This window comes from Tessaracoccus zhenghani (assembly GCF_055326325.1).
In genome coordinates, this window is record NZ_JBUZNQ010000004.1 from 1 (window position 1) to 115,343 (window position 115,343).

Annotated in this window: 89 protein-coding genes, 3 tRNA genes, 1 pseudogene and 1 other annotated feature (1 of these 94 running past the window's edge); of the genes and pseudogenes, 56 read left to right on the forward strand and 37 right to left on the reverse strand. The window is 69.1% G+C overall.

The annotated features are described in order from the left end of the window. Window positions 1–45 precede the first annotated feature (45 nt). Window positions 46–174 (forward strand) — a sequence feature (AL1L pseudoknot). A gap of 66 nt (window positions 175–240) precedes the next feature. Further along, window positions 241–594: an IS3 family transposase gene (locus ACZK4S_RS10040; RefSeq protein ID WP_463644338.1), complete on the forward strand. Its 354-nt coding sequence runs from the start codon at window positions 241–243 to the stop codon at window positions 592–594. A 39-nt stretch (window positions 595–633) separates the two neighbouring features. Beyond that, the gene (locus tag ACZK4S_RS10045; protein ID WP_463644143.1) at window positions 634–1,026 is read left to right on the forward strand and encodes an integrase core domain-containing protein; all 393 of its coding nucleotides are present in this window, start codon (window positions 634–636) and stop codon (window positions 1,024–1,026) included. Between the two features lie 53 nt (window positions 1,027–1,079). Here the strand turns inward: ACZK4S_RS10045 and ACZK4S_RS10050 are convergent, their stop codons facing one another. Together ACZK4S_RS10050 and ACZK4S_RS10055 are read right to left on the reverse strand one after the other, a co-directional pair. Beyond that, window positions 1,080–1,694, reverse strand: coding sequence for a hypothetical protein (locus tag ACZK4S_RS10050; RefSeq protein WP_463644144.1), 615 nt, complete (start codon window positions 1,692–1,694; stop codon window positions 1,080–1,082). A 42-nt stretch (window positions 1,695–1,736) separates the two neighbouring features. Continuing rightward, window positions 1,737–2,084 (reverse strand): MFS transporter, encoded by a 348-nt coding sequence (locus tag ACZK4S_RS10055; protein WP_463644145.1) that lies wholly within the window; start codon window positions 2,082–2,084, stop codon window positions 1,737–1,739. 77 nt (window positions 2,085–2,161) lie between these two features. Here ACZK4S_RS10055 and ACZK4S_RS10060 point away from each other — a divergent pair, with 77 nt between their 5' ends. From ACZK4S_RS10060 to ACZK4S_RS10100, 9 genes are all read left to right on the forward strand, one after another. Continuing rightward, complete coding sequence (locus tag ACZK4S_RS10060; RefSeq protein ID WP_463644146.1) at window positions 2,162–2,755, forward strand: hypothetical protein; 594 nt, start codon at window positions 2,162–2,164, stop codon at window positions 2,753–2,755. Window positions 2,756–3,002: 247 nt separating this feature from the next. Then, window positions 3,003–4,343: an ABC transporter substrate-binding protein gene (locus ACZK4S_RS10065; RefSeq protein WP_463644147.1), complete on the forward strand. Its 1,341-nt coding sequence runs from the start codon at window positions 3,003–3,005 to the stop codon at window positions 4,341–4,343. A gap of 96 nt (window positions 4,344–4,439) precedes the next feature. Further along, complete coding sequence (locus tag ACZK4S_RS10070; RefSeq protein ID WP_459396712.1) at window positions 4,440–5,285, forward strand: carbohydrate ABC transporter permease; 846 nt, start codon at window positions 4,440–4,442, stop codon at window positions 5,283–5,285. After that, window positions 5,282–6,202: a carbohydrate ABC transporter permease gene (locus tag ACZK4S_RS10075; protein ID WP_463644148.1), complete on the forward strand. Its 921-nt coding sequence runs from the start codon at window positions 5,282–5,284 to the stop codon at window positions 6,200–6,202. The genes ACZK4S_RS10070 and ACZK4S_RS10075 overlap by 4 nt, the downstream gene beginning before the upstream one ends. Window positions 6,203–6,212: 10 nt before the next feature. Beyond that, window positions 6,213–6,818 carry a MusI family membrane protein gene (locus tag ACZK4S_RS10080; protein ID WP_463644149.1) on the forward strand — a complete coding sequence of 202 codons (606 nt, stop codon included), beginning with the start codon at window positions 6,213–6,215 and terminating at the stop codon, window positions 6,816–6,818. Between the two features lie 378 nt (window positions 6,819–7,196). Then, window positions 7,197–7,460, forward strand: a complete 264-nt coding sequence (locus tag ACZK4S_RS10085; protein WP_463644150.1) for a hypothetical protein — start codon at window positions 7,197–7,199, stop codon at window positions 7,458–7,460. Then, complete coding sequence (locus ACZK4S_RS10090; RefSeq protein WP_463644151.1) at window positions 7,444–8,259, forward strand: TniQ family protein; 816 nt, start codon at window positions 7,444–7,446, stop codon at window positions 8,257–8,259. Before ACZK4S_RS10085 ends, ACZK4S_RS10090 begins: the two co-directional genes overlap by 17 nt. Before the next feature lie 630 nt (window positions 8,260–8,889). Then, window positions 8,890–9,249, forward strand: a complete 360-nt coding sequence (gene cmtR / locus ACZK4S_RS10095; RefSeq protein ID WP_182800757.1) for a Cd(II)/Pb(II)-sensing metalloregulatory transcriptional regulator CmtR — start codon at window positions 8,890–8,892, stop codon at window positions 9,247–9,249. Next, window positions 9,246–9,848, forward strand: coding sequence for a cadmium resistance transporter (locus tag ACZK4S_RS10100; protein WP_016997609.1), 603 nt, complete (start codon window positions 9,246–9,248; stop codon window positions 9,846–9,848). The genes cmtR and ACZK4S_RS10100 overlap by 4 nt, the downstream gene beginning before the upstream one ends. Window positions 9,849–10,019: 171 nt before the next feature. Here ACZK4S_RS10100 and ACZK4S_RS10105 read toward each other — a convergent pair. Next, window positions 10,020–10,490: pseudogene (locus tag ACZK4S_RS10105) on the reverse strand (recombinase family protein); the annotation flags it as partial. 510 nt (window positions 10,491–11,000) lie between these two features. On the opposite strand from ACZK4S_RS10105, the gene ACZK4S_RS10110 reads away from it, so the two are divergent. The 3 genes from ACZK4S_RS10110 (at window position 11,001) to ACZK4S_RS10120 (ending at window position 17,268) form a co-directional block, all read left to right on the forward strand. Then, on the forward strand, window positions 11,001–12,017 hold the full coding sequence (locus ACZK4S_RS10110) for an LLM class flavin-dependent oxidoreductase (protein WP_463644152.1): 1,017 nt from the start codon (window positions 11,001–11,003) through the stop codon (window positions 12,015–12,017). Window positions 12,018–12,093: 76 nt separating this feature from the next. Further along, a complete protein-coding gene (locus ACZK4S_RS10115; protein WP_463644153.1) occupies window positions 12,094–15,966 on the forward strand; it encodes a Pls/PosA family non-ribosomal peptide synthetase in 3,873 nt (1,290 codons plus the stop codon). Between the two features lie 6 nt (window positions 15,967–15,972). After that, complete coding sequence (locus tag ACZK4S_RS10120; RefSeq protein WP_463644154.1) at window positions 15,973–17,268, forward strand: M1 family metallopeptidase; 1,296 nt, start codon at window positions 15,973–15,975, stop codon at window positions 17,266–17,268. On the opposite strand, the gene ACZK4S_RS10125 is transcribed toward ACZK4S_RS10120, so the two are convergent. Beyond that, entirely contained in the window at window positions 17,240–17,794 is a 555-nt protein-coding gene (locus tag ACZK4S_RS10125; protein WP_463644155.1) for a 4'-phosphopantetheinyl transferase family protein, read from the reverse strand. The genes ACZK4S_RS10120 and ACZK4S_RS10125 overlap by 29 nt on opposite strands. 83 nt (window positions 17,795–17,877) lie before the next feature. Between ACZK4S_RS10125 and ACZK4S_RS10130 the strand changes: the two genes are divergently transcribed. Together ACZK4S_RS10130 and ACZK4S_RS10135 are read left to right on the forward strand one after the other, a co-directional pair. After that, window positions 17,878–18,366, forward strand: coding sequence for a SigE family RNA polymerase sigma factor (locus tag ACZK4S_RS10130; RefSeq protein ID WP_463644156.1), 489 nt, complete (start codon window positions 17,878–17,880; stop codon window positions 18,364–18,366). A gap of 3 nt (window positions 18,367–18,369) precedes the next feature. After that, the gene (locus tag ACZK4S_RS10135; RefSeq protein ID WP_463644157.1) at window positions 18,370–20,265 is read left to right on the forward strand and encodes a hypothetical protein; all 1,896 of its coding nucleotides are present in this window, start codon (window positions 18,370–18,372) and stop codon (window positions 20,263–20,265) included. 17 nt (window positions 20,266–20,282) lie between these two features. Here ACZK4S_RS10135 and ACZK4S_RS10140 read toward each other — a convergent pair whose 3' ends face one another. The 4 genes from ACZK4S_RS10140 to ACZK4S_RS10155 are packed head-to-tail and all read right to left on the reverse strand — an operon-like array spanning window position 20,283 to window position 23,360. Further along, entirely contained in the window at window positions 20,283–20,591 is a 309-nt protein-coding gene (locus ACZK4S_RS10140; RefSeq protein WP_076062443.1) for an AzlD domain-containing protein, read from the reverse strand. Next, window positions 20,588–21,262 carry an AzlC family ABC transporter permease gene (locus ACZK4S_RS10145; protein WP_198928285.1) on the reverse strand — a complete coding sequence of 225 codons (675 nt, stop codon included), beginning with the start codon at window positions 21,260–21,262 and terminating at the stop codon, window positions 20,588–20,590. The genes ACZK4S_RS10140 and ACZK4S_RS10145 overlap by 4 nt, the downstream gene beginning before the upstream one ends. Beyond that, entirely contained in the window at window positions 21,259–22,641 is a 1,383-nt protein-coding gene (locus ACZK4S_RS10150) for a sensor histidine kinase (RefSeq protein ID WP_143570998.1), read from the reverse strand. Before ACZK4S_RS10150 ends, ACZK4S_RS10145 begins: the two co-directional genes overlap by 4 nt. 32 nt (window positions 22,642–22,673) lie before the next feature. Beyond that, a complete protein-coding gene (locus ACZK4S_RS10155) occupies window positions 22,674–23,360 on the reverse strand; it encodes a response regulator transcription factor (protein WP_076062449.1) in 687 nt (228 codons plus the stop codon). A gap of 193 nt (window positions 23,361–23,553) precedes the next feature. Here ACZK4S_RS10155 and argF point away from each other — a divergent pair, with 193 nt between their 5' ends. Continuing rightward, window positions 23,554–24,543 carry an ornithine carbamoyltransferase gene (gene argF / locus ACZK4S_RS10160; protein WP_463644158.1) on the forward strand — a complete coding sequence of 330 codons (990 nt, stop codon included), beginning with the start codon at window positions 23,554–23,556 and terminating at the stop codon, window positions 24,541–24,543. 69 nt (window positions 24,544–24,612) lie between these two features. Here argF and ACZK4S_RS10165 read toward each other — a convergent pair whose 3' ends face one another. Further along, the gene (locus ACZK4S_RS10165; protein ID WP_463644159.1) at window positions 24,613–27,084 is read right to left on the reverse strand and encodes a bifunctional metallophosphatase/5'-nucleotidase; all 2,472 of its coding nucleotides are present in this window, start codon (window positions 27,082–27,084) and stop codon (window positions 24,613–24,615) included. Window positions 27,085–27,357: 273 nt separating this feature from the next. Here ACZK4S_RS10165 and pdhA point away from each other — a divergent pair, with 273 nt between their 5' ends. From pdhA to ACZK4S_RS10180, 3 genes are read left to right on the forward strand one after another with little or no spacing between them, the layout of a single operon-like run. Further along, a complete protein-coding gene (gene pdhA, locus ACZK4S_RS10170; protein WP_459396726.1) occupies window positions 27,358–28,449 on the forward strand; it encodes a pyruvate dehydrogenase (acetyl-transferring) E1 component subunit alpha in 1,092 nt (363 codons plus the stop codon). Then, window positions 28,446–29,423: an alpha-ketoacid dehydrogenase subunit beta gene (locus ACZK4S_RS10175; RefSeq protein WP_076062458.1), complete on the forward strand. Its 978-nt coding sequence runs from the start codon at window positions 28,446–28,448 to the stop codon at window positions 29,421–29,423. Before pdhA ends, ACZK4S_RS10175 begins: the two co-directional genes overlap by 4 nt. Window positions 29,424–29,439: 16 nt before the next feature. Next, entirely contained in the window at window positions 29,440–30,978 is a 1,539-nt protein-coding gene (locus ACZK4S_RS10180; protein WP_463644160.1) for a dihydrolipoamide acetyltransferase family protein, read from the forward strand. Window positions 30,979–31,044: 66 nt separating this feature from the next. Here the strand turns inward: ACZK4S_RS10180 and ACZK4S_RS10185 are convergent, their stop codons facing one another. After that, window positions 31,045–31,836, reverse strand: coding sequence for a DUF4282 domain-containing protein (locus tag ACZK4S_RS10185; protein WP_463644161.1), 792 nt, complete (start codon window positions 31,834–31,836; stop codon window positions 31,045–31,047). A gap of 91 nt (window positions 31,837–31,927) precedes the next feature. On the opposite strand from ACZK4S_RS10185, the gene alr reads away from it, so the two are divergent. Continuing rightward, complete coding sequence (gene alr / locus ACZK4S_RS10190; RefSeq protein ID WP_463644162.1) at window positions 31,928–33,049, forward strand: alanine racemase; 1,122 nt, start codon at window positions 31,928–31,930, stop codon at window positions 33,047–33,049. Here alr and ACZK4S_RS10195 read toward each other — a convergent pair. After that, a complete protein-coding gene (locus ACZK4S_RS10195) occupies window positions 33,046–33,726 on the reverse strand; it encodes an EcsC family protein (protein WP_083665571.1) in 681 nt (226 codons plus the stop codon). The two genes, alr and ACZK4S_RS10195, sit on opposite strands and share 4 nt — an antisense overlap. A 132-nt stretch (window positions 33,727–33,858) precedes the next feature. On the opposite strand from ACZK4S_RS10195, the gene aat reads away from it, so the two are divergent. Genes aat through ACZK4S_RS10215 form a run of 4 tightly spaced genes read left to right on the forward strand, consistent with a single transcriptional unit; the run spans window position 33,859 to window position 37,484 of the window. After that, a complete protein-coding gene (gene aat / locus ACZK4S_RS10200) occupies window positions 33,859–34,605 on the forward strand; it encodes a leucyl/phenylalanyl-tRNA--protein transferase (protein ID WP_463644163.1) in 747 nt (248 codons plus the stop codon). Beyond that, window positions 34,598–35,461 (forward strand): Fpg/Nei family DNA glycosylase, encoded by an 864-nt coding sequence (locus ACZK4S_RS10205; protein ID WP_463644164.1) that lies wholly within the window; start codon window positions 34,598–34,600, stop codon window positions 35,459–35,461. Before aat ends, ACZK4S_RS10205 begins: the two co-directional genes overlap by 8 nt. Window positions 35,462–35,468: 7 nt before the next feature. After that, complete coding sequence (locus ACZK4S_RS10210; protein WP_463644165.1) at window positions 35,469–36,653, forward strand: alpha-amylase family glycosyl hydrolase; 1,185 nt, start codon at window positions 35,469–35,471, stop codon at window positions 36,651–36,653. A 21-nt stretch (window positions 36,654–36,674) separates the two neighbouring features. Next, window positions 36,675–37,484, forward strand: a complete 810-nt coding sequence (locus ACZK4S_RS10215; RefSeq protein WP_463644166.1) for a DUF1206 domain-containing protein — start codon at window positions 36,675–36,677, stop codon at window positions 37,482–37,484. Between the two features lie 55 nt (window positions 37,485–37,539). Here the strand turns inward: ACZK4S_RS10215 and ACZK4S_RS10220 are convergent, their stop codons facing one another. The 3 genes from ACZK4S_RS10220 to eccB all read right to left on the reverse strand — a co-directional run bounded on the left by ACZK4S_RS10220 (window position 37,540) and on the right by eccB (window position 39,747). Continuing rightward, complete coding sequence (locus ACZK4S_RS10220) at window positions 37,540–37,830, reverse strand: WXG100 family type VII secretion target (RefSeq protein ID WP_076062476.1); 291 nt, start codon at window positions 37,828–37,830, stop codon at window positions 37,540–37,542. A 35-nt stretch (window positions 37,831–37,865) separates the two neighbouring features. Beyond that, window positions 37,866–38,174, reverse strand: coding sequence for a WXG100 family type VII secretion target (locus tag ACZK4S_RS10225; RefSeq protein ID WP_076062478.1), 309 nt, complete (start codon window positions 38,172–38,174; stop codon window positions 37,866–37,868). A gap of 175 nt (window positions 38,175–38,349) precedes the next feature. Further along, window positions 38,350–39,747, reverse strand: coding sequence for a type VII secretion protein EccB (eccB, locus tag ACZK4S_RS10230; RefSeq protein WP_463644167.1), 1,398 nt, complete (start codon window positions 39,745–39,747; stop codon window positions 38,350–38,352). Between the two features lie 128 nt (window positions 39,748–39,875). Here eccB and eccE point away from each other — a divergent pair, with 128 nt between their 5' ends. Continuing rightward, window positions 39,876–41,048, forward strand: coding sequence for a type VII secretion protein EccE (eccE, locus tag ACZK4S_RS10235; protein WP_463644168.1), 1,173 nt, complete (start codon window positions 39,876–39,878; stop codon window positions 41,046–41,048). After that, window positions 41,045–41,716 carry a hypothetical protein gene (locus tag ACZK4S_RS10240; protein ID WP_463644169.1) on the forward strand — a complete coding sequence of 224 codons (672 nt, stop codon included), beginning with the start codon at window positions 41,045–41,047 and terminating at the stop codon, window positions 41,714–41,716. Before eccE ends, ACZK4S_RS10240 begins: the two co-directional genes overlap by 4 nt. Before the next feature lie 15 nt (window positions 41,717–41,731). Here the strand turns inward: ACZK4S_RS10240 and eccD are convergent, their stop codons facing one another. After that, window positions 41,732–43,162 carry a type VII secretion integral membrane protein EccD gene (gene eccD, locus ACZK4S_RS10245; protein ID WP_463644170.1) on the reverse strand — a complete coding sequence of 477 codons (1,431 nt, stop codon included), beginning with the start codon at window positions 43,160–43,162 and terminating at the stop codon, window positions 41,732–41,734. Between the two features lie 71 nt (window positions 43,163–43,233). On the opposite strand from eccD, the gene eccCa reads away from it, so the two are divergent. Continuing rightward, a complete protein-coding gene (gene eccCa, locus ACZK4S_RS10250) occupies window positions 43,234–47,295 on the forward strand; it encodes a type VII secretion protein EccCa (RefSeq protein ID WP_463644171.1) in 4,062 nt (1,353 codons plus the stop codon). A gap of 14 nt (window positions 47,296–47,309) precedes the next feature. On the opposite strand, the gene ACZK4S_RS10255 is transcribed toward eccCa, so the two are convergent. Further along, window positions 47,310–48,605 (reverse strand): S8 family serine peptidase, encoded by a 1,296-nt coding sequence (locus ACZK4S_RS10255; RefSeq protein ID WP_463644172.1) that lies wholly within the window; start codon window positions 48,603–48,605, stop codon window positions 47,310–47,312. Between the two features lie 99 nt (window positions 48,606–48,704). Here ACZK4S_RS10255 and pheA point away from each other — a divergent pair, with 99 nt between their 5' ends. After that, window positions 48,705–49,619 (forward strand): prephenate dehydratase, encoded by a 915-nt coding sequence (gene pheA / locus ACZK4S_RS10260; protein WP_463644173.1) that lies wholly within the window; start codon window positions 48,705–48,707, stop codon window positions 49,617–49,619. Window positions 49,620–49,649: 30 nt separating this feature from the next. Here pheA and ACZK4S_RS10265 read toward each other — a convergent pair whose 3' ends face one another. After that, complete coding sequence (locus ACZK4S_RS10265) at window positions 49,650–50,534, reverse strand: diacylglycerol/lipid kinase family protein (protein WP_463644174.1); 885 nt, start codon at window positions 50,532–50,534, stop codon at window positions 49,650–49,652. After that, window positions 50,535–51,722, reverse strand: a complete 1,188-nt coding sequence (locus ACZK4S_RS10270) for an MFS transporter (RefSeq protein ID WP_198928287.1) — start codon at window positions 51,720–51,722, stop codon at window positions 50,535–50,537. Between the two features lie 155 nt (window positions 51,723–51,877). Here ACZK4S_RS10270 and serS point away from each other — a divergent pair, with 155 nt between their 5' ends. After that, a complete protein-coding gene (gene serS, locus ACZK4S_RS10275) occupies window positions 51,878–53,155 on the forward strand; it encodes a serine--tRNA ligase (protein WP_076062502.1) in 1,278 nt (425 codons plus the stop codon). Between the two features lie 149 nt (window positions 53,156–53,304). Continuing rightward, the gene (locus ACZK4S_RS10280) at window positions 53,305–54,111 is read left to right on the forward strand and encodes an HAD family hydrolase (protein WP_463644175.1); all 807 of its coding nucleotides are present in this window, start codon (window positions 53,305–53,307) and stop codon (window positions 54,109–54,111) included. Between the two features lie 73 nt (window positions 54,112–54,184). Here the strand turns inward: ACZK4S_RS10280 and ACZK4S_RS10285 are convergent, their stop codons facing one another. After that, on the reverse strand, window positions 54,185–54,727 hold the full coding sequence (locus ACZK4S_RS10285) for a WhiB family transcriptional regulator (protein ID WP_463644176.1): 543 nt from the start codon (window positions 54,725–54,727) through the stop codon (window positions 54,185–54,187). Window positions 54,728–54,967: 240 nt separating this feature from the next. Here ACZK4S_RS10285 and ACZK4S_RS10290 point away from each other — a divergent pair, with 240 nt between their 5' ends. Then, window positions 54,968–56,764 (forward strand): hypothetical protein, encoded by a 1,797-nt coding sequence (locus tag ACZK4S_RS10290; RefSeq protein ID WP_463644177.1) that lies wholly within the window; start codon window positions 54,968–54,970, stop codon window positions 56,762–56,764. Here ACZK4S_RS10290 and ACZK4S_RS10295 read toward each other — a convergent pair. From ACZK4S_RS10295 to ACZK4S_RS10315, 5 genes are all read right to left on the reverse strand, one after another. After that, the gene (locus tag ACZK4S_RS10295) at window positions 56,736–58,472 is read right to left on the reverse strand and encodes a glycosyltransferase family protein (protein ID WP_463644178.1); all 1,737 of its coding nucleotides are present in this window, start codon (window positions 58,470–58,472) and stop codon (window positions 56,736–56,738) included. The two genes, ACZK4S_RS10290 and ACZK4S_RS10295, sit on opposite strands and share 29 nt — an antisense overlap. Next, window positions 58,469–59,641 (reverse strand): glycosyltransferase family 4 protein, encoded by a 1,173-nt coding sequence (locus tag ACZK4S_RS10300; RefSeq protein ID WP_463644339.1) that lies wholly within the window; start codon window positions 59,639–59,641, stop codon window positions 58,469–58,471. The genes ACZK4S_RS10295 and ACZK4S_RS10300 overlap by 4 nt, the downstream gene beginning before the upstream one ends. Continuing rightward, window positions 59,634–59,960 carry a hypothetical protein gene (locus ACZK4S_RS10305; protein WP_463644179.1) on the reverse strand — a complete coding sequence of 109 codons (327 nt, stop codon included), beginning with the start codon at window positions 59,958–59,960 and terminating at the stop codon, window positions 59,634–59,636. Before ACZK4S_RS10305 ends, ACZK4S_RS10300 begins: the two co-directional genes overlap by 8 nt. 67 nt (window positions 59,961–60,027) lie before the next feature. Continuing rightward, complete coding sequence (gene argG, locus ACZK4S_RS10310; protein ID WP_463644180.1) at window positions 60,028–61,449, reverse strand: argininosuccinate synthase; 1,422 nt, start codon at window positions 61,447–61,449, stop codon at window positions 60,028–60,030. 318 nt (window positions 61,450–61,767) lie between these two features. Then, window positions 61,768–62,598 carry a hypothetical protein gene (locus ACZK4S_RS10315; RefSeq protein WP_463644181.1) on the reverse strand — a complete coding sequence of 277 codons (831 nt, stop codon included), beginning with the start codon at window positions 62,596–62,598 and terminating at the stop codon, window positions 61,768–61,770. Window positions 62,599–62,991: 393 nt separating this feature from the next. On the opposite strand from ACZK4S_RS10315, the gene ACZK4S_RS10320 reads away from it, so the two are divergent. From ACZK4S_RS10320 to ACZK4S_RS10365, 10 genes are all read left to right on the forward strand, one after another. Then, on the forward strand, window positions 62,992–65,553 hold the full coding sequence (locus ACZK4S_RS10320) for a glycosyltransferase (protein ID WP_463644182.1): 2,562 nt from the start codon (window positions 62,992–62,994) through the stop codon (window positions 65,551–65,553). Then, window positions 65,553–66,728 carry a glycosyltransferase gene (locus ACZK4S_RS10325; protein ID WP_463644183.1) on the forward strand — a complete coding sequence of 392 codons (1,176 nt, stop codon included), beginning with the start codon at window positions 65,553–65,555 and terminating at the stop codon, window positions 66,726–66,728. Before ACZK4S_RS10320 ends, ACZK4S_RS10325 begins: the two co-directional genes overlap by 1 nt. Next, entirely contained in the window at window positions 66,729–67,604 is an 876-nt protein-coding gene (locus tag ACZK4S_RS10330) for an ABC transporter permease (RefSeq protein ID WP_463644184.1), read from the forward strand. Then, window positions 67,582–68,454 carry an ABC transporter ATP-binding protein gene (locus ACZK4S_RS10335; RefSeq protein ID WP_233120786.1) on the forward strand — a complete coding sequence of 291 codons (873 nt, stop codon included), beginning with the start codon at window positions 67,582–67,584 and terminating at the stop codon, window positions 68,452–68,454. Before ACZK4S_RS10330 ends, ACZK4S_RS10335 begins: the two co-directional genes overlap by 23 nt. 8 nt (window positions 68,455–68,462) lie before the next feature. Further along, entirely contained in the window at window positions 68,463–69,539 is a 1,077-nt protein-coding gene (locus ACZK4S_RS10340; protein ID WP_463644185.1) for a glycosyltransferase, read from the forward strand. Continuing rightward, window positions 69,536–69,898 (forward strand): YidH family protein, encoded by a 363-nt coding sequence (locus ACZK4S_RS10345; protein ID WP_463644186.1) that lies wholly within the window; start codon window positions 69,536–69,538, stop codon window positions 69,896–69,898. Before ACZK4S_RS10340 ends, ACZK4S_RS10345 begins: the two co-directional genes overlap by 4 nt. Then, the gene (locus tag ACZK4S_RS10350; protein ID WP_463644187.1) at window positions 69,895–70,224 is read left to right on the forward strand and encodes a DUF202 domain-containing protein; all 330 of its coding nucleotides are present in this window, start codon (window positions 69,895–69,897) and stop codon (window positions 70,222–70,224) included. Before ACZK4S_RS10345 ends, ACZK4S_RS10350 begins: the two co-directional genes overlap by 4 nt. Window positions 70,225–70,324: 100 nt before the next feature. Continuing rightward, window positions 70,325–70,924: an acyltransferase gene (locus tag ACZK4S_RS10355; protein ID WP_463644188.1), complete on the forward strand. Its 600-nt coding sequence runs from the start codon at window positions 70,325–70,327 to the stop codon at window positions 70,922–70,924. Continuing rightward, complete coding sequence (locus tag ACZK4S_RS10360; protein WP_463644189.1) at window positions 70,921–72,009, forward strand: DegT/DnrJ/EryC1/StrS family aminotransferase; 1,089 nt, start codon at window positions 70,921–70,923, stop codon at window positions 72,007–72,009. The genes ACZK4S_RS10355 and ACZK4S_RS10360 overlap by 4 nt, the downstream gene beginning before the upstream one ends. A gap of 2 nt (window positions 72,010–72,011) precedes the next feature. Then, window positions 72,012–73,001: a Gfo/Idh/MocA family protein gene (locus tag ACZK4S_RS10365; protein WP_463644340.1), complete on the forward strand. Its 990-nt coding sequence runs from the start codon at window positions 72,012–72,014 to the stop codon at window positions 72,999–73,001. A 108-nt stretch (window positions 73,002–73,109) separates the two neighbouring features. Here ACZK4S_RS10365 and ACZK4S_RS10370 read toward each other — a convergent pair whose 3' ends face one another. Beyond that, a complete protein-coding gene (locus ACZK4S_RS10370; RefSeq protein ID WP_463644190.1) occupies window positions 73,110–74,663 on the reverse strand; it encodes a DUF6056 family protein in 1,554 nt (517 codons plus the stop codon). 175 nt (window positions 74,664–74,838) lie between these two features. Here ACZK4S_RS10370 and ACZK4S_RS10375 point away from each other — a divergent pair, with 175 nt between their 5' ends. Together ACZK4S_RS10375 and ACZK4S_RS10380 are read left to right on the forward strand one after the other, a co-directional pair. Further along, on the forward strand, window positions 74,839–75,597 hold the full coding sequence (locus ACZK4S_RS10375; RefSeq protein WP_463644191.1) for a DUF6270 domain-containing protein: 759 nt from the start codon (window positions 74,839–74,841) through the stop codon (window positions 75,595–75,597). Window positions 75,598–75,673: 76 nt separating this feature from the next. Then, window positions 75,674–76,963 carry a nucleotide sugar dehydrogenase gene (locus tag ACZK4S_RS10380; RefSeq protein ID WP_463644192.1) on the forward strand — a complete coding sequence of 430 codons (1,290 nt, stop codon included), beginning with the start codon at window positions 75,674–75,676 and terminating at the stop codon, window positions 76,961–76,963. A gap of 87 nt (window positions 76,964–77,050) precedes the next feature. Here ACZK4S_RS10380 and wecB read toward each other — a convergent pair whose 3' ends face one another. Together wecB and ACZK4S_RS10390 are read right to left on the reverse strand one after the other, a co-directional pair. After that, window positions 77,051–78,118, reverse strand: coding sequence for a non-hydrolyzing UDP-N-acetylglucosamine 2-epimerase (wecB, locus tag ACZK4S_RS10385; RefSeq protein WP_463644193.1), 1,068 nt, complete (start codon window positions 78,116–78,118; stop codon window positions 77,051–77,053). A 54-nt stretch (window positions 78,119–78,172) separates the two neighbouring features. Then, window positions 78,173–78,832, reverse strand: a complete 660-nt coding sequence (locus tag ACZK4S_RS10390; RefSeq protein WP_463644194.1) for a 4a-hydroxytetrahydrobiopterin dehydratase — start codon at window positions 78,830–78,832, stop codon at window positions 78,173–78,175. A 76-nt stretch (window positions 78,833–78,908) separates the two neighbouring features. On the opposite strand from ACZK4S_RS10390, the gene ACZK4S_RS10395 reads away from it, so the two are divergent. The 3 genes from ACZK4S_RS10395 to ACZK4S_RS10405 all read left to right on the forward strand — a co-directional run bounded on the left by ACZK4S_RS10395 (window position 78,909) and on the right by ACZK4S_RS10405 (window position 93,378). Further along, window positions 78,909–81,773, forward strand: a complete 2,865-nt coding sequence (locus tag ACZK4S_RS10395; protein WP_463644195.1) for a glycosyltransferase family 4 protein — start codon at window positions 78,909–78,911, stop codon at window positions 81,771–81,773. 33 nt (window positions 81,774–81,806) lie between these two features. Next, window positions 81,807–82,772: an NAD(P)H-quinone oxidoreductase gene (locus ACZK4S_RS10400; RefSeq protein ID WP_463644196.1), complete on the forward strand. Its 966-nt coding sequence runs from the start codon at window positions 81,807–81,809 to the stop codon at window positions 82,770–82,772. Between the two features lie 334 nt (window positions 82,773–83,106). Beyond that, complete coding sequence (locus ACZK4S_RS10405) at window positions 83,107–93,378, forward strand: calcium-binding protein (protein ID WP_463644197.1); 10,272 nt, start codon at window positions 83,107–83,109, stop codon at window positions 93,376–93,378. A gap of 83 nt (window positions 93,379–93,461) precedes the next feature. Here the strand turns inward: ACZK4S_RS10405 and ACZK4S_RS10410 are convergent, their stop codons facing one another. The 4 genes from ACZK4S_RS10410 to ACZK4S_RS10425 all read right to left on the reverse strand — a co-directional run bounded on the left by ACZK4S_RS10410 (window position 93,462) and on the right by ACZK4S_RS10425 (window position 97,174). Further along, window positions 93,462–94,241, reverse strand: a complete 780-nt coding sequence (locus ACZK4S_RS10410) for a hypothetical protein (protein ID WP_463644198.1) — start codon at window positions 94,239–94,241, stop codon at window positions 93,462–93,464. Further along, the gene (locus tag ACZK4S_RS10415; protein ID WP_463644199.1) at window positions 94,238–96,082 is read right to left on the reverse strand and encodes a M15 family metallopeptidase; all 1,845 of its coding nucleotides are present in this window, start codon (window positions 96,080–96,082) and stop codon (window positions 94,238–94,240) included. Before ACZK4S_RS10415 ends, ACZK4S_RS10410 begins: the two co-directional genes overlap by 4 nt. Window positions 96,083–96,157: 75 nt before the next feature. After that, window positions 96,158–96,973, reverse strand: a complete 816-nt coding sequence (locus tag ACZK4S_RS10420; protein WP_198928330.1) for a pseudouridine synthase — start codon at window positions 96,971–96,973, stop codon at window positions 96,158–96,160. Between the two features lie 113 nt (window positions 96,974–97,086). Next, window positions 97,087–97,174 (reverse strand) — tRNA-Ser (locus ACZK4S_RS10425). Window positions 97,175–97,218: 44 nt separating this feature from the next. Here ACZK4S_RS10425 and ACZK4S_RS10430 point away from each other — a divergent pair. Next, the gene (locus ACZK4S_RS10430) at window positions 97,219–97,659 is read left to right on the forward strand and encodes a hypothetical protein (RefSeq protein WP_463644200.1); all 441 of its coding nucleotides are present in this window, start codon (window positions 97,219–97,221) and stop codon (window positions 97,657–97,659) included. 7 nt (window positions 97,660–97,666) lie between these two features. On the opposite strand, the gene ACZK4S_RS10435 is transcribed toward ACZK4S_RS10430, so the two are convergent. Then, on the reverse strand, window positions 97,667–99,526 hold the full coding sequence (locus tag ACZK4S_RS10435) for an LCP family protein (RefSeq protein WP_463644201.1): 1,860 nt from the start codon (window positions 99,524–99,526) through the stop codon (window positions 97,667–97,669). An 87-nt stretch (window positions 99,527–99,613) separates the two neighbouring features. On the opposite strand from ACZK4S_RS10435, the gene ACZK4S_RS10440 reads away from it, so the two are divergent. Together ACZK4S_RS10440 and ACZK4S_RS10445 are read left to right on the forward strand one after the other, a co-directional pair. Next, window positions 99,614–99,707, forward strand: a tRNA-Ser gene (locus ACZK4S_RS10440). A gap of 109 nt (window positions 99,708–99,816) precedes the next feature. Continuing rightward, the gene (locus ACZK4S_RS10445) at window positions 99,817–100,233 is read left to right on the forward strand and encodes an ACT domain-containing protein (RefSeq protein ID WP_463644202.1); all 417 of its coding nucleotides are present in this window, start codon (window positions 99,817–99,819) and stop codon (window positions 100,231–100,233) included. 61 nt (window positions 100,234–100,294) lie between these two features. Here the strand turns inward: ACZK4S_RS10445 and ACZK4S_RS10450 are convergent, their stop codons facing one another. Both ACZK4S_RS10450 and ACZK4S_RS10455 read right to left on the reverse strand, forming a co-directional pair. Then, window positions 100,295–100,774 (reverse strand): methylated-DNA--[protein]-cysteine S-methyltransferase, encoded by a 480-nt coding sequence (locus ACZK4S_RS10450; protein WP_463644203.1) that lies wholly within the window; start codon window positions 100,772–100,774, stop codon window positions 100,295–100,297. Further along, on the reverse strand, window positions 100,771–102,258 hold the full coding sequence (locus tag ACZK4S_RS10455) for an AlkA N-terminal domain-containing protein (protein ID WP_463644204.1): 1,488 nt from the start codon (window positions 102,256–102,258) through the stop codon (window positions 100,771–100,773). The genes ACZK4S_RS10450 and ACZK4S_RS10455 overlap by 4 nt, the downstream gene beginning before the upstream one ends. 130 nt (window positions 102,259–102,388) lie before the next feature. Between ACZK4S_RS10455 and ACZK4S_RS10460 the strand changes: the two genes are divergently transcribed. From ACZK4S_RS10460 to ACZK4S_RS10470, 3 genes are all read left to right on the forward strand, one after another. Beyond that, window positions 102,389–102,464: transfer RNA gene (locus ACZK4S_RS10460), tRNA-Arg, on the forward strand. A gap of 180 nt (window positions 102,465–102,644) precedes the next feature. Next, a complete protein-coding gene (locus ACZK4S_RS10465) occupies window positions 102,645–104,906 on the forward strand; it encodes a catalase (RefSeq protein WP_463644205.1) in 2,262 nt (753 codons plus the stop codon). Between the two features lie 32 nt (window positions 104,907–104,938). Then, window positions 104,939–106,132, forward strand: coding sequence for a cytochrome P450 (locus ACZK4S_RS10470; RefSeq protein ID WP_463644206.1), 1,194 nt, complete (start codon window positions 104,939–104,941; stop codon window positions 106,130–106,132). A gap of 10 nt (window positions 106,133–106,142) precedes the next feature. Here ACZK4S_RS10470 and ACZK4S_RS10475 read toward each other — a convergent pair whose 3' ends face one another. Both ACZK4S_RS10475 and ACZK4S_RS10480 read right to left on the reverse strand, forming a co-directional pair. Further along, window positions 106,143–107,552, reverse strand: a complete 1,410-nt coding sequence (locus ACZK4S_RS10475) for an HNH endonuclease (RefSeq protein ID WP_463644207.1) — start codon at window positions 107,550–107,552, stop codon at window positions 106,143–106,145. A 191-nt stretch (window positions 107,553–107,743) separates the two neighbouring features. Continuing rightward, window positions 107,744–110,281 (reverse strand): NPCBM/NEW2 domain-containing protein, encoded by a 2,538-nt coding sequence (locus ACZK4S_RS10480; protein ID WP_463644208.1) that lies wholly within the window; start codon window positions 110,279–110,281, stop codon window positions 107,744–107,746. A 279-nt stretch (window positions 110,282–110,560) separates the two neighbouring features. On the opposite strand from ACZK4S_RS10480, the gene ACZK4S_RS10485 reads away from it, so the two are divergent. Further along, window positions 110,561–111,028: a YgaP family membrane protein gene (locus ACZK4S_RS10485; RefSeq protein WP_463644209.1), complete on the forward strand. Its 468-nt coding sequence runs from the start codon at window positions 110,561–110,563 to the stop codon at window positions 111,026–111,028. A gap of 6 nt (window positions 111,029–111,034) precedes the next feature. Here the strand turns inward: ACZK4S_RS10485 and ACZK4S_RS10490 are convergent, their stop codons facing one another. Further along, window positions 111,035–111,451 carry a DUF302 domain-containing protein gene (locus ACZK4S_RS10490; RefSeq protein WP_463644210.1) on the reverse strand — a complete coding sequence of 139 codons (417 nt, stop codon included), beginning with the start codon at window positions 111,449–111,451 and terminating at the stop codon, window positions 111,035–111,037. 180 nt (window positions 111,452–111,631) lie between these two features. On the opposite strand from ACZK4S_RS10490, the gene ACZK4S_RS10495 reads away from it, so the two are divergent. Together ACZK4S_RS10495 and ACZK4S_RS10500 are read left to right on the forward strand one after the other, a co-directional pair. Continuing rightward, window positions 111,632–112,585: a DUF4349 domain-containing protein gene (locus ACZK4S_RS10495; RefSeq protein ID WP_463644211.1), complete on the forward strand. Its 954-nt coding sequence runs from the start codon at window positions 111,632–111,634 to the stop codon at window positions 112,583–112,585. A gap of 49 nt (window positions 112,586–112,634) precedes the next feature. Then, window positions 112,635–115,343, forward strand: the 5' portion of a protein-coding gene (locus ACZK4S_RS10500) for a helicase-related protein (protein ID WP_463644212.1). 126 nt of this gene lie beyond the right edge of the window; 2,709 of the gene's 2,835 nt are visible here — the first part of the coding sequence; the start codon lies at window positions 112,635–112,637; its stop codon lies off the right edge, out of view.

Below are 115,343 nucleotides of genomic sequence, written 5' to 3' on the forward strand. Positions count from 1 at the left end.
AGTGCGGGAGCTGAAGCGTGCCAATGAGATTTTGTTGGCGGCGTCCTCGTTCTTCGCGCGGGAGCTCGACCCGCGACTGCCGTGGTAGTTCAATTCATCGACGATCATCGTGACCGGTTCGGGGTCGAGCCGATCTGCCGGGTGCTCACCGAGCATGCCGTGCCGATCGCCTCATCCGGTTACTACGCCTTCAAGAAGCGGCCGGCCTCTGCCCGCAGCATCTCGGACGCGGAACTGGTCGTGCAGATCGAGCGGGTGTTCTGGGACCGGAGGCTCGGTCGTGGGGTCAGTGGCGTCAGGAAAGTGTGGCGGCTGCTGCGCCGCGAGGGCATTGTCGTCGCGAGGTGCACGGTGGAGCGTCTCATGCGGCAGCAGGGGCTCCGCGGCATCCGTCGGGGCAAGCAGTTCATCACCACCAAGCGTGATGACGCTGCGAATCGCCCACCGGACCACGTGCAACGCTGCTTCCGCGCCGACCGCCCGAACGAGCTTGGGTCGTCGACTTCACCTATGTTCCGACATGGTCGGGGATGGCGTTCACCGCGTTCGTCACGGACGTGTTCTCCCGGCGGATCGTCGGGTGGCGCACGATGAACCGGATGCCCACCCGACCTGCCCCTGGACGCGCTCGAGATGGCGATCTGGGTCCGCGACCGCGCCGGGGAAGACGTCACCGGCGTCATTCAACATTCGGACGCCGGAGCGCAGTACACCGCGCTGCGCTACACCGAACGGCTCGCGGACGCCGGGGCCGTGGCCTCCATCGGGACCGTCGGGGACAGCTACGACAACGCCCTCGCTGAGAGCGTCGTGGGGCTCTACAAGACCGAGTGCGTGAAGATCGACGGCCCGTTCCGCACCGTTGACGAGCTGGAGTTGGCGACGCTGTCATGGGTGCACTGGTTCAACGAGGATCGTCTCCACTCATCGATCGACTACATGACACCAGCGGAGAAAGAAAACCAGTACTACCGTGAGATGAACCCCCAGCCGCTGCCGCGACTGGGAGAACTCGCCCTCCACTAAACCCGGGGCGATTCAGGTGATGGTCATGGTTGCTCCTGGCGGTTGTTGGTGGATCAGGGATTGCGGGGTCGGTTCTCTGGCGTGGTGAGTGTGAGGCGCTCCTCGAACTCTGGATTCCAGGTGTCGGTGAGGCGTTCGGACGTGAGCACGTGGTCAGCGGGCCAGCCGGCGCTGGCCCATGCTCGTGCGGCTTCGACGGTGCCGCCGTACTCCAGCCACACCGGCATGAGCCCCATCGGCCACGCCTTCGGCCACTCCTTCTCGGTGGCTGCCCGCTCCTGCTTCTCGGCGTGGGTGAGCAGCTTCCGAAGCTGGGCGAGATGGCCTTCGTGCCCGTCGTCTCCGCCCATGGCGTCCCAGTCCCGGATGAGCCAGTAGGCGCTCCAGAGATCGGCCTCCCGCTCGTGGTTGTCGGGCTCCTGCTCCACGAGCTCCTTCACCTTGCGCATCACGTGGCGCTCGCCCGGCTTCGTGCCCAGCAGGTTGCGGGCCCCGTCGATGAGGGTGGCATCACGTTCCTGCCTGGTGATGGCGTCACGCAGCTGCGTGGGTGTGGGGGTGTCATACGCAGCACTGACGGCATCGACCACGCCGTCGGGAATGTCGACGGCGGCGATGCGCTCCGGTTGGCCGGTGGCCTCGCGGATCACCGCCGCCGCCCGCTCCATCTCTTGGGCCCAGCGCTCCTGGCTGATGGGGGCGCGCTGTCGTCAGCTGGCGGCTCGACGTTGCCGAGCATCGCGGCGTGCACGTGATCCCAACGCAGCCAACCCCGCCAACCAGAGGGACAAGGCGAGCCCGATCCCAGCGGACCAGGCACGCAGGATTCGGCGATCGAACCGGTCGGCGAGCACGCCACCGGGCAGAAAGCCGACGACGCCGCCCACCAACTGCACAGCCCCCACCGTGCCAGCGACGGTGGGTGAGCCGGTGACGATCAACGTCAGCAGCGGCATGGCGAAGCTGCCCAGGCTGAGCCCGAGTTGCTGGGCCGTATCGCCCGCCAGCCACAGGAGGTAGGTGCCTCGACGCCGTAGGGGTGTGATGGTGTTCGCCATATCCACAACCTTACTTGCGCAAGTAAGGTTGTGCAATGTATCTCGCACACTTTCCTTCCAGGGACTAATCTCGGGGCATGAGCACACCGGCAGCCAACCCGGCGATGATGAAGGCCATGTCCCACCCGCTGCGCTGGCGCATCATCGCCGTCGTCAACGGACTCGGGCATGCCAGGGCCACGGACATCTCCACAGAGTTGGGCGAGCCGGTCAACTCGATCAGCTTCCATCTGCGCACCCTCGCGGGTGTGGGGATCCTGGTCGAGGCGCCCGAACTGGCCCGCGATGCGCGGGAGCGGGTGTGGAAGCTGGGCCGGCCCGACATCAACGCAGACCTGGGCCTCCTCAAGGACGATGCGGCCTACCGCACGGCCACGGCCGCGTCGCTCGGCCTGATCCATTCAGAGGTGCAGCAGGCGATCATCGAGGCCATGGCCGACGGCTCGGAGACGCTCGCCCACTCCGAGGCCACCTCCCTGCAACTGACCCGGCATCAGGCGCGGGCGCTGGCCGCGCGCCTCCACGGCATCGTGCAGGAGTTCGAGGAGGATCCGGAGGCGGCCTCCGCGGGGGTCGAGACGCAGGAGGATCCGTCCGAGCGATCCGCGGCCATCTACACGGGGCTGGTCGCGCTCGCGCCGCTGCGCCGTCGGCCCGACGCCCACCAGTAGGCAGCCCACGACTGGCGGAATCGCGCCACTGGTCCCGTCCACCAAAGAGCCGCCCACCAGCGGAAGAATTTGAACGAGCAAAATCGTTGTAGAACCGTGACCCAATCTGAACACTTTTCGGCAACGACTTGCGGCACGATTAAATCGGCGTGATCGAACCGCGACCGATGTTGGGCTCGGGCCGATCATCCGAGGCCCCGATGCAGGGGCACGAGTACCGGATCACCTGAGGAGTGACTTGATTCACATGAAGAACATGAAGCGCACCATCGCGCTGGCAGCCGCTGCGACGCTTGCCGTCGGCAGCCTGGCCGCCTGCGGCAACGACGAGGGCAGCGGAGACGGCGAAGGCTCCGTGTACTTCCTCAACTGGAAGCCCGAATCCGAGGAGACCTTCGGCGAGATCGCCGAGAAGTACACCGAGGAGACCGGCGTCGAGGTCAAGGTCGTCACCGCCGCTTCCGGCACCTACGAGCAGACGCTCCAGGCCGAGATGACGAAGTCCGACGCCCCCACCCTGTTCCAGATCAACGGCCCCGTCGGCCTCGTGAGCTGGCAGAACTACGCCGCCGATCTCACCGAGACGGACTTCGCCAAGGACCTCAGCGATCCGGGGCTCGCGCTCAAGGGTGAGGACGGCAAGGTCTACGGCGTGCCGCTGGCCGTCGAGGGCTTCGGCATCATCTACAACGACGCGATCATGCGTGACTACTTCGCCATGGACGGGGCCAAGGCCGCCTCCATGGACGAGATCAACAACTTCGCGAAGCTGAAGGAAGTCACCGACGACATGCAGGCCCGCAAGGCGGACCTCGGCCTCGACGGCGTGTTCGCCTCGACGTCGCTGGCCACCGGTGAGGCCTGGCGTTGGCAGACCCACCTGTTCAACACCCCGCTGTACTACGAGTACGAGGCCGACGGCATCACCGATGCCGAGGAGCTGAAGTTCTCGTTCAACGAGGAGTTCAAGAACATCTTCGACCTGTACCTGACCAACTCCACCGTCGAGCAGACCCTGGCCCCGTCGAAGACGGTCACGGACTCGATGGCCGAGTTCGCCACCGGCAAGGCCGCCATGGTCCAGAACGGCAACTGGGCGTGGAGCCAGATCAGCGAGGTCGAGGGCAACTCGGTTGCTGAGGAGGACATCAAGTTCCTCCCCATCTACGTCGGACACGAGGGCGAGGAGAAGATGGGCATCAACGTTGGCACCGAGGCCTTCATGGCCGTCAACAAGGAGGCCAGCGAGGCTGACCAGCAGGCCACCATCGACTTCATCAACTGGCTGTTCACCGACGAGGACGGCATGAAGTACGTCACCGAGGACCTGGGTTTCATCGCCCCGTTCAAGGCCTTCGGCGACAACACGCCCTCTGATCCCCTGGCCAAGGAGATCAACCGCTACATCACCAACGACGACCTGACGGCCGTGCCGTGGGTCTTCACCACCATGCCGTCGGCCAAGTTCAAGGACGACTTCGCGCAGATGCTCGCCCAGTACGCCTCCGGCAACCTGGAGTGGGACGCCGTGGTGTCGGGCGTCGTCGACAACTGGGCCACCGAGAAGGCCGCCGTCGGCGGCAACTGATCGCGCCCACCAGCGTGTGGGGCGGGCCGTTGACCGGCCCGCCCCATCGCCCCGTTCACCGGCAGTGACGCCGACGGGGACATAGGGAGTCATCACATGCAGAGATCACTGAAGAAGTACTTTCCGCTGTTCGTGTTGCCAACGTCGGCCGCATTCCTGATCGCGTTCCTGGCACCGTTCTTCATCGGCCTGTACCTGTCGTTCACCAAGTTCACCACCATCACCAACGCCGAATGGGTGGGGCTGCAGAACTACCAGCGGGCGCTGGACCCCAACGACGGGTTCCTCGGCTCGTTCTGGTTCACCATCCTGGTCGTCGTCGCGTCGGTGATCACGGTCAACCTGTTCGCCTTCACCATCGCGAAGCTGCTGACGCAGAAGCTGCGCGGCACCAACATCTTCCGCACCATCTACTTCATGCCCAACCTCATCGGCGGCATCGTGCTGGGCTACACCTGGCAGTCGATGATCAACGCGGTGCTGGCCAACTACGGCACCACGTTGGTGGCTGATTGGAAGTACGGCTACATCGGCCTGATCATCCTGGTGAACTGGCAGCAGGTGGGCTACATGATGGTCATCTACATCGCAGGCCTGCAGAACGTGCCGACCGAGCTCAACGAGGCCGCCGCCATCGACGGCGCGGGCAGGTGGCAGACCCTGCGCAACGTCACGATCCCGATGATCATGCCGACCATCACGATCTGCCTGTTCCTCACGTTGTCGAGCTCGTTCAAGATGTTCGACCAGAACCTCGCCCTGACCGACGGCGCGCCCATGGACCGCACCCAGATGGTGGCGCTCAACATCGTCAAGACGATGTTCTCCCAGATCGGTAGGCAGGGCGTCGGCCAGGCCAAGGCGGTCCTGTTCGTCATCGTCGTCGTGGCGATCGCGCTGATCCAGTTGCGCGCCACCCGGAGCAGGGAGGTCGAGGCGTGAGCGCTCCGTCCATTGCAGAAAACGCCGCCGCCGTCGGTGGCCCCGTCATCGCCGCCCCGCAGGAGAGGCGTCCAGGGCGCCCCGGCCGCACCGTCGGCCTGGCCGCCATCTACGTGCTGCTGGTGGCGCTGGTCGTGGTGTTCCTCGGCCCCATCGTGTTCATCGTCCTGAACTCCTTCAAACAGAAGTTCTCCATCAGCTCGGATCCGTTCGCGGTGCCGGTCGGCGACATGTGGGCGGGCTTCTCGAACTACATCACCGGCCTGACGAAGCAGAACTTCCTCGAGGCCATCGGCTGGTCGTTCTTCATCACCGTCGCCTCCGTCGGCGTCATCGTGTTCTTCTGCGCGATGATGGCCTACTACATCACCCGCATCAAGACGTGGTGGACGACGGCGCTGTACTACCTGCTGGTGTTCTCCATGGTCATCCCGTTCCAGATGGTGATGTTCCCGACGGTGAAGCTGGCCGACATGCTGAGCCTGTCCAATCCGTTGGGCATGGTGGTGCTGTACCTGGGCTTCGGCGCGGGCCTGTCGGTGTTCATCTTCTCCGGCTTCGTGAAGTCCATCCCGCTCGAGATCGAGGAGGCCGCCTACATCGACGGCTGCTCGCCCGTGCAGACCTACTTCCAGGTGGTCTTCCCCATCCTGAAGCCGGTCTCGATCACGGTGGCGATCCTCAACGCCATGTGGGTGTGGAACGACTACCTGCTGCCCTACCTGGTCATCGGCCTGTCGACGCGCTTCAAGACCATCCCCGTGGTGGTGCAGCAGTTCGTCGGCTCCAACGGCAACCGTGACATGGGCACCATGATGGCCATGCTGGTGCTGGCGGTGATCCCGATCGTGATCTTCTACCTGTTCGCGCAGAAGCACATCATCGAAGGCGTGGTTGCCGGCTCCGTCAAGGGATGATGTCTAGGAGATGAATCCTGACTCGAAAGTGATGCAGGCGTTGGCCCTCGCCGCGGACGTGGTGCTGGTCAACGTCCTGCTCATCCTCACCTCGCTGCCCGTGGTCACGGCCGGGGCGGCGCTGGCCGCGTCCCACGCCACGTTGCTCGAACTGATCAACGACGAGGGCTCAGGCGTGGTGCGCACGTACTTGCGCCACTTCCGAGCGAGCTGGAAGGCCGCCACCCTGGGCTGGTTCATCGTCCTGGGTGCCGGCCTTCTGCTCGCCTGGGAGTTCTGGGCGCTCGGCCGGATGGACGGCTGGGGCGCGCTGGCCGCCCAGACCGGCGTGATCGTCGGGGTCCTCCTGCTGGCGATCTGGGCGGTGTGGTTCTTCCCGCTGGCCGGCAAGGCCCTGCCCTTCCGACGAGCAGGCAAGCTCGCCGCGCTGCTCGGTGTGGGCCACCTGCCGCGCACGGCACTGGCGCTGGTCTTCCTCACCATCCCCGCCCTGCTGCTCTACCTCGACCCGTCGATCTGGGCCATCTGGCTGGCCGCGATGGCCATCCTCGGCTTCGCCCTGCCGCTGTACCTGGTGATCCTCGTGATCCGCGGTCCACTCTCCCGCGTCGCCTGAGCCGACAGCCCACAGCTCGGAGGGTGCTGAATTGTGGCCGTTTCCTGAGCACTGGCGCCCAGTTCACCCAGCGACTTCCTTCCAGCCTTCGACGACTGGCCGCGAGCAGAGGAGGCCTCCCTCGCTCTGGCAATGCTTGCCAATCCGCGGCGGGATGGGAAACCGGGCTGGGCAAGCCAAGCGCAGGTCGACCTGGGACTTCCCATGGCACGTGTCAGCTCATCACTCACACTCCTCGAAGAGGGCCACCTGGGTGCCGACCTGGAGGCCAGAGTCCGAGCGTTGAAAAGCCTGGCGCTCGACTTGGGCATCGACTTCCAATCGCGGCGACACATCCTGACAGGACTCCGCCGACCGCCACGCCTCGACGTGGGAACCATGGGGCGTCCCATAGCCCTCGGCTGGCTATGGGTCTACCTCACCTGGGGACGCATTGTTCCTACTGGGCCCGGCTGGATCAACATCGATCACGTGATGCCCACCCTGGCGGTCAAGGACGCCCACGCGTCCATGAGCTTGGAACAGCGCATCCGGCTCGCCGAGCAGGCAGACCAAATGTGGGCCTACATCTCAGCTGCCGATGAGGACACACCCACCAGCTACACCTGCGACGCGAGGCTGAGGAATGCCTACGGTGGCTAAGCTCCCACCAGATTGGACCTTGCCCGTGGCTCCAACTCCCGTCCCCGGCGAATCATGGAGGTCCTTCCTCCGGCGCTCAGCCACGCTCAACGACACCACCGCTGGCAAGCTCGTTGAGGCCTGTGGGATCACTGCCGACGACGTCGCCAACCAAGCACAGCGCCGTGCGGCAGCCCAGCTTGTAGGACTCGATGAGCTGCAGGTTCGAGCCATGACTCTCAACAGTTGGGCCGGGATCGCCTTCAGCGAGGAGCCCCGCCCCACGCCAAACCGACAGGGACCCGCGTGGACTTGGCTCGCCCCAACCTTCGGGTGCGCAGCCTGTGCAACTCATGGGGTCGAACTACTCGAGTGGCGCCTGCCATGGATCACCGCCTGCTCCGTCCACAACACCCTTCTCGGCTCTGGGATAGAGCCCAGTCTGGCTACGAGAGAGGTTCTGCAGCTCGATGCCCAACATCGGAGTGTGCTTCGCTCGAGAATCGCCAGCGAGCACTTCGCCATTTGGCGAGATGCGGTGCGCCTCGCCGTCGGCCTCCGCCGCTGTCCCCCTACCCGAAGCAGTGCAGCGGCTTCCGAGCGTGCGATGCTCCTGTCGGTCGCCGCTCCCTTGGCCAGTGCCAAGTCGGCTGAAGCGCGAGAGAGCCTGCTGTCCGCGTGGTGTGCCGAGGCCGGTGTACGAATTGTCTGGGATGGTCTGCGGCGTCAACTGGGGAGTCGAGCCCTGCTCAACTCTGTCGATGGCTTGGCAGCTCGAGCTTGGTTCAAGCGGCGGGAACCCGCGGGAGTGGGTTGTTGATCGGAGAGGAAGGCTCGTACTCCTGGCCTCGGATCCACGCGCTACCAGCGGCCAGGCCCGTGTAGCGGTCCACTGCTGCCCATCGGCGACACTCGCGCACTACGGGGCATCCCTCGCAGAACAGGAGAGCGGGCGCTGAGGCCCTAGCAGCACTTTCGGCGCTGTCGGCCTTGGTGAACAGCCGTTCCGCTTCAGACCAGCCTGTTTCTGGTTTGGCGCAGTTCCCGTGTATGACAAGAACAGCGGCCAAGTGGGTGGCGATCTTCAGCCTGATGTTCCGACCGGTCTGATCGGCGCGCCACTTCTCTCGGTTGGCTCGGAGTCGTCGGCGGGGACTCATCGTGTGTCCTGGGGCATCTCTGACTTCATGCCGAGAGCTTCTCCGGAGTGCGCGATTGAGCGTGAATGACACTCCTACTTTGAACCTATCTTAGATAGAAGCCCATTTATCTAATCTAGGCTGCGGCTCGACAGCGGGCTCCTGTCGAGATGCACTGCAGTTTGTACGACTTCCCGCGTACCAGTTTGTGAATCGGGGTGCTGGCCCGCGATTCGTACAAAGTAGGGCGGCCGCCCTCAGCGGCTGACGCCTGTGACCGAGTGTTCAGTGCGCGCTGTATAGTTCAGTCCATGCTGACTATTGCTTCGCGTCTCGACGTGATGAACCGCCTGGGTCGTGCACTGGCCGACCCCACTCGATCCCGGATCATCTTGACCCTGCTCGACCATCCCGCTTACCCGGCGGAACTGGCCCGAGATCTGGACCTGACACGCCCGAACGTGTCCAACCACCTGGCATGCCTGCGCGATTGCGGGATCGTCGTCTCCGAGCCCGAGGGTCGTCGGACACGATATGAGATCGCCGATTCGCACCTGGCGCAGGCGCTGACGGCACTGGTCGATGCCACCCTGACAGTGGACGAAGACGCTCCGTGCATCGATCCCGCCTGCTCGCTTCCCGGATGCGACGCAGCTGGGGAGGGCGCATGATCCTCACCTCGGTCTTGCAGGCGATGGGCCTGTTCGCAGCGACCAACATCGACGACATCATCGTGCTCTCCCTCTTCTTCGCGCGAGGGGCAGGCCAGCGCGGCACTACCGCCCGCATTCTGGCCGGCCAGTACCTCGGATTCGCCGGCATCCTCGGTGCCGCGGTCCTGGTGACCATCGGTGCCGGAGCATTCCTGCCCTCGGCAGCCATCCCGTACTTCGGTCTCATCCCTCTGGGCCTCGGCCTCTGGGCCGCATGGCAGGCCTGGCGCGGAGACGATGACGACGATGACGACGAGGCCAAGGTTGCCGGCAAGAAGGTCGGCGTGTGGACAGTCGCAGGCGTCACCCTTGCCAACGGCGGCGACAACATCGGCGTCTACACCCCTGTCTTCCTCAGCGTGGAACCTCTCGCAGTAGTCGCCTACTGCATCGTCTTCCTCGCGCTCGTCGCGGTCCTGGTGGCCCTGGCAAAGTTCGTCGCCACCCGCCCCCCGATCGCCGAAGTGCTCGAACGCTGGGAGCACATCCTCTTCCCCATCGTTCTCATCGGCCTCGGCATCGTGATCCTCGTCAGCGGCGGAGCCTTCGGACTCTGACGTAGCGGCAGCGATCCAAACGGCCCCGACCGGGCGCACCCCTCTCGGTTCAGACCGCGACACCAACCTGCAGCCAGTCCTGCGTGATCGCGGCAACAAGACCGCCACGGAGCGCTGCAAAAACCCCGCCACCAAGCGAACGAAGCCACAGCCGCCGGTGCGACCGCGTGCCCTGGCTGCCGCAAGTCCGTCCTGCACGCGCTCGGCAAGAACGTCGCGTTCCATCTGAGCCAGTGCCCCGAGGATCGTCAGCAGCGCGGTGCCGAACGGCCCCGTGGTGTCGATCTCCGGGAACGCGAGGACCCTAAAGCCGATGCCTCGCTCCTTCAGCTCGGTCGTGAAGTCGAGCATCTCGCCCGTGCGACGTGACAACCGGTCGAGCGTCTGCACAACCAGCACGTCGCCCGCGCGCATGTAGTCGAGCGCGGCATCGAGGCCCGGACGCTTGATCGTGGTGCCGGTTACCCCGTGGTCGGTGAAGACCTTGGAGCAACCGTCTGCTTCCAGGGCGTCGATCTGGCGATCGAGCACCTGATCACGCTTCGACACCCTGGCGTACCCGATCTTCTGGCCAGTGGATGCGCCAGAACTCCATCCTCCAGCCGCAGCGTTATGACGCGGGGTTTTGACGCTCTCGTTCACTTGGGATCACCACCCTGTCCGGACAGCGCGCCAGAATCAGATGTATTCGACGCACCTGCGATTTGGGCCGCAAGGCGATCTTCGCAGCGCTCTGCATCCCAGACCAGCACGGCTGCCCCAAGCTTGTAGTACAGCGCCCCCAGCCCTTCCCAACCGGCGGCGTCGACAGACAGCTCCGGCCGGGCCAGCAGCTGGTGGCCGAATTACATGGGGGTAACTTATCGACAGCTGGGGACAACCTTGTGGATAAGTCTGTGTAGAGGATGTGGACGACCGCTCGAATAAGTGGATAGTCGGGCCCGGCGAGACTGCATCCGCTGGCAACAAAGGTCCGTTGGAGGTGACCGCATCCAGGCGACTCTTGTTTTCGAGTCGCTCTGATGGGCTCCGCTATGCACCGGTAGGTCGTCTCGCGCGCGAGCAGCACGGCGGGGCCGGTGCACCAAAGTTGCCCACTACAGGTTCCGTCCCATGCAGCATCCCAGTTCGGGTACGGGGCATGATTACCCCATGAAGCGCATCGGGTTCCTCTCCTTCGGCCACTGGACACCGCACCCGCAGTCAGCCGCGCAGTCGGCCTCCGACGTGCTGCTCCAGTCCATCGACCTCGCTGTCACCGTCGAGGAACTGGGCGCCGACGGCGCCTACTTCCGGGTGCACCACTTCGCCAGGCAGCTGTCCTCGCCGTTCCCCATGCTCGCCGCGATCGGCGCGAAGACCAGCCGCATCGAGATCGGCACCGGCGTCATCGACATGCGCTACGAGAACCCGCTCTACATGGCGGAAGATGCCGGCGCCGCAGACCTCATCTCAGGCGGCAGGCTCCAGCTCGGCATCAGCCGCGGATCGCCGGAGCAGGTGCTCGACGGCTACCGCCTCTTCGAGCACATCCCCCGCGAGGGTGAAACCGACGCCGACATGGCCCGCCGGCACACCACGCGCTTCCTGGAGGTGCTTTCCGGTGAGGGATTCGCCGAGCCCAACCCGCGCCCCATGTTCGCCAACCCGCCCGGGCTGCTGCGGATCGAGCCGCACTCGGAAGGGCTCCGCGAGCGCATCTGGTGGGGCGCCGGCTCCCGCGCCACCGCCGAGTGGGCGGCGGAACTCGGCATGAACCTGATGAGTTCGACGCTGGTGACCGAAGCCACCGGCCAACCGTTCGACGAACTCCAGGCCGAGCAGATCCAGGTCTTCCGCGACGCGTGGGCAGCAGCCGGCCACGAGCGCGAGGCGCGGGTTTCGGTCAGCCGCAGCATCTTCCCGCTGGTCACCCAGGAGGACCAGAACTACTTCGCGCTCGAACGGCGCAGCCGAGACCAGATCGGGATGATCGACGGTGGCCGCGCCACCTTCGGCAAGACCTACGCGGCCGAACCCGAGGTGCTGGTGGAGCAGTTGGCGCAGGACGCCGCGATCGCCGCGGCCGACACCGTCCTGCTGGCGGTGCCGAACCAGTTGGGCGTCGACTACTGCGCCCATGTCGTCGTGTCGGTGCTGGACGTGGCCCGGGAGCTGGGCTGGCGCTGAGCATGGGCACGTTCACTTCGCGGACACCTCGGGTCAGTAGGGTGACCCCGCCCACCTGACTGAGGAGACCCACCGGATGCTGTTGCGCAGCGAGCTCGCCCCACCGCCCCGAACCCTCGTCGAGATCTTCCGCGAGACGGTGGCGCTGTACCCGGACGAGCCCGCACTGGACAACGGCGCGGCATCGCTGACCTATGCCGAGTTCGACGAGGCCGCCAATGCCGTGGCCGACGACCTCGCCGCCCGGGGCGTCGGCATCGGCGACAAAGTGGGCGTGCGCATCGCCTCCGGCACGCTCGATCTGTACATCGCCATCGTGGGCATCCTCGTCGCCGGCGCGGCCTATGTGCCGGTCGACGCCGACGACCCTGACGAGCGGGCCCGCACCGTCTTCGACGAGGCGCACGTGGCCGCCGTCCTCAGCGACGGCCTGGTCGTGCGACCCGCCGCCTGGCTGGCCTCCCGCGCAGAAGCACCGTCAGCAGGCGACCCCGGCCTCACCGACGACGCCTGGGTGATCTTCACCTCAGGCTCCACCGGCAAGCCCAAGGGTGTCGCGGTCACCCACCGGAGCGCCGCCGGTTTCGTCGACGCCGAATCCAGGCTGTTCCTCGTCGACGACCCCATCAACGCCGGCGACCGCGTCATGGCCGGACTCTCCGTCGCCTTCGACGCCTCGTGCGAGGAGATGTGGCTGGCCTGGCGCTACGGCGCCTGCCTCGTGCCCGCGCCGCGGTCGCTCGTCAAGAGCGGCATGGACCTCGGGCCGTGGCTCGAGGCCAACCGGCTCACCGTCGTCTCCACCGTTCCGACGCTGCTGTTGCTCTGGCCCGCGGAGGCGCTCGCCGGGGTCCGCCTGCTCATCCTCGGCGGCGAAGCCTGCCCGCCGGAGATCGGGCTGCGCTTCGCCACCCCCACCCGCGAGGTGTGGAACACCTATGGTCCCACCGAGGCGACAGTGGTGGCGTGCGCCGCACAAGTCCTCCCCAACGAGCCGGTCCGCATCGGCCTCCCCCTCGACGGTTGGGATCTGGCCGTCGTCGACCCCGACGGGCACCAGGTGGAGGAGGGGGAGCTGGGCGAGCTCATCATCGGCGGCATCGGCCTGGCCCGCTACCTCGACCCGGCCAAGGACGCGGAGAAGTATGCGCCCATGCCCACGCTCGGCTGGGACCGCGCCTACCGCAGCGGCGACCTCGTCCGCTTCGACCCCGCAGGCCTCCTCTTCCAGGGCCGGGCCGACGACCAGGTGAAGGTCGGCGGCCGCCGCATCGAGCTGGGCGAGATCGACTCGGCCCTCCTGGACCTGGCGGATGTCACGGCCGCGGCCTCGGCGGTCCGCAAGACGGACTCGGGCAACACGCTGCTCGTCGGCTACGTCACGGTCACCCCCGCCTTCACGCTCAGCGACGCGATGGAACAGCTACGCGCCGGCCTGCCCGCCGCCATGGTGCCGCGGCTCGCCGTCGTCGACGACTTGCCGACGCGGACCTCGGGCAAGATCGACCGCGACGCGCTCCCGTGGCCCCTGCCCAGCTCGCCCGACGACCAACTCGCCCTCGCCGGCACCCAGGCCTGGCTGCGCGACCTCTGGCAGGACGTGCTCGGGGCGGCTGTCGCCTCCGTCGACGACGACTTCTTCACCTTGGGCGGTGGCAGCCTCACCGCGGCCCAGATGGTGGCCCGAGTCCGCGAGCGGCAGCCCGAGGTGACGGTGGCCGACATCTACGACCACCCCACGCTGGCAGGCCTCGCCGCCTACCTCGACGCGATGGAGGCCCCGCGCTCCCGGCTCAACGCCAACGTGCGCCCCGTCCCGCGCAAGACCCAACTGGGCCAACTGGTGGCGCTGCTGCCGCTGCGGACGCTCGCCGGGCTGCGCTGGCTGACCTATGTCGCTCTGGGGGCCAACATCGGCGCGCTCCTCGGGCTGGACTGGGTGCCCACCGCCCCCTGGCTTCTGGTGCTGCTCGGCTGGCTGCTGTTCATCTTCGCGCCGGGGCGGATGCTGCTGGCCGCGGGAGCGGTGCGGGTGGTGCTCGCCGGCATCGGCCCGGGTGCCTACCCCCGCGGCGGCAAGACCCACCTGCGCCTGTGGCTCGCGGAGCGCATCGCGGACGAGTTGGGCGCCGCCAGCGTGGCCGGAGCGCCGCTGATGAAGTGGTACGCCCGCCTGCTGGGCGCCGACATCGGCCGCGACGTGGACCTGCACACCGTCCCGCCCGTCACCGGCATGCTCACGCTCGGCAACGGCTGCTCGTTGGAGCCGGAAGTGGACCTCACCGGCCACTGGCTGGACGGCGACACCCTCCACCTCGGCCCCGTCGTCGTCGAGGCCAGGGCCGTGGTGCGCGCCCGCAGCACCCTGGTGGCGGGCGCCGTCGTCGGCCGGGGCGCGGAGGTCGCGCCCGGCTCCACCGTCACCGGGCACGTCCCCGACGGCGAGTTCTGGTCAGGCGCGCCGGCCCAGCACGTCGGCGCCAACCGAGGCCCCTGGGACGAGAAGCTGCCCTCGCGCAGACCTGCATGGCAGGCTGCGTACGCGGCCATGAGCCACGTCATCTCCCTCATCCCCGTGCTCGGTGTGCTCGTCGGGTTGGCCGTGGTGTGGCCCGCGCTGTCGGGCGCCGAATCCCTGGCCCAGGCGCTGGGCCGGGCCCTCGCCTGGCTGCCGCTGTCCGTGACCGCCGGCCTCGCCGTGGTGGTGCTGGTCATCCTGGGCCTCGTGCGCCTCCTCGGTCGCGGCCAGCGCCCCGGCCACTTCCCCACCGAGAGCGGGCCGGCCTGGCGCGCCTGGGCCATCTTCCGCATCCTCGACGAAGCCCGCACCTGGATGTTCGGTCTCTACGCCTCCACCTGGACCCCTGCCTGGCTGCGTGCGCTCGGCGCGAAGATCGGGCCGGGCGTCGAGGCGTCCACCGTGCTGCTGCAGCCCAGGCTGACCACCGTCGCCGAGGGCGCCTTCCTCGCCGACGACACCCTGCTCGGCTGCTACGAGCTGGGCGGCGGCTGGCTCCGCATCGACAACGTGAAGATCGGCCGCCGGGCCTTCCTCGGCAACTCCGGCATGGCCGCGCCGGGCCGCCGGGTACCCAAGGGGTCGCTGGTGGCTGTGTTGTCCGCCGCGCCACGGCGACAACTGGCCAAGCGCGGCACCTCCTACATCGGCAGCCCACCGTCGAAGCTGCGCCGCGACACCGGCGCCGGTGACGAGAGCCGCACCTTCGAGCCGCCCACCGCGGTGAAGGTTCAGCGCGCGTTGGTGGAGCTGTGCCGGCTCACTGCCTCCTGGTTCGACGCCGGGTTGAGGCTCCTTGCCGTTGCCGCCCTGCTCACGTTGGCGTCGACGCACTGGCTGCTGGCCGTTGCCCTGTCGGGTGTCGTGCTGGCGGCCACCGGTGTCGTCGGTGTGGCCATCGCCACCGGTGTGAAGTGGGCGCTCGTCGGCAAGGTCACCAAGGCCGAGTACCCACTGTGGAGCTCCTTCGTGTGGCGCAATGAACTCGCCGACGCCTTCGTCGAGCAGATCGCCGCCCCGTGGTTCGCGCGCGTGGTCACGGGTACCCCGCTGCTCGGTCTGTGGTTCCGGGCCATGGGCGCCCGGATCGGGTCCGGTGTCTGGTGCGAGACCTACTGGCTGCCGGAGCCGGATCTCATCGAGCTCCGCGACGGGGTCAGCGTCAACCGTGGCTGCGTGGTGCAGACCCACCTGTTCCACGACCGGGTGCTGAGCCTGGATCTCGTCACGATGCGGGCTGGATCCACCCTGGGGCCCAACGGGGTGATCCTGCCGGCGGCCGTGATCGGGCGGTTCGCGACGATCGGGCCCGGCTCCCTGGTGATGCGCGGCGAGTCCGTCCCTGACGGCACGCGGTGGATCGGCAACCCGATCGCGCCGTGGATCGAGGACGAGGACGTGCCGGTCGCCGCGTCGAGCGTGACAGGATAGGCCCCGATGAAACCCGCCGATTACGCATTCGGGCACGGGGATGAGCGTTTCGACGTCACCCACTACAGCCTGGACCTCGCCTGCAACGTGACCACCAACCGCCTCACGGCGAAGGCCGAACTGACGTGTGTGGCGCTGGCCGACCTCACGGACGTGCAGCTCGATCTCCACTCACTCAAGGCCGACAAGGTGCTGGTCGACGGTGCCGCCCCGGCCAAGGTGACGCACAAGGGCGCGCGGCTGACGGTGAAGCTGGCCAAGCCCGTGAAGGCGGGGCGCCCGTTCGCCGTCTCGGTGAAGTACTCGGGCAAACCCAAGCCGGTGCCCGGCCTGTTCGGCGGCGCGGGCTGGGAGGAGCTGACCGACGGCATCCTGGTGTCGTCGCAGCCGTACGGGGCGCCGTCGTGGTTCCCGTGCAACGACCGGCCGACGAACAAGGCCAGCTACCGGGTGGCCGTGAAGTACGCCGGGTCGTACTGGGCCTCCGGTAACGGCACCGTGGTCGAGCACGTCGCGCGCGGTGGTCAGCACCAGTGGGTCTTCGACCAGCCGGAGCCGATGCCCACCTACCTCGCGGCGCTGCACATCGGCGTTGGGGTGTCGCGACCCGTCGCGTCCGGGGCGAGCGTGCCCGTGGAGATCGTGCATCCGCCCCTCGTCAACGTGGGCGTGGGCAGCGCCTTCGAGCGGCAGGGCGAGATGGTCACGGTGTTCGAGGAGATGTTCGGTCCCTATCCGTTCGGCGGGTACCGGGCCGTGGTCACCGAGGACGCGCTCGAGATCCCCCTCGAGGCGCAGGGCATGAGCATCTTCGGCGCCAATCACGCGGCTGCCGGCTGGGCCAATGAGCGGCTCGTCGCCCACGAGTTGGCGCACCAGTGGTTCGGCAACAGCGTCACCGTCGGAAACTGGAGCGACATCTGGCTGCATGAGGGTTTCGCCTGCTACGCCGAATGGCTGTGGTCCGAGGCCTCCGGCGGGCGGCACGCGGCGTCGCACGCCCAGGAGCACTGGCGGCGGTTGGCGGCCCTGGCGGTGCCCGGCCCGCTCGTGGACCCGGGGCCGGCGCGCATGTTCGACGACTGGATCTACAAGCGCGGCGCCCTCACCCTGCACGCCCTCCGGGCGGAGATGGGGGAGGAGCGGTTCTTCACCGTGTTGAGGCAGTGGAACGTGCGACACCGGTTCGGCGTGGTGTCGACGGACGATTTCATCGCCCTGGCGGAAGAGGTGGCCCAGCAGAAGCTGACCGCGCTCTTCGACGCCTGGCTGTTCAGCAAGAAGTTGCCGGCCCCGCAATGACCGCCAGCGCCGCCTGGTAGCCCTCGACCGGCAGGTCGGTCAGGGTCACGGGCGGCCGTCCAGGGGCGACGGCGGCCCCACCCAGATCCTGGACGGCGGACGGCTCCACGTGGAGCCCGCAGCCCCAGGCCTTGAGCGCGGCCTCCTTCCGCACCCAGGCAGCCGTGCGGGCCGCGGCATCCGGGTAGGGGGCTTCGATGCGGTGGCGCAGCACGCGGTCCAACGCCGGGTCCGCGGCCGCCTCAGCTACCTCGATGTCCACCCCGAGCGCAGCGGCGCGGCCGAAGGCGACGAGTACCACACCGTCGGCCCTGGAGAGGCTGACGGCGAGCGGAAGGGTGTCGCCGTGAAGGGTCAGCGTGGGAACGCCGTGGGCAGCACTCCCGCAATGATCGCACCGGTGGATTACGCGGAGATCGGCCGGATCGAGGCGACGGGCCTCCGCCACCGCCTTGATGAGCAGGTCGTGGGCATCGCCATCCCCGTGAGCGACCCGGATGGTGGTCTCGCCGACGGTCAGGGACATGCGCGCAGCCTACGGGAGCCGATTCATCACTGGCTGCATGGAAACCGTGGGCCTGTGGCGTATAGATGGACATGGAGGCAGTGATGACCCGGTTCGAGTCCGCGACGGCGGGATTCGATCAGTACGTCGAGCAACGTGCTGGCGAGCTCTACTGGTCTGCCTGGCTGCTGACCGGTGACCACCAGCACGCCGAGGACCTCGTGCAGACCGCGCTGTCGAAGACCTACCAGCGCTATGCCACCTTCGATAGCAACCGCCACTTCGAGAGCTACGTCCGCACCACCATGTACCGCACGTTCGTGTCATGGTGGCGACGGCGGAGTTGGCGCTCCGAACTGCCCACCGAGGAGGCTCCGGAACGGGGTTCGCCCGACGAGATCGCCGACCCGGATCTGCATCGCGCCCTGGCGAACCTCCCGCGCCTCCAACGAACGGTGCTCGTGCTGCGCTACTTCGACGACCTGCCCATCCGCCAGGTGGCCGAAGTGCTGCGTCTCCCCGAGGGCACCGTCGCCTCCCACGCCTCGCGCGGCCTCGCCGCCCTGCGCCGGTCGCCGCACCTGAAGGACTGAGACATGAACGAGAACGAACTCTCCGACGCGATGCGCCGCTCGCTACCGCCCCGCCCCAACGCGAAGGGCTGGGCCGACGGCGCCCGCCGCAAGGCGCGCACCCGCCGCGTCGCCGTCGCAGCGGCGGCGGTGGTGGCCGTGACGGCTCTCGCCGTCCCGCTGGTGACTCAGCTGTCGGGCGACCCCCGCGACATCGTCGCCTCGCCGGCCCCCACCACCGCGCCGCCCGAGCCCGCCGCGGTATGGATCCCGGAGGCCTGTGGCCTGACCGGTGCCGAACCGCTCGTCGACGGCGACCTCCCGGCCGACGCGGCCCGCCTCTGGCTGTGCGGCGCCCCCGCCAGCGACAGCTACCCGGTCGCCTTCGTCGGCGCCAGTGAACCCCTCGAGGGGGACCGCGTGGCCGAGGCGCTGGACAGCTTCAACGCCCTGGCGCGCTCCGAGAGCGTCCTCGACTGCATGGGTGGCTTCCATGTGCCGTTCACCGCGGTGGCCGAGTATCCCGACGGCACCCTCAGGGGCGTCCGCATGGGTGGCTGCGGCGAACTGGTGGACGCCGTCGACTACACGGGCGGGTTCCGCGAGGGTGGCGACGCGTACCTCGCTACGCTCGAGAAGCTCTGGGCCGCCCAGCGCGACGACAAGGCCACGGCGTGGAACGGCATCGACGTCTCATGCACCGGGACAAGCCAGTCGCTGTGGTCCGAAGTGGACCCGGCACGCCTGACCCGCGCGTTGGCCTGCGTCGACGGGAAACCCGTGGAACTCCCCGCGGACCTCACCGACGACATGCTCGCCTCCGTCGCGACTGACTTCACCTCCGACGGTCGGCAGCCGCTGATCTTCGGGGCCCCGGAGTTCGTGCTGCTGACCGCCGCCGGCGACCCCGTCGCCCTGCTCCGGTGGGGCGACGGGTTGGCGTGGCACCACGACTCCGCCTACCGCACCTGGACCATGCCGGAAGCGCTGCGTCAGCGCATCGACGACTTCCTCGCCCAGCTGCCGGCGCCCACCGCCCAGCCCACCGTCGACCCCACCTCCGCGGCCCTCCCCGAGGAGCCCCTGGAGGGTTTGCTGCCGCAGGTGTGCGCCGACGTCGTGGGCGGCGTCCTGTCGCCCGACACGCTCGGGCCCACCGACATCCTGCCCGGCGGCGTGCAGCGGGCTTGGTTCTGCGGCGACCCCCGGGGCTTCGGCGGCGTTGGCCCCGTCGAGCCGTTGACGGCGAAGCCCGACCGGATCGTTGAGGCGATCAACGGGCTGCCGGTCTCGACCGCCGACGCCTGCACAGAGGTGGGCGGCCCCACCTACCACGTGGTGCTCGACTACGCCGACGGCGAGCGTCGCGTCATCGCCATGGAGACCGTCAACTGCCAGTTCGTGGCGGGCACCCGCGAGGGCGGGGGCCAACTGGTCGACGACGTCCTGGCCCTGTGGCAGGCGCAGCGCGAGGCCACCCCGCAGCCCTTCACCGACGAGGTGGCCCTCTGCTCGCCCTACGACGAGAACGGCTACGCGCCGCGGCTGGATTCGGTGCTGCCCGTGCAGCGGGCCGAGCTGACCAGGGGCGTGGCGTGCGGCCTCCCCAAGGGCACAGGGGGCTTCGACGTGGCGCCCCGCGAGGTGGCGTTGCCGCCCGAGCTGGTGTTGGCCATGGGGCAGAGCCGGCTGGACCCCATCGACCCGCTCCAGCCCCAGCACGCGGGCTGGCCCACGGGGCTCCCGGTGCTCATCATGCTGAACCAGTTCGGTGACCCGCTCAGCGGCAACGTCGGGCCGAACGCCGCCGCGGTGACGTTCATCAACGAGGTCACGGACGAGCAGGGCGTCTGGACGCCGACCGAGGCGGAGCGCGCCCAGCTCCTCGAGGTTCTCGCCACCATGCGCACTGAGGGCTGACCCGCGTCGCCCGCCTGCTAACCCCCCAGCAGGCGGGCGACACCGGCCGCGACGGCGCCGACGACCACCACCACCAGGTACGGGGCCTTCAGCCGCAGTGCGACGGCGGCCGCCAGCAGGGCCACGACCCGCGCGTCGAGCCGCACCTCCTGGCCCGTGACGAACGTATTCGCGGCCACCAGGCTGGCCAACAGCCCGACCGTGACGCCGTGGCTGAGCGGCAGCACCCACGGGTTCTCCAACCACCGCTCGGGCACGAGGTAGCCCACGAACTTCGTGCCGAACGCGATGAGGCAGGCCACCAGAATCCAGATCCACAAGCTCATTGCGCGTTGACCCTCCTGGTCTGCAGCACCGTCACCACGATGGCCACCACTGCGGCGAGGATGATCGGAATACCCCCGGGAACCACGGGTGCCACCAGGACGGTCACCACGGCGGCCAGCACCGCGATCACGATGGGGTCGCGGCCCTTCAGCCGGGGCCACAACAGCCCCAGGAACGCGGCGACGGCGGCTCCGTCGAGGCCCCACACTTTGGGGTCGCCCAACGCGTTACCTGCCAGCGCGCCCACGAGCGTGAAGAGGTTCCACAGCACGAACACCCCGAGGCCCGCGGCCCAGAAGCCGCGCCGCTCCTCGTCGCCGTCCTCGGTGCCGGACGCCACCGCGATGGACTCGTCGATGGTCACCTGGGCCGCGGCAAGCTTCCGCCAGCCGTGGGGCCGCAGCATGGCGTTGGCCGTCACGCCGTAGACCGCGTTGCGCACCCCCACCAGCGACGCCGCAGTGGTGGCCGCGCCGAGTGAGCCGCCGCCGCCCAGCACCCCGATGAAGGCGAACTGGGAGCCACCGGTGAACATCAGCAGGCTCAGCGCGCAGGCCTGCCACACCGACAGGCCGGCCACCACCGCCAGGGCGCCGAAGGAGATGCCGTACAGCCCGGTGGCCAGCCCAACGGACAGCCCGCGCTTCTGCGCGGGAGTCAGTGCCTTCACTCGTATTGCTCGCTCAGCTCGACGACGGGCAGGCGCATGGTGAAGCGCGCGCCGCCGTCGGGATCGTTGCTGGCCTTCACCGTGCCGCCGTGGGCCTCAACGGTGTGGGCCACGATGGACAGGCCCAGGCCGGTGCCGGGAGTGTTGCGCGCCTTGTCCGAGCGGTAGAACCGGTCGAAGATGTTGGGCAGGTCCTCTTCCTCGATGCCCGGCCCCTGGTCGATGATCGTCAGCGTGCCGTCCATCAGGAACACCCGGATGGTGGCCTCCGACGGGGAGAACTTCACGGCGTTGTCGAGCAGGTTCGTGATGGCGCGCTCCAGGGTGGAGGCGTCGCCCATCACGGGGGTGGATTCGAGCGCGACGTCGAAGTGCAGGTTGGGGCCCCGTCGCGCCGCCCGCGCGAGCGCGGATTCCGTGACCTCTGCCATGTCCAGCAGCTCGTGGTGTCGCTGCAGGTGGTCGTCGCGGGTGAGCGCGACGAGGTCGCCGACGAGGGCGGAGAACTCGCCCAGCTGGGCGGCCACGTCGCCGAGCACCTCGGAGCGGGCGCCCTCTGGCAACATGCCGGTGTTGTCGTCGGCCAGGAGTAGCTCGACGTTGGTGCGCATCGACGTGAGCGGGGTGCGCAGCTCGTGCCCGGCGTCGGCGATCAGCTGGCGCTGCTGCTCCCGTGACTGCTGGAGCGAACGCAGCATTGTGTTGAAGGAGATGGTGAGTTCGCCCAGGTCGTCGCGTCCGTAGATGCGGATGGGGTTGAGCTGATCGGTCTGGGTGACGGATTTCACCGCCCGCGAGAGCCGGCGAACCGGTGCCAACACAGCCCGGGCGGCCCACAGCGCGGCGGCGGTGGTGGTCAGGATGCCGAGCATGCCGGCGACGAACTGCACCACCCACAGCGAGCCTAGGGTGGCCTCGAGGGCCGTCAGCGGGCGCGCGTACATGACGGCGTAATACTCGCCCTCCACCCGCATCGGCACCGACACCATGCGGTAGGTCTGCCCCTCGAACTCGACGTTGCGCGCCGATGAGCCGGAGTTCAGGCGCGCGATCGCGATCTCTTCCGGGCCTGCGTACAGCGTCTCGCGCTGGCCCGACACCTGGCTGATGGTGCCCCTCGCGGAGACCACGCCCAGCAGGCCGCCGGAGGAACCGAGTGAATCGGGCGACAGGCCGCCCAGGGTCGCCACGTTGAGCGACACCGTGCTGGAGGCGTTCTGCGCCACCTGCACGAGTTCCTCGTCAAGCTGTTCCAGCAGGGACCACCGGGTGGTGACGAAGGAGGCGCCGCCCACGACGAGCACCGACGCGGCCACGCACACGGCGGTCAGCAGCGCCAGGCGCCACTGGAGCGACTGGCCGCTGACGAGACGACCGATCCCGCGTCGGAGACGGATCCACCAACTCCAGATCACGGGGGCGTTTCACGGAGGACGTAACCGATCCCGCGCACCGTGTGAATGAGGCGCGACCTGCCGCCGGCCTCAGTCTTACGGCGCAGGTAGCCGATATACACCTCGAGCGAGTTCGCCGTCGTTGGGAACTCGAAGCCCCAGACCTCGTTGAGCAGCGTGTTGCGCTCCATCACCCGGCGGGGGTTCTCCATGAACACCTGCAGCAGCGCGAACTCGGTGCGCGTCAGCGAGATGTTCTGTCCGTCGCGCGTCACCTCCCGGTGCTGCGTGTCGAGTGTGACGTCCTGGAACGTCAGGACCTTTGATTCAGCCTCGGTGACGGGCTTCGAGCGCCGGGTGAGCGCCCGGAGGCGGGCGAGGAGCTCGTCGAGCGCGAAGGGCTTGACCATGTAGTCGTCGGCGCCGGCGTCCAGGCCGTCGACGCGGTCGCCCACGGCGTCGCGCGCCGTCAGGATGAGGATGGGGATGTCGTTGCCGCCCTGTCGCAGCATGCGGGTGGTTTCCAGCCCGTCGAGCCGGGGCATCATGACATCCATGATGATCGCGTCGGGCTGCCAGTTCACGAGCCTCGCGAGGGCTTCGACGCCGTCAGCGGCCGTCTGCACCTCATCACCGGAGTAGGTCAGGGAACGTGCCAGGGAATCACGGACGGCCTGATCGTCGTCAACCACCAAGATCTGCATAGCCCCACCCTGTCATCTTCGCCGGACGAGATGTCATCCTACCTGCGTCTCTGATTCAACCATGCACCGGCGACGCGCGCCTGCCAGGTCGTCGTCTGCCCGTTCAGCGATGGCGACATCGCCGGACGGCGTCCGCGCCGGGCATGGGCCGGGCATATTCTGTGAGCTTCCGAACTCAGCGAAAGGCGACACCATGAGCCTGCTCGGCCGCTCCTTCCTCAAGGAACTCGATTTCACCGCCGACGAGTGGCGCTCCCTCCTGGAGCTCTCCGGCGAGCTGAAGGCCGCCCGTCGTGAGCGCCGCGAGGAGCAACGCCTGGTGGGCAAGCAGGTCGCGCTGCTGTTCGAGAAGACCTCCACCCGCACGCGCTGCGCCTTCGAGGTGGCGATGGCGGACCAGGGCGGCACCACCACCTACCTCGATCCCTCCGGGTCCCAGATCGGCCACAAGGAGTCGGCCGCCGACACCGCCCGCGTCCTGGGCCGGTGGTACGACGGCATCGAGTATCGGGGCTCCGGCCAGGCCGTCGTCGAGACCCTGGCGGAGCACGCCGGCGTTCCGGTCTACAACGGACTCACCGACGACTGGCACCCCACGCAGATGCTCGCCGACCAGCTCACCATGTTGGAGCACGCCGGAAGGCCCCTCAACGAGATCTCGTTCGCCTTCCTCGGCGACGCGCGCAACAACGTCGGCAACTCGCTCCTGATCAGCGGCGCCCTCTTGGGCATGGACGTGCGGATGATCGCCCCGACGCAGCAGCAGAACGCCGACGGGGTGGTCGCCGAGGCGCGCCGCCTCGCGGAGGCCAGCGGGGGGCGCATCACGATCACCGACGACACGGACGCCGTCGAGGGCTGCGACTTCCTCTACACCGACGTGTGGGTCTCGCTCGGTGAACCCAAGGAGGTCTGGGCCGAGCGCATCGACCTGCTGCGCGGGTACCAGATCAACGCGGAGCTCATGGCCAAGGCCGGGCCCGGCGCGAAGTTCATGCACTGCCTCCCCGCGTTCCACGACCTCAACACGACGGTGGGGCAGGACCTCTTCAACCAGTTCGGCCTCACGGGCGTCGAGGTGACCGACGAGGTGTTCGAGTCGCCGGCCAGCGTCGTCTTCGACCAGGCCGAGAACCGCATGCACACCATCAAGGCGGTGCTGGTCGCCACGCTCGCGGGCTGACCGGCGCCACGGCACGGCAGAGGGCCGGGCTTCCACTGGGGAAGCCCGGCCCTTGCCGGTTTCAACCGATCAGTTCTTGGCGAACATCACGATGTTGTTGAACACCCATTCGTTGCTCTGCGAGAAGACATAGCCGCTCTTCTCGCCGGCGACGGCCTTGTAGACGGTCGCCATGGCGTACGAGCGGCAACCGTCGCGACCGGTGGCGGCGGTGCCGCACTCGGTCTTCCACTGACGTCCGTCGGTGGCGGTCCACGAGCCTGTGTTCGCCAGCGGGTTGTTGCCCCACAGCGAGCGCTTGGCCGGCAGGTAGGTCAGGTTGTTGAACGCCCAGCCGTTGGTCTGGACGAACTTGCCGTCGACGATCTTGATGGTGCTGGCCCAGATCTCGGTGCGGCAACGCTCGGTCTGCGAGTACGGCTCGCAGGTGGTGCGCCACAGGCGACCGTTGAGGTTGTGCTCGCCCGCGAGGGTGTACGGGGCGGTCCGCTTGAACTCGGGGGCCGGCGTCGGCGTCGGCGTCGGCGTGGGTGTGGGCGTCGGTTCGGGCTTGGCCTTCAGTTCCACCGTGACCGGGAAATCGATGATCGTCCCGGAGTCGAGCACGACGAACGTGAGGACCTGCGCACCGGCCGGAGCCTCGGTGCCGACGGGGAGCGTGACCGTGATGGTGGCCACGCCGTCGGTGACGGTTCCGGAGCCGACCTCGACGTCGCCGATGAAGGCGACGATCTCGGTGTTGGCCAGATCAGGCGACACCGGGAGGGCGACGCCGTCCTTCACGAGGGCCTCGAGGTACATGTCCAGCGTCTGCTGCGCGACGCCCCCCTCGAGCGGCAGGCCGAAGGTGAAGGTCAGGCCTGCGCCGCCCTCAATGAGGGTGTTGGCGGCCGGAAGCTTGGCGGAGACGCCGCGCTTCGAGTAGTCGGGGGACAGCGACTCGTGGGAGCCCACCCAGGTGACCCATGCCTCGAGGTCGGCCCAACCGGTGTCGGCGGTGTTGATGCCCTCGCCGAGCTCGCGGAAGTTGTCGCCACCGGCGATCAGGAACGAGGCGCCGCCGACGGTGTAGAGCTTGTCCATGTCGATGGCCTGGCCGTTGACGCTGATCGAGGTGATGCGATCGCCCTCAGGCAGCGACTCGTCATAGGTATAGGACACGTTGTCCGAGAGGCCGAGCTGCAGGAACGGGCGCGACGGGACCTCACCGGCCGTGTTGCGCTGCCACTGCTGCTCGAGCACCGTCTTGAACTGCGCGCCGGTGATCTGCGTGGTGAACAGCGAGTTGGCGAAGGGCAGCGTCAGAGCAGCCTCGCGGTAGGTGATGTCGCCTGCGTTGAACGAATCGCGCGTACCACCGGGGTTCTGGATGCCGATGAAGTTGTCGGCGTCGGCGTCGCCCAGGACCTCGAAGAACATCTGCGCCACGAGGTTGTTCATGGGGGACTCGGTGTCGCGCTTGTCGGCGTTGCCGGTGGGCGTCGAGATGGCCTCGTCGGCGAAACCGATGACCTGCTGGCCCTCTTCCGCAGCGAACGCGTTGGCCGCGGTCACGATCGCGTTGATCGCGGTGATCGCCGGGGTGGTACCGGCGACGGCCGGTGGCGACACCATGGTCACCGTGGTGTCGCAGAGGCCACCGGTGTCCGAGTCGACGGAGAGGTCCAGCTGCGCGAGGGGGCTGCCGTAGGAGGCGGCCTGGATGACGGGCACGCCGCCGGTGGTCTCCCAGCTGTACAGCTGGTGGGTGTGACCATTGAAGATGGCCGCAACCCGCTCATCTACGTCGTTGTAGATGGCGTCGAAGGCCTCCGAATTGGCCGCATTCTCAGCTGGGGTCAGCGAACCGTTGGCCGCGCCCTCGTGGAAGGATGCGATGACGATGTCGGCCTCGCCGTTGGCAGCATTGCCGTCGAGCAGCTCAGCGGTGACGCGGTTGACGGCCTCGACCGGATCGCCGAACTCGAGGCCGGTGATGCCGGACGGGTCGACCAGCGACGGGGTGTCTGCGGTGACAGCGCCCACGACGGCGATGGTGACGCCGCCCTTCTCGAAGGTCTCGTACGCCTTCAACGGAGCGGCGACGGTGGTCGTGCCCGCGGTGTAGACGTTGGCGCCGAGGTAGCTGAAGTCGGAGCCGGCGGCGACGCGGCCGGACAGGTCGGCCCAGCCCTTGTCGAACTCGTGGTTGCCGACGGTGCTCACGTCGAGGCCGATGGCGTTGAGGATGTCGAGGGTGGGCTTGTCGTCGGCGATCATCGACTCGAAGAGCGAGGCGCCGATGTTGTCGCCGCTGCTCAGGAGCAACACGTTGTCAACGCCGGCGGTGGCGCGCGCCTCCTCGACCGGGGTGAACAGCTTCGCTGCTGCTCCGATACGGCCGTGGAAATCGTTGAACCCGAACACGCTGACGGTGTCGGTGGGCGCGACGCACGCGCTGATGGCGGCGTTCGCGGGTGTGGAGGTGGCGAATGCGAGCCCGCTCGCCACCAACGCGGTGGCGGCGAACGACGCAGTCGCTCGTGTGAAGGTGTTGGTCATGTCTCTCCGATGCTGTGGGCATTAAGACCGCCACCCCCCCGGGTGGCTAGTTGTCACTCTTGAGCCTTGTCACAGGAAGGTCAAGCCCGTAACCGATTGTTAACGTTCCCTTCACTACAAAGTCACCCGTAAGGGGTCGTGGCGCGTCGCTTGTGAGGTTCCCACAACAGATAGGGGGAAGCTGTGGAGCCGGGGGCAACGGAGGGGCGACGGGAGCCTAAGCTACGCTGGCGTAAGTTACGGTTACGTAGGTTGAGACCGGAAGGAGGCCGCGTGCGCGGTCAGAGCCACGACATGGTGCAGTTGCTCACCCCCGACGGGCAACGGGTACACAATGACGACTTCGAATTCAGCGGGAGCATCGACGACCTCGTCGGCTACCTCCGCGACATGATCCTCGCCCGGCGCTTCGACGCCGAGGCCACGGCCCTCCAGCGCCACGGCGAACTGGGCATGTGGCCGCCCCTCCTCGGCCAGGAGGCCGCGCAGGTGGGCTCGGCACACGCGGTGCGCCCCGCCGACGTGGTGTTCCCCAGCTACCGCGAGCACGCCGTCGCGATGGTGCTCGGCGTACCGATGACCAACTTCCTGCGCCTCTTCCGCGGCACGGACCACGGTAACTGGGACAACCTCGAGAAGTTCCGCAACTACCAGATCGTCATCGGCTGCCAGACGCTGCACGCCACCGGCTACGCGATGGGCCTGCAGTTCGACGGCGCGGTCGGCCCGGACGCCGACGAGCCAGCCGCCGTCATCGCCTACCACGGCGACGGTGCCTCCAGCCAGGGCGACGTCAACGAGGCCTACGTCTTCGCCGCGTCCTACAACGCGCCGGTGGTCTTCTTCTGCCAGAACAACCAGTGGGCCATCTCCGAGCCCATCGCGCTGCAGAGCCGGATCCCGCTGTACGAACGCGCCCGCGGCTTCGGCTTCCCCGGCGTGCAGGTGGACGGCAACGACGTGCTCGCCGTGAAGGCCGTCACGGACTGGGCCCTGGAGCGCGCCCGCAACGGCGAGGGCCCCACGTTCATCGAGGCGTTCACCTACCGCATGGGCGCCCACACCACCTCCGACGACCCGACGAAGTACCGCACGGGCGCGGAGGAGGAGGAGTGGAAGGGCCGCGACCCCATCTCGCGCCTCACCACCTACCTGCGCAACGAGGGCGCCATCGACGACGAGTGGTTCGCGCAGATGGACGACGAGGCCAGGCAGTTCGGCGTCGACCTCCGGGCCAGCATCACCACGTTCGAGTCGGTGACCATGGACAGCGTGTTCGCCAACGTCTACGCGGAGCCCTCCGTCGCGCTCGAGGCGCAGCGCCGCGAGTACCACAACTACGTCGCCGCCGGGGAGGACGCATGACCGAGACACTCACCATGGCGAAGGCCCTCAACCGGGGCCTCCGACGGGCCCTCCAGGCAGACCCGAAGGTGCTGCTCGCTGGCGAGGACATCGGCAAGCTCGGCGGCGTGTTCCGCATCACGGAGAACCTGCAGGCCGAGTTCGGTGAGAACCGGGTGATCGATTCCCCGCTCGCCGAATCCGGCATCGTCGGCACCGCCGTGGGCCTGGCGATGCGCGGCTACCGCCCCGTCGTCGAGATGCAGTTCGAGGGGTTCGTGTTCCCCGCGTTCGCCCAGATCGTCACCCAGGTGGCCCGGCTCCACGCCCGCACGGGCGGCCAGACCCGGATGCCGATGGTGATCCGGATGCCGTACGGCGGCGGGGTGGGCGCCATCGAGCACCACTCGGAGTCGCCCGAGGCGTACTTCGCGCACACGCCTGGCCTCAAGGTGGTCACCTGCTCGAACTCGAACGACGCCTACTGGATGATCCAGCAGGCCATCCAGTCCGACGACCCGGTGGTCTTCTTCGAGCCCAAGCGCCGCTACCACACCAAGAGCGTGGTCAACTTCGCGTCGCGCCCGGAGCCGATGCACCAGGCCTCCATCACCCGCTATGGCACCGACGCGACGCTGCTCTGCTACGGCCCCATGGTGAAGACCTGCCTCGACGCGGCCGCCGTCGCCGCAGAGGAGGGCACCTCGCTGGAGGTGGTGGACCTGCGCAGCCTCAGCCCCGTGGACTGGGTCACGATCATGTCGTCGGTGCGCCGCACCAAGCGCGCCATCGTGGTGCACGAGGCCCCGCTGAGCCTGGGCCTCGGCGCTGAGATCGCAGCCCGCCTCCACCAGGACCTGTTCTACGTGATGGAATCGCCTGTACTGCGGGTGACCGGCTACGACACGCCCTACCCGCCGTCGCGGGTGGAGGAGGAGTTCCTCCCCTCCGTGGACCGCATCCTCGACGCCGTCGACCAGTCCCTCGCATTCTGAGCCCGAAGGAGCACACATGTTGCGCCAGTACCTGCTTCCCGATCCGGGCGAGGGCCTGCTCGAGGCCGAGATCGTCGCGTGGCGCGTCGCCGTCGGTGACGTGATCGAGGTCAACGACGTCCTCGTCGAGATCGAGACCGCCAAGTCGCTCGTCGAGCTGCCGTCCCCCTACGCGGGCACAGTCACCGCGCTGCTCGTCGCCGAGGGCACCACGGTGGACATCGGCACCCCGGTCGTCGAGATCGAGGACGGCGCGCCCGCTGAGGCCACGCCCGCCATCCCGCCGCAGGACGATGCCGACGACGCCGACGAGGCACCAGGCCCCAACCTGGTGGGATACGGCGCGTCCGACACGCCGTCGACGCGCCGTCGTCGTCGCCACCAGAGCAGCCCCTCCGAGGTCAACCAGACCAGCGAGGCGCTCTCGGCTGCCTACGGCCAGCACGAGCCCGGCCGTCGCCCCGACGAGGTGCACCCGGCCGAGGCCGTGCACGCGCAGGCCACCGGCGATCCGTTGCCCACGCCGGGCACCGCCCCGTCGGAATCCACCCTGGTGCTGGCGTCGGACCCAGGCGACTCCAAGGCCAAGCCGCCGGTGCGCAAGTACGCCAAGGACCTGGGCGTGGACCTGAGTACCGTGGTGGGCACCGGCCCCGACGGCACCGTGACCCGACGCGACGTCGAGGCCGCCGCCGCCTTCAGTTTCCTCGACGAACAGCCCCGGCAGGGCCGGATCATCAACGACCAGGCCAGCTTCCAGGGCACACCCCGCGACTCGCACACCGCCAACGGCGGCGGCTTCGGGCCGACGGAGGGCCTGGGCGGCTTCGACCCGTTCCAGGGCCGCTCCGAGCGACGCGTACCCATCAAGGGCGTGCGCAAGGTCACCGCGGAGAACATGGTCCGCTCGGCCAGCACCAAGGTGCACGTCACCGAATGGATCACCGTCGACGTCACCGGCATGATGGATTTCGTCGAGACGCTCAAGGAGCGGCGCGAGTTCGCCGGGCTGAGGGTGTCGCCGCTGTTGGTCTACGCGAAGGCCATCTGCCTGGCGCTCGGCCGCAACCCGGACCTCAACACGAGCTGGGACGCCGACACCCACGAGATCGTCTACCACGCCGACGTGAACCTCGGCATCGCCGCGGCCACGCCGCGCGGTCTGATGGTGCCCAACATCAAGGGTGCGCAGCGGCTGGGCCTGCTGCAGCTGTGCCAGGCCATCAACCAACTGGTGCAGGTCTCCCGCGAGGGCAAACTCCAGCCCGGCGACTACGCCCGCGGCACCTTCACCATCACCAACGTCGGCGTCTTCGGCATCGACGCGGGCACGCCCATCATCAACGGCAACGAATCGGCCATCTTCTGCATGGGCGCCATCCAGCGCCGGCCGTGGGTGGTGGGCGAGGGCCACAACGAGCGCGTGGAGCCGCGGTGGGTCACCACCCTGGCCGTCGCCTTCGACCACCGGATCATCGACGGTGAGCAGGGCTCGCGGTTCCTGCACGACGTGGCGTCGATCCTCGCCGAACCGGCCCTGGCGCTGCTCTACTGAAACCTGGCAGCGGGCACGCAGAAGGGGCGGAAGCGTAACGCTTCCGCCCCTTCTCTGTGCTGGTACTCAGACCAGGGGGGTGTCCTCCGCCGGGGCGGCTTCCGTGGTGTCCTGCCTGGTCAGCAGGCCGGCGGCCGCGACGCCGACCTCGAGCACGGCGCGCAGCATCATGATGCCGAACACCGCCAGGCCGGCCGTGCCGAAGAGGGTGATGAAGAGGTCCAGCGGGTACTCGACGACGTAGCTGAAGGACTCGATCAGCTGGAACAGCCACCACACGGCGATGCCGATGGTGCCCACCAGGAAGATCAGTCCGGCGGAGCCGGGCAGCGACGCGCGCTTGAACCCGAAGTCGAACGGGCTGGGCTTCTTCTCCGCGGGGACGGGCGCCGGCCCACCCTGCCACTGGCCGGTGTAGCCGGTGCCGGCGGGGTAGTTGCCCTGCTGCTGGTCCCAGTTCTGCTGCGCCTGCTGGTCCCAGTTCTGCTGCTGGGTCTGCTGCTGCTGCCACGCCTGCTGCTGGTCCCAGCCCTGCTGCTGGTTCCAGTCCTGCTGGTTCCAGTCCTGGACGGGCTGCTGCTGCGGTTGGGTCTGGTGCCAGTCTCCCGCGCTGGGCTGCGGCTGGGCCTGGTGCCAGTCTCCCGCGCCGGGCTGCGGCTGGGCCTGCTGCCACTCCTGACCGGCGGCGGGCTGCTGCGGCTGCCCCCACTCGGTAGCGGAGGTCTGGCCCTGCTGTGTCCAGTCAGCCTGCTGCTGCGCCCAGTCATGCTGGGTGGTGGGCTGTTCTGCTGCGCCACCTTCCGGCTTCTGGGGCGGGTAGTCGCCGCCCTGGCCGGTGTTCCACTGTTGGTTAGACATGCAGTGAAGTCTGCCACGACCCCGGATCAGCGTCGCGGACGTCACCCGTGCCTGTGCGCGCGCCGTCTTCGGCGTGCGCAATAGTTGACCCATGGCGTCTCCCACCACATTCCGGGTCGACCTCGACGCGATCCACGCAAACCTGGCCACCGTGCGCGAACTGAGCGGCGACCGCGCGATCCTCGCCGCGGTCAAGGCCAACGCCTACGGGCACGGCCTGGTGCCGGTGGCGCGCAGCATCCAGGAGCGCGGCTCGGCGGAGTGGCTGGGCGTGGCCCTGACGGCGGAGGCCGAGGAGCTCCGGGCGGCCGGTGTGACGCTGCCCATCCTGAAGTTCACCCCCACCTTCGCCGACGAGCTGCCGGCTGCGCTGCGCGCCGCCGTCACCCTGTCCGTGGGCACGGTTGAAGGCATCGACGAGGCGGCCGCGGCCGCCAAGGCCGGCGGGCTGGTGGCAGACGTGCACCTCAAGATCGACACAGGCATGCGCAGGGTTGGCGCCGAGCCGCGGGACGCCGTCGAGCTGGCGCGCCGCATCGCGGATTCCGGGAGCCTGCACCTGGGCGGCGTCTTCACGCACCTGCCCGTCAGCGACGTGTCCGCGGGTGACGACTTCACCCGCTCAGAACTGGCCCTCTTCGACGAGGTGGTCGCCCAGATCGAGGGGGCGGTGGGTCCCGTCGAGTGGGTGCACGCGGCGAACTCCGGCGCGGTGCTCGGGCACGACCTCGGCCGCACGACGATGGTGCGGCCCGGCATCATGATCTACGGCTCGTACCCGGACGCCCAGACTCCACCCAGCCGCGCGCTGCGCGACGTGGGCACCTGGGTCTCCCGGGTGAACTTCATCAAGCCTGTCGCTGCCGGGGAATCGGTGGGGTACGGCCGCACGTGGACGGCGCCGCGCGACACGTGGATCGCCACCGTCGCCGTCGGGTACGGAGACGGCTACTCGCGCCTCCTGTCCTCCCGCGGACGGATGCTCATCGACGGTCGTTCCTACCCGGTCGTGGGGAGGGTGTGCATGGACCAGACGATGCTCGACCTGGGTCCGGAGGAGCCCTCCGTGCGCGTCGGCGACGAGGTCGTGCTCATGGGCACCAGCGGCACCGAGCGGCTGGGCGTCGAGGAGGTCGCCGGACTCATGGACACCATCACCTACGAGGTGACGTGCCTGATCGCGGCGCGCGTGCCCAGGCAGTACTTCGGCTAACCCGTTTCGACGATGCCGCCGCTGAGCTTCCGGCGCCGGCTGGGGAGTTCTGTGAGGGCGTGCATCGCGATCGTCCGGGTGGACCACCCGTCGACGGCGGCACCGACGCCACCGCCCACGAGCGGGATGCGCTTGCCCACCCAGACCCCCAGGCGCTTGCCGGTCATCTGGTTCATCGCACGGTCGAGGAGGGCCTTGGAGATCTGGTTGTCGAGTTTCGCGTCGAAGACGGGGGCGGTGGCCACCGTGGCGGGGGAGGACGGGATGATGCCCTTCTCCAACAGGTCTGCGTTCCCGCCGGGGCCCAGCATGACCATCAGGATGGCGGTGCGCACCCGGGGGTCGTCGAGTTCGTAGCCGCGCAGGTGCGCGATGGCCGCCACGAGCCGCGCCTGCAGGAACGAGGCCGCCGCGATGTTGGCCGGGATCGTCACCAGCGACACGAAGAAGCCGCCCCAGTTGGTGGCGAACCCCTGGCCGCCGGCCATGGCGATATGGGTGTTGACGAGGCTGCGGATCGCCGCCTCGGAGTCGCCCTGCCGCAGGAGGGTCTGCTTGGCGGAGTGCTTGGCGCCGGGCAGTTTGCCCTTGCCCCGGATGGCGAGGTCGAGCAGTTGGTGGAAGACATCGGCGGTCAGGCCCTCAGCCACGGCCACGGCATCGCTTGGTTGCATCATGGAGGCCTCCTTATGGCATTCAGCTTGCCACGCGTGCCAAGCCGAGTCGATAGCCCGCCGGACGAACCAGGGACGAACCGGGGGTGCACCGGAGGGGGCGCAATCTGGACCGGCACCTGCAAGACTGGAGTGATGTTGGGCGTCACGTTCGGCCGGCCAGATGAGTGGCCGAGCCAGGATCTCATCGGCTGGTCCGAGGAGTTCAGTGCTGCCCTGGCGCTGGAGGCCTACCGCTGCGGCGTCTTCCCCATGCCGTTGGGCACCGGCGACCAGGAAATGGGCTGGTGGTCGCCGATGCGCCGCGGCATCCTGCCGGTGGAGGGCCTGCACGTCACGCGCTCCCTGCGGAAGAACGCCAAGCGGTACGTCACCACGGTGGATTCGGATCCCGACGCGGTGCTCGCCCGGTGCGCGGACCCGTCGCGGCCGCACGGCTGGATCGACAGCCGGATCAGCACCGCCTACCGCGAACTGTTCGACGCCGGGTGGGTGCACACCGTGGAGGTGTGGACGGACGACGGCGCCCTCGTCGGCGGCCTCTACGGCGTGCACGTGGGCGGGATGTTCGCGGGGGAGTCGATGTTCCACGACCCCGTGCGGGGCCGGGACGCTTCGAAGGTGGCCCTGATCCGCCTGGTCACCCAGCTGCGCGACGTCGGCGTCGGGATCCTCGACGTACAGTGGCTCACCGAGCACCTCGGCTCACTGGGGGCCTACGAGATCCCCCGCAACGATTACCTGCGCAAGCTCGCACCCGCCATGGCCTATCCCAGCCTCGAATGGGACAACCTGGGCCCTGTCGCCGGCGAAGACCTGCTCCGTGCCTTCGACGACGGCGCACGGGCGGCACTGCAACTGAGAGGGGAGCGTCGTGCCTGAACTACCAGAGGTCGCGGCCCTGTCCGCCGCGCTCGACGAGAAACTGCGGGAACGCATCATCACCGAGGGCCACCTCGTGAGCTTCTCCGCGCTGAAGACCTTCCGCATCGGCCTCGACGCGCTGGCCGGCCTCGAGGTCACCGGGGTGACGCGGCACGGCAAGTTCGTCGACATCGAGGCCCAGGGCGTCCACCTCATCTTCCACCTGGCCCGCGCCGGCTGGCTCACCTGGCACGACGTGGCCCCCACCCTCCCCGCCCGCCGCGGCAAGTCCGGGCTCGCGCTGCGGATGGTGGTGGACGACGGGTCCGGCTTCAGCATCACGGAGGCCGGCACGCAGAAGGGACTGGCCATCTACGTGGTGGAGGACCCGGCTGAGGTGCCCGGTATCGCCGCGCTGGGCCCGGATCCGCTCGCGCCGGAGTTCACGGCCGAGGACTTCCGTGCGGTGCTCACCCGCGCCGGCCGCTCCCAGTTGAAGGGGGTGTTGCGCGACCAGAAGGTGCTGGCCGGAATCGGCAACGCGTACTCCGACGAGATCCTGCACGCCGCGAAACTGAGCCCTTTCAAGGCCGCCAACTCCCTGTCACCCGAGGAGGCCGACGACCTCTTCGCCCACGTCCACGAGGTGCTCCGGGAGGCGCTCGCCTCTGCGGTGGGCACCCCCATCGCCGAACTCAAGGACGCCAAACGCGCCGGCATGCGCGTCCACGGACGCACCGGCGAGGCGTGTGACGTCTGCGGCAGCACCATCGCGGAGATCTCCTTCGCAGACTCGTCCCTGCAGTACTGTCCTGGCTGCCAAACAGGCGGCAAGCCCCTGGCCGATCGACGTATGTCGCGGCTACTGAAGTAGGAGCCGAATGCTCGAACACGCCATCTGGTGGCACGTCTATCCCCTCGGCGCCACCGCCGCCCCCATCCGCACGGAGCACGGGGCGCCCGCGCCCAGGCTCCGCAGGCTCGACGCGTGGCTGGACTACGCCGTCGAACTCGGCTGCAACGGGCTGCTGCTCGGGCCGGTCTTCCAGTCCGTGTCGCACGGCTACGACACGCTGGACCACTACCGGATCGACGCCCGGCTGGGCGACGACACCGACTTCGACCACCTCGTCGAGCAGTCCCGCGCCCGGGGGATGCACATCATCCTCGACGGCGTGTTCAACCATGTGGCCAGGGAGCACCGCCTCGTCGGCGAACGCCCTGAACTGGTCAGGTGGGAGGGCGACCGGCCGAAGGGGTGGGAGGGGCATGACGCCCTCGTCGAACTGGACCACGGCAACCCGGAAGTGCTCGACCTCGTCGTCGACATCATGCTGCACTGGCTGCGGCGCGGCATTGCGGGCTGGCGACTGGATGTCGCCTATGCGGTGCCCACGTCGTTCTGGCGCGCGGCCGCCGAACGGGTCCGCGCCGAGTTCCCGGACGCCGTCTTCGTCGGCGAGGTCATCCACGGCGACTACCTCGGCTTCATCGGGGAGTCCACCCTCACCACGCTCACGCAGTACGAGCTGTGGAAGGGGATCTGGAGCTCCCTCACGGATGTGAACGGGTGGGAGTTGGCGCACGCCATCGAACGGCACGCGGTCTTCGCCGAGCGCTTCCTCCCCAACACGTTCCTCGGCAACCACGACGTCACCCGCATCGCCACCCGGGTGCCGAGGGCCACGACGGTGGTGCCCTACCTGCTGATGACGCTCCCCGGCGCGCCCAGCATCTACTACGGCGACGAGCAGGGTTTCACGGGCACGAAGACCGAGACCTGGCACGGCGACGACGAGATCCGCCCGCCACTGCCGGAGACCCCCGCCGGGCTCTCCAGCCTGGGCGCCCACGTCTGGCACCACTACCGCGCGGCCGTGGCGCTGCGCCGCAGGCATCCGTGGCTGGCCACGGCCTCTGTCGAGGTGCTGGACAAGTCCAACGAGCACCTCACCTACCGGGCGCACGACGGTGGACGTGCCCTCACCGTCGAGCTAAACCTCGCGGCCCCACAGGTGCGGATCACCGGAGAGGGCGAACACCTCCACATCGCCTCCGACGCCTAGCGGTGGCCCTACCATGACCAGATGGGTAAGCGTCAGATGGTCGAAGACACCGCAGCAGAGGTCGAGCGGCACCCCGCTGCCGTGATCGCCGCCTCAGTGGGGCAGGTCGTCAACGGGATCGTGCACATCATCATCGGCCTGATCGCCGTCGGGATCGCGCTCGGGAGCGGCGGGTCCGCCGACCAGAGCGGCGCCATGCGGGCCATCGACTCCTCTCCGGTGGGGTCGATCGCGCTGTGGGTGGCAGGCATCGCCATGTTCGCCCTGGCTCTCCACTCCTTCGCGGAGGCGGCCACCAGCGTCCGGCGCGAAACCTGGCCGGCCGCGCGTGCCGCCGGCCGGGGCATCGCGCATGTCGCGGTCGGCAGCGTCGCCGTCGTCTACGCCACGGGCGGCAGCACGGACGGCGAGGAATCCACCGATTCGTTCAGCGCCACCCTGATGCAGTCGACGTGGGGTTCCTGGCTGCTCGCCATCATCGGCCTGGTGATCCTCGCCATCGGCGTGGGTATGTTCATCAGCGGCCTCCGCAAGTCCTTCCTCGAGCACGTGGACGTCACCGGGCGCACCCGCCGCGTGTTCACCGCGCTCGGGATGACCGGATACCTGGCCAAGGGGGTGGCTGTTGGCGTGGTGGGCGTTCTGTTCGTGGTGGCGGTGCTGAGCCGCGACGCCGATGAGGCGGGCGGGCTCGACGGTGCGCTGAAGAAGCTCACGGAATTGCCCTACGGCACCGCGCTGCTGATCCTGATCGCCGTGGGCGTCATCGCCTACGGCATCTTCTGCTTCGCCCGGGCCAGTGCCCTCGCCAACACCCGCCGCCGCAGCTGAGCGGTTCACGGCATGCAAGAAGGGCCCGGCGAGCCGGGCCCTTCTTCCATCGGGGTCAGCCCCAGATGCCGGCGTTGCGCTTCTCAGTGGCGTTGTAGCCGTCGGCGATGTTGCCGAGGAGCACGGGCATGCGCTGCACGATGTCCTGCTGGCGCTTGGCCGACTGATCCCACTGGATCTGCACTTCCTGGTAGGAGTTGCGGGCGTTGTCATCCCACTGCCCGAGGGACGACGACAGCTCGCCCTTCAGGTCCTCGAGGAGGCTGGTGAGTTCGCGGTGCGCGGCCGAGAGGTTGCTGATGCCTTCCTGCAGGCCGGCAACAGAGTAAATGGTTGAGTCGCTCATGAAAATCTCTCCTGGTCAGTTCTGGTCAGCGGCCGTCAGCCGATGAGTCCGGCGATCTGGTTGGCGGTGGCCTGGTTCTCTTCTTCACGCACGCCGTACTCGCGCAGCGTTTCGACCAGCTGGCCGTGGATCTTGTCGAGACCGGCCTTGACCTTCTCGAACTCCGTGTCGAACTGGCGGTAGCCGTTCTGGAAAGCGGTGGACGCATTGCCGTGCCAGCGCGAGGCGAGGTCGCTCATCTGGCCCTGGAGGCGGTTCTGCAGGTTGTGGATCTGCTGGTGCTTGGCCTCAATCTGCTGCGTCGCCTTCTGCATGGCAGCGCGGTCTACGGACTTGTCGCTCATGATTCATTCCCTTCGACGTCGAGCCACTGTGGCCCTGTAAGAGCCACAGGGGAAGTTCCTCGTGGCTGCGGTGGTGTCTCCCGAAACCCTAGGCTGCGGAGAGGGTCACTTAGCGCGGCCCGAGACACATTCAAGTAGGGATACCTATTCCCGGTGGGTGACGGGATGGGGGACCTCATCCTGCGGGCTCAACATGGTCACGCCCGAGGGCCACCCCGCTGGGCAGCCCCGAGCGGATCAGGTTCAGCAAGCCCCCCGTGACAGGCAGCGGCGTAGCCTCGCCGTAGCCCAGTGCCTGACGTGCCCCCATCGTCGGGATGCCGTAGCCCCGGCCGTTGAGCAGCAGGGTGGCGGCGGCCTCGTCGGTGCCGGCCTCGCCGTTGCGCAGCAGCGCGCCCTTCAGCGGCGGCAGGTCGATGTGGTCGATGTACTTGCCGGTGGGGGCGCCCAGCTGTCGTTGGTCGAGCGCGGGTGTGGTCTGGCCCATCGACACCGACACCCTGTCCGGCGTCTCCGCGCTGAAGGTGGCACACACGGAGGCGTCCCGGCCGCTCTCGTAGCCGGGCGGGGCCTTCGGCTGGTACATCGGGATGCCGCCCTCGGTGATCGACTCGAGGTCTTCGATCAGGTAACCCGACAGGTCACGCTCTGAGATGGCGCCCACCTCTTGGGTGAAGTCCCTGTTCTTCTCGTGGAACAGCAGCTTCGCCTCCAGGTAGGAGATCTGGGCCAGACCGTCGTTCAGTTGGACGAAGTAGCGCACCGGGTTGCTCCCGGTGACCGCCACCACGTCGCCGATGGTCTTGCCCTGGTAGGCCTTCACCGGGGTGTCGCCGTAGCCCGTGATCTGCGGTGGGTTGATCGGTGCCCCCATCGGCAGCGCATAGATCCAGGAGTTGCCCGGCTCCACCTCGGGCACGTCGAAGGAGACGACGCCCGCGCTGCCCCGCGCGCTGTACAACTCGTGGCTCTGGCCGCCGGAGACCAGGTACCGGGTGCCCTCGCTGGCCTTGACGATGAAGCTGTAATCCATGCTGGAGGCCTCCGTCGCCCCGAACTGCAGCGTGAGGTAACGGCCCCGGCCCATGGGTTCGGTGGAACACAGGCGCAACGGGAACGACGCCAGGTCCTTGGCCGCCGGTAGCTGCGGGGGAGCGCCGGGGATGCCCTGACGCGGCTGCATCTCCGTGCCGACGAGCGCCTCGGTCTTCACGTCGATGATCCGGGGCGGGCCGCCGGGGTCGTCGCCGGCGGCAAGTAGCCGGGCTGTCGCCACGTCGGTCACCGGGATGACGAGCTTGTTCGTGTGCGCGAAGAGTTGGCCCGACTGGACGTCGTTGAGGATGACGTTGTCCTGATCGCGCCACGATTCGTTGGTCACACCACCGCGCAACAGCCCGATCAGCGCGGTGCCGGCCAGCAGGACCACGCCCAGGAGGACGGAGACGAAGGTCGCCGTGCTCACCCGCCTGAGCGGCGGCGTGGGGTCATCGGGGTCGCGGTCCACGAAGGCCGCGATCATGCGGCGCGAGGTGAAGGCGTGCGCCTTCAGAAGGTCCTTGCGAGTCGCCATCGATGTCCTGCGTGTGTCCGGGCCGGGGGTCGGGGGCAACTGTAGCCGCCGTCGGGCGCATGCCGGCGGTGTGCAGCGGCGGGCGTGGACCGCTGCACGTCCTAGAGTGGGCGCTCGGAGGAGGTCAGATGCTGCGGAGGACCAACGGCTACGCGCTGCAACGGCGGGCGCGCTCGACGCGATTCCTGCCCATGGTCGTCGCCTGGCAGATCGTGCTGGTGATCGTGGCCCTGCTGGTCGTCCAGCGCTCCGCGTGGGCGTTGGCCACGGCCGGTGCCGTGCTGCTCGTCGCCATCCTGATGAGCCTCCCCGTCAACGGGCGCTCGATCCCGGCCACGCTGAAGCTGCGCTCCGCGTTCCGGCAGAGGGCGCGGCGGTGGGTGGAGCACCCCGAGCATGCGTCCGGGCTGGTCCCGCTCGCGCAGTGGCTGCCCGGCCTCGAACTCACCCAGATCAAGGATGCCCACGACGGCGACATCGGCGTCACCGCGGACGGCGGATCCTGGTCCGGCATCCTCGAGGTCACGGCAGACCACACCCTGTTCACGGACCGCGGCGCCGAACTCGACCTCGACGCGCTCGGCGCGCTCACCCGGCAGGACGACGTCGCCTTCGCCGGCGTCCAGGTCGTCACCCTGACGGTTCCTGCGCCGTCAGGGGCGATGCTGCCGGCGGGGTCACCCGCGCTGGAGGCCTACCGCGAGATCATCCCCGGCACCCCGCCACCGGCATTGCGCCGCACCTGGGTGGCGCTCCGCCTCGACCCGCGGCTCTGCCTGGAGGCGGTCGGCCGACGGGGCGACGGCCAGACCGGCGTGTTCGCCACCCTGCGCTTCGGGCTCCACCGCGCCCAGGCGCTCCTGAAGCGGCAGGGCATGCTCACCGCTCCACTGGACCCCCACGGGATCTCCGACGTGCTGACGCTCACCTCCGGAGCCTCTCCCGCGCCCGCGGAGCCGCGCAGCCGCGAGGAGTGGTCGGCCTGGTTCGGCGACGGCCTCGTGCATGAGACCCGCGCCCTGGGCGGATTCGGGGCCTCGCCCAGCGCCGCCTACCAGCGGGTGCTGGACGTGGTGGCGAAGGCGCCGGCCATGATGGCCGTCACCTCGTTCACCGTCAGCCCCGGCCGCCCGCCGGAGGGCGCGGTGCGCCTCGTGACGGCCAGCCTGGAACAGGCCATCGCCGCAGACGACTTCATGGTGGCCAAGCTCGACGGCGTGGTGAAGCTCGCCCCGCTGGGCGGCGTGCAGGTCCCCGGGCTGTTGGCCACCGTCCCCCTCGGAAGGCGGATCGACGAGTGAGCGAGATCACGTTCCAGGCGCTCGCGCCGGAGAAGGCCATCGAACAGCAGTTGCCCACGATGTCGACGGGGCCCTCAGGGCTGCTGCTCGGCTCCGGCCCCGGTGGGCCGGTGACCATGCGCCTGTTCCGCCCGGAGCCCACCCGCCTGTACCTGGCCGTGCCGGAATACCTGCGGTGGCTCGTGGCGTTCCGCGCCATGTGCATCGGCGCGCACCTGTCCGTGATCGCGACGGACCACCGTCGCTGGCTCACATTGGCGGACACCGTCCGGGCCTGCGGGGGCACGATCGACGTGTTGAACACCCCGGAGAACGTGCCGGGACAGGGTCGCCCCTTCCGACCGAGCCTGATCATCGACGAGACGGGCGCCGTGGGCACCACCGCGCGGTTGGGCGCCTGGCAGGCCGTCGCTATCGTCGGCGACCCGTCGTCGCCCAAGGCCATCGCAGACCTGCGGGTGTGCGAGATGGCGATGGTGTCGCCACTGGGCCCGAAGAGCGGGGAGAACCTCCGCCGCGCCTATGCGTTGCAGTCCGGCCAGGTGAAGGCCGTGACGGACCTCGACGAGTCCGAGGTGGTGCTGGCGTCAGTGCGCCGCGTCGTGAAGGTCCGCGTGCCACCGTCGCCGACGGAGTACCGCCTGCTGTTCCAGTCCGGCCCCGCCTGAGTGGGCCGGCAGGGCTCAGAGCAGCGTATTGAAGTAGGCGTAGAGGTTCAGCACGCCGAGCAGGGCGGGCACGATGCCGATGATGGCGAGCCACTCCAGCACGTCGCCCCACCGGCCCCAGGTGGGGGCCATGATGCGCTGGTACCAGGAGGTGGAGTAGTGAGCGAAGACGTAGGTGAGTGCCAGCGCGACGGCGAAGAGCGTGACCATGCCGCCCAGCGACTGCACAGGGCCCGTGGCGATGGCGTACAGGCCGACGACGACGGTGACCGCGCCGCCCAACAACAGGGCCAGCCGCTGGGTGAAGCCGACGAACGCGCGGGCGCGCAGCAGGTAGGCGAATCCGATGCACAGCATCAGCATCGTCGACCAGATCGTGCCCTGGCTGATCACCACGAAGGCGGCGAGGACGGCGACCACCGACATGGCGGCCAGCATCGCGCCCAGCAGCCTGTCGGCGAACAGTGCCCGCTTGACGATGTCGGACTGCACCGGGGTCTCGTCCGCCAGGATGCCCTCCGTGGTGGTGGGCAGGTTCGGCAGGGCCACGCCCGCGATCCGGTAGGACAACGGCGGCAGGTAAGCCGTCAGGAACGAGGAGATGGTCACCACGATGGCCGCCACCTCCACGTCGTGGCCTGGGAACAGCAGCATGAAGCTCGAACCGACGACGATGAGCAGTGCGGCCAGTGCAGCGCTGAACAGCGGCATGGGCTGCACGTTCGCGGCCAGCGCGCAGACGGCGGAGGCGATCAGCACGAGGCTCGAGGCCAGGATGATGCGCACCGCGAGCGGCACGATCCCGGACATGGGGTCCGGCAGGAACCAGCCGGCGATGCCGGCCAGCGCCACGCTGCCCCAGGCCAGGGCCGCGGCGGTGCGCCGCTCACCGGCGGCACGGGCCAACGCGATGGCACCGATCGCAGCGGCGAAGCTCAGGAACCCTGTGACGCCGACCGCAAGCGCCATGGGCAGGCGCAGGGACGGGTCGAAGCGGGCCTCGGCCAGGTCGATGGGCTGCTGGCCCAGGATGACCAGCAGCGGGATGCCGATGAGGGCGAGCAACATCAGCGTGATGCCCATGCGCTGGGAGTGCTTGGCCTGCCAGGACGGCCGGGAGTTGGTGGCGCCCGCGACCGCGTCGACGACATCGTCGAACGCGGCGTCGGGGATGGCGCTCTCGCGCTGGCGCAGGTGGAGGGTCTCACCGTCGCGGATACCGAGCTTGTGCACCGGTGTGTAGAGGTCGAACGGGTCCGAGCCGAAGCGCTGCAGCACCCAGGCGTGCACGGCGTCGGTGGGGTTGTTCGACTCCAGGCCGGAGAACCGCAGGATGCTGGGGAGCAGTTCGCTGAGGGACACGGAGCCGGGCAGTGCGAGGTCGACGCGACGGCTGCTGGAGATAACCGTGACGCGCGACAGATCTTCCTCGGCCGTGGTGTTCACGTCGGATACCTTAACCGGCCGGAGGAGCACGGGCGCCGGCTTGCCCCTCGGGTCCATTAAGTTAGGCGCTCATGGGCCAGATCACGTTCCACCGGCCGAAGCGCGTGTCGCCCCCGGCGATGCCGCGCGGAGACCTGTTGCTGGAGTCACCGCCGGAGATCCCCCCTCCGGCGGCGTCGAAGCCGTTCGGCAACCTGCTGCGCATGCTCCCGATGGTCGCCGGTGGCCTCGCAATGGGCCTGATGATGTTCAACATGGGCGGCATGGGCGGCGGCAGGGGCGCGCTCGGCGGCGTCATCGGCGGCCTCTACGCCGTCTCGATGATGGGCATGATGCTCTCCCAGGTGGGCCGGCAGAACGACGACCAGTCGGCCCAGCTCGACGCCAACCGCCGCGACTACTTCCGCTACCTGGCCCAGGTGCGCAGGAACTTCGCCAAGACGGCCGACGAGCAGCGGGAATCCGTGGCCTACCGCCACCCGTCGCCGGATTCGCTGTGGACCATCGTGGGCGGGATGCGGATGTGGGAGCGGCGCCCGGACGCGGAGGACTTCGGCTCGGTCCGGGTCTCCGTCGGCCGGCAGCAGTCGGCCAAGCGGATCACGCCGCCGGAGTCGCAGCCCATCGAGGACCTCGAGCCGCTCACCACCGGAGCGCTGCGTCGGTTCATCCGCACGCACCGCGTGATCCAGTCCGTGCCGCTCGCGGTGGACCTGCGCGGCTTCCGCGCGGTCCAACTCGTGGGCGACGAGGAGGACTGCCGGGCGCTGGCCAGGGCCATGGTGGCCCAGCTGGTGTCCTGGCATGCGCCCTCCGACGTGTCGCTCATGGTGGCGGCCGACCCGGCGCACCAGGCCTCCTGGCAGTGGGTGAAGTGGCTGCCGCACCTCCAGCACCCCACCGAGGCCGACGGCGTGGGCCCCGTCCGGATGTTCGCCACGGCGGCCGGCGAGCTCTCCCAGATGGCCACCTCGGCGCAGAACGGCGACACCCCTCCGTCGCTGGCGGTCATCGTCTCCGACGGCGTGGAGGGCGTGGCTTCGCAGCAGTTCGTCACGCCGGACACGAAGGCCGTCACCATCGAGGTCACGGGCAACCGTGAAGTTCCCCGGTCCCTGGAACTGGGCGTCGCGGTGTTCGAGGTGCGCGGCGACACCGTCGTGCTGCACCGCCGCACCACCCGCACGCCGCACGCCCAGACGCCGTTCGGGCGGCCGGACAACGTGCCCGTCGTCTACTGCGAGATGCTCGCCCGCGCGATGGCGCCCTACCGGATGCCGGAGCTCGCCGCTGGGCAGGCCGCCGACGACGGGCCCGCCGAGGTCGTCTTCGCGCCGCCGAAGGACTACCCCGCAATGCTGGGGGTGGGCGATCCGCTCACGCTCGATCCCCGCGTCTCCTGGCGCCCCCGGCCCCTGCGGCAGCACCTGCGCATCCCGTTCGGCACCGCCGACGACGGCACCGCCGTCGAGCTCGACATCAAGGAGTCGGCGCAGGGCGGCATGGGGCCGCACGGCATCTGCATCGGCGCCACGGGCTCCGGCAAGTCCGAGTTCCTGCGCACCCTGGTGCTGGGCCTGGCGATGACGCACTCCACCGAGCAACTGAACTTCATCCTGGTCGACTTCAAGGGCGGCGCGACGTTCCTCGGCCTCGAACACCTGCCCCACGTCTCCGCGGTGATCACGAACCTGGAGGGTGAGCTCGGCCTGGTGGACCGCATGCAGGACGCCATCAGCGGCGAACTCGACCGGCGCATGGAACTGCTGCGGGCGGCGGGCAACTTCAAGAACCGTGAAGACTACGAGGCCGCCCGGCAGAACGGGGCGGACCTGCCGCCGATGCCCAGCCTCTTCATCGTCGTGGACGAGTTCTCCGAGCTGCTGTCGGCCCGCCCCGAGTTCATCGACCTGTTCGTCCAGATCGGCCGCGTCGGCCGGTCCATCGCGGTGCACCAGCTCCTCGCGTCGCAGCGGCTCGAGGAGAACAAGCTGCGCGGCCTCGACACCTTCCTCAGCTACCGCATCGCGCTGCGCACGTTCTCGCCCGCGGAGTCGCGCACCGTCATCGGCGTGCCGGACGCCTACGAGCTGCCGACGCCGCCCGGCAACGGCTACCTCAAGTACGACACCACCGGCATGACCCGCTTCAAGGCGGCCTATGTCTCCGGTCCCTGGCACGGCAACGCCGACCCGGTGGCGACGCCGCTGCAGCACAGCCCCCTCGACGACCTCGTGATCGAACCGCGCTCCTGGACGCCCCCCGTGCTCGAGTTCACCGCCGACTACGTGATGCCCGTGACGCCCCCCGCGCCGGAACCGGCAGTGGCGCCCGCTCGTGCCGCGGCCCCGGCGGAGGACCCCGTCGAGGACGAGGACGACGACGAGACGCTGCTCAGCATCGCGGTGGGCCGGTTGAAGGGCCACGGCTGGCCCGCGCACAAGGTGTGGCTGCCGCCGCTCGACGTGCCGCCGGCCATGGACCAGCTGCTGGGCGGGCTGGCCGAGGTCGAGGGCCGGGGCCTGCAGGTGGCGGACCCGCAGCGGCGGGCGAGGCTCCAGGCCCCCGTCGGGCTCATCGACCGGCCGCGTCAGCAGCGGCGCGATCCCTGGTGGATCGACTTCTCGGGCTCGGGTGGCAACCTCGGTGTCGCCGGCGGGCCGCAGTCCGGCAAGTCGATGGCGCTGCGCGCCGCCATCGCGGGCCTGTCGCTGACGCACACCCCGCAGGAGGTGGGGTTCTACATCCTCGACTTCGGCGGTGGCGCGCTCACCTCGATGCGTGACCTCGCGCACATCGGGTCGGTCACCGGCCGGCTGGACGTGGACCGTGTCCGGCGCACCGTCGCGGAACTGATGTCGCTGCGCTCGGCGCGCGAGGCGCAGTTCGGCGAACTGGGCATCGACTCCATGACCACCTATCGCCAGGGCCGCCGCGACGGTTCCATCCCCGCAGACAGGTTCCCGACGGATGTGTTCCTCGTCGTGGACGGCTGGGCGACGCTCAAGACCGAGTTCGAGAACCTCGAACCGCAGATCCAGACGCTCGCCAACAGCGGCCTCGGCTTCGGCATCCACCTGTGGGTGAGCGCCACGAAGTGGATGGAGGTGCGGGCGGCGACCAAGGACGCGCTGCAGTCCAAGATCGAACTCAAGCTCGGCGACGCTTTCGACTCCGAGGTGGACCGGAAGCTGCAGGGCGCGATCCCCACAGGGCGGCCGGGCCGCTCCATCACGGCGGGCGGGCTGCACGCGCTCGTCGGGCTGCCCCGGATCGATTCGGTGGAGGACGCCGACGACGTCGCCGCCGGGCAGCGCCAGTTCATCGAGGCGGTGAACCAGGCCTGGAAGGGGCCGCGCGCCGCCGAGGTGCGGATGCTGCCGGAGAGCCTTGAGATCAACGATCTGCCCGCGATCGGTCACGACCCGGCGGACCGCCGGATCCCGTTCGCCATCGACGAGCTGGAGCTCTCGCCGGTCTTCCTGGAGACGATGACCGAGCCGCACCTGGTGGCCTTCGGCGCCCCGGAATCCGGCAAGTCGAACCTGCTGCGCCTCATCCTGAAGGGCATCACCACGCGCTTCACGCCGCAGGAAGCCAAGATCATGATCGTCGACTACCGCCGCTCTCTGCTGGGCGAGGTGGAGACGCCGCACCTGATCGGCTACTACCCGTCGGCCTCCGCCGCCACGCCCATGCTGCAGCAGACCGCGGAGGCGGTCCGCGCGCGGCTCCCAGGACCGGACGTGACGCAGCAGCAGTTGCGCGACCGCTCCTGGTGGACCGGCGCCGAGGTGTTCCTGATCGTCGACGACTACGAACTGGTCGCCACCCAGTCCGGCAACCCGATGGCGGTGTTCTCGGATCTGATCAACCAGGCGGGCGACATCGGCCTGCACATCATCATGACCAGGGCCTTCGGCGGCGCGAGCCGTGCCGTGTTCGGTGACCCGTTGATCACGAAGATGAAGGACGCCGTCAACCCGGCGCTGATCCTGAGCGGCAACAAGGAGGAGGGCAAGCTCTACGGCGACGTGCAGGGCTCGCCCATGCCTCCCGGCCGAGGCACGTTGGTCACCCGCACGTTCAAGGGCCTCATCCAGACGGCGCACCTGCCCCGATCCGAGTCCTGAGGCTCCCGGCGGGGTCAGCGGGTCCGGCGGCGAGACGCAGCGGGGATCGCGATGGCGGCCACCACGCCCAGCCCCACCATCAGCACGGCGCCGACGGCGACCCCCAGGCCCAGCACGGGCATGCGGGCGTCGACGGGCTCGGGCTCCGGCGTCGGTGCGGGCGGGGGGACGAACTCAGCGGCCTCGCTCGACATCGGCGCGGGGCGGGTGTCCAGCACCGCGCGCAGGGGGTTGACGATGCCCCAGCCCAGCTGGGCGTCGGGCGCGGTGGACGGGGGCGGGTCCGCCGTCAGCTGCAGCCGGGTGAGGAGTTCCGCGGCCGAGGCCCGCTCGCGACCCGTCGCCGCGTCGTACTCGAGCATCAGCGCGATGACGCCGCTGACGATCGGTGCGGCGAACGACGTGCCCGTGTCCAGGTGGAAGGCCTGGTTCGCCGTCGTGGCGTTGCGGTCGTCCTGCGACGGGGCCAGCCCGACGATGCCGGCGCCGGGGGCACCGATCTCGACGCGGGACCAGGCGTAGGACTGGGGGTGGGCTGACTCCTGCTCGGTGCTCATCCCGACGGAGATCACTCCGGGGAACGACGCGGGGAACAGCGGGCCGACATTCTGGTCACCGTTGCCCGCCGCGGCCACCACGACGATGCCGGCGCTCAGCGCCCGGTGGATGGCCGCCTCGAACTCGTCGAAGAAGGGCACGTCACGCTGCACGGTGAGCGAGAGGTTGATGATGTCGACCTGGGCGTCGACGGCGGCGTTGACGGCGCGCACCGCCGGCTCCAGCGATTCCGGCGCCGGCGCCTGCTGCCCCTCGTCGGGCTGCACCGCGGAATGGGCCAGCGCCCGGTAGGCGAGGACCTCCACGTCCGGGGCGATGCCGGCGAAGTTCGTCAGTGGATGGACCGTGCTGCCGTCCGGCCGCAGCCCCGCCGCCAGCAGGGAGGTGACGAACGTGCCGTGCAGGCAGTCCACCTTCACCTTCTTGTCGCGCTCGTCGTCGGAGACGCCGACGAAGTCGAAACCCTGCACCTGGTCCGGATCGAAGTACAGGCTGCCGGCGGTGCTCACTCCGGTGTCGATCACGGCCACCGTCACGCCCTTGCCGGTGGCGAGGCGCCAGACCTCGTCCATGTTGAGGCGCTGCAGGTGCCACGCGTCGAGCAGTTGTCCCTCGGGGGTGGGCTGGTTGATCTCGCAGCGGGTGGGCCGGAAGACGTCGACCTCCTCGGCGGATGCCCCGACGGTGGCGTTGGACAGCAGGATGCCCGCCGTCATCGCGGCCGCGGTGGCGCGCCAGAGGTATCGCTTCACGCGGGTCAGGGTAGTCGCCGGCGGGGCCAGCGCGAATCTGGCGGCGCCATTTCCGGAACGCGTTGGCGGGCGCGGGCGCGGAAGGGGGAGGATGGGGACGTGCTCGGATACTTCGGTCCCGCAGGGACGTTCACCCACCAGGCGTTGCGCATGATCACCGACGACGAGGCGGTGGCGTTCTCGAGCGTGCGCGAGGCCCTGGATGCGGTGCGCCACGGTGAGGTCAGCGGCGCCGTCGTGCCCATCGAGAACTCCGTCGAGGGCGGGGTGTCGGCCACGCTCGACGAGCTCATCGCCGGCGAGCCGCTCGCCATCCGTGCCGAGATCGTGATCCCCGTCGAGTTCGGGCTCTACGCCCGTGAAGGCACCCAGCTCGCCGACGTGCGGCAGGTGCTGACCCACGGGCACGCGGCGGCGCAGTGTCGCCGGTGGTTGGCGGAGAAGGTGCCCCGGGCGCAGGTCACGGAGGCAGGCTCGACGGCTGGTGCGGCTGCGGAGGTCGCGCGCCCGGAGTCACGCTACGACGCGGCAGTCTGCGCGCGCGTGGCCGGCGACACCTACGGCCTGACGGAGCTGGCCTACGCCATCGAGGACAACCCGGGTGCCGTGACCCGCTTTGTCGAGGTCGGGAAGGCGGGGCCGGTGGCCCGGCGCACGGGCGCCGACAAGACCACGCTGGTCGCCTACATGCGCGAGGACCACTCGGGTGCCCTGCTGGAGATCCTCGAGCAGTTCGCCGTGCGCGGGGTGAACCTGACCCGGATCGAGTCGCGCCCGACGAAGACGATGTTGGGGTCCTACTGCTTCTCGATCGACGTCGAGGGGCACCTGCACGACAAGCGCGTGGGCGAGGCCCTCGAAGGCCTGCACCGCGTCTGCCCCCGCGTCCACTTCCTGGGTTCCTACCCGCGGGCCGATGAGTCGCGGCCGAAGGTGGGCGACGGGTTCACCGATGACTCGTACGACGCGGCCGCGGCCTGGGTGGAGAGCCTCGGCCTGCCGTTCTTGCCCTGAGCCAGGCGCCCGGCGCCTGGTCGAGGGGGCCTAGGCCGACACGACCCGCGCAACGCCGGGCAGGACCTCGAACCGGATGGCGCTGACGGCGCCGATGACGTCGCCGTCGACCTGGTAGGGCACCGGGCGGTCACAGTTGACGACCACGTCGCGCGCCACCCGTCGGTCGACGAACGGCTCGCGCCTGGTGCGGAACAGCACGCCCGCCATCATGCGCAGCACGTCGCGTGAGTGACGCGGCGAGGCGGCCAGCAGGTTGAGCAGCCCGTCGGAGGCGTCCGCGTGGGGGAGCAGCCGCACTCCGGCACGGAGCTCGCCCAGGTTCCCCACCTGGACGAGCGAGGCGTCGCGCAGTAGCACCTCGCCGTCGACGGCGATCCTGCTGGGCACCGGCCGCGCCTTCACGTGGCGCAGCCCGGCGAGCACGTAGCCCAGTTGTCCCAGCCGCTTGAGCCGGGCCGTGGCGTCGGTCACGACGGCTGCGTCCGCGCCCAGCCCCGCCATCACCGCGGCGTAGCCCTGGGCGTCGGTGTCCAGGTTCGTGTAGCGCAAGAGGTCGAACGGGCGGGGCGTGCCGTCGAGCGCCTTCACCAGCGCCGGGCGCAGCCGCAGCGGGAGCCGGAGGTTACGCGCCAGGAGGTTCCCCGTGCCGGAGGGCAACAGCCCGACGGGGATGTCTGTGCGGCGCAGCGCAGCGAGCACCATCCGCACGGTGCCGTCGCCGCCGGCCACGAGCACCCGGTCGACGCCGGCCTCGAGGGCTGCCTTGGCTTGCCCGGCGCCCGGGTCCTCGGGCGTCGTCAGCAGGTACCGGGCCGCAGGGAGGCCGCGGGCGCTGAGTTCGCCGTCGATGATCGCGCGGAAACGCTCACCCTGGCGCACCGAGGCGGGATTGACGACGACCGCGACCCTCATCTACGCCCGCCGCGGCCGCTTGACGAAGAACCAGGGCAGCATGGCGACCGCCAGGACGAACGCGGTGACGGCCCAGGCCCAGCCGAAGCCGAGGATGTCGGCGATGGCCCCGGCCAGCAGGGTGCCGGCGATGGAGCCGAGGTCTGTGGCCATGGAGTAGGTCGAGAGCGCCTGGCCGCCGTTGCGGTTCGACCCGATGAGATCTGCCAGCAGCGCCTGGGAGGCGGGGGCGATGAACGCCGCGCCGGCGCCGGCCGCTGCCGAGAGGATGAAGAACCAGGTGAGGGTGTCGAACCAGCCGAACGGGAGCGTGACAAGGGCGGAGAGGCCTAGGCCGACGACCAGGAATGGGCGCCTGCCCAGCCTGTCGATCAGCCGCCCCGTGGCCTGTTGGGTGATCGCGTTGCCGACGGCGAACAGCGTCAGCGCGATGCCCGCGGCAGCCGCGCCGATGGTGGGGACCGCCGCCGCCATCAGGGGGAGCAGCGCGATTCTCACGCCGAAGTTGGCCCAACCGTGGGCGAAGCCGGTCACCAGCAGCGCCCGGTAGTACGGCAGGGCCATGGCCTCGCTGAGCGTCATCCTCGGCTGCGCCTGCCCCGGCACCTCGGGCGCGCCGGTGTCGCGGCGCAGGAACACCATCACCACGAGCACCGAGGCGAAGACGGCAGCGGCGTAGAGGAAGAACGGCACGCGGAGGCCCAGGCCGGACAGGGCGGAGCCGAGGATGGGGCCGAAGATGTTGCCCAGCAGGAAGGCCGAGCCGTACAGCGACGACGTGTGGCCGCGCTGCCCGGGGGGCGACAGCCGCACCAGTAGGCCCATCGACGACACCGTGAACATGACCGAGCCGATGCCGCCCAGCCCGCGGAACAACAGCAGGGTCCAGTAGTCGGGCGCCAGGCCGCTGAGGGCGCTGGAGAGCGCGACGATGCTCAGGCCCAGCAGGTAGATGCGGCGTTCGCCGAACTTGCCGATGAGGGCGCCGCCCGCAGGGGCGAAGATGAGGCGCACGAACGCGAACACCGACACGATCGCGGAGGCGGCCATCACGCCCACGTCGAAGGACTTGGCGAACTGGGGCAGGATCGGCGCGACGATGCCGAACCCGAGCGCGATGAGGAACGCGGCTGCCACCAGCACCCAGATCTCCGTCGGGATGGGCTCCCTACGTGTCGCCTTAGCCACTCTTCGCCTCTCCATGGGGGCCACGAAACTGACCACGTTCACCCTATCCCCGGGGGGAAGTGCCACGCCCTGCCTTGCTGGGCTGGGAGAGGAACCCGAGTTGGGCACACCGCCCGCGTCCCGGCAGGCGGCCGGTGCTCGCTAGAGTTGGGCGCATGATTGATCCCAAGTGGCTTCGCGTCGATCCCGATCGCGTCCGACGCTCCCAGGCCCTGCGCGGCGCCTCGGTCGAGCTCGTCGACGACCTCATCGCGGCAGACGAGTCCCGGCGCTCCTCGATCGCGTCGTTCGAGACGCTGCGGGCTGAGCAGAAGTCCATCGGCAAGGACGTCGCCAAGGCCAAGGGCGAGGAGAAGGCGGCGCTGATCGCGCGCACCCAGCAGTTGGCCGCAGACGTCAAGCGCGCCCAGGCCGACGCCGACGAGGCGGGCAACCGCTTCGACGAGCTGATGAAGCAGGTGGGCAACCTCGTGATCGACGGCGTGCCCGAGGGCGGCGAGGACGAGGGCGTGATCATCGAGACCGTCGGCACGCCGCGCGACTTCGCGGCCGAAGGCTTCGAGGCCCGTGATCACCTGGAGCTCGGCGAAATGCACGGCGCCATCGACATGGAGCGCGGCACCAAGATCTCGGGGTCGCGTTTCTACGTGCTGACGGGCTTCGGCGCGCAGCTCGAGATCGCGCTGCTGAACCTGGCGATGAGCAAGGCCGCAGAGTGGGGCTTCACGCCGATGATCCCGCCCGCGTTGGTGCGCCCGTCGGCGATGGAGGGCACCGGCTTCCTGGGCCAGGCCGCCCAGGACGTCTACCACCTGCCCGCAGACGACCTGTACCTCGTGGGCACCTCCGAGGTGGCGCTCGCCGCCTACCACTCCGACGAGATCCTCGACGCGGGCACGCTGCCGCGCCGCTACGTCGCCTACTCCCCGTGCTTCCGTCGCGAGGCCGGCTCGCACGGTAAGGACACCCGCGGCATCTTCCGCGTGCACTGGTTCGACAAGGTCGAGATGTTCGTCCACTGCGACCCGGCTGACGCGGAGGAATGGCACCAGAAGCTGCTCGGCTACGAGAAGGATTTCCTCAACGCCCTCGAGGTGCCGTTCCAGGTGCTCGATGTCGCCTCGGGAGACCTCGGTCTGAGCGCGGCCAGGAAGTTCGACTGCTACGCCTGGCTGCCCACCCAGAACCGGTACCGCGAGGTCACCTCCACCTCCAACTGCACGGAGTTTCAGGCCCGCCGGCTCGGCATCCGTGGCCGGTTCGAGGACGGCGTGCGCCCCGTCGCCACGCTCAACGGGACCCTCTGCGCCATGACCCGCATCATCATCATGCTGCTCGAGAACCACCAGCAGGCCGACGGCTCCATCCATGTGCCGGAGGCGCTGCGGCCGTACCTCGGAGGCCGTGACCTGATCACCCCGCCTGTTTCCTGAGGATCATGGGCCGTATTCGCGGTTCACAAGCGGATGAAGCGCGTAGTCTGCCTGCTCTCTACCGTTGGTTGACCCATCGGTGGCATGCTTGGTCTGGTAACAGATCAAGCAACCAGGCGTCCCTGAGGGCAGGGAAGAGAGGCAACGCCATGGAATTCACACCACAACTTGTTGCGCTGGACATCGACGGCACGCTCGTCGATGCGTTCGGCGTCATGCCGGACGAGGTGCGCGCTGCAGTGCGCAGGGCCGTCGACGCGGGGGTCACCGTCGTTCTTTCCACGGGTCGCTCGTGGCTGGCCACGCAACCTATCGCCGATGAGATCGGACTGCCGGAGGGCTGGCACGTGTCGGCCAACGGCGCGATGATGGTCACCTATCCCGAGCTCGAGATCCGGCACGAGACGCGCTTCGACCCCACCGACGTCATCCGTCAGGTCAGCGAGATCGCACCCCATGCCCGCATCGCCGTCCAGGACGGGCTCCACTGGCGGGTGAGCCAGGAGTTCCCGCCCGGAGAACTGCTCGGCAACGTCGAGGTCGTCCCGGTCGAGGACCTGGCCAAGGAGGAGGTGTCCCGCGTCATCGTGCGCGACCCGGACACCACCGAAGAGGCGTTCAGTGAATTGGTGGGGCGGCTCGGGCTCCAGGAGGTGGCCTACTTCGTGGGCTGGTCCGCCTGGCTCGACATCGCACCGAAGGGCATCGACAAGGCGTTCGGCCTGGCGACGGTGTGCCGGGAACTCGGCATCGACCAGAAGGACGTGCTGGCCATCGGCGACGGCCGAAACGACATCGAGATGCTCGAGTGGGCGGGCCGTGGCGTGGCCATGGGCGACGCCCCCGACGAGGTGCTGGCGGCCGCAGACGCGGTCACGGGCAGCTTCGCCGACCTCGGCGTCGTGGAGGAACTGAACCTGTGGTTCCCCGCATTGGAGGCTGAAGGCGCTGCCTGACACCGCCTGAGCAGAGAGAAAGGGCCACCCTTTGGGGGGAGAGGGTGGCCCTTTCAGCTTGAGGGGGTGGTGGTCAGGCGGCAGCGACCCGGCGGGTACCGCGCTTGACGTCGTTGGCGACGGCCACGACCTGGGCCGGCGTCGGGGTCTTCTTCTGGACGGGGCGGGTGACGCCGCCTTCCGCCTCGATACGGCGGAGGTGCCGCTTCACGGTGGAGACGGAGCAGCCGACCTTGGCCGCGATGACGCTCAGCGGTTGATCCGGGTTGGCGGCGCGCATGCGGTGGATCTCGTACCGGTCGAACTGGCGGCCGGAGTTGACGCCCGCGAAGGTGTCGAAGTCTTCAGGAGTGACCGTGATGCCCAGCCGGGCGCGGATCTCCTGGCGCTGGCGACGCGTGGTGCCGGCGACGAAGCCGGAGACGTCGAACTTCACGACGGCGTCCGTCAGGCACTGGGCCATGAGCGGGCAGCCAGCACACATCTTTTCGGCCTGCGAACGGAGCATCTGCTGCTCACGGCGCTCGCCGCGCGACGTCGGGGCAGTGCCGTCGTCGAGGAGCGGATGCAGGAACACATTCGAGTAGGCGACGCAGGCGGTCGTCGGTGCAGTCATGTCAGCCCTTCCGTAGATCCCCTTGTGGAGTGCTGGTTCAAGACTGTCGCTAAAACGCGGGCCATGGGTGCTCACGACATGGGGAGATCTACCCGACTTCTCTGGGTACTGGGCCTAGGCCGCTCTGAGTATCTGGGCTCAGGGATGGTGTATCGGCCGCATCCTCGAGGCTGGACGACGCGGGGGAGAGGCGCCGGGCGGGGCGGTGAAGGCCGAGTGAGTACTCACTAGGATGTGCCCGTGTCCACAGAGTCTGCCATCCGCCCCGGTCCACTTTGGCGCCGGGTGGCGGTAATGGGCCTGATCCTGGCGGATCTCGCCATCCTCTCCAGGGTCTGGTGGATGACGGGACGTGGCCTCGACCTCACCGACGAGGGCATGTACCTCAATTGGATGACCTCCCCGTGGGACTGGCCCTGGGCCAGCACGCAGTTCGCGTTCTTCTTCCATCCGCTGTGGAGTCTGGCGGGCCAGGACCTGGTGCTCGTTCGCCGGTGGACGGTGCTGCTGCTCCTGCTGGTGGGCGTGGGGTTCTTCGCCGCCGTGGTCCGGCGGGCCTTCGCGCTTTCCCGGGGGAGCAGTGTGGCGTGGGGAGCGCTGCTGACGCCGACGGTCCTGCTGGCTGTGGGATCGCAGTCGGTGTTCTTCACCCCCAGCTACAACCTGTTGGGCCTCATCGGTCTGCTCGTGTCCGGGGCGGCGCTCGCCGGCATCCTGCTGCCCGCCCCCACGCCGACCCGGCGTCCGGTGCTGGGGGTCTGGCCCTGGGCGGCACTGGGCGTCGGCGGTGTGGTCTGCTTCGCCTCCCGTCCCACGGCCGGTGCGCTCCTCCTGGTGCTGGTGCTCATCGCGCTCGTCGTGGCAGGCCAATGGAGCTGGCGCGGGCTCGGCGTGGCGGCAGGCGTCGCCCTGACCGCGTTCCTGATCATGACCCTCCTGATCGACGGCGGCCCCGTCCGTTTCCTGGAGCGCGTCCTCGAAGGGCTGGAGCTGTACAGCATCCAGACCCAGCGCGGTGCCCTGGACGCCGTGGTCAACACCTTCACCGAGGATCTCCGGTGGGAACGGGCGGACGTCCTCTGGGGTCTGCTGCTCGGGCTGCTGCTGGCGATCGCCATGGTGCTTCGCCGGGCCGGCCGGTACGCGCCCCACTGCCTGGCCGGGCTCGCCGCGCTCCTGGGCGCGGCGACGGTCTGGGCCATGGCCGACGGGTCCACCCCCCTCACTGGCCGGGTCCTCCGCTCGGCAACGGTGGCCCTCCTCCTCTGGGCGGGCGGCACCGTCGCCTCCCTGGTGACTGCCCGAAGGCTTCGCCGCCCTGTGCTGGCCGCCGTCGGCGCACTTCTGCTGCTGCCCTACGTCTACGCCTTCGGTACGCACTACAGCACCGTCGCACTGGCCGGCTCCGCGGCCTTCTGCTGGCTAGCCAGCTCACTGGTCGCGCTGGGGGCGGCCAGGAAGAGCCGGGCCGCGCTCCCCGCCGTCGCAGGAGTCTGGCTGCTCGCGACGGCGTTGTGCCTGAATGCCGCATCGGGCGCCGCGCCCCGGCAGGAGCCGCTCGCCGCCCAGGACGTCGCCGTCGACCTGGCCGGTAAGGCACTGGTCGACCTTTCGCCGGACATGGCGCGGTACCTCGGTGCGGTGGCAGACGGCGTGGCCGCTGAAGGGTTCGTGGCCGGCACTCCGGTGCTCGACCTGACGGGCGAGTCTCCGGGTCTCGTCTACCATCTGCGGGCCCGGGCCACGGCGGACTCCTGGGTGATCGGCAGATATCCCGGATCCCGTGACCGGCTCGCCCGCGAACTGACGCTCCATACCGATTGCGACCTCATCGGCGCTTCCTGGCTGCTCGTCAGCCCCGACGGGGCGCGTCGCATCGACCCCGAGGTGCTGGGTGAGGCCGGTCTCCAGTTCCCGGACGACTACCGCCTGGCCCTGAGAGAGACGGCTCCCGCCCGCTCAGGCGGCTACGACCTGGAGGTGTGGGCACCAGTGGACGGGGCTGCGCTCAGCGAGCGCTGCTCCGCTCTGCGATAGCGCGCAACTCCGCCGGCGGGGTGAAACCGTGGTCGCCCAGTTCGCGGATGAGTTCGATCAGCCGCAGGGTCGACGAGCGGCGCATGAAGGGTTCCGCCCGCTCCGGCTCTGGGTGCTGCCGCGGTTGGTAGGTCGCCAGGAACTCCCTGATGGATTCGACGTCGTCGCGCACCCAGTAAACGCCCTCAACCCCGCGGAGCATCTCCCACATGGCCGTCCCCTCGAGTAGGTCACGGTGCAGGATGAGCACGTCGAGGCCGAGCGCCAGGTAGTCGAACATCTTGGTGGGGGTCTCGATGCCGGAGTCGCCGATGAAGGTGACGCCGCAGTCCGTGGTCGAGAGCAGGCGCAGGGCCTCCTCGCGTGGCACCCGCGGGTGGCGCACCACGTGGGCGCCGAAGTCTTGCGTCACGGGAGCGCCGATCTGGTGGAACTCCGCATCGGTGCCGGCGATCGCCTCGAGCAGCCTGTCAGGTGGGGTGATCTTGTAGATCTGCCCCGCGTGCGAGAAACGCACGGGGGACCCGGGCTGGCGGTCGACGACAGGCGGCGCGGGCACGCGTTCGTCGAAGCCGTTGGGCACGATCTCGATGCGGGTCTGGGCGCTGCCTCGCACGGTGACGTCCTTGCAGCCCTGGTTCACCACGGTGACGATGTCGGCGTCGAGGTTCCAGCCGGCCTCGAGATACTCAGCGTCCTTCTTCGCCTCGGCGCGCCACGTGTGGCGGGGGTTGCCGACGAATGGATCCCGGTAGTCCAGGATCACGCGCGCGGTCCAGCGTCGCCGGGCGTAGGACGCGAAATCGAAGTAGGGGTAGGGATTGCCCGAGAGGATCACGACGTCGTACTCGTCGTCGCGCTTGTCGAAATAGCGCTCCAGCGCCCAGTTCCAGAAGCCTGCCACCTGCCTGCTGTACGGGTAGGGCCGGGCGACCCCGTCAGCGAGCAGCGTGGCGGCGGTCGGGCTGAGCGGCGAACCGTTGAACACGAGGTTGCCCGTCCAGAGATCGGGGACGCGGTGCACGTGCTCTGGCGCGTCAGGCCAGGGAGTGGCCACTGCATAGTCGACGGTGACCGCACCGTCGGAGAGCATCTCCATCTGCTCGAACCAGTAGTTGACGCGCTGCACTCCCACAGTGGGCGAGGGGCCACCGTAGTACGCCACCAGCAACACCCGGGTCACCCCCTCGAGCGCCTTCCTGTTCGGCACCGGGCGTTCCCTCGCCAGGTCGACCAGCGGGATGGGATCCAGATGCTGCACGGGAGCCGGCCAGGAGCGCGTGAAGGCCTCGGCGACGGCCGGGTCCGGAACGAAGAACCCCTTGGCAGCGGTCATGAGGGCGATGGCCTGTGGCGTGAGGACGGGCTGCCCGGTGAGCAGCACGCCGAAGGGCCAGTACCGGGATCCGGCCGCCCACAGCGCGAGTTCCGTGAGCCAGTCGTTCGGCGCGACCACCGGCATGGGGCGCGGCACGTGCTGCGACAGCCAGTTGAGGACGTAGTTCCACACAGGGGTGGATTCCGCATCAAGTGAGCCGTTGGCGATGCTCATGGTGGGCTGCGGGATGCCGCACAGCACGGGGTTGCCCGTCAGGCGGATGACCTGCGGGTTGTCCGGGTGGCGCGACACGACCCGCCAGCCACGGGCCAGCGACTGCTCGGCCACCGCCGGGTCATCGGTGAAGACCACAGGGGAATAGAGCGTCATGTGAACGTCCTGATCAGGTCGAGTTCGCGGTTGATCGTCGCCTCGACCCCACACTGGCGCTCCACCCTCGCGGCCGCATTACGCGACAGTTCGGGCAGCACCTCCGGGTGCTCGACGAGGTACCAGATAGCCTCGGCGAAGGCCCGGGGGTCGTCTGGCCGGGGCAGCAGGCTGCAGGTGGCGTCGGTGTACTCGGGGATGGCCGCGACGGGGTTGGTGATCGTCACCATGCCGCTGGCCATCGCCTCACCCAGCATCACGCCCTGGGTGTCGTAGCGCGACGGGCAGAGGAAGATGCCGTGGTCGTAGTGCAGCGCGGCCATCTCGGAGGGGCTGGAGTAGCGGTTCTCGACGGTGACGTTGGGAAGCCCGTGCAGCGGGGCGACCTTGCGCTGGAACAGCCGGCCGAAGCCCCGCACCGTGAACTGCAGGTCGAAGAAGCCCGGCCTGGCCTTGAGCAGGCCGATCGCGTTGATGGCGATGTCGTTGCCGTAGTTGCGTTGCTCGAAGCTGCGCATGAGGAGGATGCGGTTGGCCTCGTGCGGCTGCCTCTCGCGGGCCCTGAAGTGAGCCGTGTCGATGTGGTTCGGGATGACGTGGGAGTTGACGGCCTCCGTGCCGACGTCCCACTGCGAGTTCTGTCGCTGCATCTCCGAGACGAACACGATCGCCGCATCCCCACAGGAGAACAGGCTGCGGGCCGCGTCGAACCGGACGCGGTTGAGTTCGTCCAGGGTGGCTCGCCGGAGCGCGAGTTCGGCGGTGGTGAAGTTGCCGGCCAGGCGCCGGTAGTCGCGCACCTCGTAGCCGTGGTACCAGACGATGAGGCGCAGGCCCGGGAGCCGTTCGGTCAGCATTCCGGACACTGTGGGCGACGGGGAGTGGGCGAGCACCGGCACGCCGCGACGCTGCAGCACGTCCAGCGCCGACGGGAGGTCGTCGGTGTGGGTGACGAAGATTTCGGTGGCGGAATCGCGCGCCCGCAGCACGCGGGAGCCCTTCCCCGAAGTGTCGATCACGGCACCCCTGAGGCCGGCCGCCACGTAGGCGTGCACCCGGGAGCGGATGAACTCTCCGCCGTGGCGCCAGGCACGCGGATACGTGGGGGCGACGACGACGAAGTCGAGGTCCTCGGCGAGCAGTTCCTCCCAGTGCGTGGGCTCAGCCATTCCCACGCCCGAGCGCCTTCTTGGCCAGGACTCGGATGGGGCGCTGCAACTGCTTCTTCAACCGCTCGATGTGGCGCTTCTGGGCTGCGATGACCTCAGCCGATTCCTTCTGAGAAGCCTCGGCCGCGGCGAGCTGGTCGCGCAGTGCGTCATGGGCGATGTCGCGCTCGACGAGTCGCTCAGCCATGACACGCGCGTCATCCCGGGCCGATTCGAGCTCGGCCACGAGCGTCGTCATCTCCGCGCGGACGACCTCGAGGTCTGCGGCAAGGGCTTTCCGCAGCCTCTCGTTGTCCTGGGCTGCCTGTTGAAAAGTCACGTCGTCCGAGTCCACGCTCGGCACCTTACCAGCGAGCCGTTCAGGGCAGAGATGGCGATCAGTGGGGTCAGTCGGTGCCGGTGTCCATCGAGGAGCGCTCCACGGCCTCGTCGACATCCGAAGGCCCGGTCGCACCCAGCTCAGCGATGGCCGCGGCTCCGCCGCGCTCCAACTGCCCGATGAGCGCCGCGTGCCCGGCCAGCAGGGTGCCCTGCTGGGCGTACAGCTCGAGCTTCTCGCGAGAATCCGCGATGTCGAGGTTGCGCATGGTGAGCTGGCCGATGCGGTCCGTGGGGCCGAAGGCGGCGTCCTCCACACGCTCCATCGACAGCTTGTGCGGCTGGTAGCTGAGGTGCGGGCCGCGGGTGTCGAGGATGGTGTAGTCGTCGCCGCGGCGCAGGCGCAGATCCACCTCGCCGGTCACGGCGGAGGCGACCCAACGCTGGATGGATTCGCGCAGCATCAGCGACTGCGGGTCCAGCCAACGGCCTTCGTACAGCAGGCGGCCGAGCTTGAGGCCCTGCGCCTGGTAGTTGGCGAGGGTGTCCTCGTTGTGGATGGCCGAGAGGAGACGTTCGTAGGCGATCCAGAGGAGCGCCATGCCCGGTGCCTCGTAGATGCCGCGCGACTTGGCCTCGATGATGCGGTTCTCGATCTGGTCGCTCATGCCGAGTCCGTGGCGACCGCCGATGGCGTTGGCCTCCATGACCAGCGACACCGAGTCGTCGAAGCGGACGCCGTTGATGGCGACGGGGCGGCCGAGCTCGAAGCGGACCGTGACGTCCTCGGTGTCGATGTCCACCGACGGGTCCCAGTACTTCACGCCCATGATCGGCTCAACGGTCTCGAGCGAGACGTTGAGGTCCTCCAGGGTCTTGGCCTCATGCGTGGCGCCCCAGATGTTGGCGTCGGTGGAGTAGGCCTTCTCCTTGGAGTCGCGGTACGGGAGGTCGCGCTCCGTGAGCCAGGCGCTCATCTCCGCGCGCCCGCCCAGCTGCCGCACGAACTCTTCATCGAGCCACGGCTTGTAGATGCGCAGTTGCGGGTTGGCCATGAGGCCGTAGCGGTAGAACCGCTCGATGTCGTTGCCCTTGTAGGTGGAGCCGTCGCCCCAGATGAAGACGTTGTCCTCGGCCATGGCCCGCACCAGGAGCGTGCCGGTGACGGCGCGCCCGATGGGCGTGGTGTTGAAGTACGCCTTGCCCGCCGAACGGATGTGGAACGCGCCACACGCCAGGGCGGACAGGCCCTCGTCGACGAGCTGCGGCTTGCAGTCGATCAGCCGCGAGATCTCGGCGCCGTACTCCACCGCGCGCCCGGGGACCGAGTCGATGTCCGGCTCGTCGTACTGGCCGATGTCTGCCGTGTAGGTGCAGGGCACGGCGCCCGCCTCGCGCATCCACGCGACGGCGACAGAGGTGTCGAGGCCACCGGAGAACGCGATACCGACGCGCTCGCCGACGGGCAGGGAGGTGAGTACTTTGGTCACGGCGCCACTGTAGCCGCAGGGATCACGCTCTCTATACGCTGTCCGACCTTGCGGGCATGCCGGATCCCCGTCGCGGAATATGCCACCATGCCTCCCGCCCGACCCCCGAGGTCCCGTAGACCTGGGCCCTTCGTCGCAGACCCGGGCCCTTCGTCGCAGACCCGGGTCCGTCGTCGCAGACCTGGGTTCACCGTCGCAGACACCGCGTGGGGATGCAGACAGTGCACTGTCTGCGGGGACAGCCCTCATCTGCGACGTCCTCTTACCGTCTGCGACGTGGCCGAGGCAGTCGTCGACCCGATTGCATGCAGGCCTCCGTCAGGCTCCGCGGCGGGCAGTCCGCTCGGCCAGCTTCATGCCCCTCTTCACAATCTCGATGAACGCCGCCGGATTCTGTAGATCGGCCCAGGTCCATCGGATCACGAAATAGTTCTGGGCTCGGAGGCCGTCTTCACGGCGCTTCTCCGCGAAGACCACGTCAGCGGGATCCTGCCCCGGGTTCAACGTGCGTCCGTACTTCACTCGGCCGTCGAACTCGCCGATCAGCCTCAGTTCGGGCCAGAAGAAATCGACGCGGGCGATCTCTCCGTTTGATGTCAGTTCAACCTGCAACTCGGGCATCGGCAGGCCGCTCTGGCTCAGCAGCCACCTGCTGATGGACTCCCCCGGGCTCTCCGCGAGCCCGTCGTAAAGCCGTGCCACGGCCCGGGCACGGCGGATGCCGGGTCGTTTGGCGGCGCGCATGAGTTGCAGGTCAAGCGCATGGGTGGTCAGGCCGGCGCGTAGTGCGGCGTCACCGGCTGCAAGTGCCCATTCAGGCGGTTCGTGGCGTGCCAGATCGACCACGGTGCGGGCGAGGTTGGTCGTAGCGAGGTTGTCGATGATGTCAATCTCGTCCGCCCTGACCGGGCACGAGTAAAGATGCACATCTCTGTCGTCGCGTCCACCGGATGTTCGGGTGCGGGTGAGGTGGACCTTCTCGGTTGCCTTCCGGCGCACGGGCAATCCGTGCAGGGTAGCTGCGGAGGCGTGGCTGACGACCGACTGTGGCGAGCATGCCCCGACGCCCGCCCTGACCCTGGCCAGGTTGAAGTCGCTGGCTTGGGTGAACGCGCCGCGTCGTAACCGGGTGAGCACGCCGTCGGCCATGGCGCGGGGGACGCTGGCCTCAGTCCATCCCTGTTCATAGAGTTCCTGGAGAGTGAAGATCCGCATACCTCCACCTTTGGCAAAACGTCTGCCGATTTACGATCGGCTTCGTTTCCTGTGGATTACTCAGCGTCCTCGCAGACGGCGGGTGTGGCTGCAGACAGTGCACTGTCTGCGAAAACCGGCTGGGTCTGCGACGACGAACCCAGGTCTGCGAGGGCGCGGGCCGGTCTGCGACGACGAACCCAGGTCTGCGAGGACGCGGGCCGGTCTGCGACGACGAACTCAGGTCTGCTAGGACGCGTCGTTGACTGCCCGCGCCGCGGAAGCGGTGTGCGCCGCGGCAGAAGGTAGGATGCTCGCCTAGTACTGTCGGCAGGCTGGAGGCCAGGCATGCAGCGACCCCATGCTGTGATCGCGCTACCCAACAACATCGAGATCGACGCACGCGCGCAGCGCAATGCGTTGGCGCTCGTTGCTGCGGGTTACCGCGTCACCATGGTCGGCTTCGGCACCGGCATCCCCAACGAGGGGGTGATTGCGGGCATCCCGTACATCCTCTGCCAGGCCAGGCCGAAGAGCGGCGGGCCGGCGCCCGCCGCGGGGCCAAAGCCGCCGTCGATCCTCTACCGGATCGTCCGCAAGGCGTTCCACCTCGTGCTCCACCGCCGTCCTCCGCAGAAGGTGGCCAAGGCCATCGCCCGCGTCGAGGAGACAGCCGGAGCCGTGGTCAAGCAGGCCAACAAGCGCGTGCTGCGCCCGGCGCAGGGGTTGGTCAACAAGACGGCCCAGAAGGTCAATGCGCCCAAGCCCGACCCCGACGCGCCGTTCGACTGGCGCTCCGCGCTACCGCACGTGCCGGTGATGACGGATGCCCTGCGCGACGTGATCGCCGGGCTGGAGCCCGACCTCATCGTGACCGACGTCCACCTGCTGCCCATGGGCGCCGAGGTGGCGGACATCCAGCGTGCCAAGGGCAGGCAGATGGGGCTCCTCTACGACGCCCGCGAGTACGTCTACGGCCTGGCCAGCGACGACCAGAACGTCACCTTGGGCTTCCCCGCGCTCGAAACCGAGGCGATGCCCAAGGTCGACGCCACGGTGACCGTCTGCCAGCCCATCGCGGACTTCCTTGCCAAGCAGTACTCCCTGAGCGAGGTGCCCCCGCTGGTGCCCAACGCGCCTATCGGAAACCTGCCGGAGACCGGCCGCACGCTCACCATCCGCGACTTCCTCAAGATCGACGACGAGGCGCCGCTGCTCGTCTACGCGGGCGGGCTCAGCTACCACCGCGGTGTCCACGACGCCGTCGTGGCGCTGAAGGACCTGCCAGGCGTGCACCTGGCGATCGGCGCCCGACGCGAAAGCTCCTACACCGACGAACTCGAGGCGATCGCCACCACGCACGGTGTGCGCGACCGGGTGCACTTCGTGCCCTTCGCCCCCACCCACGAGGTGGCCGAATACCTGGCCTCCGCCACGGCCGCCGTCATGCCGTTCCTGCCTGTGGGCAACCACAACTGGGCAGCGCCGAACAAGTACTTCGAATCCGTCCAGGCACGCCTGCCCATCCTGACCTCCAACATGGACTGGCTCTCGGAACGTGTCACCACGCTGGGGATCGGCGAGGTGTTCCTGCACTCCAACCCGCCGTCGCTGGCCGAGGCGGCGAAGAAGCTGCTCGGGAACCTGGACCAGTACCGGGCCAAGCTCACCGACGAACTCGTGGCGGAGCACACCTTCGAGCACTTCGAGCACGTGATCGTCGACGTGGCCAAGCAGATCACGGACCCTAAGCTCCTGCCGGGCCTCGAGCCCACCAAGCTGCACGACAACCTGGCGGCCATCCGCAGCGACATGCTCCGGCAGCGTGCCACCCTCGCGGATTCGAAGCTGTTCGAGCCCAGGCCGTGGATCCGGATCGGCTGCGCCAACACCGGCGGCCTGCCCCAGCTCTGGGCCAAGGCACTCATGCGTGAGTACCCGCACGCCATCGCCGAATCGGTGTGGCGGCACCGCGAGCAGTCGCTGACGTTCCCCGTCGACGAGACGGTCACCTACGGCCAGTGGGTCTCACCCGCCTGGCAGAAGCAGCTCCAAGCCAAGCTCGAGGACCGCGTCACCCACGTCCTCACGGAATCGGGCCGCTCGGTCATCGGCGCCAAGTTCGGGGCGCACTTCTACGACGAGGTGGGGTGGTTCGCGCGCAAGGGCATCCGCCAGGGCCTCGTTTTCCACGGCTCCGACATCCGCAACCCGCGCATCCACGCCTCCCTCGAGCCGGATTCGCCGTTCAAGGACCCCGCCGAGGAGCTGACGGCCATCCTGCAGCGTCAGGTGGAGGACCTCACGCCGCACGTGCTGAGCTTCGACGGCCCCGTCTTCGTCACCACCAACGACCTCCTCGACTACCTGCCGCAGGCCACCTGGCTGCCCGTCGTCGTCGACACCGACGAATGGCGGACCTCCATGTCGCCCCTGGCCCACGGCGGTCTCCCCATCGTGTTCCACGTGCCTTCACGCCGCTCTATCAAGGGCTCTGAGGACGTCGACGCGGTGTGCCGCGAGCTGGAAGCCGAAGGCCTCATCGTGTACCGCGGCCTCAATGAACTGAGCCGCGAAGAGATGCGCGAGCAGATGCTCACCGCTGACATCGTCATCGACCAGATCCGGCTCGGCGACTACGGCATCACCGCAGTCGAGGCCATGTCCGGCAACCGCGTCGTCATCGGTCACGTCGCAGACCGCGTGCGCCAGCGGATCAAGGATGACGTCCCCATCGTCGAAGCCACGTCGCAGACGCTGCGCAGCGTGCTGCTCGAGGTCGCCGGGGATCCCGCCAGGGCCGCGGTGCTCGGCAGCCGGGGCCGCGAGTACGCCAAGCGGTGGCACGATGGGCGGCACAGCGCCCACGTGCTCGCAGAGTTCATGGGACTGGGCGAGCCGGCCCGTTGATGAAGATCCTCATGCTGGTGGCCACCTCCGTGGCCACGGACACCAGGGTGCTGCGGGAAGCCCGCACCCTCGTCGACGTCGGGCACACCGTGCACATCATCGGCCGCTCGGTCCCTGCCGACTTCGTGCCGGGGCCGGGCATCACGGTGTCGTCGGTGGGCACGTCGTCGGTGTTCCGCGGGGAGGGCCAGCCGTCGTTGGCGGGGAAGAAACTGCCTCCGCACCTGCGCTTGGCCCGGTGGTTGCTGTTGCCGGAGCACCGCCGTTCGTCCTTCGGCCGGTGGGCCGCAGGTGCGGTCAAGGATGCGCAGCAGCGCGACTTCGACGTGGTGCACGCCCACGACTTCACGGCGCTCGCCGCCGGCGACCAACTCGCCCGCGAGCGCAAGGTGCCCCTGGTCTACGACTCGCACGAACTGTGGACGGGCCTCCCCCGCGAGTTCCGGCCCACCCCCCTGGCCGACGCCCGCGAGAAGCGCGTCGAGGGCGAGTGCGGCTCCCGCGCCTCCGCCATCATCACCGTCGGCGACGGTGTCGCGGATGCGCTGAAGGGTGTCCACGGCTGGCAGGACGTCACGGTGGTGCGCAACACCTTCCCGCTGCGCGACGGCCACCCCGCCGTCCCCGAGACGCCCACCGGCCTCGTGTACGCGGGCCGGATCGCCGCCTACCGCGAACTCGAGACCATCGCGGCGGCCAGCAAGCTGGTGGGTCTGCCCATCACCATGTGCGGCCCGGCGGATCAGACCTGGCTCACGTCGTTCGATCCTGGCCGGGTCACCGTCCTGGGTGCACTGCCGCTCGACGAGGCTTCGGCCCTGATGTCGGCCGCCGGACTGTCCCTGGTGACGCACTCCGACAAGTGGGTCAATCACCGCCTCGCCCTCCCCAACAAGCTGTTCCACGCCGTCAGCCTCGGGTTGCCGGTGGTGGCCACCGACATCGGTGAGCTGGCCAAGGTGGTGCGCGAGCACGACCTCGGCACCCTCTACACACCAGGCGACCCCGAGAGCCTCGCCCGCGCAATCGGGGAGGCCGTTGCCGATTTTCCGCGTTACGTGTGTAATGTCGAGGCGGCACGCCCCGCCCTGTGCTGGGATGCCGACGCCGCCCGCCTGCGGGCCGTCTACGAGAAGCTGGCATCCGTGCACGCGGATGGCCGGGGAGAAGGTTAAGTGGCCAACACTGCTGAGACGTCCACGCGGCGCGTCTACACACCGCACAAGGCGGGCATCCCCAACCTCCGGGTGTATTTCACGGAATTGTGGCACCGCCTCGATTTCGCGAAGGAGATGAGCGACACCAACATCCGCGCCGGGAACACCAACACGTTCCTCGGCCAGGCCTGGCTGGTGCTCAACCCGCTCCTCCTCGCGGCCGTCTACTTCCTCCTGGTGATGATCATCGGTGGCGGAAGCCAGTTGGACGCCAACGGTGTCCCGCGGGCCGACTTCCCGCAGATCGCCGGCGGCCTGTTCCTCTTCTTCCTGATCTCGGGCATCGTGCAGGCCTGCGCCACCTCGGTGACCAACGCCGGATCGCTCATCCTGAACATGAACTTCCCGAAGCAGCTGCTGATCTTCGCCAACACCTACCTGGCGCTGCGCCGGTTCGTGCCGACGATGATCGTCTACGCCGTGATCCACGTGGTCTTCGGCAAACCCATCGCCTGGACCCTGCTGTGGGTCCCCCTCGTGGTGCTGCTCGCCGCGCTCATCGGCATGGGTCTCGGATCGATCGTCGCCACCTGGCACGTCTACTTCCGCGACACAGCGAACTTCCTGCCGTACGTCATCCGCATCTGGCTGTACGCGTCGCCGGTGCTGTACACGGGTGAGCAGTTCCTCACCAACCCCATCGGCAAGCGCACGGGCGAGTGGATCCTGTTCAACCCGGTCTTCGGCATCCTCGGCATGTGGAGCGACGCCCTGCACGGCCACAACCCGCCGTGGTACTACGTGGCCACGGCAGTCGCCTGGGCGCTGGCCCTCAGCATCGGCGGCATCCTGTACTTCATCTCTAGGGAGCGTGATTTCGCTGTCCGCCTCTGACGAATCCCAGTACCTGGAGCGCCAGCCCGGAGCACCCGAGCCGGAGGTCCACTCCTCCGTCGCGCCCCCCACGTCCGACGAGGGCGCAGCCATCGTCATCGACGACCTGCACATCACCTACAAGGTGTTCATGGAGCGCAAGAACACGCTCAAGAACGCCATGGTCAAGCGCCTGCGCGGCCAGCAGGTCAACTACCGGGAGGTGCGCGCCCTCCGCGGCGTCACCTTCAACGTGCCGAAAGGCCAGTGCACCGGCGTCATCGGTGCCAACGGCGCCGGCAAGTCGACGCTCATGCGCGCTGTGGCAGGCATCCTGCCGCCGTCGCAGGGCCGCATCGAGATCGACGGCAAGGTTTCCACGCTGCTCGCGCTCGGCGTCGGGTTCAACTCGGCCCTGACCGGTCGCGAGAACGTCGTCCTGGGCGGCCTGGCCGCAGGCCTGACGCGCCAGCAGGTCACGGAGCGCTTCGAGGAAATCGCTGAGTTCGCGGATCTGGGCGACTTCATCGACATGCCGATGCGCACCTACTCCTCGGGCATGTTCTCCCGGCTGGCGTTCTCCGTCGCCGTGCACATGGACCCGGACATCCTCATCATCGATGAAGCCCTGTCGGCCGGCGACGCGAAGTTCAAGGACCGCGCCAACCAGAAGATGGCAGAACTCATGGACCACGCCGGCACGATGCTGCTGGTGTCGCACGCGCTGGGCACCATCCAGGAACTCTCCGACGAGGTGGTCTGGCTGCACAAGGGCAAGCTCATCCGCCGGGGCGACCCGAAGGAAGTGTGCCAGGCCTATCTGGACTTCCTGAAGGTTGGCGACGACTCCATCGTCATGGAGGACTTCTGACCCCCAGAGTGGCGATCGTCACGACGGGGCACGACGTCGCCGACGCCCGCCTGCACCGCACCGTGGCAGCGCTGCAACGCGCCGGCCTGCACGTGCGGGTGCGCGGGCTGTCCTCCACAGGTGCAGGTGCCCGGCCAACGGGGAAGGTGCAGCGCGGCCTCCGCGCTCTGCTGTGGCCCTGGCAGGCCCGCTGCGACGTGCTGATCACCATCGACCCCGACACCGCGCTCTCAGCCTGGGTGTCGTCGCGGGTGCTGCGACGTGCCTGGGTGGCCGACGTCCACGAGGATTACCGCGAGCTGCTGCGCGACAGGGCCTGGGTGCCCAAGCCGCTGCTCGCCGTGCTGCGCGGCGCCGTGTCCCTCCTCAACCGGATCATCACCCGGGCAGACCTGGTGCTGGTCGCCGACGACCACGTGCCGCCGCGCCACGCTCCCCGTCGTTTCGTGATGCGCAACGTCCCGGACGTGACGCTGCTGCCCCCGATGCCGTCGGCTCCCGGTGACAGCACCCTGGGCTACCGCAGGGCGGTCTACATCGGCGACAACCGCACCACCAGGGGCCTCCGCGACATGGTCGAGGCGGTCGCGGCCACCGTCGACGACCCGACGCCCTGGCACCTCGACCTCGTCGGCCCCGTGGCCGCGGCGGACCGCGCCTGGCTCGACGAGCGGCTCACCCGCCGGGATGCGCGCACCGTCACCTGGCACGACCGGCAACCCCCTGCGGAATCCTGGCGCATCGCCGCAGGCGCCGACGTCGGCCTGTGCCTCCTCGCCGACACCCCGGCCTTCCGCGACGCCATGCCGTCGAAGGTGTACGAGTACCTCGCCATGGGCATGCCCACGGTCGCCACGCCGCTGCCCCGCGTGCGGGAACTGGTGGAGGGCACCGGCGCCGGGGTGATCGTCGACGGCGTGCCCGCCACCGTCGAGGCCCTCCGCAGGTTCGCCGCCGAGGCCGACCACCGGGCGGCGCTCGTCGCGAATGCCCGCGCCGCGGGCGAGGAACTCCGCCAGCGGCCCAGCCCCTACGACGAGGCCGCGGCGCGCATCGGCAAGCTCGCGGGCATACTGACGCCATGACCCGGCCACGTTTCCCCAGATTCGTCTACGGCACCGGCCAGGAGCCGGACGCGCGGTTCACGCTGGCCAACGAACGCACGTTCCTCGCCTGGATCCGCACCTCCCTCGCCCTCCTGGCCGGTGGCATCGCGCTGGAGGTGCTGGGGCCGGACATCCACAGCGGCCTCCGCATGGCGGCCTCCATCGTGCTGCTCGTCGCAGGCACGGCCGCCGCACCGATGGCCTGGTGGAGCTGGGCGCGCTACGAGAAGGCCCTCCGCAGTGCGCAGCCGTTGCCGACGACGTTCTTCGCCCTCCCCGTGGCCATCATCGTCGCGCTGGTGGGTGTCCTGATCCTGGCCGGCCTCCTCCTGGCATGATCGTCTACGACCCCGGTCTCCAGCCGGAACGCACCGGCTTGGCCTGGCAACGGACATCGCTCGCCCTCGGCCTGGGCGCCCTGGTGTACGCGCGCATCTCGGCGCAGACGGTGGGCGTGTGGGCGTGGCTCTTGGCCGGGGCCGGCATCCTCACCGCACTGGTGCTCGGGGTGGCGTCGGGTCGGCGGTACCGGTACACCCACCGGTCGCTCACCGCCGGCGTGGTGAAGCTGCCCGACGGGGTGCTGCCCGCCGCGCTGGCCCTGGCCGTCGCCGCTGGGGGCCTCATTGTCCTCGCGCTGACCCTCGTCAGCCCGGCCCGCTAGTGTCGCACCAGGGACCGCAGCCCACTGGGCGCGGCCCGATGTCCGGCCCGGACGTGCATTCTGTATGCTCGCTTGCAGCGATATTCGAAGGGACCCAAGCATGGTTCGCATTGTTGATTCGGCGGACGTCTCACCCGACGCCACCATCGGAGAAGGCTCTTCCATCTGGCACCTGGCCCAGGTGCGTGAGAAGGCCGTCCTCGGTGAGAACTGCATCGTCGGACGCGGCGCCTACGTCGGCACCGGCGTGCAGATGGGTGACAACTGCAAGCTTCAGAACTACGCCCTGGTCTACGAGCCGGCCGTCCTGGAGGACGGGGTCTTCGTCGGTCCCGCGGTCGTGTTCACCAACGACTACTACCCGCGCGCCATCGACCCCGAGGGCAAGCTCAAGCGCGGCGACGACTGGGAGCCGGTGGGCGTGACCTGCAAGCAGGGCTCCTCCATCGGAGCGCGCGCGGTGTGCGTCGCGCCCGTCACCATCGGCCGCTGGGCCATGGTTGCGGCCGGTGCCGTGGTCGTGAAGGACGTACCGGATTTCGCGCTCGTGGCCGGTGTCCCGGCCCGGCGCATCCGCTGGGTGGGCCGCGCGGGCGTGCCGCTCGAGCAGGGTGACACCGAAGGGCTGTGGGTGTGCCCCCAGACCGGCGACAAGTATCAAGAACAAGACGACAACACTCTCGTGGAGGTTTCTCAGTGAACGACTTCATCCCACCGGCCAAGCCGATCATCGGCGATGAGGAGCGCGAGGCGGTCGACCGCGTGCTGCGCTCGGGCATGCTCGCCCAGGGCCCTGAGGTCAAGGCCTTCGAAGAGGAGTTCTCGGCCCACTTCGGTCTGGGTCGCGCCTGTGTGGCGGTTAACTCCGGCACGTCGGGTCTGCACCTGGGCCTGCTGAGCTCCGGCATCGGCCCCGGCGACGAGGTCATCGTCCCGTCGTTCACCTTCGCCGCGACGGCCAACTCGGTCGCGCTGACCGGCGCCACCCCGGTGTTCGCCGACATCGCGCTGGATGATTTCACGCTGGACCCCGCGTCGGTGGAGGCCTCCATCACGGAGCGCACCAAGGCGATCATGCCGGTGCACCTGTACGGTCACCCCGCGAAGATGGTCGAACTGCAGGCCATCGCCGACAAGCACGGCCTGATGCTGTTCGAGGATGCTGCGCAGGCGCACGGCGCCTCGCTCAACGGCACGCCGGTGGGTGCGTTCGGCACGTTCGGCATGTTCTCGCTGTACCCCACCAAGAACATGACCTCCGGTGAGGGTGGCATGGTTTCGGCGGCCAACGACGAGGTTGAGCGCAACCTGCGTCTCTACCGCAACCAGGGCATGCTGCAGCAGTACCACAACGAGGTTGTGGGCCTGAACAACCGCATGACCGACATCCACGCCGCCATCGGCCGCGTCCAGCTGACGAAGGTCGGCGCCTGGACTGAGCAGCGGCAGAGCAACGCCGCGTTCCTGTCGTCGAACCTGGAGGGTGTTGTCGTTCCCCCGGTGCTCGACGGTGCGGTGCACGTCTACCACCAGTACACCGTGCGGGTGGCCGAGGGCCGCGACGAGCTGGCGAAGGCGCTGAAGGACGAGTACAACGTGGGCTCGGGCATGTTCTACCCCGTGCCGAACCACCGCCTCAAGCCGTTCCAGGCTGACGTCGAGCTGCCCAACACCGAGCAGGCCGCCGTGGAGTGCCTCTCGCTGCCCGTGCACCCGTCGCTGTCGCAGGAAGACCTCGAGCGCATCGTCACCGCCGTCAACACGCTCGCCAAGGCCGGTGCATGACAGTGGCGAACCTTCGAGCGGGCCTGATCGGCCTGGGCTCCATGGGCCGTCACCACGCCCGCAACCTGCGCTCCATCGACGGTGTCGACCTGGTGGCAGTGGCGGATCCGGCGGGGGACCCGTTCTCCGTCGCCGGTGATCTGGAGGTGCTGCCCGGCATCGACACGCTGATCGAGCAGAAGCTGGACTACGTGGTGGTGGCCACCCCCACCCGGTACCACGAGGAGATCGGCCTGGCGCTGGCGGAGGCGGGCGTGCATGCGCTGGTGGAGAAGCCGCTGGCGGCAGACACCGGTGCCGCGAAGCGTCTCGCTGAGGCGTTCGCTGCCAAGGGTCTGATCGGCGCCACCGGTCACATCGAGCGGTACAACCCGGCACTGCAGGAGCTGCGCAAGCGGCTCGAGCGGGGCGATCTGGGCGACCTGTACCAGATCTGCACCCGCCGTCAGGGCCCGTTCCCGGCCCGGATCGCTGATGTCGGCGTCGTCAAGGACCTGGCGTCCCACGACATCGACCTCACCGCCTGGGTGACCCAGCGCAAGTACGAACTGGTCGCCGCCCGCACCATGAGCAAGACCGGCCGCGAGTACGAGGACATGGTTTCGGCCACGTGCCAGCTCGAGGGTGGTCTCATGTCGAACCACCTGGTCAACTGGCTGACGCCCACCAAGGAACGCCTGACGATCGTCACCGGCGAGAAGGGCATGTTCGTTGCGGACACCCTGACTGCCGATCTGACGTTCTACGCCAACGGCAACGTCCAGACCACCTGGGCGGACATCGCGCAGTTCCGCGGCGTCTCCGAAGGCGACGTCACCCGCTACGCCATCGCGAAGCCGGAGCCGCTGCGCACCGAGCACGAGCAGTTCCGCGACGCCGTGCTGGGCAAGGAGGCGGACATCGTGACGATGGAGCAGGGTGCCCGCGTCGTCGAGGTGTGCGAGGCCATGATCGAATCGGGCAAGACGGGCCAGTTCATCTCCGTTTCCTGACCTGATCTGAACACCGGCGCCAGAGGCGCTGCACCGAGGGCGATTCCCGCTGTGAAAACAGTGGGGGTCGCCCTCGTGCTGTGCCCGCCGCGGGGGTGCAGCCTCGCGTCAGCCCTCTTCGGGTACCAGGGTGACGTTGTCAGGCAGGTCGTAGTAGACGTGCAGGGTGCGCAGGTAACCCGAGACGAACGCGCGCGGGTAGGTGAGATCGGGCCGGGGGAGCTTTGACGGGATGGGAACCTCCGTCGGCCCGCTGGCGTCCCGGGCGGCTTCGATGGGCCCGACGATGCGGTTGGCCACGAAGCGTTCGTTCTGGCCGAGCCCCCGACGCGTCGCGTCGAACCAGACGGCGGACGGCACGAGGAGCGCCGCGGCGGTCAGCACGGCCAGGTACTGACTCCTCTGCCGGGTCACGAAAATGGCGGCCAGACAGGACAACACCGTCAGGGCCAGCAGGCACAACGGCACGAGATGGACCCTGGTGTTGGCGACCCCGGAGGCGAAGACGAAGATGCAGGACCCGGCGAACGCCGCCCACGCCAAGACCGCCGGGGTGCCCAGGAGGGATGTGCCGGCGAGCAGCGCCAACCCCACCAGCGCGACGGTGGCGATCATGAGGACGAACAGGAGCACGACCAGCCAGGTGTAGCGTTCCGGGAACTCGGCGGTCGCGAGGGAGGGGACGCGGACCCGGTACGCAGCGGCGACCGCGAAGAAGGCGCCTGCCGCGCTCGCTGCCGAGGAGAGCCAGACCGTGGCACTGCGGCCCGTCGAGGGGTGCACCGCTGCCACGGCCAGCAGCGCCACCAGGGCGAGCCACAGCGGCCAGGAGCGGCTGAGCAGCATGGACGACGACACAGCCGTGCCGTGCAGGAGCCGCTCCGCCAGCGGGGAGTCCTGGACCACCTGTCCAGTGCGGTTCCAGAGCCCTGGCGAACTCATGTGGACAGCGAAGGAGACCACGGCCGCGCCCACGAGGACCCACAGTTTGGCGCTCAGTCGGAAGCCGGCGACGAGCACGACACCCACGGCCAGGATGATGCCCGCCCCGGACGACACCTCCTGCATCGCGTCCGTGAGGGCCACGAGCAGAGCGGCGGCCACGACGAGCGGCCACCCCAGCGTTCCACCGCGCAGCAGATCGACGTACACAGCGATACACACGGCCAACATCCCCAAGGGGGCCACGTAGTTCACGCCGCCGGCGGCCCAGAAGATCCCGTCGCCGAAGATGCCCGGCACGAGCCAGCACACAGCAGAGATGGTGCCCAGGCCGGCGGCGTAGACCCAGACTCTGGGGGCGTCGGCCGGCCGGCCACGGGTCGCCGCCCAACCGAGCGCGAGGCCTGTGCCGGTCAGCATGGCGGGGGCGAAGAGTGGGAAGAACCAGATGCCGGGCCTCAGCAGGAGCCTGAGCACCGCGTCGGACACCCGTCCGTTGCGCCGCCCCCAGTCGTCGACGAGCGAATCCCACCAGTACTGGACGGTGAACTGGCCGTACGGTCGCCCCGGTTCCGCGAGGAAGGCGTAATCGTCGCCCGCAAGGAACCAACTCCGGAAGAGCCACCACCACGCCAGGTAACTCAGCACCGCGAGACCGGCAATGGCCCACGTCGCTCGCTCGTACCTGCGTCGACGCACCGGCGTCGGTTCCGTTGCCATGGCGGCCCCCTTCGTCGCTACTGCTGAAGGCTAGCCCGGGAAGGGCCTACGGCACGGCCAGGTTCACGTCTTCACCGCGTGAATGAAGGGCGAAGGCATCCGTCCGGGTGAACAACAGATATGGTGTCGCGAACGGATCCGGCGTGTGCCGGCCGAAAAAGGAGCGGGCCGGTCGATGGCGGGGATCTTCATGTCGGGTGGATGCGTCATCCGCGACACCTTTGAACAGTTGCAGCACGAGCACGAACTGACTGGTTACGTGGCACGCCAGTCGCTCATCAGCGCCGCCTCGCCGCCGGTGGAACTCCCGCCGGGCTTCGAGCCAGCGGGCTTCGAGGAGCGGCAGATGGCGGGCGACCTGACCTCCTCCCTGTTCGGCCGGATCGAAGAGGTGCATGAGCAGACCGACCTCCTGGTGCTGGACCTCCTGGTGGAGCGGCTCGGCGTCATCGAGTTGCCTGGCGGCACCTACGCCACCCGCACGCCCTACCTCAACAAAAGCGGGCTCCTGGGCGAGTTGTTCGAGACGGCGCCCCGGCTCAAGCTCGGTACCAGGGAACACTTCGAGCTGTGGAAGCCTGCCGCCCGGCGCCTCCTGGAGAAGCTGAGCTCGCTGGGCATGCTGGAGCGGACGCTGCTGGTGGAGACCCCCTTCGCCACCACCACGATCTCCGGAACCCCGGTGAAACCCTACGCCGGTTGGACCCCGGAGATCGTGCTGGCCAAGTACTCGATCTACTACGCGTTCCTCCGCGACGGGGGGATGCCGAGCGCCCGGATCCCGGACGAACTGGTGATCTCCGACGACGATCACAAGTGGGGCGCATCGCCCTTCCACTATGCGAAGCAGACCCATGACTGGCTGCGCGACACCATTCTCGAGGCCCTTCCGGCGCCGTCGCCCGACGACCGCCCAGTGACGGCTGCTGCATAGCCCCCGTTGATGACGCTGTAGGCTTTGGGCTGTGTTCGGCGAGGGCCGGAATCCTGAATGGTGAGGAGAATCTCAGGTGAAGATCACCGTCGTTGCGCTGGGGAAGATTGGTCTGCCGCTAGCGGTGCAGTTCGCTGACGCGGGCCACGAGGTCATCGGTGCGGACGTGCAGCAGGGCGTCGTGGACCTGGTCAACCAGGCGACCGAGCCGTTCCCGGGTGAGGCGCACCTGCAGGAGAAGCTCTCCGAGCTGGTGCCCGCCGGCCGCCTGCGCGCCACCACCGACACCAGCGCCGCCGTGGCGGAGTCTGACGCCGTCGTCGTGGTGGTCCCGCTGTTCGTCAACGAGGAGGGCATCCCGGATTTCGAGTGGATGGACAACGCCACGCGCTCCATCGCCGCCGGCCTGAAGCCCGGCACGCTCGTCAGCTACGAGACAACTCTTCCCGTGGGGACCACCCGCAACCGGTGGAAGCCCATGCTGGAGGAGGGGTCCGGCCTCAAGGAGGGCCTCGACTTCCACCTGGTCTTCTCCCCGGAGCGGGTGCTCACCGGCCGGGTGTTTGAAGACCTGCGCAAGTACCCCAAGCTGATCGGTGGCCTCTCAGAGGAGGGCGCCAGGCTCGCCAAGGAGTTCTACGAGGCCGTTCTGAGCTTCGACGAGCGCCCGGACCTGCCGCGCGGCAACGGCGTGTGGGACCTGGGATCGGCCGAGGCCGCAGAGATGGCCAAGCTGGCGGAGACCACCTACCGCGACGTGAACATCGGCCTGGCGAACGAGTTCGCCAAGTTTGCCGGTAAGAGCGGCATCGACGTCTACCAGGTCATCGAAGCCTCCAACTCGCAGCCCTACTCCCACATCCACCGTCCCGGTATCGCCGTGGGCGGGCACTGCATCCCGATCTACCCGCGCCTGTACCTGTGGACGGATCCCGACGCCACCGTCGTGGAGACGGCCCGCAAGGCCAACGCAGCGATGCCCGCGTACGCCGTCTCGATGCTGGCAGATGTCGCCGGCGACCTGAGCGGCAAGCGCGTCGCCGTGCTGGGCGCCTCGTACCGCGGCGGCGTGAAGGAGACGGCGTTCTCCGGGGTGTTCCCGGTGGTCGCCGAGCTCCGCGACCGTGGCGCCGAGGTGGGCGTCCACGACCCGATGTACACCGACGAGGAACTGGCCAAGTACGGCTTCGCGCCCTACCACCTGGGCGAAGAGGCGGACTACGCCGTCGTGCAGACGGATCACATCGAGTACCGCACGCTCACCAAAGAAGACCTGCCTGGCGTGAGCGCCATCGTCGACGGTCGCCGCAGCCTCGACCCGGTGGACTTCCCCGGCGTCGACATCCGGGTCATCGGCCTCGGCTGATCCCACACCAACGACATCACCCGGCCTGATCCAGGCCGGGTGATCGTTTTTTGGGCGTGGGGCTCCCAACCGTGAGGCGGGCTGGCCTCAGCCGGCGAAGTTGAGGAGCGCCTCGATGACCCGCTCGGAGGCGTGGCCGTCGCCGTAGGGCTGGCCCAGGTCTGTGGTGGGGGCGGGCCGGACGATCACGTCGGAGAGCTGGGTCAGTTCGGGGTCGAGGATGTTCCACCCGCTGTCGATGGTCTCGGTCCACTCGGTCTCCGTGCGGATCGTGGTGGTGGGCGTGCCGAGGAGGAAGGCCTCCTTCTGCAGGCCACCCGAATCCGTGACCACACCTGCGGCGGCCATCACGGCGCGCACCATCTGCGGGTAGGCCAGCGGCTCGACGGCGAACAGCGAGCCGTTCGACAGCGCCAGGCCGTGCTTCTTGGCCAGCGCCACGAGGCGGGGGTGGGCGAGCAGCACGACGGGCACCGGGGCGGCCTTCAGCGCGCTGAGGATGGCGCGGAGGCGCTCGGGGTCGTCGGTGTTGTCGGCGCGGTGGATGGTGGCCAGCGCGAACGGCTGTTCCGGGTCCACGCCCTGGGGCAGTTGCGGGGCGTCATTGGCGACTGCGTCCCGAGTGGCGAGGCACACGTCGGTCATCACGTCGCCGACGAGCAGCGCCCGGTTCGCCAGGCCCTCCTTGGCGAGGTTGTCCATGCCCACCTGCGTGGGCACGAGCAGCAGGTCTGAGAGGTGGTCCGTGATGATGCGGTTGTGTTCCTCCGGCATGCGCCGGTTGAAGGACCGGAGGCCCGATTCGAGGTGCGCGAGCTTGACGTGCATCTTGACCGCGGCCATCGCGGCGGCGGCGGTGGAGTTGGTGTCGCCGTAGGCCAACACCCAGTCGGGCTGGTACTCCTCCAGCACGCCGTCCATCTGGGAGAGCATCGCGCCGGTCTGGCGGCCGTGGGTGCCGGAGCCGACACCCAGGTGCGCGTCGGGGGCGGGGATGCCGAGATCCCGGAAGAACACATCTGACAGCAGCGGGTCGTAGTGCTGCCCGGTGTGCACGATGATGTGTTCCACGTCGTCATACTGCTGGGCGGCCCGCACGATGGGGCCGAGCTTGACGAACTGGGGACGGGCACCGACGACGCTCATGAACTTCACGCGCTCCAGTCTGGCACAGCGCCGTGCGGTCCCGGCGCACCCGCGACGGGGGTGTCAGGGGTCGGAGGTCGTCCACGCGTCGCGGCCCTCCCACGTGCAGACACACACCTCGTTGCCCTCCGGGTCTGCGAGCACCCAGAAGCTGGGCGCCTCGGTGTCGTTGATGATGGTGCCACCCGCGTCGGTGGCCGCCTTCAGCCGGGCCGGGGCCTCGTCGTGGGCGACGGTGAGGTCGAGGTGGATCCGGTTGCGCTGCGAGCGGGGCTCATCCATCTGCTGGAACCAGATGGGCGGACCGATGAAATCCGGATCCGTGAGGGCGTCGTCGTCCAGGTCCCAGCCGGTGACGGCCTGCCAGAAGGCGGCCACGGTCGGGATGTCGAGGGCGTCGATGGCGATCTCTATCTGCGCCAGCCTGCCGGGCTCCGACGTGAGGCCCCGCTCACGGACGAGCTCTGTCACGGCGGTGCCGAACCGCACGTCACGGTCCGTGATGGCGCCGACGTCGTGGCTGGCGACCGCGAGGTGCACGCGGTTGTAGCGCACGTCGATCTCCGGGTGGTGGTCGTGCTCGTTGGCCAGTGCCGCGACGGCGTTGACGAAGCTGAGGGCCTCGTCGAACGAGCCGGCGTCGACCAGGAGGTGCATCCGGCCGAGCAGGTAGCGCCACTGGGGGAGTTGCTCACTGGCATCGTGTCTGGAGAGTTTCGTCATGCCACACGATAAGCCGGGGCGGGTGCCGGTGTCTGTAGAGTTGCGGTGGCTCGTCTCCCTGCAGAAAGGCGCACCAGTGTCAGACCGCAAGCCCCGTGTCGTGCTGTTCCGGCACGCCCCCGTCGACTTCGACTCCCGCGCCAAGCGCATCGCGGGCACCCTGCACAGGGGAGGCTTCGAGCCCATCATCATCTCCCTGGAACCCGCCGGCGGGACGTCCGAGGAGTTCCTGCTGGACGACGCCATCCGGGTCATCCGGGTGCCGCTGGCGTTCCGGCCCAAGGAGTCGCTGCTGAAATCGGTGCCGACGGATCCGAATGCGCCGGACCCGGCCGTCGAGCAGGTGCGCGCGCTGCGTCGCCGCCGCGGCATCTACGCCGAGCGGGTCAAGGGTGCTGACGCGGCCTCGGCCAAGGCCGCCGCGCACTACGCGAAGCTCACGGCCCAGATGGCACCCTTCGTCGCCGGCCGGCTCGGCCGACGCGTGGCCCACCGCGTGGGATGGGCGCTCGACACCGTCACGGCCCCGCTGCGACCCGATGCCGCGCACCGTGACCTCTACCGCGACCTCGACCTCGCCACCACGCTGCCCATCGCGGACCACACGGCCTACACCCTCACGGATCTCCTGATCTCGCTGCGGCCCGACATCCTGCACGCCCACCACCCCAACGTGCTCCCCGCCGCGTGGCAGGCGCTCGACGCGCTGCGCTCCGCCGGCCACCCCGTCCGCGTCTCGCTGGACATCCGCGAGAACTTCACCGGCCTCCCGGACAAGGAGATCGGCGACATCGTGGCCCACCGCACGCTGCTGGAACTGCAGCGTCGCTTCATGCCCTTCGCAGATCACGTCACGTCGGTGAACCAGCAGATCGCCGACATCGTCACGGAGCAGTACGCCCTGGAGCGCCCTGCCATCGAGTTGCGCAACTACCCGGTGCTGGCGGAGCCCACCGGTCCCCGCACCGTGCGTGAGGCGGCAGGGGTCGACGACGGCACGCCGTTGATCGTCTACTCCGGCGTCATGAGCCGTGCCCGGGGCATGGACACCCTGATCGACGCCATGGCGCACGTGCCGGCCGAGGCCCATCTGGCCATCGTCACGATGCCGTTGCCGCATCCCATGGAGCCCGAGCTGATGGAGCAGGCCGAGGGACTGGGTGTGGCGGACCGGATCCATTTCGTGCCCGCCGTGGACCAGAGCGAGCTGATCCACTACCTCAGCGGCGCGGATGTCGCCGTCCACCCCATGCCCGGGGGGTCGCCGAACCACGACCAGGCCATGCCGAACAAGCTGTTCGAGTACCTCCACGCCGGCCTCACGTTCGTCACGTCCGACGCCAAGTTGCTGGCGCAGTTCGTCACCGACAACGGCATGGGCCGTGTGTTCCGCTCGCATGACGCGGAAGACCTCGGCCGCCAGCTGACGGCCGCCCTGGCCGCCCCCGTGCCGGCCGAGCACCTCGCGGCGCTCGCCGAGCGGTACTCCTGGCAGCACAACGAAGCGGTCATCCTGAAGGAGTTCTCCAGGCTCGCCAACCTCACGGAGACCGACCCCCGCAGCGGCCGGGCCCGGATCACGCCCGCCGAGGCGCCCTTCCGTGCGTCGGGCTCCGCCGTCGAACCCCCGCACGTGGTGCTGTTCCGGCACGCCCCGGTCGACATCGACACCCGGGCCAAGAAGATCGCCCAGACGCTGAGCCGCGGCGGCTACCGCGTCACGATCGTGTCGGTGGAGCAGCCTGGCAGTGCCCCCGGCGAGGCCGTCATGAACGACGTGCGGATCATCCGGGTGCCCCTGCAGAATGCGCCGGCCGCACCGCCGAAGCCCACCTCGCTGCCTGAGCGCCTCGTCGCCAAACTACAGCGCGACGCCCCCGCGCGGGTCCGGGCGCTGGTGACCCCGCCGTCGCAGCGCCCCGAGGCCATCATCGAGGCGCACACCGGCACCCTCGCGCAGTTGCTCGTGAGCCTGAAGCCCGATGTGCTGCACGTCCATCACCCCTACGTGTTCGACGCGGCCCGCGTCGCGCTGCGCCGGCTCGGCCCCGAGGTGCGGATGGTCTACGACGCCCGCGAGAACTGGGCCGGCCTCCCCGTCGTCGAACGGGGCGCCCGCGCGCGGCACGAGATGCTCGTGCACGCGGAGGCGGCCGGCATCGTGCACGCCGACGGTGTGCTCACCGTCGCCGAACCCCTCGCGGACGACCTCAAGGCAAGGTTCCGGCTGCCCCGGCGCCCGACGGTGGCGCTGCACTATCCGGTGGAGTACCCCCTCGTCGGCACGCGCACGGTGCGGGAGGCGCTCGGCCTGGGCGACGACGTGCAGCTGCTCGTGTACTCGGGGGTCCTGAGCCGGGCCCGCAACCTGGACCTGCTGATCAGGGGCCTGGCGGAGCTGCCGGAGCACGTGCACCTGGCCCTGGTGGCGGTTCCGTACCCGCATCCGCGGGAGGCCGAGCTGCGCAAGGTGGCCGATGTCGCCGGGGTGGCCCAGAGCCGCCTGCACTTCGCGCCCCCGGTGGACCAGCACGAGTTGGCGTACTACCTGAGCGGCGCGGATGTCGCCGTCTCGGCCATCCCCAAGGGGTCGCCGAACCACGATCTGGCCCTCCCCAACAAGCTCTTCGAGTACCTCCACGCGCGCCTGCCGCTGGTGCACGCCGACGCGGCCGCCATGCGGGCGTTCACCCGGCGTGAGGGCACCGGCACGGTGTTCCGCAGCGGCGACCTGGCCGACTACCTGCGCGCGGTGCGCCAGAACCTGGAGTCGCCGGTGCCCGCCGAACTGCTGGCGGAGAAGGCCGCGGAGCGCACCTGGCAGCACCTCGAGCCGCGGATCCTGGGTCTCTACGACCGGCTGACCGGCTTCATCCATACGGAACCGGGGCCGGACTTCCCGCCGATGACGGTCACCGAGGTGGTCGACCGGGAGGGCTGACGCGGCCATCCTCTGCGCGTTAGGGTGGTTTCCATGCGCGCTGTCATCGTTGAGGCCCCCGGAGATGTCGACGTCCTGAACATCGGCGAGGCGGCGAAGCCCACCCCCGGCCCTGGCGAGGTGCTGGTGCGCACGGTCGCCTCCGGCGTCAACCGGGCTGATCTCCTGCAGCGTCAGGGCCACTACCCGCCCCCTCCCGGCATCACCGACATCATCGGCCTCGAGGCCAGCGGTGTCGTGGAAGAGGTCGGCGAAGGCGTCGAGCGCTGGAACCAGGGTGACGAGGTGGTGGCGCTGCTGGCAGGCGGCGGCTACGCGGAGTTCTTCGTCGCGCCGGAGGGCCAGCTCATCTCGCCCCCGCCGGGAGTCGACCTGGTCTCGTCGGCCGGGGTGCTGGAAGTGGCGGCCACCGTGTTGTCGAACCTGCGGGTGGGGAACCTGGCCCACGGTGAGGTGTTCCTCGCCCATGGTGGCGCCGGCGGCATCGGCACGTTCGCCACGCAGTACGCCAAGGCGCTGGGCGCTGTCGTCGCCGCCACCGCGGGAAGCGAAGCGAAGCTCCAGCACTGCAGGGACCACGGCGCGGACTTCGCATTCGACTACCACGGTGACTGGGTCTCGGAACTCCGGGAGGCCACCGGCGGTGCCGATGTCATCCTTGACATCATCGGCGCGAAGTACCTCGAGGCCAACGTCAAGGCGCTGAAGAAGCGGGGCCGCATCGTCGTGATCGGCCTGCAGGGCGGGGTGAAGGGGACGCTCAACCTGGGCGCGCTCCTCTCCAAGCAGGCGAGCATCACCGCCACCTCGCTGCGCTTCCGGCCGGACACGGAAAAGGCGGAGATCTGTGCCGCCGTGGAGGCGCAGGTATGGCCGATGTTGAATGACGGCCGAATCAAACTTTCCCCAGAGACGCGCATTCCCTTCGACGAGGTGCGCACCGCCCACGAAAAGCTCGCCGGAGGCGACAATGTGGGCAAAATCGTGCTGGTCCACTGAGCCGTCGAACCGGGCGACACGCCGAGGTACAGAACCGTTTCCAAACATGGATCAGCGCCTTTGTTCCACGATCAAACAGCAGTTGGTCTGCGGCTTCAGTGACCGGGCGACGGGGAGGGTCGCCGTTCGCCCTCATGTCGCGATTCGTGGGCTATTGACCTTTCCGTAACGACTGTTCTAGCGTCGGCCACAGCCAGTGCTGGCCAGGGGGAAGCAGGACGCAGCCCCCGTACATTCAGGCCCGAGCGCGGGTGCCGCCGTGCATTCCGCCGTGCCATCAATTCTTGGGGAAGAAGTCATGGAACAAGTCAGCATTCGTCGACCCTTGGCGTGGATGATCGCCATTGCAGTCCTTCTCAGCGGATTCTTCGCAGCCTCCCTCAACAGAGCCTGGGCGGCCCCGGATGACGGGGTTGCCGACATCAAGGGGTTCTTGTCGACGAACCCCACGGGGAACCTGGCCACCTGGTCCAAGGACCTCGGAACGGTAGGAGCGTTGGCGCTCCCGCTGCCCCTGGTGACGTCGTCGCCAGGGGCATTGCTGGGTGTGGACGACCTCATCCAGAAGGTGGTCGTCGACACCCTGTCGGGCGTTGAGAACTTCACCGACCTGACCACGGGCACCTTCCCCTTCACGCTTCCTGACGGGCGCAGCGGCACGCTGATCACGAACGCCACGCAGGTCGGCGCCGGCTGGCGCGTCGACTTCACGGCGACCGTGAACCGCACCGTCACCGGGCTGGATCTTCACCTCGCCGACGACGCCACGGGCGTCGACCTCTCCGTCACCGGCGGCGTCTCCGCCGCGGTCGCGGCCCAGGTGAAGTTCAGCATCCAGGAAGACGGCAGCGGCGGCGTGTGGATGATCCATGACACCGACCCCACAACCCAGTCACCCCGCCTCGACATCGACGTCACAGCCACGGTGACTGCCAACGCCAAGGCCGCCGTCGGCATCCTGGGCGTGTCGCTGACCGGCTCGACGCTGTCGGTCAAGCACTACACGAAGGCCACCTTCAACGACCCCAACAACGACGGCAAGCTCGCCTTCGTGGGCAACCAGGCTGAGCTGGCGGCGGCCGGCTCGCTCGAGGGCCTCGTGCAGGCGGACCTCGATGTGGACAGCAACAGCTCGATCTCCGGTCAGTTCACCCTCGGCGCCGATACGACCGTGACCATCCCGGGCTTCCCGACGACGGTGAACGCCACCGTCGCCGTCAACTGGCCCGACATCACGCAGGGTGCGCCGCAGGTCACCGCGACCGGCTTCGACGCCACCCTCGGCAAGTTCCAGAACATGAACCTGCAGAACCTCGCCGACGGACTCGCCCGCGTGATCACCGCCATCAACGCGATCCAGCAGCGCAACTACGACTCCGGTGGCGTGCCCACCGGCAACCTGGACCTCCCCTTCATGCGCGGGACCCTGGCCGACGTCATCGCCATCGCCGAACCGCTGAAGGCCTTCCTCGCGGACAACGTCTGGTCCGACGGTGACCCGGCGAGGCTCGGCACCCCCAAGTTCAGCTCGCTGCAGGACCTCCTGACCAAGCTCAACGCCAGCCTCGATCTCGGCACGGTCAGCTGGGACTCCACCAACAACAAGTTCGTCATCCCGCTGGAGTTCTCGGACACGGCCTCCGGGAACCTCGACAAGGCCGCACAGGACCTCTCGGGCACCAGCAGCACCTTCACCGACACCACCATGACCGTTTCCGGCACCCCCTGGGCGGGCCAGGACCTGTCCGGACGTCGGGTCGTCGCCGGTTCATCGGGCGGCGAGATCGCCAGCAACACCGACAACTCCCTCACCCTCACCGGCAACTGGGCGCCCAGCACCCCCACCGGCACCGTCAACTGGGTCATCTCGGGTCCGGAGGAGCGCACCGGCGCCATCACGTTCGCCGATGTGCTCACCAACGACGACGGCGCGGGCATCCTCGGCGCGAACGCCGAGGCGAGCGCCGCAGTGGTGAGCGCCACCCACAAGGCCACCATCACCGTCGTGCTCGACCTGAACGACCCCGTGACGGGCATCGGGTGCGCACCGGCAGACAAGGCAGGACAGCCCTGCCCGTACGAGACCACCATCGCGGGCATGAAGATGCAGGTCGACGAATGGCCGCTGCCCACCGACCGGGTGATGCTGCGCACCGGCTCCACGATCTACACCGCGGACTTCCCGATCGAATCGACGATCGACATGCAGGCCAGGGCAGGCTTCTTCAAGGTCAACATCAAGGGCGACCTCGTCATGTGCCGCTCCAGCCAGAACGACACCTGTAGCGACACCGGCACCGATCCCATGGTCTCCATGGCACTGAAGCCCATCGGCGACGCCCAGAAGGACATCCGGCTCAGCAAGCTCGTCAGCATGCTCGTGACCGATCCCGGCGCCGTGCTGACCCCCGACATCAACATCCGCGCCAAGGCGACGGCGAGCATCACCGTGCCGGAACTCGAGGGCTTCGTCGGCAACGACGTGACGTTCACCCTCAACTGGACGGATCTGACCGACCCCGACACGCTCGCGTTCACCGCGCCGAACTTCTCGAAGCTCACCTCGCTCGATTTCTCCGTTGACAACCCCAAGGCGTTGTTCAACATGGTCATCAAGCAGCTGCAGACCCTGGTGCACAACATCGCCGAGGCCGATCCCGGCACTGGCAGCGACGCCTACAACACCAAGCTGCCGGGCATCGGCCGCTCCCTGCGCGACCTGGTCCTCAGTGACCAGGCCAACGGCGACGCGGGCGTCACCTACGGCACCAAGACCCTCGTCGACAGCACCCGCACCGCCGCCGCAGCGAAGTTCACGCAGGCGATGGTGGGCCGCGCGATCACGGTGGGCACGCAGGTCAACATCGTCGAATCGGTGAGCACCGACGGCACCACGCTCACCATGGTCAAGGACTGGGACGCCCTCCCGGTGGCCGGCACGCGCTACACCGCCCGTGCCGCGCTGCTCGACGCGGTCGACTGGCTCGTGGCGAACAACCCCGACACCATCCAGGACCTGGTGACCAACCTCAATTCCCGCCTCGGCGGCACGCCGCTCTCCGTGGCCTACGTGCCCGGGACGGCCCCGGCACCGGCCAGCCTCGTGCTGAAGGTGGCCTGGGACCGCAGCTACCGCACCGACACCCCCATCGCGGTGGATCTCGGCGCGCTCGGCGACGTGGTCACGGTCAAGGCGACCGGCCAGGCGCAGGCCAGCGTCACCGGCTCCGTGAAGGTGGGAATCCTGGTGCCGCTCAGCACTGCGGATCCGGGCTTCAAGGTGATGGAGGACTCCAGCATCTCGGTGCACGCCAACGCCTCCGGCGAGGGCGTCCTCACCGGCACCCTCGGCCCCCTGTCGCTGTCGCTGGGTGACCCCTCCGGCGCTGAAGGCGCCGAGAAGGCCAAGGTCGCCGTGGATCTCGGCGTGCGCATCGGCGTCGACGGCGCCACCGCGAACAACCCGGTGGACTGGTCCACCTTCCTCAGCAGCGCCGGCGTGAAGCTCAACCCCACGGGGATGGCGACCGGCGGCGTCACGTGTGAGAGCGGCATCACCACCGAACTCATGGCGTGTGCGAACGTGCCGCTCTTCGCCAAGGGCGTGAGCGATTACACCTCTGTGGGCGCCCTCAAGGTGCGCCTGCCGCGCTCGTCCGACCTGGGTGATCTGCTGCCCAGCGGCAACCTGCCCGCGCCCGACGACGCGCTCAAGCAGCTCGACATCCCGGCTGATCTCGCCGCGCGCATCGCCGCTGCGGTGCTGGACTTCGGCCAGTTCGAGCACGGCCTCGACAGTTACCTGGCCACAGCTGAGGTTGCACTGCGGGCGGCCTCGTTCGAGGGCAAGCTGCCGCTCGTCGGCAAGGACCTGCAGCAGGGCGCCGACTTCCTCGGCACGCTGCGCACCACGCTGAAGAATGAGGTGCTCGGGGGCCTGACCAGCTTCAGCCCCAAGGACTGGGTGGCAGAGGTCAACAAGCGCCTCGACGAGAAGCTCACCGCAGCCGGCCTCCAAGCGGTATCCCCGCTGGTCGGCCTGGAGTGCAAGGCGTTCCTGGAGCCGGCTACGGGCCTGACGGCAGTGGCCGTGCCTGTTCCGGCGGCGGATGCCGTGAAGCAGACGTATGAGTACCGCGTCGTCGCGTACCAGGGCGAGCCCGATGCCAAGGAGGACACCGTCGCGAGCAGCGTCGCCTCCGTCGAGCAGACTGCACTGTCCGCGAGCGTGGGCGTGAAGCTGGACTGGACGGCTGTCGCGGGAGCGACCGGCTACAAGGTGCTGCGCAAGCTCTCCACCGACGCCGAGTTCATGTTCCTCTTCGACGTGGGCTCCGCTCTGACCTACACCGACAACGGGACGGCCACAGCGGCCGCCTACACCCTCGTCCTCGAGAAGCCTCAGCTGATCGACTGCCCCGCGAACCAGGTGGGTGGGGTCACGCTCGAGGTGACCGTGCGCGATGAGTTCACCGGCGCGTCGCGCCCGCTGGACATCGGCATCCCCGGCCTGTCCCTCAAGGCTGACCCGGCGAGCGGGCAGAGCACCGTCAGCGTGGGCGCGAAGTTCGCGCTCCACCTGAAGGTGGGACTGAACCTCAACGACGGCTTCTACGTGGCCACGCAGGACGGCTGGGACACCGTCGACGGCAACGCCGTGGCGAGCCCAGAACTGGGCGTCGAGCTGACCGTGACCATGCCCGCCAAGGTGGAGGCGAAGCTCGCCTTCATCGGTGTGGACATCACCTCGGCCGGGGCGCCTGAGGTGTTCACCGGCCACTTCAAGGTGGATCTACACCAGCCCGGGCAGACCGGCAGTTGCTTCGCCGCCGCCGACGCCCTGTGTGCGCCGAGCGACAGCGCCAAGCTGACGTTCGCCGATCTCAGCACGGCCTCCATGGGAGACCTGTTCGCAGTGTCGATCGGCGCCGCTGTCACCATCGACTGGGACATCGAGTCCCGGATCGAGATCGACGGCGACGACTCGCTCCTGCCTGGTGTGAAGGTCAACTTCGAGCTGGGCTGGACGATCTCCGCCGACAACGACGGCGGGTCGCTGCGGTCCAGCGTCGGTACCCCGACGATCGCGTTCAACGACTTCCAGATCGACGCCGGCAAGGTGTTCTCGGACATCCTCGGCCCCATCCTGGAGAAGGTGAAGAGCGTCACGGGCCCCATCCAGCCGATCATCGACGCGCTCTACGCGCCGCTGCCGGTGCTGTCCGACGTCAGCAAGGCTGCAGGCGGTGGCGACATCAGCCTGTTCACCCTCGCGGAGACGTTCAGCACGCTCGCTGACGGGCCGGACCTCACCATGGTGAAGCGCATCACGAACGTGATCACGCTGCTCAACTCGTTGCCCGAGTGCACGACCAGTTGCTGGGTGACGATCGGCAGCTTCAAGGTGCTCGGCGACGACGCGCTCGACACGACGCTCACCCCGGACGTGGCCGGCAGCCTGATCACCGGTGGCGTGCCGAACGCCACCCTCCTGTCGGATCTCAACGGGAAGGCCGACGGTTCCGCGCCCGCCACCTTCACCGTTCCGGGGGGATCGGCGCCCGCAGGCAAGGCGAATGAGGCCGGCATCACGTTCCCGATCTTCCAGGAACCCACTAAGGCGTTCGCCCTGCTGATGGGCGGCGACATCGACATCGTCAAGTTCGACTCCGGCAACCTGACGCTGGGCTTCGCCTTCAGCCAGGAGTTCGGACCGGTCTACGCACCGCCGCCGGTGCTGCTGACCCTGTCGGGTTCAGCGTCGATCACGGCGCGTATCCGGGCCGGCATGGACACCTACGGCATCCGCAAGGCCATCGAGATGCGGGACACCGCCTCCGCAGGTGAGATCGCGGTCAGCGTGCTCGACGGTCTCTACTTCGACACCAATGACGAGAACGGCAAGCCGCTGCCGGTGGTCACGCTCAAGGGCGAGATCGCCGCGGGCGCGATGGTCAGCGTCCTGGTCGTGTCCGTGGGCGTCGAGGGTGGGCTGGGTCTCACGGTCGGCCTCTACTGGAACGATCCGAACAACGACGGGAAGTTCAGGCTCACGGAATTCGTCCAGGCACTGGTGGTCAACCCGTTGTGTCTGTTCCAGATGTCTGGCCGGGTCTATCTGTTCCTGCAACTCAACATCAAGATCGGCGTGAGCATCTTCTCCGTGTCGTTCTCGGTGCGGTTGGTGGAACTGACCCTGTTGGACTTCACCGTGAAGGTGGACTGTTCGCCGCCTCCGCCCAACGTCGGCGGCGTGGTGGGTGACACGCTCTACGTCTTCACCGGCAAGCTGGGCACGGACTCCTACCGCGGCGCCCCGTGGGGCGCCAAGGCTGACGGCGACGCCGAGGTCATCAAGGTCACGCAGCTCCACTACGCGCAGACCACGGCCAACATCGACGGCACCGACGGCGCCTACGACGGCATCAAGGTGCAGATGCTCGGCATCACGCGTGAGTTCCACGACCCGGGCATCAAGCGCGTCGTCGTGGACGGCACCAGCAGTCCTGTGCCGATGAAGCTGACGTTCAGCGGTGACGGCCAGCGCCAGACGGAGGTCACTCCTGAGGGCGCACCGCCGCCGGCAACCACGGCGTTCGACCGTGAGGTCGTCGTCAAGGGCACCGGATCCGCCGACCAGATCACGGCGGGCAACGGCCCGGCGTACATCGACGGCGCCGGTGGCGACGATGTCATCACCACGGTGGACTCCGGCCTCACGGTGAACGGTCTCGTCTCCAAGGCGTGGGTCGCCGGTGGCGCTGGTGCCGACAACATCACCGTCGGTGACGGCGACAACAAGGTGGCCGGCGACGCCACCCTGGCGTTCACCCAGAACACCTCTGCGCTCACCACCGTCAAGGCAGTGGACGCCGAGAGCGACCCGCCGGACATCCCGGTGGGGGCCGTGATCGCCTATGCCTCCGCGAAGGATCCGACGACGCAGGCCCAGGGCGACAACTGGGCCGGCGACACCATCCGCGTCGGTCTCGGCGCCAGCAAGGTGCGCGGCAACGCCGGCGACGACACCATCTCGGTGACGACCAACACGCCGACGCTGAGCTCGAAGGGCAGCAGGCTCATCGGCGACGACGGCAACGACCGCCTCAACGGTGGGGCCGGCAACGACGTGATCTTCACCGGCGCTGAACTCGACTACGGCGTGGACGATGTCGGCTCCGACGACGCCGACGTGACGACGTTCAACATCGTCAACTCGGGCGAGGGCAACGACTTCGTCTGGGGCAGCAAGGGTGTCGACTACCTGACCAGCGGCTCGCTGAGCAACCAGTCCACGCAGCTGGTGGGCGGCGACGCCAACGACGTGCTCGTCGGCGGCCTCGGCACCGACAAGCTCTACGGCGGCCCGGGCGACGACTACCTGTCGGCAGAGCCCGCCGTGGTGGGGGACCCTGCTGTGGATCCGCACACCATCGACGGCGTCACCTACGGTCCGCTCCGCAGCGTGACCGCGCTCCCGCCGGGAGCGACGCCCAACACCAAGACGCTGGTCGGCGGCCTCGGCAACGACCACGTGTTCGGTGGCGACGGCGCCGCGCTGATCTACGGCGACAAGTTCAACCAGGCCGAGCAGTGCAAGGCCGGCGCGACGGTCCTGTCCGACCCGGTGGCAGAGTCGACGACCGCCGCCACCGGCGACGGCAACGACTTCATCATCGGCGGGAAGGGCGTCGACACCGTCTCGGCAGGCGGCGGCGACGACCGCGTGCAGGCAGGCGGCGGAAACGACCTGGTCTGCGGCCAGCACGGCAGCGACAAGCTCGACGGCCAGGGCGGCGACGACCAGCTCTGGGGCGGCGCAGGCGTTGATTCCGTCTGGGGCGGCGACGGCGAGGACGACGTGTTCGGCAACGCCGACAACGACTTCCTCTACGGCGGCAACGGCGAGGACCTCATCGAGGGCAACGCCGGTGACGACTGGGCCTCGGGTGGTCACGACGACGACCTCGTCGTCGGTGGCACCAGGGCGGCAGGCAAGGCCGACGGCGCCGACCAGTTGTACGGCGACCAGGGCCTTGACCGCCTGATCGGCGACAACGCGACGGCGGTCGCGGACAGCGTGCCCGTCGATCTGGCGACGACGGTCCAGCCGTCGACGCTGGGCGGCAAGGACACCATCTGGGGCGGCGACGACAACGACACCGCCTTCGGTGGCCTCGACGACGACACGGTGTATGGCCAGGGCGGTGAGGACCACCTCGAAGGCAACAACGGTGCTGACACCGTGCTCGGCGGCGCCGGCCACGACATGATCGTGGGCGGCTCGTGGGAGGAGGCCTCGGCAGGCATCGGCCGACCCGACGCCGGCGACCGGCTCTTCGGCGAAGAGGGCGACGACCTCATCGCCGGCGACAACGCCATCATCTCGGTGGTTTCGCTTGCGCAGACCCATCAGATCCTGCGCAACCGGATCACCGACGGGCGCTCGATCGTCCCGCTCGACCTCGGCGACGCGCCGACGGCGGGCACCTCAGGGGCGGACGAGGTCTACGGCGGCGACGGCACCGACGTCATCCTGGGCCAGGGCGGGCATGACCGCCTGATCGGCAACGCCGGGGCAGACCTCATCGAGGGCTGGGCCGGGACCGACTGGATCGAGGGCAACGACGGTGACGACGACCTCATCGGCGGCTCCAGCTGGGCTTTGTCCGGCACGGGCAACACCACCGTCGGGCAGCCCGACGTGGCCGATGCCATCTTCGGCGGCGACGGCGACGACGCACTGCTGGGCGACAACGGGCGCATCACCCGTCCGTCGACCGGCGAGGCGAGCATCGCGGCGCTCAAGCGGATGGGCTCCGACGGCGGCAGCCTGGTCACGGCACGCTGGGTCGAATGGTTCGATCTCGCGGCTGGTGGCGCGGCCACCCGCTACGGCGACGACCGCCTCAGCGGTGGCGACGGCGTTGACGGCATCTGGGGCCAGGACGGCGCAGACGTCATCTCCGGCGACGGCGACGGCGACTACGTCGAGGGCAACGGCGGCGCGGACACCATCCGCGGCGACCTGCCGATCGGTGTGGAGTCGGCCAAGACGCCCGGGGCCACGGTTCTGGCGGATCCCGGGTGGCCGGGCTCGGCGAGTGCCGCAGCCCAGCTGATGGGACCGGGCGCTCCTGACGGCCAGGACGACATCATCGGTGGCAGCTCGCGTCGCGCGTTCCGCGACACGGGCGACATCATCGAGGCCAACGGGGCCGACGACGTGGTCGTCGGCGACAACGGCACCCTGCTGCGCAAGCTCCAGGGCATGCCGGGCGAGTTCGTCGAGGCGGTGTTCACAGAGCGGTACCCGATTGGTGCCGTGCCGTCGAGTGCCACCGCGGTGCGGGTCTCCGATCCGGCCTCCGGCGAGCCGACGACCAGGTTCTGCAGCGCGAGCGGCACCACCTGTGAGCCGGTGGGCGCCTTCGGCGACGACGTCATCTACGGTGACGACGGCGACGACGGCCTCTGGGGTCAGGACGGTGACGACACCATCCGTGGTGGCAACGGCAACGACGAGGTGTACGGCGAGCTGGGCAGCGACGAGCTGTTCGGCGAGGCCGGTGACGACGCGATCCTGGGTGACCGGGGCGGCGTGGTGACCACCTACCTCGATGGCGACCGTGGCCCCGCAGAGTTCACGGTGACGCTCAACCAGCCGCCCGCCGAAACCTTCACGGGCTTCCGTCGGGGCGCGCTGGATCGACGCATCGATCTGCTGCACGACACCAACGGCGGCGTGTGGCTCGGTTCCAGCACCACCAACGTCATGCCCCATCCGGGCACGGTGGAAGGTGGCCGCGACCGGATCCGTGGTGGGCTGGGCTCCGACGTCATCGACGCCGGCGCTGACGACGACCTGGTCAATGGCGACTCCGGCGGTGACCGGATCTTCGGCGGCAACGGTGAGGACGTCCTGTGGGGCGGCCGCGGGTGTGACCCGTTGGCCGACGCCGCAACGACGGACTGCCTCAGCAACGGCGCGTTCGACGCGTCATCGCGAGGTGACAACGACCGGTTCGTCGACTTCGTCTTCGGCGGAGCGGGCGAACTGGACACGGCCAAGCAGGACGTCATCGGCTCGGACATCATCGACTGGGCGCCGCGTGGTGGCTTCGCCAGCTGCACGACCAGCGACTGGCCGGTCGACCTCGGTGCACAGGTGGTGGACCCGTGTGCCTGGTTCGAGATGACCGACACGGCCGACGCCGATGCGGTCAACGACCAGCACCACCAGGGTGTGGACTGGCTCTACGGCGGCCTCGACAGGGACGTGCTGCAGGGTGACGTGACGGCCAACGGCCCGAACGCCGGTGACCGGCTGATGGACACCACAGGCGCGTTCAACCTGTACTCGCACTGCAACGCTGCCTACGGCGGCTTCAACGACCTGCGGGTCATGTCGCCGGCGGTGCGCGACTTCGTGCACCAGCTGGCGTGGACGGCCGGCGCCGGCCAGACGGTGGGGGATGTGACCACGAAGGGCACCTCCGCCTTCACCGAGACGGCGATGGTGTACAACACCGACATGAAGCGGGCGGCAGGACCTGCCTACCCGAACACGCCGGGTCACTTCGACATGCCGGCCTGCCAGCCGTAACCGTCGAACGGTCGGCCCCACCCCTCCTTCGGGCGGGGTGGGGCCGACCGCTGTGCTCAGGGCAGTGGGTTCCGAGGTGAGGTTCAGTTGGTTCCGAGTGCGCCGGTGAGGTCGGCGTCGGGCGAGTCGACGATCAGGAGGCGCACGAGGCGGTCCCTGACTCCGACGGTCTCTGACCACACGGTGCCCAGGTTCCGGCGCCCCACCCAGGTGTCGTCGGTGGCGCTGACCTTCTCCGTGACGGTGCCGACGCAGGCCTCAGCCTGACGCAGCCACTCGGCGAAGTACGCCGAGGCGTCGGTGGCGGTGGCGAACTCGAGCGTCAGGCCCACGCCGGCGTTGCCTGCGTCGTCGCTGAGGTTGCCCTCGAGGGCCGCCACGGGCTGCGGGTAGGGGCGGATCTCCGTGCAGCCCAACGCGACGGCGGCGTAGGCCGAGTGCTCCGGCGAGGTGGCGTGCACCCAGGTGTCGTTGCCCATGAACCCCTCGTCGGGGCTGCCGGGCCTGGCGGTGGGCCGCCATCCCTCGGCCGTCGCGACGTCACCGGGGGCGAGCCCGCCGGCCGTGCTGGGCGCCGGTGCGGTGGGCGCCGGGGGCGGCTCCGAGGGCGGAGCGGCGGTCTCCGCGGCTGGGGTGGAGGCGGCGGGGGTGCCCGAGGGGCTCGGGTCCACCGTCGGCGTGGCGGTCGACGGGGAGGGCTCGACGGTGGGCTCAGCGCTGGGCGTGGAGGTGGGCCCGGCGGCCGTCGAGACGCTGGGCGTGGGTGGGGCCACCGTCGGTTCCGGCGTCTCCGGGGACGGGGCGCACGCCGACAGCAGCGCTGCCACCGCGAGCGCCGAGTGCCGCGCGAACCTGGCGCTCATCGCTTCTCGAAGTGGTGCCAGTCCCACCCGGAGAACCAGCTCCAGCCGTGCGACTGGAACGCCTTCACGGGGGCGCTGGTCGTGGTGAGCATGCCGGGCACGACGGGGGTGCGCTGCACGTGCGCGGTGCTGGGGTGCCACTTCCCGGTGGGGTCGCGGTACGGGTTCTGCCACGGGTTGACGTCGACCGCATAGCCGTAGCTGTGCGGCGACATCGCATACGGGTTGCCCACCACGCTGCGGCAGTTGAAGCCCGAGGTGTTGTTGGCGGCCATCATCGCCAGGTCGTCGCCGCCGAACACGTCTGGGTTGGTCATCTGATAGACCGGGAACCCCGCCTCGAACGTGCGCCGGAAGACGTCGGCCACCTCCGCCGCGCGCGAGCGCCGCACCACGATCTCGCCCCGGTAGACGCGCCCGTCCATCGACTGCTGGTTGATGCGGATGGTGCTCAGGCCGCTGGGGCCCACTGGGCAGCCGCTGCGGTACGTGGCCGACACCTCGGCGGCCGTGGTGTTCGAGATCACCGGGTTGGCGATGCGGGCCCGCTCGATGCCCAGCGACGCGCTGCTGGGGATGGTGGTCCCCCAGGGGAGATTGGCGCACATCCTGACCTGCGTGGTGCCGAGCGTGCCGAGCCCGTGCCGGTAGGTCAGCTGGTAGCTGCCGTCGGAAGTGGTCCGCGCCTCGCCGGTCTTGAACCAGCCGCCGGGCACCGCCGCGTAGGCCTGGACGAGGAGGTCGCCGATGCCGGGGGCGACGCGGCCTGTGATGGTCGCCGTGCCGAGCGGGTCGATGCGGGTGGCGGAGGTCAGGGTGACGTCGGCGCGGCGGAGTTCCACCGCGCGGGTCGCCTCGCCTCCCGCAGAGGTGACGACGAGGGTGGCCTGGCCGACGAACCCGCCGGCCAGCGTGGCGGTGAAGGCGCCGCCGCTGAGGGTCGCGGTGGAGGAGGAACGCACCACACCCGCGGCGTCGCGCAGCTCGACGGCGACCGCGGCCCCGTCGTCGCCGCCGCTGACCGTCCCGGTGACCTCGATGTCGCCGAGGCGGTCGTAGAGCACTCCGGTGGGATACACCGGGTGCTGCACGGACCGGATGGTCACGGATGCGGCCAACGGTTGCTGGGTCGCCTCGACGAGCGGCTCGGCTGTGTCCTGAGCCGCAGTCGCAGGGGCGGTGCCCTCCGCAGCGGCACCTGGCTCTGAGGGCTCCGGGCTTCCTGGGACGGCGACTGCGTCCGAGGGCTCCGGGCTTCGTGAAGCGGCCCCCGGATCGGTGTAGCGAAGGCCGCCGACCGCCGAGTCCGGCTCACAGAATGAGGCGACGACCCCGGAGTCGGTGAAGCGCACGATGTTGTTGAATACCCACTGACCGCGCGCCACGTAGCCGCCCGATGAGCCGCGCGTGTACGTCGTCATCCAGATCGACGACCGGCAGGCCCCGCGGCCGGTCCATTGCGTGTCGCACTCGGTCTTCCAGCGTCGCCCGCCGCTGGTGTGTTCGCCGGGCGTGGCCAGCACGTTGCCCACCCACTGCGCCCGGGGGGAGGGTTTGTAGGTGAGGTTGTTGAAGGTCCAGCCGTACTTCTCGACGTAGCGGCCCGCGCTGTAGGTGACGGTGGTTGCCTGGATCTCGGTGCGGCACCGCTCCACGGTGGAGGAGTACGGCTCGCAGGTGGTGCGCCATTGTCGACCATTGAGGGTGTGCGTACCGGGGGTGGTGTAGACGTCCAGCGCGACAGCGGTGTCGCTCATCGGGACGATCAGGAACCCGAGCGCCATCAGCAGGCCCAGCAGGCCGGAGCCCAGGGCACGTCGTCGTCGCAGAGGCCACCTCATCACGTCACCCTAACAGCGGCACCGGATCACGTCATCCCCTTGTGGTGACTGACCTCGATCCTGTGGAGGTGCTTGTCAGGCCCAATTGAGGCCGCGTCGGGAGACGAACCGGCGGGGTTCCCCGTCGACCGGGTCCGGGAATTCCAACGAATAGGCCAGCAGGCGCAGCGGGGTGGAGAAGTCGTCGATCTCCGTGGGCAGCACGTCCGGGTAGAGGGGGTCTCCGAGGAGGGGGATGCCGAGCTGGTCGAAGTGCGCGCGGATCTGGTGGGTCTTCCCGGTGAGCGGCCGCACCTCGTAGAGCGCGTGGCTGCCGCGCACCTCGACGATGTCGATCTCCGTGAAGGCGTTGGGTTCGCGCTCCAGGGTCTCGGCCTGCATGGTGCCGACGCGCTTGATGAGGTGCGACTCCACGCGCCGCGGGAAGCTGAGCCCCTCGTCGAACGGGGCGATGGCCCGGTACACCTTCACCGCCGTTCGTTCCGTGAACACGGAGTGGTAGGCGGCGCGCCAGCGCTTCTCGGTGGTCATCAGCAGCACGCCGGCCGTTCCGCGGTCCAGGCGGTGCGCGGCGGACAGCTCCGGCAGGTCCAACGCCTGGCGGGCCTTGACCACGGCGCTCTGCACGACGTGCCGGCCGCGGGGGATGGTGGAGAGGAAGTGCGGCTTGTCCAACACGACGATGCGCTCGTCGCGGTGGAGGACGGTCAGTTCGCCGGGCACCTCCGCCTCGTCGCGGAGTTCGCGGTGGAACCAGACGAAGGTGTGCGGGCGGTAGACCTCGCGCCCGGTCCAGGGCCGGCCTCGGTCGTCGACGAACGCGCCGCGGGCGAGCATCTCGTCGACGTCCTCCGGCGAGGTGGCGAGTTTGTGGACGAGCCATTCGCGCATGGTGGGCCAGGGGAGGGCGTTGTCAGGATCCCTGTCCGGGGTGCGCACCCACGCTGCCTGCAGCCCGTGACGGGGCGGCAGCGGCGACCTGGGTGGCATGTTCTCCTCCGAATTGGCGGCGAGGGTGGGATTCGAACCCACGGAGCGTTGCCACTCGGCCGCTTTCAAGGCGGCTGCACTAGTCCACTATGCGACCTCGCCAGTGCCCCACCATGGTAGCGGGTGACGGCAGGTAGGCTCAGCGCATGGCAGAGACGGTCTACCTCATCCAGCCGCGTCCCCCTGTGCGGGCCTTCGCGATCGCCGCAGTGAGCAGCCTGCTGGGCGCGGTGCTCCTGGTCGCGTCGCTGAGCTCCGGTTGGCACGTGCTCTGGGCGGTGCTGGGCGGCGTCGTGATGGTGACCGGGCTGGTCCTCCTGGTGCTGGCGTTCACGTCGATGAGCCGCCTGGCGGTGGAGGTCACGTTCGACGACGACGGCTACCGCGTGCGCGGCCGCGAGGTCGAGGGTGAGGGTCGCTGGCTCGACGTGAGCAAGGTCACCCAGACCCAGAGCGGCACCCGGGTGACCATTCATCACGGGCACGAGCGGGCCACCTACCTGATGTTCCCGGGCAACGACCCGAAGCAGGTCGACGACGTCGTCACCGATCTCCGCGAGCGTCTCCGCACGGTCAAGGGAATTTAGGCCCCGACTACTCGGCTTCGCCGTTCCACGCACACGCGTCGGCGACGGTCTGCGCACCCTCCTGCAACTCCTCCGGCGTGCCGGAGGACGACGGTGACGCCGTGGTCTCTTCATCGGCGGGCGCCGGCGTCGAGGGGGCTGCCGAGGTGGGGGCAACCGACGTGGGCGCGACCGCCGTGGGCGTGGGCGACGGCGGGTTCAGCGCATCCTCGACGGACTGGCGCATCGCCTCGAAATCCGGGTCTGCGTAGGAGTAGCCGTTCTTGCCCGGCGAGTAGACCAGCCGCTGCACCTTGGCGTCCTTGACGCGGAACGCCAGCTGCACGAAGGCCTTGAGGTCGCGCTGGGGGATGTCGGTGGTGACCATGTGGGACGCGGCCTGCGCGATGCCCTCGTAGCTGGTCAGCATCGTGGCCGGGTTCGCCTGCTTGATCACCGCGTCGATCAGGCACGACTGGCGCGCCATGCGGGAGTAGTCCGACGTGGTCTTGCGGCTCCGGGCGTACCACATGGCGTCGTAGCCGTTGAGGCGCTGGTTCGGGCCCGGCAGGAGGCAGCGGTCCTCATCGCGACAGTTGGTGGCGGTGCCCTTCGGCAACGGTTCGTTGATGTTGACGACGACGCCGCCCATGGCGTTGATGAGCTGCTGGAGACCGTCGATGTCGAGCATCATGAAGTAGTCGACTTCCAGGCCCGTGATGCCCTCGACGCCTTCCTTCAGGGCCTCCGCGCCGCGGTAGGTGTTGCCCTGCAGCAGGTTGGGGTAATCGAGTTCCACCTTGGCCCAGATGCTGTTGACCAGCCATTCCGCCTCTGGCTCGCCGCGGAAGCCCCTGGGGAACGTCTCGGCCATCTCGGAGTCCTCCGGGAACGGCGTGTACTGCACGTTGCGGGGGATCTGCACCAGCAGGGTGTCGCCGGTGGCGGTGTCGATGGAGGCCACCATGATGGTGTCGGTCCGGACGCTGTACTTCTCCACCTCGTCCGCGCGGGCCTCGTTACCGTCGGCGCCCAGCAGCAGCACGTTGACGCGGGGGACGTCCTTCCAGGGGTCCACCTGCGGTTCGGTGGCCAGCGTGGGGCGCGAGGTGGACTGCACGCCGCCGTCGCCGGTGTCGCCGCCGGGGCCGAAGACCCTCTCCACCAGCATGATCTGGTCGTGCGAGTAGCGGGCGCCCAACGCCGACGGTGCGCTGACGCCAAACGCCAGGGCGGCCACGATGGCGGCGCCCAGGAGCCTGCGCCCGTGCTGGAGGCCGCCGGGGCGGGTGGCGATGTGCGTGGTGGCGATGAGCGCCACCCACACCAGGCCCAGCACGATGAGGGAGACGCTGGCGCGGTTCAGGAAGTCGGGGTCGACGGCGATGCTGGCGAAGCTGGCGGTGTCGCGGAGCGCCCAGTTCAGGAAGTAGAGGCCCAGAGCCAGGGCGCCGAGCGCGGTTGCCGCGCCGACGACCTTCAACCAGCGCTGCGGCGCGCCCAGCAGGCCGGAGCCGGGCAGGATCGTCGACGCGGCGGTGAGCAGCAGGGAGGTGCGCAGCTTGCGGCGCTTCACCTCGTCGGGATGCAGCGCCGCCCCGGGCTCTCCGATGGGGGTGCCGCCGAGCGTCACGGCCGGGGGAGAGGGGCGCGGTTTCGCGGTGGGACGGGGCTTGGGTTCCTCGCCGAACGGCACGTCGGCCCACTCGTCGCGGGCCTGCAGGGCGCGTTGCGGGACGGGCGTCGGCTTGGCGCTGGCGCGGAACCAGCTGTGGTCCTCCATGCGGGAGCGGTGCAGCGCCGACGTCTCTTCCGAGCCCTCCTCGGGCAGGTCGAAATCAGGCTCGTCGCCGAGGCTGTAGCCCCGTCGCGGCTTGTCGTCGCTCATCCATGCTCCCTGGGTGGTCCTGCGCGCCAGTGTAACCCGCACTGTTTTGGCGCTCACCATTGTGCTCGGCTAGGCTGGTTCGGCACTGGAGGTGTCGCCTAGTCCGGTCTATGGCGCCCGCCTGCTAAGCGGGTTTCGAGCTTCAACTCGATCGCGGGTTCAAATCCCGCCACCTCCGCCAGTGAACCAGAACCCCCGTTTCGGGGGTTTCTGCGTCTCCGGGGCTTTCACCCCGCCGGCGTGACGCTCCGCGCCACTGTGCTCCATGCCCGCGGCCCTAGGCTGAAGCCATGGCTGGCCTCACTGATCTCGGCGCGATGCTGCGCGAACTCTCCCCCTCCGTGCGCGACGGGCGCTTCGTCTACGTGCTCCGGGCCGACGACACCCTCGACGACTACGACTGGGAGGCGCTCGAGGTGGAGGCCCAGGCCGTGATCGTGGAGGAGGAGGGCCGCACGCTGGTCCTCGAGGAGGAGGTGGCGCTCGACTACGGCAAGCCCTTCGACGGCGTCTTCGGCTGGATCACGCTCGAGGTGCATTCGTCCCTCCAGGCGGTGGGGCTGACCGCCGCCGTGTCGACCGCCCTCGCCGGGGCCGGGATCAGCTGCAACATGCTGGCCGGGCTGCACCATGACCACCTCCTGGTGCCCATCGACAGCGTCTCCAACGCGCTCGAGATCCTGGAGCGGCTCACCTCGACCCCGTGAGTGTCCTCCAGCTGGTCTCGCCCTGCCCGAATCGGTGGGGGTGACCCCATCTGAAGGACAGTTACCGGGTCAGCCCCCGTTCGTGGGCCAGGAGGTACTCCTTGCGGTCCACGCCCCCGGCGTAGCCGACGAGCTTCCCTGAGCTGCCCACCACCCTGTGGCAGGGCACCACGATGCTGATGGGGTTGCGGCCCACGGCCGTGCCGACAGCACGCGAGGCCGAGGGGCGGCCCAGTGCCGCGGCGATGTCCCCGTAGGTCAGCGTCTCGCCGTAGGGGATGGCGGCCATCTCCGACCACACGGAGCGCTGGAACTCCGTGCCCACCGGGTTCAGCGGCAGGTCGAAGACGGTGCGCTCACCGTCGAAGTACTCGCGCAGCTGCTGGGTGACCTCGGGGAGGGCGTCCTCCACCCGTTCGCCGAACGTCTCCGGGCCGGGCGCGTGCCGGTGCTCGCCCATGTAGATGGCCGCCAGCCCGCCGTCGCGCTCGACGATCGTGAGGGCGCCGATGGGGCTGTCCATGATGCTGTAGGTGCTCATTGATCCTCCGGGTGGCAGGCCGGACGGCCCGGGATGGTGTTGACGGCGTGGGGTGTGAGGGCCCACAGGTACTGGGTGGCGTAGCTGCGCCAGGGGCGCCAGGAGTCGTTGCCTGCGAGGCTGATGCCGAGTGCCTCGGCGCCGCGGACGACGCCGAGGTCGGTGGCGGGGAGGGCGTCGGGGTCGCCGAGCCCGCGCATCGCGATCATCTCGATGCTCCAGGGACCGATCCCCTTCAGGCCGGCCAGGGTGTGGCGAGCCTCGGCGCGGTCGGCCCCGACGCCCAGGTCGAGTTCGCCCCCGGCCAGCGCGCGGGCCAGCCGACGCAGCGTCTGGCGGCGCGAGTCTGGGAAGGCCAGCGCCGAGTCGGGGACCTCCGCCACGGCCTCGGCGGTGGGGAACAGGTGCGTGAGTCCCGGGACGGGGGTCTCAACGGCGGCGCCTACCGCCGCGACCAACCGCGCCCCGCGGGTCTGGGCCGCAGCGGTGGACACCTGCTGCCCGAGGACGATCCGCACGGCCAACTCGTCACCGTCGACGCTGCGAGGGATCCGGCGACCGGGATGTTTCCGCACGAGCGCGCCCAGGCGGGGGTCGCGGCCGAGGTGATCGGCGACGGCGTCGGGGTCGGCGTCGAGGTCGAGCAGGCGCCGCACCCGCGAGATGGCGGTGGGGAGTTGCGAGACGTCGGTGAGCCCGAGACGCGCACGGATGTTCCCGGCGCTGGCCGGCCACAGCGACACCACCCCGTAGCCCGAGGGGAGCCGCAGGGTCCGGTGGTAGGCGCCGTCGTGGAAGGACTCGACGCCGGGGATTGCGGTCGCGATGAGGTGGCCGAACACGTTGCAGAGGCAGAAGGGGGTGCGGGTGGGGAGGGTGAGGTCGACGAAGGTCAGGCCCCCACTCGACGGCGTGGGCCGCCGTCGGGTGCGGGCGCGCAGCTCGGTGGGGGTGGCGGCGTACACCTCGGCGATCGTGGCGTTGAACGAGCGGAGGCTGGAGAAGCCCGACGCGTAGGCGACATCCGTGAGGCGCAGGTCGGTCGCCTCCAGCAGGGTGCGTGCGGTGTGCGCCCGCCGCGTGCGGGCCAGGGCGACGGGCCCGGCGCCCACCCCGTCGGCGAGGAGTCGCTGCAACTGGCGCGGCGAGTAGCCCAGCGTGGCGGCCAGCCCCGGGACGCCCTCCCGGTCCACCGCGCCGTCGTCGATGAGGCGCATGGCCCTGGCGACGGTGTCGCCGCGCACGTCCCATTCCGGCGACCCCGGGGCCGCCCCCGGGAGGCAGCGCTTGCATGCGCGGAACCCGGCGGCCTGCGCGGCCGCGGCGGTGGGGTAGAACCGCACGTTGCCGGCCTGCGGGGTGCGCGCCGGGCAGGAGGGCCGGCAGTAGATGCCGGTGGACGTGACGCCGGTGTAGAACACCCCGTCGAAGCGCGCGTCCTTCGCGCGGATCGCCCTGAGGCAGGCGGCTTCGTCGGTGTGCATGCCTCCAGTGTGGCTGACGACGACTGCCTGAACTAGCAGGAATGCGACACGACGGTGACGCGGATTTCCGTGGACGAGGCCCCGTTTTGGCGAATCGGCGAAGAACCGCGTATAGTCTCTTCTTGCCCAAGCGCTCGTGGCTCAACGGATAGAGCATCTGACTACGGATCAGAAGGTTGCAGGTTCGAATCCTGCCGAGCGCGCCAGCGGAAGGCCTAGCCGGTCAATGACCGGCTAGGCCTTTCTTCATGTCATGGCAGCCACCCTTTTGCACGCGTTCTTGGCGGGATGAACGCCCGCCGCTGAGCCGATCCCCTGATTAAACTCGACCGATCCCCAACGCCGTCGGATCCAGCCGTCAGGCGCCCGATCAAGGAGAGTCGCGCATGGCCACGAAGAAGTCTCCCGCGAAGAAGTCCGCCAAGCCCCAGCAGGCCGCCGTCGACGAGGGCGCCCTCTCCGTTCCGCCGCCCGGCCCCGGTGTCGAGAACCCGGCCGTGGAGGAACCGACCGCCCCCACGGCGCCGCCCCCGCCCAAGCCCTCACAGCAGGGGCCCGACACGGTCACCCCGACGGGAGCGCCCACCGGGGCGCCTGCGGAGGCGGTGGGCCAGCAAGGCGAGTTCCTCACGACGTCGGTGGGCGCGCGGCTTCGTGAGACTGACCGCTCGCTCAAGGCCGGGCCCCGCGGGCCGATTCTCCTGCAGGACCACCACCTGCGGGAGAAGATCACCCATTTCGACCACGAGCGCATCCCTGAGCGGGTGGTCCACGCCCGTGGCACCGGCGCGCACGGCGTGTTCGTGGCCAACGGGCGCGCGACGAAGATCTGCCGCGCCGCGTTCCTGAAGAAGGGCGTCGAGACGCTGACGTTCGTGCGGTTCTCCACCGTCGTCGGGTTCCGTGGGTCGTCGGACACGGTGCGCGACACCCGCGGGTTCGCCACGAAGTTCTACACCTCTGAGGGCAACTACGACCTGGTGGGCAACAACATGCCGGTCTTCTTCATCCAGGACGGCATCAAGTTCCCCGATGTCGTCCACGCGGTCAAGCCCGAACCCGACAAGGAGATCCCCCAGGCGCAGAGCGCGCACGACACCTTCTGGGATTTCGTGACCCTGCACACCGAGGCGCAGGCCCACACGGCCTGGAACATGTCGGACCGCGGCATCCCGCTGTCGTATCGGATGATGGAGGGTTTCGGGGTCCACACGTTCCGCCTGATGAACGACGCCGGTGAGACCAGCCTGGTCAAGTTCCACTGGAAGCCGCGACAGGGCGTGCACTCCCAGGTGTGGGAAGAGACCCAGCTCACCGCCGGCAACGACCCCGACTTCCACCGTCGCGACCTCTACGACGCCATCGACGCTGGCGCCTACCCGGCCTGGGATCTAGGCGTGCAGGTGATGCCGGACACCGAGGAGGAGACGTTCGAGGGCATTGACCTGCTCGACCCGACGAAGCTCGTGCCCGAGGAGCTGTGCCCGGTGGAGATCATCGGCACCATGACGCTCAACCGGCGGCCCGTCAACTTCTTCGCCGAGACAGAGCAGGTGATGTTCAACCCCGCTCACCTGGTGCCCGGTATCGACTTCACCAATGACCCGCTCCTGCAGGCGCGGCTGTTCTCCTACGTCGACACACAGATCACCCGGCTGGGCGGCCCGAACTTCAGCCAGATACCCATCAACCGGGCCCATTGCCCAGTCAACGACATGTTCCGCGACGGCTTCCACCAGCACGCCGTGCACGGCGGGGTCGCGCCGTACAAGCCCAACTCCCTCGACGGCGGGAACCCTGCGGAGGCCACCGAGGACGACGCAGGATTCATCGACATCCCCACGCCGGTGGCGGGCGACAAGACGCGGGAACGCCCGGCGAGCTTCGAGGATCACTTCAGCCAGGCGACGCTGTTCGTCCGTTCCCTCAGCCCAGTTGAGCGGCAGCACCTGGCGCGGGCCTACACCTTCGAACTCGGCAAGTGCTACGAGGAGGCCATCAAGGTGCGCCAACTGGCATGCCTGGCCAACATCGACGCAGAACTCTGCGCCCAGGTCGCGCAGGGCCTCGGGCTGCCGGCGCCGAAGCCGACGGTTCCGCCAGTAGACGTCGAGCCCAGCCCGGCGCTGTCGCAGGTGGGCCAGAAGTGGCCTGTGACCGGGCGGAAGGTTGCACTCGTGGTCGACGCCGACACCGCCCCGAAGACGATCGCGGCGGCGAAGGACGCAGTGCTGGCCGCTGGGATGGTGCCGTTCGTCACGGCTCCGCACGGCGGCAAGCTCGGCGACGTGGTGGTGGATCGGACGTTCCTCACCGCCGCCTCGATCGAGTTCGACGCGGTGATCGTGGTTGACGCCCCCGAGCCTGCGCCGGATGCCCTTCCGACGTTCGACGCCAAGGCAGGCCAGGACACCGTCGGCCAACCGGTGGATCCGCGGGTGGTGAAGTTGGTGGCCGAGATGTACCGGCATTGCAAGGCGATCGGCGTCGAATCGGCGTCCGGTGAGGTGCTGGCGGCCGCCGGAGTGCCACTGGACGCTCCCGGCGTGCTGACCGGGGAGACTGAGGAACTCGTGGCCGGTCTGGCCGAGCTCCTGGCCAGCCATCGGGTGTGGGAGAGGTTCCCCGCACCCGCCCCGGCCAGCTGAGTCTGGGCCGGGCGCGGGAGTAGGCTGATGAGATGAGCGATGGCGCTTGCAGACGGATCTCCGTCGAGCCGGGGGAGTCCACGTCCCCCAGCGTGGAGTGCTTCGACGGCGTCTGGCGGATCCGCTCCACGGAGGCCGTCCGCCAGATCCTGAGGGAGCGCGACGCCACCACGCAGGCCGGCTTCAACTCCGAGTCCATCCCGGACGGCACCATGGCCGATCAGCCCATCCTGTTCGTGGACGGGCAGCCGCACCGGCAGCAGCGCAGCAAGATCGCCCGCTTCTTCGCGCCCAAGACGGTGGCCACCCGCTATCGCGGGCTGATGGAAGCGCGTGCAGACGCACTGGTGGCCGAGATGGCGGCCAAGGGCCGGGCACAACTCGACGACGTGTCGCTGCGCTATTCGACGGAGGTCGCGGCGAAGGTGATCGGCCTCACCGATTCACGTCGACGTGGGCTGGCGCGTCGTCTGGAGCGCTTGCTGGACCAGCCGGTCTACGACCCGGCCTCAGACCGAGCCGAGGGACCGGTCCGGGCAGCTCTTCGGGCGCTCCGCGGGGCGGCACCGATGGCCTGGTTCTACTTCTGGGACGTGCGCCCCGCCATCCGGGCCCGCAGGCGACAGCCGCAGGAAGACGTCATCAGCCACCTCATCGACGAGGGGTACGGCGCCCCGGCCATCCTCATCGAGTGCGTCACCTACGGCGCGGCGGGCATGGCCACCACCCGCGAGTTCATCTCGATGGCGGCCCTTCATCTGTTGCGCGACGACGCGCTGCGCTCGCGCTACGTCGCCGCGCCGGACAACGAGCGCTACGCGATCCTCCACGAGATCCTGCGGCTGGAGCCGATCATCGGTCACCTGTACCGGAGGGCGGAGAAGGAGTTCACGTTCACGGACGCGGGCGCCACCCACACGGTGCGGGCGGGGCAACTCCTCGACCTGCACATCCGCCAGGCAAATGCAGACCCGGCCACCGTCGGTGACTCGCCGTTGGACCTCTGCCCCGGCCGGGAACTGCCCCGCGGCATCGGCCCCGAGGTGATGAGCTTCGGCGACGGGCCCCACAAGTGCCCGGGCAACGCGTTGGCGATCCAGGAGTCCGACATCCTGCTGACGAGGCTTTTCGCGCACCCGGTCGCGCTGGTGGGTGAGCCGACACTCGGGTGGGACGAGGTCATCTCGGGCTACGCGCTGCGGGGCGTGACCGTCAACGTCGGTTGAGACCGCTCGATCAGACCGTGGCGTGCCATACCTCCGCGCTGCGCGAGAGGAGCTCTTCGAGGCTGGGGCCGTCGGTTCGCTCTGCGTGGTGGTCATCTGGGCAGGGTGGTGCCTTGGGCGGTGGGGTGAGTTCGCGGAGCAGGTGGCGGGGGTGTTGTCGTGGTGTGCGGGCGGGGTCGATGTGCCGGGGTGGGGTGAACCAGGGCATCCCTGTGACGGGGTCGAGGTGGACCTGCCATTGGGATTCGGCCGACTGTTGCGGGTCTGGCTCAACGAGACGGTGGTGGTGGGGACAGAGCAAGACCGCGTTGACAAGGGAGGATTCGCCGCCGGCCCACCAGGGGATGATGTGGTGTGCTTCGCAGGAGGCGGGGCGGGCGGTGCAGCCGGGGAACGCGCAGCCGCCGTCGCGCAGGGCCAGCGCGGTGCGGATGGCGGCGGGAAACAGCCGATGCTTGCGCCCCACATCCAGCGGCTGAGAGGCCGTGCCGAGCACGACGGGGATCAACTCCGCGTCGCAGGCGAGGCGGCGGGCGTCGCCGGCGGAAAGGCCGTCGAGATCCTCCGCCCCAACGATGCCGACGTGGCCGAGGCCGGTGAGCAGGGTGTCGTACCCCAGGGTGATGTGGACCTGCGGCCGGTCCCCGCCGTGGGCGGGCAGCTGCCCGGTGGCCGCGGCGGCCTGGGCCAGCAGCATCAGCGCGTCGGCGCGGCGTACCTCCCGGCCAGGGAGTTCTCCCGCCTCGCGGTAGGACGACAGGGGTGGCTCGACGGCGTCGAGTTGCGCCTCGAGCAGGCTGGCGTGGGCGGTAGGCAGCAGCCCGACGACTCTGGTGCCGCCGTGGTGGTCTGGGGTGAAGCGCAGGTAGCGGTTGCGCATCGCGGCGCGGTCTTGGGCATCGAGGCGTTGTTGGGCGGCGGCGTCTGCGCCGTCTGGGTCCACGAGTTCGTGGAGGCGGGTGGCGAGGGCGCGCAGTTCCGTGGGGCCGAGGGTGTCGGCGTGTTCGAGGATGGTTTCCTGGCATTGCACCAGGTCTGCTCGGGTGAGGGAGCGGGGGAGTTTCCGCAGCCCGTCGACGATGCCCTCGGCCTGGGCGAGGGAGATGGCGCCCTCGTGGAGGGCGGCGGCGATCAGCGGGAAGCGTTCGGCCAGGTCTGTGGCGAGTTTCAGGGAGGCGACCGCCTGGCCGGTGGTGGTGCGTACCGAGTGGCGTACCTGGTCGATGACGGGTGCGGCGGCGGCGAGCCGGGCCTCGTGGATGAGGTGCAGCCGCAGCCCGGCCAGCTGGGCCTCGGCCTCTGCCACCGCGGCCATCATGCCGGCCAGCCGACTGGCCGTGTCCGAGCCGGTTCCGAACGAGGGCACGGCGTCCCAGAGCGCGGCGATGTACCGCTGCCCCAGATCCCGCATGTCGTCCATACAAGCTATTAAAATAGCCAGCACTGACAAAACCGTGCCCGCTGACCCAAGAGTGAGAAAATGACGCAGAAATTCCTCACGGAGAGCTGCGGTCTCTCCGTCGGACCCGCAGACAGCCCCGCCCAATGGGGCCTGGACCGGCAAGGCGGGGGACAGCCCCCCGCCCAGCCTGGGTCAGGCTCCGGTGAGGATCAGGGCGTGAACATCACGATGTTGTTGAACACCCACTCGTTGCTCTGCGAGAACGAGTACCCACCCGACGCTTTCGGCGTCGCCCGGTACACCGTCGTCATCGTGTACGAACGGCATCCACCACGGCCGGTGGCAGCGGTGTCACATTCCGTGCGCCACTTGCGACCATCCGCAGCAGTCCATGCTGCCGTGTGGCCGAGCGGGTTGCCCGCCCACGCCTCACGCGCCATGAACGGGAGGTACGTCAGGTTGTTGAAGGCCCATCCGGTCTTCACCTCGAACGTGCCGTCCTTCAACACCACCTGCGAAGCCCAGATGTTCGTGCGGCAGCGCTGCGTCCGCGAGTAGTCCTCGCAGGCGGTGAACCACAGCCGCCCGTTGAACTCATGGGTGCCCGGCATCGTGTACGGAACCGTCCGCACATAAACCGGCCGCTGCGATTGCGACCGCGTCGGCGTGGGAGTGGCGGTGGGGGCGACCGTTGGCTTGGAGGTCACCGTCGGCGTCGGGGAGGGCGTCGGGGACGGCGTAGGTGTGGGAGTGGGGGTGGGGGTGGGAGTCGGTGGCTCGGTGCAGCGCACGCGCGCGTCGGCCCAGTCGGCGTGATCGTAGTTCTCGCCGTCGACCGCGTCGACCGCCAACGTCATGACGTCGACGCCGACCATGGACACGCTGACCGGCTTGGCTGCATCAGCGCCGGCGGCGGCAACTCGCGCGACCTCGACGCCGTCAGCGAGCACCACGAAGTCGACGCGGCCGTAGTTGCCGACCTCGTCGTCCAGCCCGACCTCGGCGTCGAAGGACTCGCACACGCCGCCCAGGTACACGCGAACTTCACTGGGCGCGTGCGCGCCCAGCCCGGTTTCGTAGATCTTGCCGCCGATGGTGAGGGGTAGGCCGTCGCCGAGGGCTTGGTTGCCGACGCTCGTGTCGCGTTCAACCGGTCCCCAGCCGTTGGTGCTGCTGAGCCATTCCACCGCGGACACCTGCGTCGTCCCGGCAGCAGGCGGGACCAGCGCCAGCGCCGTCGCGCGGTCGGTGGTGCGCATCACGCCGGACTTCCCGTCCCAGGTGGCTGAAGACTCGAAGACGGCCGCCCCGGCCGCCGGGGAATCCGGCTCCACGTCCACCGTCAGCGTCGCGGATTGGCCGGGTTCGATCTGTGCAGCGACGCTCGACGTGGCGCTCGTCGCCAGCCAGCCGTCGGGAACAACGGCCTCGAGGCGCACGTTGCGGACGGACTCCGTGCCGTCGTTGTGCAGGCGCACCGTCAGCTCGAACGGGGTGTCCAGGTTGAGGTAGGGCGGCACGTCGGTTTCGAGCGTGGTCATCGCCTCGAGGTCCTGCTGCGTGGGGGCGCCGATCACGAACAGTGCCGCGTCGTGTCCTGCCACACGCGCGCGAACGGCGTCGGAGGCGGCGTAGGCACGGCCGGACCAGACGTCGGTCACCTGCTGCGACGCCCCGTCGGGTCGCCCGACCTCCGCCGGGTCGACGGAGATGGTGCGCGCTTCGGTCCCCCGGTTGATCAGCAGCACGGCCGTCGAGCCGTCTTCCATCTGCTTCACCCAGACGTCCTCGTCACCGTTGTGGCGCAGCCGGGTGCCGATCTCCCCGCTCCAATCCTGGTCGATCTCGATGACTCGAGGGTTGGTGAGCAACTCACGCACCCATGGCTCCATCGACCTGACGTCGTTGCCGGCGATCAGGGGAGCGTTCGTGATGGCCCACAGACCCATATGGACGCGGGACTCGCCGGGCGTGAGGCCTGGGACGTCGTTGCCGAGGAACCGGTTCACGCCCACCACGAGCATGTCCGGATCGGCCCAACTGTTGGGCCCCGCATAGGGCGCCATCTCGGCCTGGAAATCGCCGTTGCTCATCATCACGGACCACTCGGCCCGGATGTCATAGGTGGTGCGATAGAAGTGTCCGACCTGATCCGTGCCGTTCCACAGCCAGTCGCGACCCTCGCCCCAGTCGCACAGGCTGAACAGCATGTCGCGACCCGTGGCGGCGATGGCGTCGGCCATGGCCTGGTAGCGCTCCTGCTCCTCGAGACCGCCGTGGCCGCCGCAGTTGTCGTACTTGACCAGGTCGACGCCCCAGTCGGCCCACTGCTGCGCGTCGGACATCTCGTAGCCGAGCGAGGCCGGGTAGCCGGCACAGGTGGTGGTGCCGGCCGACGAATAGATGCCGAGCTTCAGGCCCAACCCGTGGACGTAATCCGCGACGCCCTTGATGCCCTGCGGAAACTTCACTGGATCAGGTACGAGCTTGCCATCGGCGGAGCGGCTCATGGTCGACCAGCAGTCGTCGATGTTGACGTACTCGTAGCCTGCGGCCGCCATGCCGCTTTCGACGAGAGCATCCGCGGTCTGCTCGATGAGGTCAGCGGAGATGTCACATCCAAAGGTGTTCCAGCTGCTCCATCCCATCGGCGGGGTGGGGGCCAGGCTTCCGAGTGGATGCTCCTCGGGGGCCACCGCGACGGTGGGGTCGGGGACCGGAGCGGCGGCCGAAGGGCTTGACGTCACCGTCGCGACCGACAAAGCCAGGGCTGGGACAAGAGCGAGTACGGCCGTTCGGGAAAAGCGTGAGCGCATTGATACTCCATTGAATCGATGTCCCACCACCGTGCTGTAGCGCGACGACCAGGTTCAGCAAGTCCTGGACAATCGATCACAGACCTTGGCCACCTTGACGGCGGCGCGTCCGGCCACGGCTGGCAGCGGCGAGGTGCGGCTTGTACCCCAAAGGGCGTCCCCGCCGCCCCATCCAGGTGCTTGACTGGAAGATCACCCGAGGAGGCAGACATGCCCAACGCAGATCACGTCCGGCGATCCACCCCAGACAAGGTGCAGCAACGCCTCGATGAAGAACGGCTCCAGCGCGTGGCCGCCCTGGCCGACGCCCCCGTCGATGTCATCACCCAGCACATCAAGGACCTCGACAGGGCGTGGGACGTGGAGCGCGTGCTCGAAGCGAACGCGTCCACCCTGATGCTGCTCAGCCTCGGGCTGGCGCGCCTGCACTCCCGCAAGTGGCTGTGGCTGACCGCCGCGGTGCCCTCGTTCCTGCTGCAGCACGCCATCCAGGGGTGGTGCCCGCCCATCGAGGTGATCCGGCGGCTGAACGTGCGCACCCGCAAGGAGATCGAGGTGGAACGCACGGCTCTGAAGGCCCTGCGGGGCGACTTCGCCGACCTCAACTTCGAGGGACTCGACCCGGTGAGCGCCGCTCGCGCAGCGATCGAGGCCGCGGAGGAACCGCGGCCCGCCTGACCACCCTCAGACGCCCTCGTGGTTCCCCGTCGCGCTGACGTACACGCGGTCCAACGCTGCCCGCAGGGCCTCGCGCACCTCGTCGGCCAGCGGTTTCATCTCGGGGTTGTCGGTGATGGCGACCATCGTCTCCGGGTCGATCGCCTCCACGACGGTGACGCCGGCCGTGTGCCGCACCACCACGTTGCACGGCAACAGCACGCCGAGCGACGGCTCGATCTGCAGGCCCTTGTAGGCGAACCCCGGGTTGCAGGCGCCGAGGATGATCTGGTCGTCGACGTCGACGTCCAGCTTGTTCTTGAGCGTCTGCTTCAGGTTGATTTCCGTGAGGATGCCGAAGCCGCTCTGGGCGAGGGAATCCTTGGTGAGCGCCACCACCTCGTCGAAGGGGCGCTCCAGGTCGATGCGAAGTCCGTAGTTCATGTCAACCTCCTGGCATCGATCATGCTCCGTTCAGTGCCTTGGCGTGGGGTGTGCGGAGAATTGGCGACGGAAGTGCTGCGCGGGCTCCCGTAACGATCTGGACTCGGCCGTGCTCGGTCCGCGCGCGTCCGCGCAGCACGGGCGTAGCCTCAACCTCACCGAGCCGATGGAGGAGGCGCCATGTGGGGGAAAGCTGGGCTGCGGAGCGTCGTGGGAGCTGTCGTCGCGCTGCTGATGACGCTGCTGTTGGCGGCTTGCGCCGGTGGCGATGGGGCCACTGTGGATTCACCCGCGGGTGGCCCCGCTCCGGATGCCGGCGGTGGCTCCGTGGGCATGCCCCAGAAGGACGGTGATGAGGATTCCGGCGGCGGGGACCGCCTGATCATCCGGTCGAAGGTGCTCCGCCTGGAGGTGGAGAGCACGCCGGACGCGGTGACGAAGATCCGCGACCTGGCCCGCAGCCACGAGGGCACCGTCACCGACATGCAGGTGGCCACCGACACCGACGAATGGCTCTACCGCTACGGCGAGGACGGTGCGCCCGCGGGAGACGGGTCGGCGTTGCGCGGCTGGGTGACCACGCGCGTCCCCGCCGAGACCTACGAGGATTTCCTCGCCGAGGTGGCCGCGCTCGGGGTCGTGAAGTTCCAGTCCGAGGCCACCAGCGACGTCACCCAGGAGCACGTCGATCTCTCCGCGCGGCTGGACAACCTGCGAGCCCAGGAGGTGCGCCTGCGTGAGTTTTTCGACGCGGCCAAGGACGTCAAGGACATGCTGGCCATCGAGACCGAGCTGGCCCGGGTGCGGGGCGAGATCGAATCGCTCGACGCGCAGGTGACCTACCTGGAGCGGCAGGCCGCGATGGCGACGGTGACGATCGAGCTGGTCGAACCCCGCGCCGTGGTGAGCCCCGGCGGCGAGTCGTGGGGCTTCGGCGAAGCCATCACCGACGGCATCCGCGGCGCCGCCGGCCTGTTGACCGGGCTGCTGACGCTGCTGATCGCCACCGCCCCTGTGTGGCTGGTGGCCTTGGTGCTGTTCTTCCCGCTGCGCGCGTGGCTGCGGCGGCGGGCCGGGCGCCGTGCGGCGCCTCTAGGAGAGCCGATAACGCCAGCCGAAGAACGCTCAGCTTGAATGGCAAGGTGCCCCTAGCCAGGATCGGCTTGGGTAGGCTGCAGCCACAATGAGTGGCACTTATACATTCGCACCCGGCAACGTCGTCGTGGTGCGCGACGAGGACTGGCTGGTGACGTCAGTCGACGAGTCGTCCGACGGACCAGTCCTCAACGCCCAGGGCCTCTCGGATCTGGTCCGCGGCCAGGACGCCGTCTTCTACCCCTCGCTGGACCGGATCAAGCTCAACGACCCCCGCGACACCACCGTCCGCCCGGACAATTCCCCGAAATACCGCCGCTCAAGGCTCTGGGTGGAGTCCACCCTCCGCAAGACCGCCGTCCCCCTCAGCGACGACTCGCTCACCGTCTCGCCCCGCATGCTCGCCCGCCAGCTCAGCTACCAGCACAAGGCCGTCGCCAAGGCCCTCGACCCCGCGACACTGCGGCCCCGCATCCTGCTCGCCGACGCCGTCGGCCTCGGCAAGACGCTCGAGATCGGCATGATCCTCTCGGAGCTCATCCGCCGCGGCCGCGGGGAGCGGATCCTGGTGGTCACCCCGCGACACGTGCTGGAGCAGATGCAGCACGAGATGTGGAGCCGCTTCGCCATCCCGTTCGTGCGCCTCGACTCCCAGGGCGTGGCCCGCGTCAAGCAGAAGCTGCCCGCCAACCGCAATCCGTTCTCCTACTTCCGCCGCGTCATCATCTCCATCGACACGCTGAAGCAGGAGCGCTTCGTCCACGACCTGCGCCGCCACCACTGGGACGCCGTCGTCATCGACGAGTCGCACAACGTCACCAACACCGCCACCCTCAACAACCGGCTGGCCAGCATCCTCGCGCCGCAGGCCGACGCGCTCATCCTCGCCTCCGCCACCCCGCACAACGGGTCGCGTGAGTCGTTCGCCGAGCTGGTGCGCCTCCTCGACCCCACCGCAGTCAAGGCCGACGGCGACCTCGACGCCAAGCGCGTCGACCAGCTCACCATCCGGCGACACCGCCACAGCGCCGAGGTGGCCGAGGAGGTGGGCGCCGATTGGGCCGAGCGCCTCGAACCCGACAACCGCCTCATCGACGCCTCCCCGCAGGAGGACGCCGTCGTCGACGAGCTGGTGGACACCTGGCTCCGCCCGACGACCACCTCGCCCTACTCCGGCAGCAACGGCTCGCTCTTCCCCTGGCTCCTCGCGAAAGCGTTCCTCTCCTCGCCGGCCGCCCTCCGCGACACCCTGCACAACCGCATCGAGCGCCTCGACCACACGCCCGCCGCCCACCGCGAGGCCGAGGCCCTGCGCCGCCTGGCGGTCCTCAACGACGCCACCATGGCCACCTCGTCGAAGTACCAGGCGCTGGTCTCGTACCTGCGCGACGGAGTCCTCATCGGCAGCAAATCGCCGATGCGCGCCGTCGTCTTCTCCGAGCGCGTCGCCACCCTCCACTGGCTCCAGGCCAAGCTGCAGAAGGACCTGGGCCTCAAACCAGACCAGGTCGACGTCCTCCACGGCGGCCTGGCCGACGACCAGCAGCAAGCCATCGTCGAGAGCTTCAAGCAGACCAGCTCACCCATCCGCGTGCTCGTCACCGGCGACGTCGCCTCCGAGGGCGTCAACCTCCACAAGCAGTGCCACCACCTCATCCACTACGACATCCCGTGGAGCCTCATCCGCATCGAGCAGCGCAACGGCCGCATCGACCGCTACGGCCAGAAGCAGCCCCCGCAGATCACCACCCTGCTGCTCAACACCTCAAACGAGCGCTTCTCCGGCGACATCCGCGTCCTCACCGCCCTCGTCGCCCGCGAGCACGAGGCCCACCGCGCCCTCGGCGACGCCGCCAGCCTCATGGGCCGCTACAGCGTCACCGCCGAGGAGGAGGCCATCCGCCAGGTGCTCGCCGGCTCCAAGAGCTTCGACGACGTGGTCGCCAGCCCCGAGGACATCGCCACCAGCGTCGACGACTGGCTGGCCCAATACCTCGACGACGACGCCGACGATCAGCCCGAGCCCGCCGTCGTCGGCGACCACCTCCTCTACGCCAAGCCGGTGGACTTCCTCCGCGACGCCCTCCACGAGTATTACCCCTCTCCCGAGGACAGGCCGCTCCCGCGGGACCTCGGTGGCGTCGCGTGGCGCGAACACCAGGCCGAGCACATCGTCGAGTTCGTCCCACCCGCCGATCTGCGCCAGCGCTTCGAGGTGCTGCCGCAGAGCTACCTCGCCGACCGCAACGTCCTCGAGCGCCTCCAGCTCGTCACCGAGCCCAACGCCGCGAGCACCATCCTCGACGCCGCCCTCACCGACACCAGCGCCTCCTCCTGGCCCCAGGCCCACTACCTCGGCCCGCTCCACCCGGTCCTGGACTGGGCCGCCGACCGCGCTCTGGCCCGGCTGGCCCGCGGCGAGATCTTCGCCGTCCGCGGCGACGTGGACGTGCCCACCGTCCTGCTCAACGGCACCCTCATCAACCGCCGCGGCCAGGTGGTGGCCTCGTCCTGGCTGTCCGCCCAGTTCCACGGCGCCACCCCTTTCGTCGAGGTCCACGCGACGGCGGGGGAGATGCTCGCCGACGCCGGCGTCATCGGCGAACGCAGCAACCCCGGCCCGGTCCAGCTCCCAGACATGGACCTCGTCCGGCCCGCCGTCGAGCGCGCCGAGGACACCCTGCGGTTCCAGTTCCAGGCCGCAGCCGACGCCGCGAAGGCGCGGGTCGACGAGTGGGTGGCCCGCGCGGAGGAGTGGCAGTCCGAGGCCGAGGCGCTCATCCAGCGCGATCAGGTG

Coding starts and splice junctions, on each gene's coding strand:
- ACZK4S_RS10045 (WP_463644143.1), top strand. CDS start 634: ATGGCGATCTGGGTCCGCGACCGCGCCGGGGAAGACGTCACCGGCGTC.
- ACZK4S_RS10050 (WP_463644144.1), bottom strand. CDS start 1,694: ATGGAGCGGGCGGCGGCGGTGATCCGCGAGGCCACCGGCCAACCGGAG.
- ACZK4S_RS10055 (WP_463644145.1), bottom strand. CDS start 2,084: ATGGCGAACACCATCACACCCCTACGGCGTCGAGGCACCTACCTCCTG.
- ACZK4S_RS10060 (WP_463644146.1), top strand. CDS start 2,162: ATGAGCACACCGGCAGCCAACCCGGCGATGATGAAGGCCATGTCCCAC.
- ACZK4S_RS10065 (WP_463644147.1), top strand. CDS start 3,003: ATGAAGAACATGAAGCGCACCATCGCGCTGGCAGCCGCTGCGACGCTT.
- ACZK4S_RS10070 (WP_459396712.1), top strand. CDS start 4,440: ATGCAGAGATCACTGAAGAAGTACTTTCCGCTGTTCGTGTTGCCAACG.
- ACZK4S_RS10080 (WP_463644149.1), top strand. CDS start 6,213: ATGAATCCTGACTCGAAAGTGATGCAGGCGTTGGCCCTCGCCGCGGAC.
- ACZK4S_RS10085 (WP_463644150.1), top strand. CDS start 7,197: ATGGGGCGTCCCATAGCCCTCGGCTGGCTATGGGTCTACCTCACCTGG.
- ACZK4S_RS10090 (WP_463644151.1), top strand. CDS start 7,444: ATGCCTACGGTGGCTAAGCTCCCACCAGATTGGACCTTGCCCGTGGCT.
- cmtR (WP_182800757.1), top strand. CDS start 8,890: ATGCTGACTATTGCTTCGCGTCTCGACGTGATGAACCGCCTGGGTCGT.
- ACZK4S_RS10100 (WP_016997609.1), top strand. CDS start 9,246: ATGATCCTCACCTCGGTCTTGCAGGCGATGGGCCTGTTCGCAGCGACC.
- ACZK4S_RS10110 (WP_463644152.1), top strand. CDS start 11,001: ATGAAGCGCATCGGGTTCCTCTCCTTCGGCCACTGGACACCGCACCCG.
- ACZK4S_RS10115 (WP_463644153.1), top strand. CDS start 12,094: ATGCTGTTGCGCAGCGAGCTCGCCCCACCGCCCCGAACCCTCGTCGAG.
- ACZK4S_RS10120 (WP_463644154.1), top strand. CDS start 15,973: ATGAAACCCGCCGATTACGCATTCGGGCACGGGGATGAGCGTTTCGAC.
- ACZK4S_RS10125 (WP_463644155.1), bottom strand. CDS start 17,794: ATGTCCCTGACCGTCGGCGAGACCACCATCCGGGTCGCTCACGGGGAT.
- ACZK4S_RS10130 (WP_463644156.1), top strand. CDS start 17,878: ATGACCCGGTTCGAGTCCGCGACGGCGGGATTCGATCAGTACGTCGAG.
- ACZK4S_RS10135 (WP_463644157.1), top strand. CDS start 18,370: ATGAACGAGAACGAACTCTCCGACGCGATGCGCCGCTCGCTACCGCCC.
- ACZK4S_RS10140 (WP_076062443.1), bottom strand. CDS start 20,591: ATGAGCTTGTGGATCTGGATTCTGGTGGCCTGCCTCATCGCGTTCGGC.
- ACZK4S_RS10155 (WP_076062449.1), bottom strand. CDS start 23,360: ATGCAGATCTTGGTGGTTGACGACGATCAGGCCGTCCGTGATTCCCTG.
- argF (WP_463644158.1), top strand. CDS start 23,554: ATGAGCCTGCTCGGCCGCTCCTTCCTCAAGGAACTCGATTTCACCGCC.
- ACZK4S_RS10165 (WP_463644159.1), bottom strand. CDS start 27,084: ATGACCAACACCTTCACACGAGCGACTGCGTCGTTCGCCGCCACCGCG.
- ACZK4S_RS10175 (WP_076062458.1), top strand. CDS start 28,446: ATGACCGAGACACTCACCATGGCGAAGGCCCTCAACCGGGGCCTCCGA.
- ACZK4S_RS10180 (WP_463644160.1), top strand. CDS start 29,440: ATGTTGCGCCAGTACCTGCTTCCCGATCCGGGCGAGGGCCTGCTCGAG.
- ACZK4S_RS10185 (WP_463644161.1), bottom strand. CDS start 31,836: ATGTCTAACCAACAGTGGAACACCGGCCAGGGCGGCGACTACCCGCCC.
- alr (WP_463644162.1), top strand. CDS start 31,928: ATGGCGTCTCCCACCACATTCCGGGTCGACCTCGACGCGATCCACGCA.
- ACZK4S_RS10195 (WP_083665571.1), bottom strand. CDS start 33,726: ATGATGCAACCAAGCGATGCCGTGGCCGTGGCTGAGGGCCTGACCGCC.
- aat (WP_463644163.1), top strand. CDS start 33,859: ATGTTGGGCGTCACGTTCGGCCGGCCAGATGAGTGGCCGAGCCAGGAT.
- ACZK4S_RS10210 (WP_463644165.1), top strand. CDS start 35,469: ATGCTCGAACACGCCATCTGGTGGCACGTCTATCCCCTCGGCGCCACC.
- ACZK4S_RS10215 (WP_463644166.1), top strand. CDS start 36,675: ATGGGTAAGCGTCAGATGGTCGAAGACACCGCAGCAGAGGTCGAGCGG.
- ACZK4S_RS10220 (WP_076062476.1), bottom strand. CDS start 37,830: ATGAGCGACTCAACCATTTACTCTGTTGCCGGCCTGCAGGAAGGCATC.
- ACZK4S_RS10225 (WP_076062478.1), bottom strand. CDS start 38,174: ATGAGCGACAAGTCCGTAGACCGCGCTGCCATGCAGAAGGCGACGCAG.
- eccB (WP_463644167.1), bottom strand. CDS start 39,747: ATGGCGACTCGCAAGGACCTTCTGAAGGCGCACGCCTTCACCTCGCGC.
- eccE (WP_463644168.1), top strand. CDS start 39,876: ATGCTGCGGAGGACCAACGGCTACGCGCTGCAACGGCGGGCGCGCTCG.
- eccCa (WP_463644171.1), top strand. CDS start 43,234: ATGGGCCAGATCACGTTCCACCGGCCGAAGCGCGTGTCGCCCCCGGCG.
- ACZK4S_RS10265 (WP_463644174.1), bottom strand. CDS start 50,534: ATGAGGGTCGCGGTCGTCGTCAATCCCGCCTCGGTGCGCCAGGGTGAG.
- serS (WP_076062502.1), top strand. CDS start 51,878: ATGATTGATCCCAAGTGGCTTCGCGTCGATCCCGATCGCGTCCGACGC.
- ACZK4S_RS10280 (WP_463644175.1), top strand. CDS start 53,305: ATGGAATTCACACCACAACTTGTTGCGCTGGACATCGACGGCACGCTC.
- ACZK4S_RS10285 (WP_463644176.1), bottom strand. CDS start 54,727: ATGACTGCACCGACGACCGCCTGCGTCGCCTACTCGAATGTGTTCCTG.
- ACZK4S_RS10295 (WP_463644178.1), bottom strand. CDS start 58,472: ATGACGCTCTATTCCCCTGTGGTCTTCACCGATGACCCGGCGGTGGCC.
- ACZK4S_RS10300 (WP_463644339.1), bottom strand. CDS start 59,641: ATGGCTGAGCCCACGCACTGGGAGGAACTGCTCGCCGAGGACCTCGAC.
- ACZK4S_RS10315 (WP_463644181.1), bottom strand. CDS start 62,598: ATGGCCGACGGCGTGCTCACCCGGTTACGACGCGGCGCGTTCACCCAA.
- ACZK4S_RS10320 (WP_463644182.1), top strand. CDS start 62,992: ATGCAGCGACCCCATGCTGTGATCGCGCTACCCAACAACATCGAGATC.
- ACZK4S_RS10325 (WP_463644183.1), top strand. CDS start 65,553: ATGAAGATCCTCATGCTGGTGGCCACCTCCGTGGCCACGGACACCAGG.
- ACZK4S_RS10345 (WP_463644186.1), top strand. CDS start 69,536: ATGACCCGGCCACGTTTCCCCAGATTCGTCTACGGCACCGGCCAGGAG.
- ACZK4S_RS10350 (WP_463644187.1), top strand. CDS start 69,895: ATGATCGTCTACGACCCCGGTCTCCAGCCGGAACGCACCGGCTTGGCC.
- ACZK4S_RS10355 (WP_463644188.1), top strand. CDS start 70,325: ATGGTTCGCATTGTTGATTCGGCGGACGTCTCACCCGACGCCACCATC.
- ACZK4S_RS10370 (WP_463644190.1), bottom strand. CDS start 74,663: ATGGCAACGGAACCGACGCCGGTGCGTCGACGCAGGTACGAGCGAGCG.
- ACZK4S_RS10375 (WP_463644191.1), top strand. CDS start 74,839: ATGGCGGGGATCTTCATGTCGGGTGGATGCGTCATCCGCGACACCTTT.
- ACZK4S_RS10390 (WP_463644194.1), bottom strand. CDS start 78,832: ATGACGAAACTCTCCAGACACGATGCCAGTGAGCAACTCCCCCAGTGG.
- ACZK4S_RS10400 (WP_463644196.1), top strand. CDS start 81,807: ATGCGCGCTGTCATCGTTGAGGCCCCCGGAGATGTCGACGTCCTGAAC.
- ACZK4S_RS10405 (WP_463644197.1), top strand. CDS start 83,107: ATGATCGCCATTGCAGTCCTTCTCAGCGGATTCTTCGCAGCCTCCCTC.
- ACZK4S_RS10410 (WP_463644198.1), bottom strand. CDS start 94,241: ATGAGCGCCAGGTTCGCGCGGCACTCGGCGCTCGCGGTGGCAGCGCTG.
- ACZK4S_RS10415 (WP_463644199.1), bottom strand. CDS start 96,082: ATGAGGTGGCCTCTGCGACGACGACGTGCCCTGGGCTCCGGCCTGCTG.
- ACZK4S_RS10420 (WP_198928330.1), bottom strand. CDS start 96,973: ATGCGCGAATGGCTCGTCCACAAACTCGCCACCTCGCCGGAGGACGTC.
- ACZK4S_RS10430 (WP_463644200.1), top strand. CDS start 97,219: ATGGCAGAGACGGTCTACCTCATCCAGCCGCGTCCCCCTGTGCGGGCC.
- ACZK4S_RS10435 (WP_463644201.1), bottom strand. CDS start 99,526: ATGAGCGACGACAAGCCGCGACGGGGCTACAGCCTCGGCGACGAGCCT.
- ACZK4S_RS10445 (WP_463644202.1), top strand. CDS start 99,817: ATGGCTGGCCTCACTGATCTCGGCGCGATGCTGCGCGAACTCTCCCCC.
- ACZK4S_RS10450 (WP_463644203.1), bottom strand. CDS start 100,774: ATGAGCACCTACAGCATCATGGACAGCCCCATCGGCGCCCTCACGATC.
- ACZK4S_RS10455 (WP_463644204.1), bottom strand. CDS start 102,258: ATGCACACCGACGAAGCCGCCTGCCTCAGGGCGATCCGCGCGAAGGAC.
- ACZK4S_RS10465 (WP_463644205.1), top strand. CDS start 102,645: ATGGCCACGAAGAAGTCTCCCGCGAAGAAGTCCGCCAAGCCCCAGCAG.
- ACZK4S_RS10470 (WP_463644206.1), top strand. CDS start 104,939: ATGAGCGATGGCGCTTGCAGACGGATCTCCGTCGAGCCGGGGGAGTCC.
- ACZK4S_RS10475 (WP_463644207.1), bottom strand. CDS start 107,552: ATGGACGACATGCGGGATCTGGGGCAGCGGTACATCGCCGCGCTCTGG.
- ACZK4S_RS10485 (WP_463644209.1), top strand. CDS start 110,561: ATGCCCAACGCAGATCACGTCCGGCGATCCACCCCAGACAAGGTGCAG.
- ACZK4S_RS10490 (WP_463644210.1), bottom strand. CDS start 111,451: ATGAACTACGGACTTCGCATCGACCTGGAGCGCCCCTTCGACGAGGTG.
- ACZK4S_RS10495 (WP_463644211.1), top strand. CDS start 111,632: ATGTGGGGGAAAGCTGGGCTGCGGAGCGTCGTGGGAGCTGTCGTCGCG.